General features: G+C 72.8%; 107 protein-coding genes and 1 riboswitch (1 of these 108 running past the window's edge). Of the genes, 25 read left to right on the top strand and 82 right to left on the bottom strand.

Going from position 1 to position 114,650, the window contains the following annotated elements:
* From ppdK to QCZ28_RS23095, 8 genes are all read left to right on the top strand, one after another.
* A protein-coding gene (gene ppdK / locus QCZ28_RS23130) for a pyruvate, phosphate dikinase (RefSeq protein ID WP_279518603.1) crosses the window boundary here: on the top strand, positions 1-1,585 show its 3' portion. Its footprint begins 1,076 nt before the window's first position; the window shows 1,585 of its 2,661 coding nt (coding positions 1,077-2,661); the start codon falls outside the window, past its left edge; its stop codon occupies positions 1,583-1,585.
* 11 nt (positions 1,586-1,596) lie between these two features.
* Complete coding sequence (locus tag QCZ28_RS23125; RefSeq protein ID WP_279518602.1) at positions 1,597-2,049, top strand: hypothetical protein; 453 nt, start codon at positions 1,597-1,599, stop codon at positions 2,047-2,049.
* Positions 2,050-2,422: 373 nt separating this feature from the next.
* Complete coding sequence (gene adhP, locus QCZ28_RS23120) at positions 2,423-3,433, top strand: alcohol dehydrogenase AdhP (RefSeq protein WP_279518601.1); 1,011 nt, start codon at positions 2,423-2,425, stop codon at positions 3,431-3,433.
* Positions 3,430-5,721, top strand: a complete 2,292-nt coding sequence (gene pflB, locus QCZ28_RS23115; protein ID WP_279518600.1) for a formate C-acetyltransferase — start codon at positions 3,430-3,432, stop codon at positions 5,719-5,721. The genes adhP and pflB overlap by 4 nt, the downstream gene beginning before the upstream one ends.
* Positions 5,722-5,768: 47 nt before the next feature.
* Positions 5,769-6,503: a pyruvate formate-lyase-activating protein gene (gene pflA, locus QCZ28_RS23110; protein ID WP_279518599.1), complete on the top strand. Its 735-nt coding sequence runs from the start codon at positions 5,769-5,771 to the stop codon at positions 6,501-6,503.
* 162 nt (positions 6,504-6,665) lie between these two features.
* On the top strand, positions 6,666-9,281 hold the full coding sequence (locus QCZ28_RS23105; protein WP_279518598.1) for a cation-transporting P-type ATPase: 2,616 nt from the start codon (positions 6,666-6,668) through the stop codon (positions 9,279-9,281).
* 54 nt (positions 9,282-9,335) lie between these two features.
* Positions 9,336-10,226, top strand: coding sequence for a universal stress protein (locus tag QCZ28_RS23100; protein ID WP_279518597.1), 891 nt, complete (start codon positions 9,336-9,338; stop codon positions 10,224-10,226).
* A gap of 148 nt (positions 10,227-10,374) precedes the next feature.
* Positions 10,375-11,253 (top strand): universal stress protein, encoded by an 879-nt coding sequence (locus tag QCZ28_RS23095; RefSeq protein ID WP_279518596.1) that lies wholly within the window; start codon positions 10,375-10,377, stop codon positions 11,251-11,253.
* Here the strand turns inward: QCZ28_RS23095 and QCZ28_RS23090 are convergent.
* The 5 genes from QCZ28_RS23090 to QCZ28_RS23070 form a co-directional block, all read right to left on the bottom strand.
* Positions 11,246-11,881 (bottom strand): FMN reductase, encoded by a 636-nt coding sequence (locus tag QCZ28_RS23090; protein WP_279518595.1) that lies wholly within the window; start codon positions 11,879-11,881, stop codon positions 11,246-11,248. The genes QCZ28_RS23095 and QCZ28_RS23090 overlap by 8 nt on opposite strands.
* Complete coding sequence (locus QCZ28_RS23085; RefSeq protein ID WP_030335748.1) at positions 11,878-13,020, bottom strand: LLM class flavin-dependent oxidoreductase; 1,143 nt, start codon at positions 13,018-13,020, stop codon at positions 11,878-11,880. The genes QCZ28_RS23090 and QCZ28_RS23085 overlap by 4 nt, the downstream gene beginning before the upstream one ends.
* Positions 13,021-13,184: 164 nt before the next feature.
* Positions 13,185-13,460, bottom strand: coding sequence for a ubiquitin-like small modifier protein 1 (locus tag QCZ28_RS23080; protein ID WP_030335746.1), 276 nt, complete (start codon positions 13,458-13,460; stop codon positions 13,185-13,187).
* 2 nt (positions 13,461-13,462) lie between these two features.
* Complete coding sequence (locus QCZ28_RS23075; RefSeq protein ID WP_279518594.1) at positions 13,463-14,548, bottom strand: exo-alpha-sialidase; 1,086 nt, start codon at positions 14,546-14,548, stop codon at positions 13,463-13,465.
* Positions 14,549-14,636: 88 nt separating this feature from the next.
* A complete protein-coding gene (locus QCZ28_RS23070) occupies positions 14,637-15,278 on the bottom strand; it encodes a DNA-3-methyladenine glycosylase (protein ID WP_279518593.1) in 642 nt (213 codons plus the stop codon).
* 123 nt (positions 15,279-15,401) lie between these two features.
* Here QCZ28_RS23070 and QCZ28_RS23065 point away from each other — a divergent pair, with 123 nt between their 5' ends.
* On the top strand, positions 15,402-15,842 hold the full coding sequence (locus QCZ28_RS23065; protein WP_279518592.1) for a DNA-binding protein: 441 nt from the start codon (positions 15,402-15,404) through the stop codon (positions 15,840-15,842).
* A gap of 77 nt (positions 15,843-15,919) precedes the next feature.
* Complete coding sequence (locus QCZ28_RS23060; RefSeq protein WP_279518591.1) at positions 15,920-16,273, top strand: MmcQ/YjbR family DNA-binding protein; 354 nt, start codon at positions 15,920-15,922, stop codon at positions 16,271-16,273.
* A gap of 43 nt (positions 16,274-16,316) precedes the next feature.
* Here the strand turns inward: QCZ28_RS23060 and argH are convergent, their stop codons facing one another.
* From argH to QCZ28_RS22980, 16 genes are all read right to left on the bottom strand, one after another.
* The gene (argH, locus tag QCZ28_RS23055) at positions 16,317-17,780 is read right to left on the bottom strand and encodes an argininosuccinate lyase (protein ID WP_279518590.1); all 1,464 of its coding nucleotides are present in this window, start codon (positions 17,778-17,780) and stop codon (positions 16,317-16,319) included.
* A 76-nt stretch (positions 17,781-17,856) separates the two neighbouring features.
* Complete coding sequence (locus tag QCZ28_RS23050; RefSeq protein WP_279518589.1) at positions 17,857-18,372, bottom strand: arginine repressor; 516 nt, start codon at positions 18,370-18,372, stop codon at positions 17,857-17,859.
* Complete coding sequence (gene argF, locus QCZ28_RS23045; RefSeq protein ID WP_279518588.1) at positions 18,369-19,367, bottom strand: ornithine carbamoyltransferase; 999 nt, start codon at positions 19,365-19,367, stop codon at positions 18,369-18,371. The genes QCZ28_RS23050 and argF overlap by 4 nt, the downstream gene beginning before the upstream one ends.
* Positions 19,364-20,593 carry an acetylornithine transaminase gene (locus QCZ28_RS23040; protein ID WP_279518587.1) on the bottom strand — a complete coding sequence of 410 codons (1,230 nt, stop codon included), beginning with the start codon at positions 20,591-20,593 and terminating at the stop codon, positions 19,364-19,366. The genes argF and QCZ28_RS23040 overlap by 4 nt, the downstream gene beginning before the upstream one ends.
* A complete protein-coding gene (gene argB / locus QCZ28_RS23035; RefSeq protein WP_279518586.1) occupies positions 20,590-21,495 on the bottom strand; it encodes an acetylglutamate kinase in 906 nt (301 codons plus the stop codon). Before argB ends, QCZ28_RS23040 begins: the two co-directional genes overlap by 4 nt.
* A gap of 55 nt (positions 21,496-21,550) precedes the next feature.
* Entirely contained in the window at positions 21,551-22,723 is a 1,173-nt protein-coding gene (gene argJ / locus QCZ28_RS23030; RefSeq protein ID WP_279518585.1) for a bifunctional glutamate N-acetyltransferase/amino-acid acetyltransferase ArgJ, read from the bottom strand.
* Positions 22,720-23,721, bottom strand: a complete 1,002-nt coding sequence (gene argC, locus QCZ28_RS23025) for an N-acetyl-gamma-glutamyl-phosphate reductase (RefSeq protein WP_279518584.1) — start codon at positions 23,719-23,721, stop codon at positions 22,720-22,722. Before argC ends, argJ begins: the two co-directional genes overlap by 4 nt.
* A gap of 214 nt (positions 23,722-23,935) precedes the next feature.
* On the bottom strand, positions 23,936-26,485 hold the full coding sequence (gene pheT / locus QCZ28_RS23020) for a phenylalanine--tRNA ligase subunit beta (protein ID WP_279518583.1): 2,550 nt from the start codon (positions 26,483-26,485) through the stop codon (positions 23,936-23,938).
* Positions 26,486-26,525: 40 nt separating this feature from the next.
* Positions 26,526-27,593 (bottom strand): phenylalanine--tRNA ligase subunit alpha, encoded by a 1,068-nt coding sequence (gene pheS / locus QCZ28_RS23015; protein ID WP_030335722.1) that lies wholly within the window; start codon positions 27,591-27,593, stop codon positions 26,526-26,528.
* Between the two features lie 218 nt (positions 27,594-27,811).
* Positions 27,812-28,663, bottom strand: coding sequence for an RNA methyltransferase (locus QCZ28_RS23010; protein WP_279518582.1), 852 nt, complete (start codon positions 28,661-28,663; stop codon positions 27,812-27,814).
* A 29-nt stretch (positions 28,664-28,692) separates the two neighbouring features.
* Positions 28,693-29,085 carry a 50S ribosomal protein L20 gene (rplT, locus tag QCZ28_RS23005; RefSeq protein ID WP_030335718.1) on the bottom strand — a complete coding sequence of 131 codons (393 nt, stop codon included), beginning with the start codon at positions 29,083-29,085 and terminating at the stop codon, positions 28,693-28,695.
* Positions 29,086-29,117: 32 nt separating this feature from the next.
* The gene (gene rpmI, locus QCZ28_RS23000; protein ID WP_007458415.1) at positions 29,118-29,312 is read right to left on the bottom strand and encodes a 50S ribosomal protein L35; all 195 of its coding nucleotides are present in this window, start codon (positions 29,310-29,312) and stop codon (positions 29,118-29,120) included.
* A gap of 20 nt (positions 29,313-29,332) precedes the next feature.
* The gene (infC, locus tag QCZ28_RS22995) at positions 29,333-29,980 is read right to left on the bottom strand and encodes a translation initiation factor IF-3 (protein ID WP_030335715.1); all 648 of its coding nucleotides are present in this window, start codon (positions 29,978-29,980) and stop codon (positions 29,333-29,335) included.
* 550 nt (positions 29,981-30,530) lie between these two features.
* Positions 30,531-31,004 (bottom strand): PH domain-containing protein, encoded by a 474-nt coding sequence (locus QCZ28_RS22990; protein WP_279518581.1) that lies wholly within the window; start codon positions 31,002-31,004, stop codon positions 30,531-30,533.
* 288 nt (positions 31,005-31,292) lie between these two features.
* Positions 31,293-32,138, bottom strand: a complete 846-nt coding sequence (hisG, locus tag QCZ28_RS22985) for an ATP phosphoribosyltransferase (RefSeq protein WP_030335711.1) — start codon at positions 32,136-32,138, stop codon at positions 31,293-31,295.
* A gap of 48 nt (positions 32,139-32,186) precedes the next feature.
* Positions 32,187-32,450 (bottom strand): phosphoribosyl-ATP diphosphatase, encoded by a 264-nt coding sequence (locus tag QCZ28_RS22980; RefSeq protein WP_030335709.1) that lies wholly within the window; start codon positions 32,448-32,450, stop codon positions 32,187-32,189.
* A 133-nt stretch (positions 32,451-32,583) separates the two neighbouring features.
* Here QCZ28_RS22980 and QCZ28_RS22975 point away from each other — a divergent pair, with 133 nt between their 5' ends.
* From QCZ28_RS22975 to QCZ28_RS22965, 3 genes are read left to right on the top strand one after another with little or no spacing between them, the layout of a single operon-like run.
* Positions 32,584-33,447: an ABC transporter substrate-binding protein gene (locus tag QCZ28_RS22975; protein WP_279518580.1), complete on the top strand. Its 864-nt coding sequence runs from the start codon at positions 32,584-32,586 to the stop codon at positions 33,445-33,447.
* Positions 33,444-34,289 (top strand): amino acid ABC transporter permease, encoded by an 846-nt coding sequence (locus QCZ28_RS22970; protein WP_279518579.1) that lies wholly within the window; start codon positions 33,444-33,446, stop codon positions 34,287-34,289. Before QCZ28_RS22975 ends, QCZ28_RS22970 begins: the two co-directional genes overlap by 4 nt.
* Before the next feature lie 3 nt (positions 34,290-34,292).
* Positions 34,293-35,036 carry an amino acid ABC transporter ATP-binding protein gene (locus QCZ28_RS22965; RefSeq protein ID WP_279518578.1) on the top strand — a complete coding sequence of 248 codons (744 nt, stop codon included), beginning with the start codon at positions 34,293-34,295 and terminating at the stop codon, positions 35,034-35,036.
* Between the two features lie 25 nt (positions 35,037-35,061).
* Here the strand turns inward: QCZ28_RS22965 and ribH are convergent, their stop codons facing one another.
* The 7 genes from ribH to rpe all read right to left on the bottom strand — a co-directional run bounded on the left by ribH (position 35,062) and on the right by rpe (position 41,266).
* Positions 35,062-35,562: a 6,7-dimethyl-8-ribityllumazine synthase gene (ribH, locus tag QCZ28_RS22960; protein ID WP_030335701.1), complete on the bottom strand. Its 501-nt coding sequence runs from the start codon at positions 35,560-35,562 to the stop codon at positions 35,062-35,064.
* Between the two features lie 2 nt (positions 35,563-35,564).
* Positions 35,565-36,830 (bottom strand): bifunctional 3,4-dihydroxy-2-butanone-4-phosphate synthase/GTP cyclohydrolase II, encoded by a 1,266-nt coding sequence (locus QCZ28_RS22955; RefSeq protein ID WP_279518577.1) that lies wholly within the window; start codon positions 36,828-36,830, stop codon positions 35,565-35,567.
* Positions 36,827-37,510 carry a nicotinamide riboside transporter PnuC gene (pnuC, locus tag QCZ28_RS22950; protein WP_279518576.1) on the bottom strand — a complete coding sequence of 228 codons (684 nt, stop codon included), beginning with the start codon at positions 37,508-37,510 and terminating at the stop codon, positions 36,827-36,829. The genes QCZ28_RS22955 and pnuC overlap by 4 nt, the downstream gene beginning before the upstream one ends.
* Positions 37,510-38,148 (bottom strand): riboflavin synthase, encoded by a 639-nt coding sequence (locus QCZ28_RS22945; protein WP_279518575.1) that lies wholly within the window; start codon positions 38,146-38,148, stop codon positions 37,510-37,512. Before QCZ28_RS22945 ends, pnuC begins: the two co-directional genes overlap by 1 nt.
* A gap of 1 nt (position 38,149) precedes the next feature.
* The gene (gene ribD, locus QCZ28_RS22940) at positions 38,150-39,211 is read right to left on the bottom strand and encodes a bifunctional diaminohydroxyphosphoribosylaminopyrimidine deaminase/5-amino-6-(5-phosphoribosylamino)uracil reductase RibD (RefSeq protein WP_279518574.1); all 1,062 of its coding nucleotides are present in this window, start codon (positions 39,209-39,211) and stop codon (positions 38,150-38,152) included.
* Between the two features lie 167 nt (positions 39,212-39,378).
* Positions 39,379-39,549, bottom strand: a riboswitch (FMN riboswitch).
* Positions 39,550-39,627: 78 nt separating this feature from the next.
* Positions 39,628-40,584, bottom strand: a complete 957-nt coding sequence (locus QCZ28_RS22935) for a response regulator (protein WP_279518573.1) — start codon at positions 40,582-40,584, stop codon at positions 39,628-39,630.
* A 1-nt stretch (position 40,585) separates the two neighbouring features.
* Positions 40,586-41,266 carry a ribulose-phosphate 3-epimerase gene (gene rpe, locus QCZ28_RS22930; protein WP_279518572.1) on the bottom strand — a complete coding sequence of 227 codons (681 nt, stop codon included), beginning with the start codon at positions 41,264-41,266 and terminating at the stop codon, positions 40,586-40,588.
* Between the two features lie 254 nt (positions 41,267-41,520).
* Here rpe and QCZ28_RS22925 point away from each other — a divergent pair, with 254 nt between their 5' ends.
* Complete coding sequence (locus QCZ28_RS22925; protein ID WP_279518571.1) at positions 41,521-42,414, top strand: septum formation family protein; 894 nt, start codon at positions 41,521-41,523, stop codon at positions 42,412-42,414.
* An 82-nt stretch (positions 42,415-42,496) separates the two neighbouring features.
* Entirely contained in the window at positions 42,497-43,387 is an 891-nt protein-coding gene (locus QCZ28_RS22920; protein WP_279518570.1) for a septum formation family protein, read from the top strand.
* A gap of 50 nt (positions 43,388-43,437) precedes the next feature.
* Here the strand turns inward: QCZ28_RS22920 and QCZ28_RS22915 are convergent, their stop codons facing one another.
* The 4 genes from QCZ28_RS22915 to QCZ28_RS22900 form a co-directional block, all read right to left on the bottom strand.
* Positions 43,438-44,874 carry a transcription antitermination factor NusB gene (locus QCZ28_RS22915; RefSeq protein ID WP_279518569.1) on the bottom strand — a complete coding sequence of 479 codons (1,437 nt, stop codon included), beginning with the start codon at positions 44,872-44,874 and terminating at the stop codon, positions 43,438-43,440.
* The gene (gene fmt / locus QCZ28_RS22910) at positions 44,871-45,797 is read right to left on the bottom strand and encodes a methionyl-tRNA formyltransferase (RefSeq protein WP_279518568.1); all 927 of its coding nucleotides are present in this window, start codon (positions 45,795-45,797) and stop codon (positions 44,871-44,873) included. Before fmt ends, QCZ28_RS22915 begins: the two co-directional genes overlap by 4 nt.
* 5 nt (positions 45,798-45,802) lie before the next feature.
* Positions 45,803-46,360: a peptide deformylase gene (gene def / locus QCZ28_RS22905; protein WP_030335682.1), complete on the bottom strand. Its 558-nt coding sequence runs from the start codon at positions 46,358-46,360 to the stop codon at positions 45,803-45,805.
* A 111-nt stretch (positions 46,361-46,471) separates the two neighbouring features.
* Positions 46,472-48,940, bottom strand: coding sequence for a helix-turn-helix domain-containing protein (locus tag QCZ28_RS22900; RefSeq protein WP_279518567.1), 2,469 nt, complete (start codon positions 48,938-48,940; stop codon positions 46,472-46,474).
* A 238-nt stretch (positions 48,941-49,178) separates the two neighbouring features.
* Between QCZ28_RS22900 and QCZ28_RS22895 the strand changes: the two genes are divergently transcribed.
* A complete protein-coding gene (locus tag QCZ28_RS22895; protein WP_279518566.1) occupies positions 49,179-50,459 on the top strand; it encodes a hypothetical protein in 1,281 nt (426 codons plus the stop codon).
* 79 nt (positions 50,460-50,538) lie between these two features.
* Here QCZ28_RS22895 and QCZ28_RS22890 read toward each other — a convergent pair whose 3' ends face one another.
* The 15 genes from QCZ28_RS22890 to pyrR form a co-directional block, all read right to left on the bottom strand.
* Positions 50,539-51,522, bottom strand: a complete 984-nt coding sequence (locus QCZ28_RS22890) for an AAA family ATPase (protein WP_279518565.1) — start codon at positions 51,520-51,522, stop codon at positions 50,539-50,541.
* 256 nt (positions 51,523-51,778) lie between these two features.
* Positions 51,779-53,689 carry a primosomal protein N' gene (locus tag QCZ28_RS22885; RefSeq protein WP_347815125.1) on the bottom strand — a complete coding sequence of 637 codons (1,911 nt, stop codon included), beginning with the start codon at positions 53,687-53,689 and terminating at the stop codon, positions 51,779-51,781.
* Between the two features lie 59 nt (positions 53,690-53,748).
* The gene (gene metK, locus QCZ28_RS22880) at positions 53,749-54,942 is read right to left on the bottom strand and encodes a methionine adenosyltransferase (RefSeq protein WP_030335671.1); all 1,194 of its coding nucleotides are present in this window, start codon (positions 54,940-54,942) and stop codon (positions 53,749-53,751) included.
* Positions 54,943-55,029: 87 nt separating this feature from the next.
* Positions 55,030-56,238, bottom strand: a complete 1,209-nt coding sequence (gene coaBC, locus QCZ28_RS22875) for a bifunctional phosphopantothenoylcysteine decarboxylase/phosphopantothenate--cysteine ligase CoaBC (RefSeq protein ID WP_279518564.1) — start codon at positions 56,236-56,238, stop codon at positions 55,030-55,032.
* Positions 56,239-56,252: 14 nt separating this feature from the next.
* Positions 56,253-56,516, bottom strand: coding sequence for a DNA-directed RNA polymerase subunit omega (gene rpoZ, locus QCZ28_RS22870; RefSeq protein WP_030335666.1), 264 nt, complete (start codon positions 56,514-56,516; stop codon positions 56,253-56,255).
* A gap of 64 nt (positions 56,517-56,580) precedes the next feature.
* The gene (locus QCZ28_RS22865; RefSeq protein WP_279518563.1) at positions 56,581-57,114 is read right to left on the bottom strand and encodes a guanylate kinase; all 534 of its coding nucleotides are present in this window, start codon (positions 57,112-57,114) and stop codon (positions 56,581-56,583) included.
* A 25-nt stretch (positions 57,115-57,139) separates the two neighbouring features.
* Positions 57,140-57,457 carry an integration host factor, actinobacterial type gene (mihF, locus tag QCZ28_RS22860; RefSeq protein WP_030335662.1) on the bottom strand — a complete coding sequence of 106 codons (318 nt, stop codon included), beginning with the start codon at positions 57,455-57,457 and terminating at the stop codon, positions 57,140-57,142.
* A 178-nt stretch (positions 57,458-57,635) separates the two neighbouring features.
* Positions 57,636-58,472, bottom strand: a complete 837-nt coding sequence (gene pyrF / locus QCZ28_RS22855) for an orotidine-5'-phosphate decarboxylase (RefSeq protein ID WP_210861956.1) — start codon at positions 58,470-58,472, stop codon at positions 57,636-57,638.
* Between the two features lie 72 nt (positions 58,473-58,544).
* A complete protein-coding gene (locus QCZ28_RS22850; RefSeq protein ID WP_279518562.1) occupies positions 58,545-59,819 on the bottom strand; it encodes an adenosylmethionine--8-amino-7-oxononanoate transaminase in 1,275 nt (424 codons plus the stop codon).
* A 324-nt stretch (positions 59,820-60,143) separates the two neighbouring features.
* The gene (locus QCZ28_RS22845) at positions 60,144-61,202 is read right to left on the bottom strand and encodes a quinone-dependent dihydroorotate dehydrogenase (protein ID WP_279518561.1); all 1,059 of its coding nucleotides are present in this window, start codon (positions 61,200-61,202) and stop codon (positions 60,144-60,146) included.
* Positions 61,199-64,546, bottom strand: a complete 3,348-nt coding sequence (gene carB / locus QCZ28_RS22840; RefSeq protein ID WP_279518560.1) for a carbamoyl-phosphate synthase large subunit — start codon at positions 64,544-64,546, stop codon at positions 61,199-61,201. The genes QCZ28_RS22845 and carB overlap by 4 nt, the downstream gene beginning before the upstream one ends.
* Positions 64,539-65,738: a glutamine-hydrolyzing carbamoyl-phosphate synthase small subunit gene (gene carA, locus QCZ28_RS22835; RefSeq protein WP_279518559.1), complete on the bottom strand. Its 1,200-nt coding sequence runs from the start codon at positions 65,736-65,738 to the stop codon at positions 64,539-64,541. Before carA ends, carB begins: the two co-directional genes overlap by 8 nt.
* Positions 65,735-67,012 (bottom strand): dihydroorotase, encoded by a 1,278-nt coding sequence (locus QCZ28_RS22830; protein ID WP_279518558.1) that lies wholly within the window; start codon positions 67,010-67,012, stop codon positions 65,735-65,737. Before QCZ28_RS22830 ends, carA begins: the two co-directional genes overlap by 4 nt.
* Positions 67,009-67,935, bottom strand: coding sequence for an aspartate carbamoyltransferase catalytic subunit (locus QCZ28_RS22825; RefSeq protein WP_030335650.1), 927 nt, complete (start codon positions 67,933-67,935; stop codon positions 67,009-67,011). The genes QCZ28_RS22830 and QCZ28_RS22825 overlap by 4 nt, the downstream gene beginning before the upstream one ends.
* Positions 67,935-68,516, bottom strand: coding sequence for a bifunctional pyr operon transcriptional regulator/uracil phosphoribosyltransferase PyrR (pyrR, locus tag QCZ28_RS22820; RefSeq protein WP_279518557.1), 582 nt, complete (start codon positions 68,514-68,516; stop codon positions 67,935-67,937). Before pyrR ends, QCZ28_RS22825 begins: the two co-directional genes overlap by 1 nt.
* Before the next feature lie 288 nt (positions 68,517-68,804).
* Between pyrR and QCZ28_RS22815 the strand changes: the two genes are divergently transcribed.
* A complete protein-coding gene (locus QCZ28_RS22815; protein ID WP_007458348.1) occupies positions 68,805-69,293 on the top strand; it encodes a transcriptional regulator in 489 nt (162 codons plus the stop codon).
* Positions 69,294-69,368: 75 nt separating this feature from the next.
* On the opposite strand, the gene nusB is transcribed toward QCZ28_RS22815, so the two are convergent.
* The 5 genes from nusB to QCZ28_RS22790 form a co-directional block, all read right to left on the bottom strand.
* Entirely contained in the window at positions 69,369-69,779 is a 411-nt protein-coding gene (gene nusB, locus QCZ28_RS22810; protein WP_279518609.1) for a transcription antitermination factor NusB, read from the bottom strand.
* A gap of 23 nt (positions 69,780-69,802) precedes the next feature.
* Positions 69,803-70,360, bottom strand: a complete 558-nt coding sequence (gene efp / locus QCZ28_RS22805) for an elongation factor P (RefSeq protein WP_007458344.1) — start codon at positions 70,358-70,360, stop codon at positions 69,803-69,805.
* 86 nt (positions 70,361-70,446) lie between these two features.
* Positions 70,447-70,872, bottom strand: coding sequence for a type II 3-dehydroquinate dehydratase (gene aroQ, locus QCZ28_RS22800; protein WP_279518556.1), 426 nt, complete (start codon positions 70,870-70,872; stop codon positions 70,447-70,449).
* Positions 70,869-71,948 (bottom strand): 3-dehydroquinate synthase, encoded by a 1,080-nt coding sequence (aroB, locus tag QCZ28_RS22795; RefSeq protein WP_279518555.1) that lies wholly within the window; start codon positions 71,946-71,948, stop codon positions 70,869-70,871. The genes aroQ and aroB overlap by 4 nt, the downstream gene beginning before the upstream one ends.
* Positions 71,949-71,958: 10 nt before the next feature.
* Positions 71,959-72,957 carry a YafY family protein gene (locus QCZ28_RS22790; protein WP_279518554.1) on the bottom strand — a complete coding sequence of 333 codons (999 nt, stop codon included), beginning with the start codon at positions 72,955-72,957 and terminating at the stop codon, positions 71,959-71,961.
* A gap of 79 nt (positions 72,958-73,036) precedes the next feature.
* Here QCZ28_RS22790 and QCZ28_RS22785 point away from each other — a divergent pair, with 79 nt between their 5' ends.
* The 4 genes from QCZ28_RS22785 (at position 73,037) to QCZ28_RS22770 (ending at position 76,060) form a co-directional block, all read left to right on the top strand.
* Positions 73,037-73,765, top strand: coding sequence for an alpha/beta hydrolase (locus QCZ28_RS22785; protein WP_279518553.1), 729 nt, complete (start codon positions 73,037-73,039; stop codon positions 73,763-73,765).
* A 137-nt stretch (positions 73,766-73,902) separates the two neighbouring features.
* The gene (locus QCZ28_RS22780; protein ID WP_279518552.1) at positions 73,903-74,565 is read left to right on the top strand and encodes a hypothetical protein; all 663 of its coding nucleotides are present in this window, start codon (positions 73,903-73,905) and stop codon (positions 74,563-74,565) included.
* Between the two features lie 203 nt (positions 74,566-74,768).
* Positions 74,769-75,275, top strand: a complete 507-nt coding sequence (locus tag QCZ28_RS22775) for a SigE family RNA polymerase sigma factor (protein ID WP_279518551.1) — start codon at positions 74,769-74,771, stop codon at positions 75,273-75,275.
* Positions 75,275-76,060 carry a hypothetical protein gene (locus QCZ28_RS22770; RefSeq protein ID WP_279518550.1) on the top strand — a complete coding sequence of 262 codons (786 nt, stop codon included), beginning with the start codon at positions 75,275-75,277 and terminating at the stop codon, positions 76,058-76,060. Before QCZ28_RS22775 ends, QCZ28_RS22770 begins: the two co-directional genes overlap by 1 nt.
* Before the next feature lie 18 nt (positions 76,061-76,078).
* On the opposite strand, the gene QCZ28_RS22765 is transcribed toward QCZ28_RS22770, so the two are convergent.
* From QCZ28_RS22765 to QCZ28_RS22650, 24 genes are all read right to left on the bottom strand, one after another.
* Positions 76,079-76,582: a shikimate kinase gene (locus QCZ28_RS22765; protein ID WP_279518549.1), complete on the bottom strand. Its 504-nt coding sequence runs from the start codon at positions 76,580-76,582 to the stop codon at positions 76,079-76,081.
* On the bottom strand, positions 76,582-77,760 hold the full coding sequence (gene aroC / locus QCZ28_RS22760) for a chorismate synthase (RefSeq protein ID WP_030335634.1): 1,179 nt from the start codon (positions 77,758-77,760) through the stop codon (positions 76,582-76,584). Before aroC ends, QCZ28_RS22765 begins: the two co-directional genes overlap by 1 nt.
* A 117-nt stretch (positions 77,761-77,877) precedes the next feature.
* Positions 77,878-78,801 (bottom strand): glycosyltransferase family 2 protein, encoded by a 924-nt coding sequence (locus tag QCZ28_RS22755; protein WP_279518548.1) that lies wholly within the window; start codon positions 78,799-78,801, stop codon positions 77,878-77,880.
* Positions 78,798-79,472: a glycosyltransferase gene (locus QCZ28_RS22750; protein ID WP_279518547.1), complete on the bottom strand. Its 675-nt coding sequence runs from the start codon at positions 79,470-79,472 to the stop codon at positions 78,798-78,800. Before QCZ28_RS22750 ends, QCZ28_RS22755 begins: the two co-directional genes overlap by 4 nt.
* On the bottom strand, positions 79,469-79,948 hold the full coding sequence (locus QCZ28_RS22745; RefSeq protein ID WP_030335627.1) for a polysaccharide biosynthesis protein: 480 nt from the start codon (positions 79,946-79,948) through the stop codon (positions 79,469-79,471). Before QCZ28_RS22745 ends, QCZ28_RS22750 begins: the two co-directional genes overlap by 4 nt.
* Positions 79,949-80,163: 215 nt before the next feature.
* Complete coding sequence (locus QCZ28_RS22740; RefSeq protein WP_279518546.1) at positions 80,164-81,426, bottom strand: hypothetical protein; 1,263 nt, start codon at positions 81,424-81,426, stop codon at positions 80,164-80,166.
* Positions 81,423-82,325 (bottom strand): sulfotransferase domain-containing protein, encoded by a 903-nt coding sequence (locus QCZ28_RS22735; RefSeq protein ID WP_030335624.1) that lies wholly within the window; start codon positions 82,323-82,325, stop codon positions 81,423-81,425. The genes QCZ28_RS22740 and QCZ28_RS22735 overlap by 4 nt, the downstream gene beginning before the upstream one ends.
* An 8-nt stretch (positions 82,326-82,333) precedes the next feature.
* Positions 82,334-83,971, bottom strand: a complete 1,638-nt coding sequence (locus QCZ28_RS22730; RefSeq protein WP_279518545.1) for a lipopolysaccharide biosynthesis protein — start codon at positions 83,969-83,971, stop codon at positions 82,334-82,336.
* Positions 83,968-85,266, bottom strand: coding sequence for an O-antigen ligase family protein (locus tag QCZ28_RS22725; protein WP_279518608.1), 1,299 nt, complete (start codon positions 85,264-85,266; stop codon positions 83,968-83,970). Before QCZ28_RS22725 ends, QCZ28_RS22730 begins: the two co-directional genes overlap by 4 nt.
* Positions 85,267-85,328: 62 nt before the next feature.
* Positions 85,329-86,927: a lipopolysaccharide biosynthesis protein gene (locus QCZ28_RS22720; protein WP_279518544.1), complete on the bottom strand. Its 1,599-nt coding sequence runs from the start codon at positions 86,925-86,927 to the stop codon at positions 85,329-85,331.
* Positions 86,920-87,486: a DapH/DapD/GlmU-related protein gene (locus tag QCZ28_RS22715; protein WP_279518543.1), complete on the bottom strand. Its 567-nt coding sequence runs from the start codon at positions 87,484-87,486 to the stop codon at positions 86,920-86,922. Before QCZ28_RS22715 ends, QCZ28_RS22720 begins: the two co-directional genes overlap by 8 nt.
* An 81-nt stretch (positions 87,487-87,567) precedes the next feature.
* The gene (locus tag QCZ28_RS22710; protein ID WP_279518542.1) at positions 87,568-89,505 is read right to left on the bottom strand and encodes a hypothetical protein; all 1,938 of its coding nucleotides are present in this window, start codon (positions 89,503-89,505) and stop codon (positions 87,568-87,570) included.
* Positions 89,506-89,727: 222 nt separating this feature from the next.
* Positions 89,728-91,434, bottom strand: a complete 1,707-nt coding sequence (locus tag QCZ28_RS22705) for a glycoside hydrolase (RefSeq protein WP_279518541.1) — start codon at positions 91,432-91,434, stop codon at positions 89,728-89,730.
* A 160-nt stretch (positions 91,435-91,594) separates the two neighbouring features.
* Positions 91,595-91,975 carry a hypothetical protein gene (locus tag QCZ28_RS22700; protein ID WP_279518540.1) on the bottom strand — a complete coding sequence of 127 codons (381 nt, stop codon included), beginning with the start codon at positions 91,973-91,975 and terminating at the stop codon, positions 91,595-91,597.
* Between the two features lie 355 nt (positions 91,976-92,330).
* Entirely contained in the window at positions 92,331-93,245 is a 915-nt protein-coding gene (locus QCZ28_RS22695) for a DNA-protecting protein DprA (RefSeq protein WP_279518539.1), read from the bottom strand.
* A gap of 148 nt (positions 93,246-93,393) precedes the next feature.
* Entirely contained in the window at positions 93,394-94,221 is an 828-nt protein-coding gene (locus tag QCZ28_RS22690) for a shikimate dehydrogenase (protein ID WP_279518538.1), read from the bottom strand.
* Positions 94,221-95,414 carry an endolytic transglycosylase MltG gene (mltG, locus tag QCZ28_RS22685; RefSeq protein WP_279518537.1) on the bottom strand — a complete coding sequence of 398 codons (1,194 nt, stop codon included), beginning with the start codon at positions 95,412-95,414 and terminating at the stop codon, positions 94,221-94,223. Before mltG ends, QCZ28_RS22690 begins: the two co-directional genes overlap by 1 nt.
* The gene (ruvX, locus tag QCZ28_RS22680) at positions 95,414-95,872 is read right to left on the bottom strand and encodes a Holliday junction resolvase RuvX (RefSeq protein WP_124857577.1); all 459 of its coding nucleotides are present in this window, start codon (positions 95,870-95,872) and stop codon (positions 95,414-95,416) included. Before ruvX ends, mltG begins: the two co-directional genes overlap by 1 nt.
* 72 nt (positions 95,873-95,944) lie before the next feature.
* On the bottom strand, positions 95,945-98,623 hold the full coding sequence (alaS, locus tag QCZ28_RS22675) for an alanine--tRNA ligase (RefSeq protein WP_279518536.1): 2,679 nt from the start codon (positions 98,621-98,623) through the stop codon (positions 95,945-95,947).
* Complete coding sequence (locus QCZ28_RS22670) at positions 98,620-98,925, bottom strand: hypothetical protein (RefSeq protein WP_030335605.1); 306 nt, start codon at positions 98,923-98,925, stop codon at positions 98,620-98,622. The genes alaS and QCZ28_RS22670 overlap by 4 nt, the downstream gene beginning before the upstream one ends.
* A gap of 26 nt (positions 98,926-98,951) precedes the next feature.
* Entirely contained in the window at positions 98,952-99,416 is a 465-nt protein-coding gene (locus tag QCZ28_RS22665) for a DUF948 domain-containing protein (protein ID WP_030335603.1), read from the bottom strand.
* Positions 99,417-99,565: 149 nt separating this feature from the next.
* A complete protein-coding gene (locus tag QCZ28_RS22660) occupies positions 99,566-100,240 on the bottom strand; it encodes a hypothetical protein (RefSeq protein WP_210857835.1) in 675 nt (224 codons plus the stop codon).
* 2,537 nt (positions 100,241-102,777) lie between these two features.
* Positions 102,778-104,313 (bottom strand): replication-associated recombination protein A, encoded by a 1,536-nt coding sequence (locus tag QCZ28_RS22655; RefSeq protein WP_279518535.1) that lies wholly within the window; start codon positions 104,311-104,313, stop codon positions 102,778-102,780.
* Positions 104,314-104,387: 74 nt separating this feature from the next.
* Complete coding sequence (locus tag QCZ28_RS22650) at positions 104,388-104,600, bottom strand: hypothetical protein (RefSeq protein ID WP_124855015.1); 213 nt, start codon at positions 104,598-104,600, stop codon at positions 104,388-104,390.
* Between the two features lie 134 nt (positions 104,601-104,734).
* Between QCZ28_RS22650 and QCZ28_RS22645 the strand changes: the two genes are divergently transcribed.
* A complete protein-coding gene (locus tag QCZ28_RS22645) occupies positions 104,735-105,475 on the top strand; it encodes a GNAT family N-acetyltransferase (RefSeq protein ID WP_279518534.1) in 741 nt (246 codons plus the stop codon).
* Positions 105,476-105,508: 33 nt separating this feature from the next.
* Here QCZ28_RS22645 and QCZ28_RS22640 read toward each other — a convergent pair whose 3' ends face one another.
* The 4 genes from QCZ28_RS22640 to aspS form a co-directional block, all read right to left on the bottom strand.
* Entirely contained in the window at positions 105,509-106,795 is a 1,287-nt protein-coding gene (locus tag QCZ28_RS22640) for an MFS transporter (RefSeq protein WP_279518533.1), read from the bottom strand.
* Positions 106,796-107,030: 235 nt separating this feature from the next.
* Positions 107,031-107,639: a helix-turn-helix domain-containing protein gene (locus tag QCZ28_RS22635; protein ID WP_279518532.1), complete on the bottom strand. Its 609-nt coding sequence runs from the start codon at positions 107,637-107,639 to the stop codon at positions 107,031-107,033.
* Positions 107,640-107,702: 63 nt separating this feature from the next.
* A complete protein-coding gene (locus QCZ28_RS22630; protein WP_279518531.1) occupies positions 107,703-108,515 on the bottom strand; it encodes a sugar nucleotide-binding protein in 813 nt (270 codons plus the stop codon).
* A 103-nt stretch (positions 108,516-108,618) separates the two neighbouring features.
* A complete protein-coding gene (aspS, locus tag QCZ28_RS22625; RefSeq protein ID WP_279518530.1) occupies positions 108,619-110,424 on the bottom strand; it encodes an aspartate--tRNA ligase in 1,806 nt (601 codons plus the stop codon).
* A 154-nt stretch (positions 110,425-110,578) separates the two neighbouring features.
* Between aspS and QCZ28_RS22620 the strand changes: the two genes are divergently transcribed.
* Positions 110,579-111,313, top strand: a complete 735-nt coding sequence (locus tag QCZ28_RS22620; RefSeq protein ID WP_279518529.1) for a DUF998 domain-containing protein — start codon at positions 110,579-110,581, stop codon at positions 111,311-111,313.
* Between the two features lie 90 nt (positions 111,314-111,403).
* Complete coding sequence (locus QCZ28_RS22615; RefSeq protein WP_279518528.1) at positions 111,404-112,039, top strand: DUF998 domain-containing protein; 636 nt, start codon at positions 111,404-111,406, stop codon at positions 112,037-112,039.
* A 96-nt stretch (positions 112,040-112,135) separates the two neighbouring features.
* Here QCZ28_RS22615 and QCZ28_RS22610 read toward each other — a convergent pair whose 3' ends face one another.
* A complete protein-coding gene (locus tag QCZ28_RS22610) occupies positions 112,136-113,182 on the bottom strand; it encodes a S1 family peptidase (protein ID WP_279518527.1) in 1,047 nt (348 codons plus the stop codon).
* A gap of 408 nt (positions 113,183-113,590) precedes the next feature.
* A complete protein-coding gene (locus tag QCZ28_RS22605; protein WP_279518526.1) occupies positions 113,591-114,067 on the bottom strand; it encodes a helix-turn-helix domain-containing protein in 477 nt (158 codons plus the stop codon).
* A gap of 55 nt (positions 114,068-114,122) precedes the next feature.
* On the opposite strand from QCZ28_RS22605, the gene QCZ28_RS22600 reads away from it, so the two are divergent.
* Complete coding sequence (locus QCZ28_RS22600; RefSeq protein WP_279518525.1) at positions 114,123-114,629, top strand: PaaI family thioesterase; 507 nt, start codon at positions 114,123-114,125, stop codon at positions 114,627-114,629.
* The last annotated feature ends 21 nt before the right edge of the window (positions 114,630-114,650 follow it).

Below are 114,650 nucleotides of genomic sequence, written 5' to 3'. Positions count from 1 at the left end.
GCTGCACCGGGTCAGCGGTGCCCAGTTGGCCCAGCTGATGTTCCCCGCGTTCGACCTGGCCGGTGCGCCGCGGCCGCTGGCCGTCGGCCTCGGTGCCTCCCCCGGCGCCGCGGTGGGGCGCGTCGTCTTCGACTCGGCAGCCGCCGAGGCGGCGGACGGACCGGTGATCCTGGTCCGCCGGGAGACCAACCCGGACGACCTGCCCGGCATGATCGCCGCGGCGGGAGTGCTCACCTCGCGCGGCGGCAAGACCTCACACGCCGCCGTGGTGGCTCGGGGTATGGGGCGTACCTGCGTCTGCGGGGCGGACGCGCTGCGCATCGACGCCGAGCGCGGCGAGTTCACCGTCGGCGACCGGGTCGTCCGGGCCGGTGAGGTGGTCTCGATCGACGGGAGCACCGGAAAGGTCTACCTTGGCGAGTTGCCGGTGCAGCCCTCGCCGGTCGCCCGCTACCTCGCGGGTGAACTGGCACCAGAGGCCGACCCGCTGGTCGTGGCGGTGCACCGGCTGCTCGAACACGCCGACGCGGTGCGCCGGCTGGGCGTGCGGGCCAACGCGGACACCGGGGCGGACGCCCGGCGGGCACGGCGCCTCGGTGCCACCGGAATCGGGCTGTGCCGCACCGAGCACATGTTTCTCGGGGCCCGTCGGGAGCTGGTGGAGCGGCTGATCCTGGCCGAGGGCCCGGACGAGGTGACCGCGGTGCTGGACGCGTTGCTGCCGTTGCAGCGGGCCGACTTCGTGGAGATCCTGACCGCGATGGACGGACTACCGGTGACGATCCGCCTCATCGACCCGCCACTGCACGAGTTCCTGCCGCCGCTGCACGAGCTGACCGCGCGGGTGGCCCGCGCCGAGGCACTCGGCGAGGATCCCGGCCGCGACGGCCGGCTGCTGGTCGCCGTACGCCGGATGCACGAGGCCAACCCGATGCTCGGGCTGCGCGGTGTGCGGCTCGGGCTGGTGATCCCGGGACTGTTCGCGATGCAGGTCCGGGCGATCGCCGAGGCCGCGGCGCAGCGGATCGGCGACGGCGGCGACCCGCGCCCGGAGATCATGGTGCCGTTGGTCGGCGACGTGCGGGAACTCCGCGCGGTGAGCGCCGAGATCGAGCCGGTCCTCGCCGCGGTGCCCGACGCGCCGGAGATCCCCCTCGGCACGATGATCGAGGTGCCGAGAGCGGCGCTGACCGCCGGGGAGATCGCCGGAGCGGCGCACTTCTTCTCCTTCGGCACCAACGACCTGACCCAGACCGCGTGGGCGTTCTCCCGCGACGACGTGGAGGGCTCGTTCTTCGACGCCTACCTGGAACGGGGAATCCTCGAGCTGTCTCCGTTCGAGCGCATCGACCCCGTCGGCGTGGGCCGCCTGGTCCGGCTGGCCGTCTCGGAGGGGCGGGCGGCCCAACCGAACCTCACCATCGGGGTCTGCGGCGAGCACGGCGGCGACCCCGACTCGATCGCGTTCTTCGCCGACGCCGGCGTGGACTACGTCTCCTGCTCGCCGTACCGGGTGCCGATCGCCCGGTTGGCCGCCGGACAGGCCGCTGTCCGCGCCACCACCGCTACGTCCGACTCCCGTTAGGAGGCAGCGCCATGACCGCAATCCTCAACCCGACCGGCGCGGCACCACTGCGCCCACCCGCACCCCGGCGGGTGTCCGAACCGCCGACCGCGCCGGTCACCGGAGCGCCGGTGGGCCCGGTGCTGGAACTGCCGGGCGTACCGGCGAGCGCGCTGGTGCCGGTGGTCCGCGACGGCCGGGCGGTCGGCGCGTACGTCCTCTCCGGCGGTCAGGTCCGCTACCGGCCGGTGACCGACCCGGACCGGTTGCTCGCGGCGGCGACCGGGGCCTTCGCGGTCGCGGTGCTCACCGCCGCCGTCGCCGTGGTCGGCCGCCGCAAGCCGCCGGCGATCGGCGCGGTGACGATGGGGCCGGGCGGCTGGGTCAGCCTGCGGGGTGTCCGCGCGCCGGCGCTGCGCCCGGCGACGCCGCGCCCGTGGTGGGCGCGGGCGCTGCGGGCGCACCGACTGGTCGTCGAACGCTGAGCGTGGACCGCCGGGGTCGAATCGTGACCCCGGCGGTCGACGCTCAATCGCTGACGGCCACGACCGCCAGCACGGCGGCGACCAGGGAACTCGCCACCGACAGCAGCCGACGCCACGGCACCCGCGCGTCGAGCACCGGCAGGGCACGCCACCGGTTCGCCGGTGCCGGTGTAGAGGACCGCGCCCGGCGCGTGGGACGGCAGACGTTGCTTCAGGCCGTCGAGCGCCCAGAAGGTGCCCTCGGGGGCGGGCGGCGTGGGTGCGAAACCCGTGACTTTGGTCCCGGCCGGTCGCGGTCTCGTGCCCCTGCCCCGCCCCGGCACCGCAGCCCAGGCTGGTTGTGGAAGCGGAGAAACAAGCCAGGAGGTCCCCGATGCGCGCAACCGTCGTCACCGCGTTCGACCGTCCACTGGAGATGTTCGACCTGCCCGTGCCGGAGCCCGGACCCGGCGAGCTGCTGGTCCGGATCGAGGCGAGCGGGCTGTGCCACACCGACATCCACGCCGCTCGCGGGGACTGGCCGGTCCGACCGAACCCGCCGTTCGTGCCCGGCCACGAGGGCGTCGGCATAGTGGAACGGGTCGGCCCCGGCGTCACCGAACACGCCGTCGGCGACCGGGTGGCCCTGCCCTGGCTCGGCTGGGCCTGTGGCACCTGCTCCTACTGCGTGACCGGCTGGGAGACCCTCTGCGAGTCGCAGCGCAACACCGGCTACAGCATCGACGGGGCGCACGCGGAGTACGCGGTCGCCGCCGCCCGCTACGCGGTGCGGGTGCCCGAGGGGGTGGATCCGTTCGAGGCGGCACCGTTGACCTGCGCCGGGGTGACCACCTACAAGGCCGTGAAGGTGGCCGGGGTGCGCCCCGGCGACCGGGTGGCGATCTTCGGTATCGGCGGCCTCGGCCACCTCGCGCAGCAGTACGCGCAGCTCTTCGGCGGTGAGACGATCGCCGTCGACGTCACGGCCGAGAAGCTCGCCCTGGCCACCGCGCTCGGCGCCACACACACCGTGAACGCCGGCCAGGTCGACCCGGTCGACGCGATCACCCGCCTCGGTGGGGCCGACGTGGCGATCGTCCTCGCCGCGAACCCGACCGTGATCGAGCAGGCGCACCGGTGCCTGCGTCGCGGCGGGCGGCTCGTGCTGGTGTCCCTGCCCAAGGAGAACACCATCAACCTGGCGGTCTTCGAGACGGTGCTCAAGGGGATCACGGTGGTCGGCTCGATCGTCGGCACCCGCGCCGACCTGGCCGAGGTCTTCCGGCTGCACGCCGCCGGTCGCACCCGGGTCGCCTACGAGACCCGCAAGCTCGACGAGATCAACACGGCGATCGAGGACGTCCTCGCCGGCCGGGTCACCGCCCGTCTGGTCCTGCAGCCATGACCACCGTCCGACCGTCACCCCCGAGCGCCCGCGCGAAAGCAGCCGTCGTCGACACCGCACCCCGCGCGCCCTGGCGTGGTTTCACCCACGGCAGGTGGCAGGACACCGTCTACGTCGCCGACTTCATCCGCGCCAACCACGAGCCGTACACCGGCGACGGCAGCTTCCTCACCGGGCCGACCTGCCGCACCCTGGAGGTCTGGGGCGCGCTGGCCGCGCTCTTCGTCGAGGAGCGCCGACGGGGGGTCTTCGACATCGACACCACCACCCCGTCGACGATCACCGCGCACACCCCGGGCTGGATCGACCGGGACCGGGAACTCATCGTCGGCCTGCAGACCGACGCGCCCCTACGCCGGGCCATCATGCCGAACGGCGGACTGCGGATGGTGGAGACCGCACTGCGGGCGTACGGGTACCAGCCCGACCCGTCCGTGCACCGGATCTTCACCAGCTACCGCAAGACGCACAACGACGCGGTCTTCGACGCGTACCCGGCCGACGTGCTGGCCGCGCGGCGCTCGCACGTCATCACCGGGCTGCCGGACGCGTACGGGCGCGGAAGGATCATCGGCGACTACCGCCGGGTGGCGTTGTACGGCGTGGACCAGCTGATCGCCGAACGCCGGACGATCCGGGCGGCCCTCGACGACCGGCCGTCGACCGACGACGTCATCCGCGACCGGGAGGAGGTGGCCGAGCAGATCCGCGCCCTGGACGAGCTGAGGCGGATGGCCGCGAGTTACGACTACGACATCTCCGGGCCGGCCACGACCGGCCGGGAGGCCATCCAGTGGTTGTACTTCGCGTATCTCGCCGCCACCAAGGAACAGAACGGCGCGGCGATGTCGCTCGGGCGCACCGCCACCTTCCTCGACGTCTACCTGCGGCGGGACCTCGCCGAGGGGCGGCTGACCGAGATGGACGCCCAGGAGCTGATCGACGACTTCGTGATCAAGCTGCGGATCATCCGGTTCCTACGGACCCCTGAGTACGACGCACTCTTCTCCGGCGACCCCACCTGGGTCACCGAGGCACTCGGCGGAATGGGCGCGGACGGACGGCCGCTGGTCACCCGCACCAGCTTCCGCTACCTGCAGACCCTCTACAACCTGGGCCCGGCCCCGGAGCCCAACCTGACCGTCCTCTGGTCGCCTCGGCTGCCCGCCGGGTTCAAGCGCTTCTGCGCGCAGGTGTCGTTGGACACCAGTGCCATCCAGTACGAGAACGACGAGCTGATCCGCCCGGCGTACGACGACGACACCGCCATCGCCTGCTGCGTGTCGGCCCTGCGCGTCGGCCGGGACATGCAGTTCTTCGGGGCGCGGGCGAACCTGGCCAAGGCGCTGCTCTACGCGATCAACGGCGGTCGGGACGAGCTGACCGGCGAACAGGTCGCCCCGCCCACAGCAGCGCTGGACGGCGAGTTCCTCGACTACGACACCGTGCTGGCCGCGTACGACCGGACGCTGAACTGGCTCGCCGAGACGTACGTCGACGCCCTGAACGTGATCCACCACCAGCACGACCGGTACGCGTACGAGCGGTTGGAGATGGCGTTGCACGACCATCCGGCGCACCGGTTCATGGCCACCGGCATCGCCGGGCTGTCGGTGGCGGTGGACAGCCTCGCCGCGATCCGCTACGGCCGGGTGAGGGTGCTGCGCGACGCCACCGGCCTCGCGGTCGACTACGTCGTCGAGGGCGAACCCCCGACGTACGGCAACAACGACGACCGGGTCGACTCCATCGCGGTGTGGCTGACCGGGGCGTTCGCGGCGAAGCTGCGCCGGCAGCGCACCTACCGCGACGCCGAGCTGACCATGTCGGTGCTCACCATCACCTCGAACGTGGTGTACGGCAAGCACACCGGCAACACCCCGGACGGCCGGCGGGCCGGCGAACCGTTCGCGCCGGGCGCGAACCCGATGAACGGACGCGACACCCACGGCCTGGTCGCGGCGGCGCTGTCGGTGGCGAAGCTGCCGTACGACGCCGCCCGCGACGGGATCTCGCTGACCGGAACGGTCACCCCCGACGGGTTGGGACGTACCCGCCAGGAGCGCATCGACAACCTGGCCGGGGTGCTCGACGGGTACACCGACGCCGGTGGGTTCCACCTCAACGTCAACGTCCTGGACCGGGCCACCCTCGTCGACGCGATGGCGCACCCGGAGCGCTACCCGCAGTTGACCGTGCGGGTCTCCGGGTACGCGGTGAACTTCGTCCGGCTCACACCCGAGCAGCAGCGCGACGTGGTGTCGCGTACCTTCCACGGGTCGCTGTGACCACCCGGCCGGTGCCGCCGCCCGGGTGCCGGCCCGGGCGGACCGACGTGCCGACCGTCGGGAGCGTGCACTCCTGGGACATCTCCGTGGGGGTGGACGGGCCGGGGGTCCGCTTCGTGGCGTTCCTCGCCGGCTGTCCACTGCGCTGCCGCTACTGCCACAGCCCGGACACCTGGTACCGGCGCGCCGGCCGCGCCCACACCGTGGACGAGCTGATGGCGGAGATCGAGCGGTACCGGCGGTTCATCAGCATCGCCGGCGGCGGGGTGACCCTCAGCGGCGGCGAGCCGCTGCTGCAACCCCGGTTCACCGGCGACGTGCTGCGTCGCTGCCACGACCTCGGTCTGCACACCGCGCTGGACACGTCGGGGTTCCTCGGGGCACGCGCCGACGACGCCCTGCTGGACGCCACCGATCTCGTGCTGCTGGACGTCAAGTCGTGGGACCCCGCGACGTACCGAATGGTCACCCGGACCGGGTCGGTCGCGCCGACGGTGCGCTTCGGGCGTCGGCTGGCCGAGCGGGGCACACCCATCTGGATCCGGTTCGTGCTGGTGCCCGGCCTGACCGACGCGGTGGAGAACGTCGCGGGAGTCGCGGCCTTCGCCGCCGGGCTGGCCACCGTGCAGCGCATCGAGGTGTTGCCGTTCCATCGGCTCGGCGTGCACAAGTACGCCGAGCTGGGTCTGACCTTCCCCCTGGCCGCCACCGAGCCGCCCGACCCCGAGCTGCTGGCCCGGGTGCGCGGGCAGTTCGCCGAACGAGGGCTGGCCGTCTACTGAGGCGGCCTGCCAGACCCCACCCGGCCCCTCCCGGGTACGCGGTGCGAGGGCCGTTGGTCCCGGGCCGCACGGGCGCAACGCCTCTGCCCGGCGCGATCGCACGGTCCGATGGTGGGACGGGACGGCGTGCCGACGACGCGCCGCGAGACGGGGAGGTCACTGGTGACGACGATCAGCGGACGGGACGGGATCCTGGTGGACCCCGTGGACCTGGACGTGTCGGTGGGGCTCGACGCGGCCGAGGCAGCCGCCCGTCTGCGCGCCACCGGCCCCAACACCGTTGCTGCGCCACCGCGCCAACCGGTGACCGCACGGGTCCTGCACCAGCTCACCGACCCGCTGGTGGCGTTGCTGCTCGCGGCGGCGGCCGTCACCGCGGCGCTCGGCGACTACCCGGACACCGCGGTGATCTTCCTGGTCGTCCTGGTGAACACCGTGATCGGCGTGGTGCAGGAGGTACGCGCCGACCGCGCCATCGCCGCGCTGGACCAACTCGCCGCGCCCACCGCGCGGGTGGTCCGCGGCGGCCGGGAACTGGTGGTGCCCGCCGCCGAGATCGTGCGCGGTGACCTGGTCCGGGTCGAGGCGGGCGACGTCGTCCCGGCCGACCTGTCACTGATCGAGGCGAGCCGGCTGCACCTGGACGAGTCCGCACTGACCGGCGAGTCGGTGACGGTCGGACGTGTCGCTGGTGAGGAGGCGCTGGCCGGGACGGTCGTCACCATCGGCCGGGCGACCGGCACCGTGCTGCGCACGGGAGCGGCGAGCGCCCTCGGTCGGATCAGCGCCCTGGTCGCGGGCACCCGGTCGACCGGCACTCCGCTGCAACGCCGACTCTCCGCCCTGGGTCGGGTGCTCGGCCTGGTCGCGGTGGCGGTGTCCGGGCTGGTCTTCGCCATCGGGGTGGTCGGCGGCCGGCCTGTTGTCGACATGGCGATCACAGCGGTGAGCCTGGTGGTCGCCGCGGTGCCCGAGTCGCTCCCGGCGGTGGTGACACTGGCCCTGGCTCTGGGCGCGCGTCGGATGGCTGCCGCGCACGCCATCCCCCGTCAACTGCACGCGGTCGAGACTCTCGGCTCGGTCACGGTGATCGCTTCCGACAAGACCGGCACCCTCACCGAGGGGCGGATGGCGGTGCAGCAGGCGGTCACCGGCGACGGCGCCCGGTACGGGGTCACCGGCAGCGGGTATGCCCCGACCGGCACGGTGCACCGGGACGGGCAGGCGGTGGCCGTACCGGACGGGCTGCGCCAACTGGCGCGGGCCGGGCTGCTGTGCAACGACGCCGCGCTGTCGCCGCCGGACGACGAGCGAGCCGAGTGGGGTGCGGTGGGTGACCCGCTCGAAGCGGCGCTCGTCGCCTTCGCCGCCCGCTGTGGCCTCGACCCGCAGGCCACCCGCACGGCCTGGCCCCGGGTCGCCGAGCACCCCTTCGACCAGGCGCAACGCCGGATGGTCACCGTGCACCGCTCCTGCGACCAGCGCTACCTGGTGGTCTGCAAGGGCGCCCCGGAGAGTGTCCTCGGCGCACCGCTGCTCGACGCCACCGACGAGGAGATCGCCGAACTGACCAGCACCGCCCACCGCTTGGCCACCGAAGGGTTGCGGGTGCTCGCCGTCGCCGCCGCCCTGACGGAGGCCTTGCCCGACGCCGCCTCCCCCACCGGGTTGCGGCCGGTGGGACTGGTCGCCGTGGGCGACCCGCTGCGCGAGGGCGCCCCGCGCGTCGCGGACAGCTTCGACACCGCCGGGGTACGGCTGCTGCTGATCACCGGAGACCACCCGGCCACGGCCACCGCGATCGGTGGTCGTCTCGGCCTATGGCGCGCCGGCGACCCCCTCGCCAACGGCGACGACGACGAGGCGGCGCACCCGGACACCCGGATCTTCGCCCGGACCCAGCCGGAGCAGAAGCTCGACATCATCGCCGGTCTGCAGGCCCGCGGCGAGGTGGTGGCGATGACCGGCGACGGGGTCAACGACGCGCCAGCGCTGCGCCGCGCCGACATCGGGGTGGCCATGGGAGGCGGCACCGAGGTCGCCCGGCAGGCGGCCGACCTGGTGCTCGTCGACGACGACCTGAGCACAGTGGCCAACGCGATCGGCGAGGGTCGGCGCATCTACGACAACATCCGCAGGTTCCTGCGGTACGCCCTCTCCGGCGGGGTGGCGGAGATCCTGGTGATGCTGATCGGTCCGCTGTTCGGTCTGCCCGTACCGCTGCTGCCCGCCCAGATCCTCTGGATCAACCTGCTGACCCACGGGGTCCCCGGGGTGGCACTCGGCGCGGAGCCGGCCGAGCCGGGGACGCTGCGCCGAGCACCTCGCTCACCGCAGGAATCGGTGCTCGGCGCCGGGCTCGGTCGCGACGTCCTGCTCACCGGCGCGCTGATCGCCGCCGTCGTGCTCGGCGCCGGGGTGTTCGCCGCCCACCGGGAGTTGCCCTGGCAGTCGGTGGTCTTCGTGGTGCTCGGGCTCGCCCAACTCGGTGTGGCGCTGGCCGTCCGGGCACCCTGGCCGGCGGGCACCCGAAGCGGGAACCCCGGTCTGCTCGTCGCGGTCGCGGTGTCGGCGCTGCTGCAGGTCGGTGGGGTGCTGCTCGCTCCGCTGCGGGACCTGCTCGGCACCGAGGCGCTGACGCCGAGCGTGCTGCTGGCCTGCGCGGCGGTCAGCGTACTGCCGGGGCTGGTGCTGCGGCTGACCCGATCGTCGGCCACCCACGCCGACCGGGGCGATGACGGGACCAACGGCCCCCGCCCCCTTACCGCCCGCCCCTGATCGTCGGGCCGGCGCGCGACGAGGATGAAGACGGACGGAACGAAGGAGGACGTGATGACCAGCAGATCCGGTGCCCCCGTGGTGGTGGCCGTGGACGGTTCGACATCCGCGCTGGAGGCGGTGCGGGTCGCCGCCCGGGAAGCCGGGACGCGAGGCCGCCCGCTGCGGGTGGTGCACGCGTTCATCTGGCCGCTCTACGACGTGTCGCTCGCGCCGGCGCCGGGCGCTCCCCCGCACGCCGGGCTTCGCCAACAGGCCGAGCAGGTGGTCGCCGAGGCGGTGACCGAGGCCGGCAAGGTCACGCCGGACGTCGCCGTCACCGGCGCGGTGGTCGACGGCGCGGCCACGCCGGTGCTCCTGGCCGAGGCCCGGGACGCGGCGCTGCTGGTGCTCGGAAGCCGGGGCCTGGGCGGCTTCGGCGGACTGCTGATGGGTTCGGTCGCGGTGCAGGTCTGCGCCCACGCCGACTGCCCGGTGCTCGTCGTGAAGGGTGAGGCCCGTGCCGACGGGCCGGTCCTGGTCGGGGTGGACGGCTCGCCCCGGTCCGACCAGGCGCTGGGTTTCGCCTTCGACGAGGCCTCGTTGCGGGGCACCGAGCTGCTCGCCGTGCACGCCTGGGTCATGCCGGTCCCGCCGAGCGACCTCCTGCCGGTGGCGTACGACGTGGAAGCGCTCGCCGCCGAGGAGGAGCGGGTGCTCGCCGAGGCCCTCGCCGGCTGGTGCGAGCGGTACCCGGACGTGCCGGTGCGGCGCCGAGTCACGTACGGCGGGCCGGCGAAGGTCCTCGTCGAGGAGTCGGCCGCCGCGCAGCTCACCGTGGTCGGGGCGCGCGGTCGGGGCGCGCTGGCCGGCATGCTGCTCGGCTCGGTGAGCCACGCGGTGCTGCATCACGCGCACAGCCCGGTGGTGGTCGTCCGGCGTCGCCACGAGGGTCGGCAGAGCTGACACCGCACGGCCCGGGCGGCGCGCACCGGCCTCCGACGCCGGCTCCGGGTGCTCCGACGCGGGCGGAGGCGGTCGGTCGGCCCGGGCCGGCGCGTTCGACGGCGCGGCGGCCGGGGCAACGCCGACAATGACCTGACCGACCCAGGGAGTGCCGATGAACCGACCTGTCGTGGTGGGTGTGGACGGATCGCCGTCCAGCCTCGTCGCCGCCGAGCACGCGGCCCGGGCCGCGCAGCTCCGGTCCCGGCCGCTGCTGCTGGTGCACGGTTACCTGCATCCGTTCGGCTACGGCGTGCCGCTCAACCCGTACGAGATCGGCGTGCCGGCGCCCTCCGAGGAGGCGCAGAAGATGCTGGAGCGCACGGCGGCCGAGCTGGGCGAGCGGTGGCCCGGCCTCCCCGTCGAGGCGCGTCAGGTCGCCGGGGGCCCGGGCGCCACCCTGATCGAGGAGTCCCGCCGGGCGGCGCTGGTCGTGGTGGGCAGCCGTGGCCGGGGCGGCTTCGCCGGGCTGCTCCTCGGTTCGGTCGGCACGCAGGTGGCCACGCACGCGCACTGCCCGGTGCTGGTGGTCCGCCCGGACGAGCAGCCGATCCCGGTGGACGATCCGGTGCTGGTCGGCGTCGACGGGTCCGAGTCGTCAGGCCTCGCCGTGAGCGTCGGCGCCGACGAGGCGGCGCTGCGGGACGTGCCGCTGGTGCTGGTGCACGTCGGTGCGGCGGACGGCGGCCGGACGGTGCCGGAGGAGATCGAGGAGTCGCAGGCCGCGCACCAGGCCGAGGCGGTGCGGCTGCTGGCCGACGCCTCCGCCGTGGTGCGCGCCCGGCATCCCGACCTGGTGGTGCGGGAGCATCCGGTCTGGGCGGCCGGCGCGGCCCAGGGGCTCATCGAGGCCAGCGGCGCGGCGGCGCTGCTGGTCGTGGGCACCCGGGGCCGGGCCGGGTTCGCCGGTCTGCTGCTCGGGTCGGTGAGTCAGGCGGCGATCCAGCACGCGCACTGCCCGGTGCTGGTCGCCCACCCGGTCAGCTGACCGTCGGGCCGTCGCCCCGGCCGAGCATCTGCAGGAAATCGGTGGTGAGGGCGAACGGGTCGGCCGGCCCGGTGGCCGGTGGCCGGCGCTCGATCTGGTCGGCCAACTCCCCGGCGGCGCGCCGGATCCGTGCGCGCAGCGCGCCGTCGGCGGTGCCGTCGGACCAGTCCTCCGGGGCGGCGAAGACCGCCGTCGGGACCACCACCGACCGGAGGTAGGCGAACATCGGGCGGACGGCGTGCTCCAGAGCGAGGGAGTGTCGGGCGGTGCCGCCGGTGGCGCCGATCAGCACCGGCCGGTCGATCAGCGACTCGGCATCCAGCACGTCGAAGAAGGACTTGAACAGCCCGTTGTACGACGCGCTGAAGATCGGGGTGACGGCGATGATCCCGTCCGCCCCGGTCACCGCGTCGATGACCTCGCGCAGCGCCGCGGGCGCGAACCCGGTGAGCATGTTGTTCACCACGTCGTGGGCGTACTCGCGCAGGTCGACGACGTGCAGCTGCACCTCGGAGCCGCGCCGGACCAACTCGTCGCGGGTGGCCGCGGCGAGCTGGTCGGCGAGCAGCCGGGTCGACGAGGGCTGACTCAGCCCCGCCGAGATGACGGCCAGGCTGCGGCGGGTCATCGGGTCGCCCCCTCCGGTGCCTTGCCGGTCACGTCGTCGACGGCGTGCACGGTGCTGTCCTTGGCGCCGCCGGCGGCGGCGACCAGCGAGGCGTGCGTCGGCGCGGCCGGCACGTGCGCCGGACGCAGCGCGTCGAACTCCTTGCGCAGCACCGGCACGACCTCCTCGCCGAGCAGGTCGAGCTGCTCCAGCACGGTCTTCAGCGGCAGACCCGCGTGGTCCATCAGGAACAGCTGCCGCTGGTAGTCACCGACGTACTCGCGGAAGCCGAGGGTGCGGTCGATGACCTGCTGCGGGCTGCCCACTGTCAGCGGGGTCTCCCGGGTGAACTCCTCCAGCGACGGCCCGTGCCCGTAGACCGGGGCGTTGTCGAAGTAGGGCCGGAACTCCCGCACCGCGTCCTGCGAGTTGCGGCGCATGAACACCTGCCCGCCGAGGCCGACGATCGCCTGGTCGGCGGAGCCGTGGCCGTAGTGCGCGAACCGCTGGCGGTAGAGCCCGATCATCCGCTGGGTGTGCTCCTTGGGCCAGAAGATGTGGTTGGCGAAGAAGCCGTCACCGTAGTAGGCGGCCTGCTCGGCGATCTCCGGGCTGCGGATCGAGCCGTGCCAGACGAAAGGGGGCACGCCGTCGAGCGGGCGCGGCGTCGAGGTGAACGACTGCAACGGGGTGCGGTACTTGCCCTTCCAGTCGACCACGTCCTCGCGCCACAGCCGGTGCAGCAGGTCGTAGTTCTCGATGGCCAGCGGGATGCCGGCGCGGATGTCCTTGCCGAACCACGGGTAGACCGGGCCGGTGTTGCCGCGGCCCATCATGAGGTCCACCCGGCCACCGGACAGGTGCTGGAGCATCGCGTAGTCCTCGGCGATCTTCACCGGGTCGTTGGTGGTGATCAGCGTGGTGGCGGTGGACAGCAGCAGGCGTTCGGTACGCGCCGCGATGTAGCCGAGCATGGTGGTCGGCGACGACGGCACGAACGGCGGGTTGTGGTGCTCGCCGGTGGCGAAGACGTCCAGGCCGACCTCCTCGGCCTTCAACGCGATCGCGACCATCGCCTTGATCCGCTCATGCTCGGTCGGCTCCCGACCGGTGGTCGGATCGACCGTGACGTCACCGACGGTGAAGATTCCGAACTGCATGACCAGCTCCTCGCGTGTCAACCGGGTGCCGTCGTGGTACCCGGACGCAGGCCACAACTTATTTGACGACGCAACTATTCCGTCGGCGGGACGCCCCGCAGTGGCGCCGGTCACTCGCCGCAACCCGACATCCAGGTCGACACCGCCCGTCGGTGCCGGCGCGGTCAGCCGCCCGCGACCGAGGGCAACACCTGCACCTCCGCGCCGTCGCTGACCGGGGTGGCCAGACCGCCGGAGTGCCGGCAGTCCTCCCCGTCGACGAAGACGTTGACGTAGCGGCGCAGCTCGCCACGCTCGTCGCGGATGCGCCGAGCCAGCCGGGGGTGCGCGACGGCCATTTCGTCGAGAACCGCGCGCAGCGTCCCGGCGGCGGTGACACTCAGCCGACTCGCACCCCCGGCCTCGCCGCGCAGCGGGCCGGGCAGCAGCACGGTGACCACGCTCAGACCTCCGCGGCGCGAACGCAGAGCACGTCGGGCAGGTGCGCCGCGACCGCCGACCAGGAGTCACCCTCGTCGCGGCTGGCGAAGACCGAACCGGAGCGGGTGCCGAAGTAGACCCCGCCGGGGCTGGCGTCATCGGCGCACATCGCGTCGCGCAGCACCGCCGGATAGAACGGCCCCTCGGGCAGCCCGACCGACAGCGGCTCCCACTTGCCGCCGGCGTCGGCGGAGCGGAACACCCGACAGCGGTGATCGGTCGGGAACCGCTCCCCGTCGGCCACCAGCGGGAAGGTCCACACCGTGCCGGCGCGCCCCGGGTGGGCCACCATCGGGAAGCCGAAGTCGCTGGGCAGCCCGTCGGCGATCGAGGACCAGGTGCGGCCGTCGTCGTCGGAGCGGTAGACGCCGTGGTGGTTCTGCGCGTACAGCCGCTCGGGGTTGCCGGCGTCCCGCGCGACCTTGTGCACGCACTGGCCGAACTCCGGCCACTCGTCGGGCATGAAGTAGGCGCGGATGCCGGTGTTACCCGGCGTCCAGCTCGCCCCGGCGTCCTCCGAGCGGTAGACCCCACCGGTGGACATGGCGACCAGCAGCCGAGCACTGTCACGCGGGTGGGGCAGCACGGTGTGCACGGCCTGACCGCCGAACCCGGCCTCCCACTGTGGACGGTGCGGATGGTCCCAGAGGGAACGGACCAGCTCGAAGCTGCGGCCACCGTCGGTCGACCTGAACAACGCCGAGGGCTCGGTGCCGGCCCAGACCACGTCCGGCTCGTCGGGGCCGGCCGGCGTCAACTGCCAGACCCGCCCGAGGGAGACGCCCGTGTCGGCCGGGAACGCGACCGGCGCCTGGTCGGGCTCGTCCCAGGAAGCACCGAGGTCGTCGCTGGTGGCGACACTCGGGCCGAAGTGTGAGCTGGTCATGCCGGCGAGCAGCCGCGGGGTGGAACGGCGGGTGTCGATAGCCACCGCGTAGACACCGGTCATCGGAAAGTGTGGACCGGTGATCTCCCAACTGCGCCGGTCGTCAGTGCTGGTGGCGAGAAACAACCCCTTCGCCGTGCCGATCGCGAGCAGCGTTGCCATGGCGTCCTCCGTACCGTCGGTGAGCAGGTCCGGTGATTATGGCCACACCCACTGACACACTCCGCCGCTCACACGCCGCCACGCGCGCTCAGCGCCGGACGCGGGGCACGTGCCGGCGGTACGCGCTGACCGTGGGATCGCCGTCCAGCCAGAACCGCCAGGGCAGGTCGTGCGCGCCGGTCACGCCCACCCGGGGGCCCGCCGCCACCGCCTCCTGCGGCACCGGCCGGGCCGGCGGCCGCAGCCGGACCGGGCCGTCGCCGAGCAGGTACGCGCCGTACGCCTCGCGGTCGATGCCCAGCGCGGAGCAGAGCCGCGCGGGCCCCCGGGCCAGGTCCACGTCCCGCCGGATGGCCGGCCGGCGCTCCCGTGCGGTGGCCAGCCCGTCGACGACCTCACCGGCGCGCAGCAGCACGGCGGTGGCCGTCCCCTCGACCCCGGTGACCACGTTGACGCACCAGTGCATCCCGTAGGTGAAGTAGACGTAGGCGTACCCGGCGGGGCCGAACATCACGGCGTTGCGGGGGGTGCGGCCCCGGTGGGCGTGCGAGGCGGGATCGCCGCCGGTTCCCGCGTACGCCTCGACCTCGGTGATCCGGACGGTGACCCCGCCGGCGTGCAGCCGGCAGCCCAGCAGCCCGCGCGCCGCCGGCAGCAGGGGACCGGCGAGCAGGTCAGCCAGGGCCGCCAGGTCGGGGTCGCTGGTGCGGTCACCGGAGGACAGGGACATGCACTCGACGGTACCCATCCCGCCGAGCGGCGATCCGCACCCGGGGGGCGGCCCGTGAGCGGACCCGCGACGAGATTTGAACATTCTGTTGACAACTGGGCGTTGAGGGTGTGTGCTCGGAGTATGACGACGGACGATCCGTTCACCGCGCCCCACCCGGCCCGCGCCCGCGCCCACCGCACCCACGAGGCGTTGCAGCGGATCAGCGAGCGGCACGCCGGCACCGACGCCCAGCGGGGCCGCTGGGCCCACCCGTACGTGCTGGACCCGTGGGAGGCGGTCGCCCTGGTCACCGCGCTGGCCGCCGGCGGGGCCGAACGCGAACCGGCGGAGGAGCCGGTCGACGCCGCCGACCTGACCGCCGCGCTGACCCTGCTGCCCCACGTCCGCGCCGAGCTGGACGCCCTGGAAGCCGGCTTGTTGACGCTGGCCCGCGACCGGGGGCTGACCTGGCAGGCGATCGCGTACGGGTTGGGGTTGGGCAGCGCGCAGGCGGCCCGACAGCGCTACGAACGGGTCGCCGCCCGCTCGTCCGAGCAGACCGCCGGATCCGGCGCGTCCTGAGCAGGCACCCGGATCGGCACGTCGCGCCCACGACAGCGGTCAGGCGGGCACACTGTGCGCACGACGAGGAGGCACCCATGGAGCGCGCGGACATGCTGGCGTACTGCCTGGCCAAGCCGGGAGCATGGTTGGACCAGCCGTGGGAGGGCGACGAGGTGGTGAAGGTCGGCAGCCGGATCTTCGCGTTCCTCGGCAGCGCCGAGGGCAAACCGACGGTCGGCGTCAAGTGCGGGCCGACCCGGGAGGTCGCCGACGAGTGGCTGCACCGACACCCCGGCGACGCCAGCGTGATGGCCTACATCGGCCGGTCCGGGTGGAACACGCTGCGCCTGGACGGCGGGATCGGCGACGAGGAGCTGACCGAGGCGGTCGACTCGTCGTACGACATGGTGGTGGCGAAGCTCCCCAAGCGGGAGCGCCCGACGGCCTGAACAGCCGTGGCGCCGGCGGCCGACGCCGACGCCACGGCACAGCTCAGCGCGGAACGACCCGCTCGGCGGCCCACTCCCGCCAACCGGCCAGCCGGTCCGCCGCGGCGGCGAGCTGGTCGGCGACCGGGCCGGGGCCGGTGGACCCGGGGGTGGTCCGGGCCGCGAGAGCCGAACGGACCGAGAGCACGTCGCGCACCGACGGGTCGAGGTGCCCGCTGATCGTGGCCAGGTCCTCGTCGGAGACATCGTTCAGCTCGCACTCGCGAGCCGCGCAGAGCGCCACCAGCTGGCCGGTGATCTCGTGCGCGTCCCGGAACGGCACGTTGCGTCGGACCAGCCAGTCGGCGACCTCGGTGGCGAGGGAGAAACCGACCGGGGCGGCGGCGACGAGGCGGTCCACCCGGACCGTCATCGTGGAGATCATTCCCGCCAGGGCCGGAAGCAGCAGCTCCAGGGTGTCGACCGCGTCGAAGGCCGGCTCCTTGTCCTCCTGCATGTCCCGGTCGTAGGTCATCGGCAGGCCCTTGAGCATGGTCAGCACTGTCATCAGACCGCCGACCAGCCGCCCGGACTTGCCCCGGGCCAGCTCGGCGATGTCCGCGTTCTTCTTCTGCGGCATGATCGACGAGCCGGTGGCGAACGAGTCGTCCAGTTCCACCCAGCCGAACTCGTGCGAGGTCCAGAGCACCACCTCCTCGCCGAGGCGGGACAGGTGCACCCCGATCAGCGCGGTGGTGAAGAGGAACTCGGCCACGAAGTCCCGGTCGGCGACCGCGTCCATCGAGTTGGCGAACGACGTCCGGAAACCCAGCTCCTTGGCCACCGCCACCGGGTCCAACGGCAGCCCGGAACCGGCCAGCGCGCCCGCGCCGAGCGGGCTGATCGCCGCCCGGTGGTCCCAGTCGCGCAGCCGCTCCAGGTCGCGCAGCAGCGGCTGCACGTGCGCCAGCAGCCAGTGCCCGAAGGTGACCGGCTGGGCGTGCTGGAGGTGGGTCATGCCCGGCGCGGCGGTGTCGACGTGCCGCTCGGCCTGCTCGACGAGGGCCTCCGCCAGCTCGACCAGCCGGCTGGCCACGCCTCGGGCGTGATCCCGCAGGTAGAGCCGCAGGTCGGTGGCGACCTGGTCGTTGCGGGACCGGCCGGCGCGCAGCTTGCCACCGAGGCTGCCGAGGCGCTCCAGCAGGCCGCGCTCCAGCGCGGTGTGCACGTCCTCGTCGTCGATGGTGGGCCGGAACGTCCCGGAGGCGCAGGCGGCCTCCAGGTCGTCCAGCGCGGCCAGCATCCGGCCCAACTCCTCGGGGTCGAGCAGGCCGGCGCCGGCGAGGACCCGGGCGTGCGCCCGGGAACCGGCGATGTCGTACGGGGCCAGCCGCCAGTCGAACTGCACGCTCACCGACAGTCGGGCGAGCGCCTCGGCGGGGCCGCCCGCGAACCGGCCACCCCAGAGGCTCGTCCGGTTGGTGGCGGCACTGTTCTCGGTCAGGCTCTTGTCGTCCACGTCGCCCATCATTGCTCCGGTTGCCTTTCGCCCGCGACTGCGGGGCTCACTCGCCGTGCCCGGTCACTCTTCACACTCAGCCGCGTCATGAGACGGCGGGCCCGTCGATGGTGTCGTCCCGGCGGGCCCAACCGGCGAGCTTGTCCCCGAGTGCGGCCCCTCCGACGGCCTCCCGGGCCACGACGAGGATGGTGTCGTCGCCGGCGATGGTGCCGACGATCTCGGGCAGACCCGCCCGGTCCAACGCGCTGGCCAGGTACTGTGCCGCGCCCGGCGGGGTCCGCAGCACGGCGATGTTGCCGCTGGAGTCGACCCCGTTGAGCAGTTCGCGCAGCAGCCGTACCAGCCGGGCCGGCGCGGCCTCGGCGTCGCGCAACGGCCGCTGGCCGTCCTCGGGGATCAGGTAGACGGCCGGACCGTCGCCGCCGCGCACCTTGACCGCGCCCAACTCCTCCAGGTCCCGCGAGAGGGTGGCCTGGGTGACGCCCACGCCGTCGGCGGCGAGCAGGTCGGCCAGCTCGGTCTGCGACCGGATCGCCCGGTCGCGGATCAGCTCCACGATCCGGGCGTGCCGGGCCGCACGCGTCAACGGCGCGGTCATCGCGCACCCCCGGTGCCAGTGCCGCCCGTCGCGGCGTCGCCCACTGCGGTGTCGCCCGTCGCGGCGTCGCCTGTCGCGGCGTCCAGCAGGAACGTCAGCAGCGCCTTCTGGGCGTGCAGCCGGTTCTCCGCCTGGTCGAAGACCGCGCTCTGCGGGCCGTCGAGCACCTCGTCGGTGATCTCCTCGCCGCGGTGCGCCGGCAGGCAGTGCAGCACGATCGCGTCCGGCGCGGCCTGGCCGAGCAACTCCTTGTTCACCTGGTACGGCAGGAACGGCGTGATCCGGTCCAACCCGTCGGACTCCTGCCCCATCGACGTCCAGGTGTCGGTGGCCAACACGTCGGCGTCGCGTACCGCCTGGACCGGGTCGGTCAGCACCCGCACCGACCCGCCGGTCTGCGCCGCGATCTGCGCGGCCCGTTGCACCACCGCCGCGTCCGGCGCGAACCCGGCCGGGCCGGCGATCCGCACGTGCATCCCGGCCGTCGCCCCGGCCAGCAGGTACGACTGCGCCATGTTGTTCGCGCCGTCCCCCACGTACGCCAGGGTGCGACCGGCCGTGCCACCGCACCACTCCCTGACGGTGAGCAGGTCGGCCAGCAACTGGCACGGGTGGAAACCGTCGGTGAGCGCGTTGACCACCGGCACGCTGGCCCCCGCCGCCACCTCGGCGATCCGCTCGTCACCGTGGGTCCGCAGCACGATCGCCGCGACGTAGCGGGACAGCACACGCCCCGCGTCCGCGAGGGACTCACCCCGACCGAAGTGGGTGACCTGCGTGTCCACCACGAGGGGGTGCCCGCCCAGCTCGGCGATCCCGGCGTCGAACGAGATCCGGGTCCGCAGGCTCTGCTTGTCGAACAGCACCGCCACCGAGCGGGGGCCGACCAGTGGCCGGTGACCGAACCGGTCCGCCTTCATCCGGGCCGCCAGGTCGAGGACCGCTGACTGTTCGGCGGGCGAAAGGTCGTCGTCGCGCAGGAAGTGCCGGGTCATCGAGTCGTCCCCGTCGTGGTGGTCACTGTGGCTGGTGCGGTGTCCGCGCCGGCCGCTGCCGGGGCGGTCGCGTCCAGTGCGGCCGGCAGCGCCGCGAGGAAGGTGTCCGCCTGGGCGGCGGTGAGGATCAGCGGCGGCGCCAACCGGACCACACCCGGCTGCACCGGGTTGACCAGGAAGCCGGCCTCGCGCAGGGCCTCGGCCAGCACCGGCGCCACCGGCGCGGTGAGCACCACGCCGAGCAGCAGACCGGAGCCGCGTACCCCGGCGACCAGCGGGTGGCCCAGCGCCTCGATGCCGCGACGCAACCGCTCACCGACCCGCTTGACGTTGTCGAGCAGGCCCTCGTTGGCGATGGTCGCCACCACGGCGAGCGCCGCCGCGCAACTGACCGGGTTGCCGCCGAACGTGGTGCCGTGCGAGCCGGGGGTGAGCAGGTCCGCGGCGGGGCCGAACGCCAGCGTCGCCCCGATGGGCAACCCGCCACCCAGTCCCTTGGCCAGGGTGACCACGTCCGGCTCCACGCCCTCGGCCTGGTGCGCGAACCAGTGCCCGGTGCGCCCGATGCCGGTCTGCACCTCGTCGAGGACCAGCAGCGCGCCGTGCCGGGCGGTGATCCGCCGGGCCGCCGCGAGATAACCGGCCGGCGGGACGAGCACACCGTTCTCACCCTGGACGGGTTCCAGGATCACCATGGCGGTGGCGTCGGAGACGGCCGCGTCGAGGGCGGCGACATCGCCGTAGTCGACGTGGGTCACCTCGCCGGGCAACGGCCGGAACGGGTCGGCCTTCGCCGGTTGGCCGGTCAACGCGAGAGCACCCATGGTACGGCCGTGGAAGCCACCCCTGGTGGCCACCACCTGGGTGCGGCCAGTACGCCGGGACAGCTTGAACGCCGCCTCGTTCGCCTCCGCGCCCGAGTTGGCGAAGAAGACCCGCCCGGGTCGGCCGGCGAGCGCCAACAGCAGCTCGGCGAGGGCGACCGGCGGCTCGGCCACATAGAGGTTGGAGACGTGCCCGAGGGTCGCGACCTGCTTCGACACCGCCGCCACCACCGCCGGATGGGCGTGACCGAGAGCGTTGACAGCGATACCACCCACCAGGTCCAGGTACTCCCGGCCCGCGTCGTCGACCACCACCGCACCGGCGCCGGAGACCAACGCCAACGGCGGCGTGCCGTAGTTGTCCATCATGGACTGCTTCCACCGCTGCGCCAACGTGCTCATGTCGCGTCCGTCCCGTCTCCCGGCACCACCATCGTCCCGAACCCTTCCGAGGTGAACACCTCAAGCAACGTGGAGTGCGCCACCCGACCGTCGACGACGTGCGCGGCGGGCACTCCCCCACGCACCGCCCGCAGGCAGGCCTCCATCTTCGGCACCATCCCCGACTCGAGGCTGGGCAGCAGCTTGGCCAGGTCGTCCGCGGCGATCTCGGAGACCAGGCTGGTGGTGTCCGGCCAGTCGGCGTACAGACCGGCCACGTCGGTGAGCACGACCAGTTTGCGGGCCCGCAACGCGACCGCCAGAGCGGCGGCGGCAGTGTCCGCGTTGAGGTTGTGCAACACCCCGTCGGCGTCCGGCGCTACCGTCGAGATCACCGGGATCCGGCCGGCGTCGATCAGATCCGTCACCGCCGACACGTCCACCGACTCGACGTCGCCGACCTGGCCGACGTCCACAGCTTGCCCGTCCACGTACGCCGGGCGGCGCACCGCGGTGAACAACCGGGCGTCCTCCCCCGACAGGCCGACGGCGAACGGACCGTGCGAGTTGATCAAACCCACCAGCTCCCGGCCCACCTGCCCGACCAGCACCATCCGGACCACGTCCATCGCCTCGGCGGTGGTCACCCGCAGACCACCCCGGAACTCACTGGCGATACCGAGACGCCCCAGCATGGCCGAGATCTGCGGACCACCGCCGTGCACCACCACGGGCTTCAGGCCCGCGTACCGCAGGAAAACCATGTCGGCCGCGAACGCCTGCTGCAACAGCGGATCGGTCATCGCGTTGCCGCCGTACTTGACCACGACCGTCGAGCCGGAGAAACGCGCCAACCACGGCAGCGCCTCGATCAGCGTCTCCGCCTTGGCCTGCGCACGAGCCAGATCGCTACTGAGACTCACGGTGCCGGCCTTTCGTTCGCGACTGCGGGACTCCGCTGCGCCGCGTTCCTCGCGCTCACGTTGAGTACGCCGAATTCTCGTGCACGTACGCGTGCGACAGATCGTTGGTCCAGATGGTGGCGGCCGACGTACCCGCGTGCAGGTCGATCCGGATCGTCACGTCCCGGCCGGTCAGGTCGACCTTCGAACGGTCCTCGGCGCCGGCACCGCCCCGGCACACCCACACCCCGTTGACCGCCACGTCCACCTCGTCCGGATCGAACGCGGCGGCCGTGGTGCCGACGGCGGCGAGGATCCGACCCCAGTTGGGGTCGTTGCCGAACAGCGCCGTCTTGACCAGGTTGTTGCGGGCCACCGAACGGCCCACCTCGACCGCGTCGTCCTCGTCCGCCGCGCCGACCACGTCGATGGCGACCTGCTTCGTCGCGCCCTCGGCGTCGGCCACCAACTGCTGGGCCAGGTCGTGACAGGCCTCGGTGACCGCGGCGGCCAGCTCGGCCGGCGTCGGCTCGATGCCGCTCGCACCGCTGGCCAGCAACAGCACCGTGTCGTTCGTGGACATGCAACCGTCGGAGTCGACCCGGTCGAAGGTGACCCGGGTCGCCGCCCGCAACGCCTCGTCCAGGAGCGCCGGGCCGGCCACCGCGTCGGTGGTCAACACGCAGAGCATGGTGGCCATCCCCGGCGCGAGCATCCCCGCGCCCTTGGCCATGCCACCGACAGTCCACCCGCTCCCCCGGGCCACAGTGGTCTTCGACCGGGTGTCCGTGGTCATGATCGCCTCGGCGGCGGCCACGCCACCGTCGCGGGACAGCCCACGGATCGCCGAACTGACCCCCGGCAGCAGCTTCGGCATCGGCAGCCGCTCACCGATCAGGCCGGTCGAGCAGACCGCGACCTCACCGGCACCGAGGATCAACCGTGGGCTGACCGAGGTCAGCGCGGCGGCGGTGTGCTCGGCGGTGGCGTGCGTGTCCTGGAAGCCGGCCGGGCCGGTGCAGGCGTTGGCGCCGCCGGAGTTGAGCACCACCGCGCGGACCACACCGCCCTGCACGACCTGCTGCGTCCAGAGCACCGGCGCGGCCTTGACCCGGTTCGTGGTGAAGACACCGGCCACGCCGGCGTCCGGGCCGTCGTTGACGACCAGGGCGACGTCCGCGCCGCCGCTGGCCTTGAGGCCGGCGGCCACACCGGCCGCCCGGAACCCCCGAGGGGTGGTGACGCTCACGGGGTGACTCCCCACATCGACAGGCCCGTCGTCTCCGGCAGGCCGAGCATGAGATTGGCGTTCTGTACGGCCTGACCGGCAGCGCCCTTACCCAGGTTGTCCAGTGCGCTGAGCACGATCAGACGACCCGAGTCGACGTCGACGGTGGCCTGCAGGTGACACGAGTTGGAGCCCAGCGTGGCGGCGGTGTGCGGCCAGCGGCCCTCCGGGAGCACGTGCACGAACGGCGCGTCCGCGTACGCCCGCGCCAGCACCTCCTGCGGGTCGACGCCGCGCGCCGGCGTCGCGGTGACAGTGGCGAGGATGCCGCGCGGCATCGGCGCCAGCACCGGGGTGAACGACAGACCCGTCGCACCGGTGGCCTGCTTGATCTCCGGGACGTGCTGGTGGGTGCCGACCCGGTACGGCGACAGGTCGCCCATCACCTCGCTGGCCAGCAGGTGCGGCTTGGTCGCCCGGCCGGCGCCCGAGGTGCCGGACGCGGCGACCACCACCACGTCGGCGGGGCTGGCCGCACCGTCGGCGATCAGCGGCGCGAGCGCCAGGGTGATCGCGGCGGCGTAGCAGCCGGTGTTCGCCACCCGGGTGGAACCGGCGATCAGCTCCCGCTGACCGGGCAGCTCGGGCAGCCCGTAGGTCCACTGCCCGGCGTGCGTGCCGCCGTAGTACTGCGCCCAGGCGTACGGGTCGGCCAGCCGGTGGTCGGCGCCCAGGTCGACGATCCGCACCTCGGCCGGCAGTTGAGCCGCGAGGGCCGCCGACTCGCCGTGCGGCAGGGCCAGGAAGACCAGGTCCGCGTCGGCCAGCGTGGTCGGATCGGTCGTGCCGAGCACCAGGTCGAGACCGGTGAGCTGCGGGTGCACCACGTCGACACGGTGCCCGGCCTGGCTGTGGGCGGTGGCGGCGATCAGGTCGAACTCCGGGTGCCCGGCGATCAGGCGCAGCAGCTCACCCCCGGCGTACCCGCTCGCTCCGGCGACCGCGACTCGAATCCCCATACCCACCTCCGCATGACTATGCAGCGAAGGCTAACAAGGGCGACGTGTTTCCTGCAAGTTAATACAGCCCCCTGCATGATGATGTAGAAACCCCGCCCCACCCTCGCGATCTTGCACTTACTGCGCCCGCATAGCCGACCAAAGGTGCGAATCGGCAACACAAACTGCAAGATCGCGAGGGTGGGAGCGGGGTCGAGCGAGGGTCGGGTGGGGGTTAGGCGCCGCGCAGGGTGGCGCCTAGGCGTTCGGCCGCGACGGCGACCGCCGCGTCCCGTGCCGCGACGGCCTCCTCGACGGTGAGCGTCCGGTCCGGTGCCCGGAAGGTCAGCTTGTACGCCAACGACCGGCGGCCCTCGCCGAGCTGCGCGCCGGAGTACACGTCGAACAGCCGCACGTCCTCCAGCAGCTCACCGGCGCCCGCCTCCAACGCCCGGCGCACCTGCTCCGCCGGCACCGAGTCGTCCACCACCAGGGCCACGTCGATCAGCGCCGGCGGGAAACCGGAGACCGTCGGCGCGGGCGTCACCGGGGTCGGCGGCAGCGTGTCGAGGTTCAGCTCCATCGCGCTGGTGCGACGGGGCAGTTCCAGCGCCGCGACCACCGCCGGGTGCAGCTCACCGGCGTGGCCGACGACCGCGTCGTCGACCCGCAGCTCGGCGCAGCGGCCCGGGTGCCACGGGGCGTGCTCGGCGGCACGCACCTCGACCCGCTCGTCGGGGATCCCGGCGGCGGCCAGCACGTCCCGGGCCGCCTCGATCGCGTCCGCCCAGCCGGCCTGCCGACCCGGCCCCCACCAGCCGGCCGGGTCGATGTCCCCGGCGAGCACCACCGCGACGTGCACCGGTTGCGCCGGCACCACCGCGTCGGCGGCCGCGAACTCCTCGTCGGTGGGCCGCCGGTCCACGCCCATCGCGGGCGGGCTGCCGGCGCCGACGCGCGGGTGGAAGACCGCGCCGATCTCGTAGAGGGCGAGGTCGCGGTGACCCCGGCCGAGGTTGCGCTTGAGAGTGCCGAGCAGCGGGCCGAGCAGCGTGGTGCGCAGCAGAGGCTCCTCCTCGGACAGCGGGTTGGCCAGCCGCACCGCGGGCCGACGCGGGTCGTCGGCCGGCAGGCCGAGCTGGTCGGCCAGCTCCGGCGACACGAACGGGTGCGCGAGCACCTCCACGTACCCCCGCTCGGCAAGCGAGTCGGCGACCGCCCGGCGGCGACGCTGCCGTGGGGTCAGACCACGACCGGGGGGCGCGGTCGGCAGCACCGACGGCACCTTGTCGTACCCGTCGAGGCGGACCACCTCCTCGACCAGGTCGGCCGGGTCGGTCAGGTCGGGCCGCCAGGTCGGTGGGGTGACGCTCAGCACCGTCCCCACTCCGCTGGCCACACCGACCGTGCCCGGGTCCTCGGACAACCGGTCCGCGCCCTGCGCGACGGTGCAGCCGACCCGCTCCAGCAGGGCGACCACCCGCGCCGGCGGGTATTCGACGCCGACCCGCCGGGTCGGCAGGTCCGCCGGCAGGCTGATCGGGGTACGCGGCCGGACGTGGTCGATGTCCAGGATCTCTGCGCTCGGGGTGCCCCCGCCGTGCTCGGTGAGCAGCCGCACGGCACGCTCCAGCGCGACCAGCGCCACGGCCGGGTCGACGCCCCGCTCCCAGCGCTTCGCGGCCTCGCTGAACAGCTTGTGCCGGCGGGCGGTGCGCCCGACCATCGCCGGGTCCCAGTGCGCGGCCTCGAAGAGCACGGTCGTGGTGCCGCCGGTGACGACCTCGCTGGTCTCGCCGCCCATCACCGCGGCGAGGGAGATCGGCCCAGTGTCGTCGCAGATCACCATGTCGTCGGCGGTGAGCACCCGGTTGACGCCGTCGAGGGTGGTCAGCTTCTCCCCCGCCTCGGCGCGGCGGACCACCAGTGGCCCGACGATCCGGTCGGCGTCGAACGCGTGCATCGGCTGGCCCAGCTCCAGCATCACGTAGTTGGTGATGTCCACCGGCAGCGAGATGCTGCGGATGCCGGCGGTGACCAGCCGCTGGGCCATCCACGACGGGGTGGGCGCGGTCGGGTCGACCCCGCGGACCAGGCGGGCGGTGAACCGGTCGCAGCCGACCGGGTCGCGGACCTCCACCGGGTACGCGGGCGTCTCGGTGCCGCCCGGTGCCGGCGTCAGGGCCGGGTCGCGCAACGGCACCTCGAACGCGTGCGACAGCTCCCGGGCCAGGCCGCGCAGGCTCAGCGCGTACCCCCGGTCGGGGGTGATCTCCAGATCGAGCACGACGTCGTCCAGGCCGACGACCGGGCGCGCGTCGTCACCCGGCTTGGCCGTCACGTCCGGCCCCAGCACGATGATGCCGGAGTGGTCGTCGCCCAGGCCCAGCTCCTTGGCCGAGCAGATCATGCCCGCCGAGTTGTGCCCGTACGTCTTGCGGGCGCCGATGGCGAAGCCGCCGGGCAGCACACCGCCGGGCAGGATCACCACCACCCGGTCACCGACGGCGAAGTTGCGCGCCCCGCAGACGATCTCCTGCGGCTCACCGGTGCCGTTGGCGGCACCCACGTCGACCCGGCAGAACCGGATCGGCTTCTTGAAACCGGTCAGCTCCTCGATCTCGCGGACCTCACCGACGACCAACTGGCCGGTGACCGACGCGGCCAGGTCCACCACGGACTCGACCTCGATGCCGAGGTCGACCAGGGCCTGCTCCAGGTCACCGGTGGGCAGGTCGGCGGGGAGGTCGACGTACTCCCGCAGCCAACTGACAGAAACTCGCATGACTTCAGACCACCGTTCCCGTGTCTCGTACCCGCATCGCCTACGCCCCGGTCCCGAGCGCGCGGCTGAACCGCACGTCGCCCTCGAAGAGATGGCGGATGTCGCTGACCCCGTGCCGGACCATCAGGGTCCGGTCGATGCCCATGCCGAAGGCGAATCCGGAGTAGACCTCCGGGTCGACGCCGCAGGCGCGCAGCACCCGCGGGTTGACCATGCCGCAGCCGCCCCACTCGACCCACTGTGGGCCGTCCCGGTGCTCCGGGAACCACACGTCGAACTCCGCCGACGGCTCGGTGAACGGGAAGTAGTGCGGCCGCCACCGGGTCTTCGCCTCCGGACCGAACATCGCCCGGGCGAAGTGGTCCAGCGTGCCGCGCAGGTGCGCCATCGTGATGCCCTTGTCGACGACCAGGCCCTCGGCCTGGTGGAACACCGGGCTGTGGGTGGCGTCGATCTCGTCGGTGCGGTAGACGCGACCCGGCACGATCACGTAGATCGGCGGCTTGCGGCTGAGCATGGTGCGGGTCTGCACCGTCGACGTGTGCGTGCGCAGAACGAGGCCGGAGCCCTCCGGTGCGATGTGGAAGGTGTCCATCAACCCGCGCGCCGGGTGGTCGGCGGGGATGTTCAGCGCGTCGAAGTTGACCCACTCCAGGTCGACCTCGGGCCCCTCGGCCACCTCGTAGCCCATCCCGACGAAGAGGTCGCTGATCGACTCCATCAGCGTGCTCAGCGGGTGCCGGGCACCCCGTGGACGCCGGTCGTAGGGCAGGGTGACGTCCACCCGCTCCTCGACCAGCACCCGCTCGGCCTGCTCGCGCTCCACCACCTCGGCGCGCTCGGCGTACGCGGACTCGATCGCCCGGCGGGCCTCGTTGACCCGCTTGCCGGCGTCGGACTTCGCGGCCGGTGGCAGCGCGCCGATCTCCCGGCGGGCGAGGGAGACCGGTGACCGGTCACCCAGGTGCACCGAACGCAGCGCGGTCAGCGCGTCCGGGTCGGCGGCGGCCTCGAACGCCTTCGTGGCGTCCGCGACGGCCTCGGCCAGGGCGGCGGGGTCGAGCAGGGCGACCTGCTTCGGGTCGTACGGATCGTTGCGGTAGCTCATGGCGTACGGGCACTCCCTCACGGCGGCGCCAGCCCTCCACGGGCGGCTAGGCGAGTCTACGGACGCGCGGCTGTGCCGCAGCCCGCCGGTAGGAGTTGCGCAGGGAGCAGGTCAGGCCCGCCGCCCGCCGACACCGGCGGGCTGGCTAAACGAACGCTGTGTCGCGTTCATCGACGGAGCATCTCCCCTGCTGTCAGTCGCGCCGGGTGTGGACACCGTCAGCGCTGTGCTCTCGCTGAAGCGTACAGGCAGACCGCGGCAGCCGCAGCCAGGTTCAGGCTCTCCGCGCGCCCGTACAGCGGCACCCGGACGCGCGCGTCGGCGGCGGCGGTCAGCTCCTCGGGCAGGCCGTGCGCCTCGGAGCCGAACAGCCAGGCGGTGGGCCCGACGAGCCGTCCGTAGTCGGTCAGGTCGTCCAGATCGCTGTCGCCGTACCCCGTGGTGGCGAAGATCGACAGCCCGGCGGCGCGCAGCGCGTCGACCACAGTGACCGGGTCGGGGGCGCGCACCACGTCGACGTGGAAGAGGCTGCCGGCCGAGGCCCGCACGCACTTGCCGTTGTACGGGTCGACGGCGTCCCCGGCGAAGACCACCGCACCCGCACCGGCCGCGTCGGCGGTGCGCAGCACCGTGCCGGCGTTGCCCGGGTCGCGGATCTCGGCGAGCACCGCCACCAGCCGGGGCGCACCGGCGAGGGCCTGCTCCAACGACACGTCCAGGTGCCGGCAGACGGCCACCAGCCCCTGCGGGGCGACGGTCTCGGCCAGCGCGGCGAGGGCGTCGTCGGTCACCTCGGAGACCGGCACGTCGGCGTGGGCCGCCGCGGCGGCCAACTCCGGGTGGCGGTCGAGCGCGGTGGTCGTACCGAACAGTTCGGTGACCACCCCCGGCCGCGCGAGGGCCTCGCGGACCGCCTGCGGCCCTTCGGCCAGGAAGCGGCCGGTGGCGTCGCGGTCCCGGCGGCGTTGCAGGCGGCGGGCGGCGACAACCCTGGGGGTACGCGGGGTGAAGGCCATGGTGTGCGCTCCTCCGGCACGATTGAGGCGCCCCCCGGACGGCGGTGCCGACACGGGAGACGCCTCGCTCTGGTGCGTGGGGATCAGGCGGCCTGAGCCGCCGCGCCGCCGGTGCCCTCGGCCGCGACTGCGGCCCGGGCCAGCTCGACGATCGCCGCGAAGGCGGCGGCGTCGTTGACAGCCAGGTCGGCCAGGATCTTGCGGTCGACCTCGATGCCGGCCAGACGCAGGCCCTGGATCAGACGGTTGTAGGTCATCCCGTTGGCCCGGGCGCCCGCGTTGATCCGCTGAATCCACAGCTGCCGGAAGTCGCCCTTGCGGTCGCGACGGTCCCGGTAGGCGTACTGCATCGAGTGCAGCACCTGCTCCTTGGCCTTGCGGTACAGGCGGGAGCGCTGACCGCGGTAACCACTCGCGGTCTCCAGCAGGGTACGACGCTTCTTCTGGGCGTTTACAGCCCGCTTGACGCGTGCCATCTCAACTCCTTCTTACGTAAAGGTGGCGCGCGTCAGCGGCCGAGCAGCTTCTTGATGCGCTTGACGTCGGCCTTGGCCAGCACGACCGTGCCGGTCAGCCGGCGGGTCTGGGTGGAGGGCTTCTTCTCCAGGTTGTGGCGCAGGCCGGCCTGCTGGGCAACGATCTTGCCCTTGCCGGTCACCTTGACCCGCTTACCCATACCCGTGTGGCTCTTCATCTTCGGCATGTGGAACGTCTTCTCCCCTGTTACTCGCCGCTGGTGGCGGCGGTGCCGGTGTCGCCGGCTGCTGCGGTCTCGCCGACCGCCGCGGTCTCATCGGCTGCCGGAGCGGCGGACTCGTCCCCAGCCCGGTCCCGAGGACCACCGCGGGACGCCGTGGCGGCGACCGCGGAAGCCTTGACGGCCCGGTGCGGAGCGAGAACCATGATCATGTTTCGGCCGTCCTGCTTGGGAGCGGCCTCGACGTATCCCAGGTCCGTGATCTCGGACTCGAGCCGGCGCAGGAGCCGGTAACCCAGCTCCGGGCGGCTCTGCTCGCGACCGCGGAACATGATCGTCACCTTGACCTTGTCGCCCGCCTTGAGGAACCGCACCACGTGACCCTTCTTGGTCTCGTAGTCGTGCGGGTCGATCTTCGGCCGAAGCTTCATTTCCTTGATGACGGTCTGCTGCTGGTTACGCCGCGCTTCGCGCGCCTTGAGTGCGCTCTCGTACTTGAACTTGCCGAAGTCCATGAGCTTGCACACCGGCGGGCGCGCCATCGGCGCAACCTCGACCAGGTCCAGATCGACGTCCGCGGCCAGCTGAAGAGCGCGCTCCAGCGGGACGATGCCCACCTGCTCACCCTCTGGGCCGACCAGTCGGACCTCACGTGCCCGGATCTGCTCGTTCACGCGTGGTTCGACGCTGATGGGGCCTCCTCGAGTCGTTTCTGCCGTGTCGCCGACCCCCGCGGCTCCCGGAAGGGAACCGACCCGAAAAGCAGAAGGCCCCGGCGTATGCCAGGGCCCGCTCGACCGGTCGGCACGATCACAAGGATCGCGCATCCAGCGCCGGGACATGCCCGGAACCGGTGACCGGACCCGGCCACCGTAGCGGTGACTCAGGTGGGAGCAGGCGCTCCGCTTTCAAGGCTGCCTGCTCGCATGCGGAGACAGCCTGGTCGACTCGACAACACTACACCGGCGCCCCGGTCACCCCCAAACCGGGACACCCGGGGCAGCGTCCGGGACGCCGTGCCACCCCTGCGCGGCCCTCACGCGCATGGCGTCGCTTCAAGATCCGCGCACTTTCCCTGAAACTGCTGCCTCCCGGCGCCGGGAGGCAGCAGTTTCAGGGAAGTTGTCCAGATCTTGGCGAGGGGTGCGCGGCATGCCTGGCCGCTGGGCAGCAACGCGCGGTCGGCGGTTCGGCCGCGGACCGGCGTGGGCGGTGTCGCTGGGGTCAGCGGCCGACGGCGCGCTCGGCGAGACGGGCCTGGTGGGCCTCGTGAAGGCGGCGCAGCGCGCGGACCCCGTCGACTGCCGACTCCTTGTCGGCGGCCTGCAGGGCGACCATCGGCAGCAGGTCGTCGTCGTGCAGCTCCAGGCTGGCCCACGGCGCGCCCCGGTCGAAGCGCACGCCCCGGACAACCTCCCAGGGCAGCTCGTAGGAGCCGACAATGTTGCGCACCCGGATCCCCCGCGCGTCCGCCTCCACCCGGGGACGGGTGAACAGCAGGCAGCCCAGCGCCCCGAAGACGCCCAGCCCGATCATGGCGATCTGGTCGCCGCGCTGGAAGCTGCCGTAACCATCACCGGTCGGGCCACTCAGCGACGTGGCGACCAGACCGAACACCACCACCAGGGCGACCGCCGCCGACCAGCAGACCACGCGGATGCGGCGGGGCTTCAGGCGGACCAGTTCGGTATCACTCACCCCACCAGTCTGCCACCCGCACTCGCCCCGCAGACGCACCACCCGCCGAGCCGCCGCCGCCCACTCGCCGCCGCCCGCCGCACCCAGGCCCAGGCCTAGGGGCGAGAGATCCACTCGGGTTCATGAAAACAGGGGTGTCCGCACACCGGGGACACCCCTGTTTCCTGAAACCCGAGTGGATCAGCCGCTGGGGCCGCCCGATGGACGCGGACAGCGCCGGGAAAGGGACGCGGACACGGACGGCGACGGGAACGCAACGCGGACGGGCCACGCCCGGGACGGGGACGGTCAGAGGCGACAGGCGTGGATGTTGGTGACGAGGATCGCGCGGGCACCCAACTCGTACAGCTCGTCCATGATGCGGTGCACGTCGTCGCGGAGCACCATCGCCTGCACCGCCACCCAGCCCTCCCGGTGCAGCGGCGACACGGTGGGCGACTCGATGCCCGGGGTGAGCCCACTGGCCCGGTCCAGCAGACCGGCCGGCACGTCGTAGGCGAGCATCACGTAGCGGCGGGCCACCAGCACCCCGTGCAGGCGGCGCAGCAACTGCTCGGCCTGCGCGTGCGCGGGCGCGCCGGCCCGTCGGACCAGCACCGCCGACGAGCGCAGCAGCGGCTCGCCGAAGACCACCAGGCCCGCCTGGCGCAGGGTCGCGCCGGTCTCCACCACGTCCGCGATCACGTCGGCGACGCCGAGGCGTACGGCGTTCTCGACCGCGCCGTCGAGACGGATCACGTCGGCCTTGACCCCCACCTCGCCGAGGTGCCGCTCGACCAGCCCCGGGTACGCGGTGGCGATCCGGTGACCGCCCAGCTCCTGGACGGAGGCGATGTCGTCGGGGCGGGCGGCGAACCGGAAGGTGGCCCGGCCGAAGGCCAGGTCGACGACCTCCTCGGCCGGCGCGGCCGAGTCGATCAGCAGGTCCCGGCCGGTGATCCCGAGGTCGAGGTCACCGGAGCCGACGTAGGTGGCGATGTCCTTCGGGCGCAGGTAGAAGAATTCGACGTCGTTGGCCTCGTCCCGGCAGACCAGGTCCTTGGGGTCGGTGCGCTGGCGGTAGCCCGCCTCGCGCAGCATCTGGGCGGCCGGTTCGGCCAGGGTGCCCTTGTTGGGAATGGCGACACGCAGCATGACGGAGTGCTCCTTCGATCCGGATGGCGATCAACGGGGTGGGGGCACTCACAGATGTCGGTAGACGTCCTTGAGCTCGAGACCGCTGGCGAGCATCAGCACCTGGACCTGGTAGAGCAGCTGGGAGATCTCCTCGGCGGTGCGCTCCGGCCCCTCGTGCTCGGCGGCCATCCACGACTCGGCCGCCTCCTCGACGACCTTCTTGCCGATGAAGTGCACGCCCTTGTCCAGCGCGGCGACGGTGCCCGAGCCCGGGGTGCCGGCGGCGGCCTTGGCCTGCAGCTCGGCGAACAACTCCTCGAACGTCTTCACGGGGAACGATTCTTCCAGCCGCCCCGGCAGGGCCCCGCGTCCGGGTCCGTCAAAATCCAGCAAGCGGACAATTCCCTACCAACATGGTGGGACAATTGTCGATCGATGCTCATGGAGCCCTACGCTGTCGGCCATGGCCAGCAGATCACGTCTTCTCGCGCTCCCCCTCGCCGGCGCCGTCGTGGTAGCCACCGCCGGATGCGCGCCACAGGACGAGAAACCCAGCCCCACTGTCACCGCCACGGCGTCCTGCGCCAAGGACAGCCTGCCCACCCGTACGCCGGGCAAGCTGACCATCGCCACCGACCAGCCCGCGTACGAGCCGTGGTTCTCCGACGACAAGCCCGACAACGGTGAGGGCTTCGAATCCGCCGTCGCGTACGCGGTGGCCGAGCAGCTCGGCTACTCCCGCGCCGACGTCACCTGGACCCGGATCAAGTTCGACACCGCGATCGCGCCCGGCCCGAAGGACTTCGACTTCGACATCAACCAGTTCTCCATCACCGAGGAGCGCAAGCAGGCGGTCGACTTCTCCGCGCCGTACTACCTGGTGCGGCAGACCGTCGTCGCATTGAAGTCCTCGAAGATCGCCGGCAGGACGTCGCTGGCCGAGCTGCGCGACGCCCGGCTGGGCGCGCAGGTCGGCACCACCAGCTACCAGGCGATCACCGACGTGGTCAAGCCGACCGCGAAGCCGCAGGTCTACAACAGCAACGACGACGCCAAGAAGGCGCTGCAGAACGGGCAGCTGGACGGTCTGGTGGTGGATCTGCCGACCGCCTTCTACATCACCGGCGCGGAGATCACCGACGCGACGATCGTCGGGCAGGTGCCGCAGGTCGGTACGCCCGAGGCGTTCGGGTTGCTGCTGGACAAGAACTCCCCACTGACGCCGTGCGTGAGTGACGCGGTCGGTCAGCTCAGCACGGCGGGCACCCTGAAGCAGTTGGAGCAGAAGTGGCTCGCTCAGGTGGCGGGGGCGGCCGAGCTGCGGTGACACTTCTGGATCATGTGCCGTCCGAGGCGCAGTTGCGGCGCTCGGCGTACCGGCGTCGGCAGACCGTCTACAGCGTGCTCGTCGCGGCCTGCTCGACGGCGGCGCTCGGTACGCTGCTGGTGATCGCGGTGACCGGGGCGCCGGGCTGGGACCGGGTCCGGCGCTCGTTCCTGGATCCGGAGATCGCCCGCGACGCGCTGCCGACGGTGCTGAGCGGGCTCTGGCTCAACGTCCGGCTGCTGGTGTGCTGTGCGGTCGGCGCGCTGCTGCTCGGGCTGGTGATCGCCGTGCTGCGGACGCTGCGCGGGCCGGTCTTCTTCCCGGTCCGCGCGCTGGCCGCCGGCTACACCTACACCTTCCGGGGCCTACCGCTGATCATCGTGCTCTACCTGCTCACCCTCGGCGTGCCGGGGCTACGGTTGCAGGGCATGCCACCGGTGCTGGTGCTGGGCGGGATCGCGCTGGTCCTCACCTACGGCGGCTACCTCGCCGAGGTGTTCCGGGCCGGCATCGAGTCGGTGCACCACAGCCAGCTCGCGGCGGCCCGCTCGTTGGGGCTGACCCACCGGCAGACGATGCGCCACGTGGTCCTGCCGCAGGCCGTCCGCCGGGTGGCGCCGCCCCTGCTCAACGACGTGGTGGCGTTGCAGAAGGACGTGGGGCTGGTGTCGCTCGCCGGGCCGATCGACGCGGTCCGCGCCGCGCAGATCGCCACCGCACAGACCTTCAACTACACGCCGTACATCGTGGCGGGGGTGCTCTTCGTGCTGCTCGCGATCCCGCTGATCGCGGTCACCGACTGGGTGACGCTGCGCGCGGCCCGCCGACAGTCGGGAGGCTGAGCCATGGCACTGCTGCGCTGTCGGGGCCTGCGCAAGGAGTTCGGCGGGCACACCGTGCTCGACCACCTCGACCTGACCGTCACCGAGCACCAGGTGGTGGCGGTGATCGGCGCGTCCGGTTCCGGCAAGTCGACACTGCTGCGCTGCGTCAACCTGCTGGAGGAACTCGACGACGGCACCATCGAGTTGGACGGGGAGGACATCTCCGATCCCCGGGTGGACCCGGACCAGGTCCGTCGGCGCATCGGCATGGTGTTCCAGGCGTACAACCTCTTTCCGCACCTGAGCGTGTTGGACAACATCACCCTCGCGCCGCGGCGCGTACACCGTCGGGGCCGCGCGGAGGCCGAGGCGCAGGCCCGGGAGTTGCTCGACCGGGTGGGGCTCGGCGCGAAGGCGGACGCCTACCCGGACCGGCTCTCCGGCGGGCAGCAGCAGCGGGTGGCGATCGTCCGGGCGCTGGCGAACTCACCCCGGCTGATGCTGCTGGACGAGATCACCTCAGCACTGGACCCGGAGCTGGTGGGCGAGGTGCTGGCGATGGTCCGCGACCTGAAGGCCGACGGGATGACCATGGTGCTGGCCACCCACGAGATGGGCTTCGCCCGGGAGGTCGCCGACGAGGTGTGCTTCCTCGACGCCGGGCGGGTCGTCGAGAGCGGCCCGCCCGAGCAGGTGCTCGGCGAGCCGACGCAGCCTCGGACCCGGCAGTTCCTGCGCCGGATCATCGAGGCCGGTCGGCTCTGAGCTCGTCAGGTCGGAGGGGGGTGCCTCAGCCGCCGAAGCCGACCCGCTGGGCGTTGCCCGCCGCCACCGTCCGGACGGCCAGCGCCGCGTCGAGGGCCGCGACCGTGGCCGCCCAGCCCTTGTCCTCCGCCGAACCGGGCAGACCGGCCCGGTCGCGGGCCTGCTCGATGGTCTCCACCGTCAACACCCCGTGCGCCACCGGCTTGCCCTCGTCCAACGCCACCCGGGTCAACCCGTCGGTGACCGAGCGGCAGACGTAGTCGAAATGGGCGGTGGCGCCACGGACCACCACGCCGAGGGCGACCACCACGTCGCAGCGGCGGGCCAGGGCCTGCGCCACCACCGGCAGCTCGACCGAGCCGGCGACCCGGGCGACCACGGAACGAGCGCCGCACGCCTCGGCGGCGGCCACCGCCCGCTCCAGCATGTGGTCGGTCAGCTCACCGTGCCAGCGGGCGGCGACGACCCCGACCGTCAGCCCCGCGGCGTCGACCGCCTCAACCCCCGGCTCACCGAAACCCGCCATCGTCATGCTCCGATCTCGTCGTTGGCGACCGGACGCCCCAGCGGCGCCTCGGACTCCTCGTCCAACTCGTCCAGCAGGTGACCCATCCGGTCCCGCTTGGTGCGCAGATAGCGCATGTTCTCCGGGTGCGCGCCGACCGGCAGGCTCTCCCGGCCGGTGATGGTCAACCCGTACCCCTCCAGCCCGGCCCGCTTGGCCGGGTTGTTGGTCAGCAACCGCATCGACCGCACGCCCAGGTCGTAGAGGATCTGCGCGCCGGTGCCGTAGTCGCGGGCGTCGGCCGGCAGGCCCAGATCGAGGTTGGCGTCGACGGTGTCGCGGCCCAGGTCCTGCAACTGGTACGCCTGCAGCTTGTGCAGCAGCCCGATGCCGCGCCCCTCGTGCCCACGGACGTAGAGCACCACGCCCCGGCCTTCCTTGCCGACCCGGGCCAGCGCGGCGTCCAGCTGCGGCCCGCAGTCGCAGCGCAGCGAGCCGAACACGTCCCCGGTCAGGCACTCGGAGTGCACCCGGACCAGCACGTCCTGGCCGTCACCGAGGTCACCCAGCACCATCGCGACGTGTTCGGCCGGGTCGTGCTCGGCGCGGTAGCCGAGCGCCCGGAACACCCCGTGCCGGGTCGGCATCCGGGCGTCGGCGACCAGTTCGACCTGCTTCTCGGTACGCCGACGGTAGGCGATCAGGTCGGCGATGGTGACAAGCGTGAGGCCGTGCTCGGCGGAGAACTTCTCCAGGTCCGGCAGGCGCATCATGGTGCCGTCGTCGTTGACCAGCTCGCAGAGCACGCCGGCCGGCCGCAGCCCGGCCAGCCGGGTCAGGTCGATGCCCGCCTCGGTGTGCCCCGGCCGGCGCAGCACCCCGCCCTCGCGGGCGCGCAGCGGCACCACGTGCCCGGGGCGGGCCAGGTCGGTCGGGTCGGTCGTCGCGGCGGCGAGCAGCCGGCTGGTGTGCGCGCGGTCGGCCGCCGAGATGCCGGTGCTGACCCCCTCGCGGGCGTCCACCGTCACCGTGTACGCGGTGCCGCGCCGGTCCTGGTTGGTGTGGTGCATCGGCGGCAGGTCGAGCCGGTCGGCTTCGCTCTCGGTCAGCGCCACGCAGACGTACCCGGAGGTGTAGCGCACCATGAACGCCATCAGCTCCGGCGTGGCCAACTCGGCCGCGAAGATCAGGTCGCCCTCGTTCTCCCGGTCCGCGTCGTCGACCACCACGACCGGCCGGCCGGCTGCGATGTCCGCGATCGCCTGCTCGATATCCCCAAAACTGGTCATGCGACGGCCTCCCGGTAGATGGGCTGACGGACGGTGGCCGTGGCACGCGAGGTGCGCCACCAGGCGGCGAAGCCCCAGACGCAGAGGGCGCCGTAGATCAGGTACATGACGGCCGACGGGTAGAACCCGCCGCGCAGCAGCAGCGGCACGCCGACCGCGTCCACCGCGATCCAGAGCAGCCAGAACTCCACCCACCCACGGGCCATGCCGTAGGTGGCCAGCAGGCTGCCGGTGAGGATCCAGGCGTCGGGCAGCGGACCCCACGAGCCCAGGGCCTTGAGCAGCGGGTACGCCGCGGCGGTGCCGAGCACGGCGGCCACCAGCAGCAGCAGGCGCTCCCGTCCGGTGGCCCAGCGCGGGACGACCGCCGCCTGTCCGGCGTCGCCGCGACGGTTGCGTTGCCAGCGCCACCAGCCGTAGACGCTGACCGCGAAGAAGAACACCTGTCGGCCGGCCTGCCCGTACAGGTCGTGTGCCTGCGGGGTGGTGAACACCCCGCCGAGGAAGACGGTGAGCAGCAGCGCGTTACCGATCATGCCGACCGGCCACGCCCAGACCAGCCGGCGCAGCCCGAGCAGCGCCGAGATCAGCCCGAACGCGTTGCCGACGATCTCCCGGGCCAGCAGCGGCGAGCCGGCGATGTGCACCTGGGCGTCCAGCAGCCAGCTGAGCGGGCCCATCAGGCCACCCCGCCCGGGTTCGAGTCCGCCTGGCGAGCGTCGGTGAGCCGGTCGCCGAGCAGCCGTTCGACGTACTTGGCCAGCACGTCGACCTCCAGGTTGACCGGGTCGCCGACGCCCTTCGCGCCGAGCGTGGTCAGCTTCAGTGTGGTCGGGATCAGCCCGACGGCGAACTCGTCCGCACCGACGGCGGCCACCGTCAACGAGACACCGTCGATGGTGATCGAGCCCTTCTCCACCACGTACCGGGACAGGCTGGCGGGCAGCCGGAAGCGGACCGTCTCCCACTGCTCGGCCGGCTCCCGGGAGATCAGTTCACCGACGCCGTCGACGTGGCCCTGCACCAGGTGCCCGCCGAGCCGGCTGCCGAGCGCGGCGGCCCGCTCCAGGTTGACCGGGTCGCCGGGGCGCAGCGCGCCCAGCGCGGAGCGGCGCAGCGTCTCCCCCATCACGTCGGCGGTGAAGACCCCGTCGGTCACCTCCACGACGGTCAGGCAGACACCGTTGACGGCGATCGAGTCGCCGTGCCGGGCGTCGGAGGTGACCAGTGGGCCGCGGACGCCGAGCAGCGCCGAATCGCCAGCCGTGGGCGCCACCCGGACGATCTCGCCCATTTCCTCGATAATGCCGGTGAACATCTCAGCCCTCCCTTTTGCGGGGCAAAGCGGTGATCCGGAGATCCGGACCGATCTGCGTAACGTCGACGAACTCCAGATCGATGGCCTCGGCGATGGTGGTCACTCCCGCGTCGACCAGAGCGGTCGGGCCGGCGCCGAGCAACCGCGGCGCGACGTACCCGACGATCTTGTCGACCAGGCCGGCGGCCAGGAACGCGCCGGCCAGCCGGGGGCCGCCCTCCAGCAGCACCGCGCGGACCCCGCGCTGGTGCAGCGCCGCGAGCAGCGCCGGCAGGTCGACCCGGCCGTCCGGGTCGGCGCCGACCTCGTCGGCGGTCGCGATCCACGTCCGCGCGGCGCCGTCGCGGACCCGCGCGTCGACCGGGGTACGCCCCGCGGAGTCCACGACCACCCGCAGCGGCTGCCGGATGGCCAGGCTGCCGTCGCGCAGGTTGCGGGCGGTCAACCGGGGGTCGTCGGCGAGCACGGTGCCCACCCCGGCGATGACCGCGTCGACGGTGCCGCGCAGCGCGTGCACATCCATCCGGGCCGCCTCCGACGTGATCCACATGCTGGTGCCGTCCGCCGCGGCGGACCGCCCGTCGAGCGTGGCGGCGTACTTCCAGATCACGTACGGCCAGCCCCGGCGCATCGAGGTCAGCCACGCGATGTTGCCGGCCTCGGCCTCCTCGCCGCGTACCCCCAGATCGACCCGCACCCCGGCGGCGCGCAAGGTGGCGGCGCCCCCGGACGCGACCGGGTTGGGGTCGGGCACGGCGATGACCACCCGACCGACCCCGGCCTGGACGAGCGCGGAACTGCAGGGGCCGGTGCGGCCGGTGTGGTCGCAGGGTTCAAGAGTGACGACAGCGGTGCCGCCCTTGGCCCGCCGGCCGGCCTGCGCCAGGGCGACGATCTCGGCGTGCGGGCCACCGGCGTACGCGTGGAAGCCCTCGCCCACGACCTCGCCGTCGGAGTCGAGCAGCACGCACCCGACCACCGGATTGGGGCTGGTGGTGCCGAGTCCGCGCGCCGCCAACTCGATCGCACGCCGCATCGCCTCGTCAACGGAGACGCTGGCCATCGCCCTGCCCCTGCCCTCTCACTCGCCGGTCCGCGCGCGGGCGGTCAGGGAGGCGGTGGCCATGGGGCCACGGGCAGGCGGTGGCGGATTCCGGGAACGGCACAGCCGCCCCCGGGGGGTCGGCACGGCACGCTGACGCCAGCGGTCGGCTCGGACCCGTCCGTCCCGCGCGCTGTCTCCCATCCGGACTGTCTGGGCGCGGACGAACCGCCCCCAACCGTCGGCCCCGGATTTTCACCAGGTCCACCGGGCGGCAGAGCCGTCCGGGTCGCGGGCTGACCACGGTTGGACCGTGGATCACCGCCGGTTCGGAATTTCACCGAGTCCCGCCAGCGCGTGGTGGGTACACGGGAAGTCTTACACGCCGATCCGGCTCCGCCGCCACCTAGGCGAGCTACTTCACAGCGGTATCACGCTCAGGTGACGCCGCGACGCCGGTCCACCGCCACGTACGAGCCCGGTTGACTCTTGGCGACCGTCTTCATCTCCGAGGCCATCGCGATCGCCTCGAGGGGGTCGGAGAACCGCTTGCCGGCGTCGGAGAGGGAGACCCCGATGGAGAGGGTGACCAGGGCGGCGCGCCGGATGTTGCCCCGCCGGTCCTTCAACTCGACGAAGCCGCGTTCCCGGTCGGTCGGGTCGTAGAGCGTGTCGGCGCCGTTCTCGAAGTCGACCACCGCCTGGGACGTCAACGGGCGCACCTGGTCCGGGGCGCAGACGATGACGAAGTCGTCACCGCCGACGTGACCGAGGAAGGCCGGTGGCAGCCCGACGCCCACCACCGCCCGGTGCAGGCTGCGGGCCAGCGCGGAGATGAAGTCGTCGCCACGGACGAAGCCGTACCGGTCGTTGACGCTCTTGAACCGGTCGATGTCGACGTAGCCAACCGCGTAGTCCACGCCCTGTCGGACCCGGTCGCTGATCTCCCGACGAATCCGGCTGTTGCCGGGCAGCCCGGTCAGCGGGGAGACCTCCCGGAACTCCTTGTTGCGGCGCAACGTGGACGACACCCGGGCCACCAGCTCGGCGGTGTCGAACGGCTTGACCAGGTAGTCGTCCGCGCCGGCGCTGAGCCCGTGCACCTTGTCGACGGTCATCCCCTTGGCCGTCAGCATGATCACCGGCAGGGCGGAGGTCATCGGGTCGGCGCGCAGCCGCCGGGTCAGCTCCAGCCCGTCGATCCGGGGCATCATGAGGTCGACCACCGCCAGATCCGGCCGCTGGCGCTCGATGACCTCCAGGGCCTCCTGACCGTCACCGGCGTGGATCACCTCGAAGCCGTGCAGCCGCAGATTGAAGTCGACGAAACGAGCGATGTCCTCGTCGTCGTCCACGACGAGGATGACGTCCTTGCGGTCGGCCTCGGGCTCCACCTCAGGCCCCGGGAGCCGCGCGTTCCGCCAGTGCCCGCAGGTGCCGTACCGCCTCCGCCGGGTCGGCGGCCCCGTACACGGCGGTGCCGGCCACGAACGCGTCGGCGCCCGCCGCGGCCGCCTGCTCGATGGTGTCGGCGGCGATCCCGCCGTCCACCTCGATGCGCAGCTCCAGGTGCCCGGCCGACACGTGCCGCCGGGCCGTGCGCACCTTCTCCAGCAGCTGCGGAATGAACCGCTGCCCACCGAAGCCCGCCTTGATCGTCATGATCAGCAGGGTGTCGAAGCTGGGCAGCAGGTCCAGATAGGGCTCGATCGGGGTGTCCCGGTCGATGGCCAGGCCCGCCTTCGCGCCGGCCGAGCGCAGGTCCTTGGCCAGCGCCACCGGATCGTCGGACGCCTCGGCGTGGAAGGTGACGTTGTACGCCCCGGCGTCGGCGTACCCGGGCGCCCACCGGCGCGGATCCTCGATCATCAGGTGCACGTCGAACGGCATCGCGGTGACGGCCCGCAGGCTCTGCACCACGGGCAGGCCGATGGTCAGGTTCGGCACGAAGTGGTTGTCCATCACGTCGACGTGCAACCAGTCCGCGGCGTCCTCGACGGCACGGACCTCTTCGGCGAGGCGGGAGAAATCGGCGGCCAGGATGCTCGGCGCGACGATCGGCGGCGGTACGGTCACCGGGCCAGTGTACGAACGTGGCCACCCGCCACCGGCATCGCGGCACCAACTCCGACGCGCTGTGACCCAGCAGTGACCAGTGGTGCAGAATTGGACGCTCCGGATTCCTGAATCCGGACGAACAGACATCGGCGGCTGGCCGAACGACGGAAACGCGACGACACTCCAAGCGGGACGGTGCCGTAGGCTGCACGCCCGCCGGGGTCTCGCCGCGGGGCGCGGTGACCGGCCGCCAGCTCCCGGGAGGGCAGACGATGCGACGGTGGCTTCCAGCGCTGGTGCTGGCTGGCGTCACGACGATGCTGCTGCTGACCGGCTGCACGCCGGCCCGGGGCGCGGACGGTGATCTCACCGACGACTGGCCGACGCTGCGGGTGCCCAAGCCGTTCACCCCCGCCACCGACACCTGCCTGCCGCGGATCGCCACCGTCGTGCAGGCCAGCACGTACGAGACGGTGGACTGCGCGCGCAACCACCTGGCCGAGACCATCCACGTCGGCACCTTCGTCGGCCCCGACGCGCTGACCGAGACCCGACCGGAGCCCGGATCGTCGGCGCTGCGCACGGCCCGCGCCGAATGCGACCAGCGGGCCCGCGAGGTGCTCGGCGGTGACTGGCACACCGCCCGCCTCGCGCTGTCCCTCGCGCTGCCGTCCGCGCCCGCCTGGGCCGGTGGCGCCCGCTGGTTCCGCTGCGACCTCAGCGAGACGGGCAGCATCGACAACACCCGCCCGGTGAACCGCACCGGCAGCCTGCGTGGGGCGTTGATCGGCGACGCGCCCCTGACGCACCGGTGTTTCGACCCGAAGCTGATCGGCGACAACCTCAACTACATGGCGCCGGTGCTCTGCACCGAGCCGCACCGCGCCGAGTTCGTCGGTGTCTACCAGGAGCGGGACATCAGCTGGGCGGAGTTCACCAAATCCGCCGAGCAGGCGCACCAGCGCTGCATGGCGTTGATCGCCGAGTACGCGGCGGTGCCCAACAACAGCGAGCTGCCGTACCGGGCCGGGTCCATCTACTACCCACCCTCGCAGCGGGAGTGGGAGGAGGGCGACCGTGGCGTGCGCTGTTTCCTGTGGAGCGACGACCGCAAACTCACCCGCTCGATGCGCGGCGTCGGCCCCGAGGGACTGCCCGCGATCTGAGCATCGGTGCCGTATGCTGCTGCGCCGTGGCGCTACCGACCGGTTGGGTCCGGTCGGGGGCCACCGGCGGCGGGAGGTCGGGATGCGACGGTGGTTGGCGGCGTTGGCCGGAGGCGGGGCGCTGGCCCTGGCGCTGGCCGGGTGCGGCGCACCCGCCGGAGTCGACAGTGACCTCACCGACGACTGGCCGGCGCCCGTCGCGGCGCAACAGTTCGTCCCCGCCGCCGACGTCTGCCACCAGAGCTCCCAGCAGGTCGGCTTCCTGACCGGCTACAACCCGACGCCGTGCGCCGAGGCGCACCGGGTGGAGACCATGCACGTCGGCACCCTCACCGGCCCGGGCGCCGACGGCGGCGCGCCCCCGCAGCCCGGCTCGGCCGGCATGCGGGCCGCGCAGGCCGGGTGCGACACCGCGGTCAACAAGGCGGTCGGCGCCGACTGGCGTTCCGGGCGGCTCGGCCTGACCGTCGTGCTGCCGTCGCCGCAGGCCTGGTCGGGCGGGGCCCGCTGGTACCGCTGCGACGTCACCGAGATCGCCAGCATCGACGACACCGCCGTCGACCTGCGCACCGGCAGCCTCCGGGGCGCGTTGTCCGGCGCGGCCCCGCTGGCGTACCGCTGCTTCAACCCGAAGATGGTCAAGGACGACATCGACGAGATGGTGCCGGTCTCCTGCACCGCCAAGCACCACGCCGAGTTCGTCGGCGTCTGGCAGGCCCCGGACGTCAGCTACGCCAAGTTCACCAGCGACGTCAAGCGGACCCACCGGGCCTGCCAGACGATGATCGCCAAGTACGCCAAGGTTCCGGACAACTCCCAGCTGGACTTCCGCGCCGGGACGATCTACTACCAGCCGTACGAGGAGGAGTGGCGCAACGGCAACCGGGGCGTGCAGTGCTTCCTCTGGATCTCCGACCGGAACCTGACCCGGTCGATGAAGAACGCCGGCACCAAGGGCCTTCCGGTCACCTAGGCCACACGGCGTCCGGCCGGTCGGGTGACCGGCCGGACGTGTGGGTCGGATCAGCCCCGGCGCAGGACGGCGAGGAACATCGCGTCGGTGCCGTGGCGGTGTGGCCACAGCTGCACGGTCGGCCCGTCGCCGAGACCGGGCATGCCGGCCGGCAACAGCGGCCGGGCGTCCACGAAGTCCACCGGAACCCCGCTGCGGCGGGCCGCCTCGGTCACCGTCACGTGCGTCTCGACGGTGTGCGGCGAGCAGGTGACGTAGGCGACCAGGCCGCCCGGGCGGACCGCCCGCAGCGCCGCGCCGAGCAACTCCCGTTGCAGCCGGGTCAGCGGCGGCAGGTCGGACGGCTGGCGACGCCAGCGCGACTCCGGCCGACGACGCAGCGAGCCCAGCCCCGTGCACGGCGCGTCCACCAGCACCCGGTCGAAGTGCTGCTCCGGCACCTTCGGGTCGCTGCCGACATCCCGGCCGTCCATGGTCAGCACGGCCACCGGCAGGTCCCGGGTGGCCAGCGAGACCAGCCGGGCGCGGTGCTCGGCCACCTCCACCGCTGTCACCCGGGCACCCCGCTGCGCCGCCAGGGCACCCAGCAGCCCGGCCTTGCCGCCCGGGCCGGCGCACAGGTCCAGCCACCGGCCGTCCGGGCCGTCCAACGGAGCGGCGGCCAGCGCGGCGGCCACCAACTGCGAACCCTCGTCCTGGACGTGGGCGCGGCCGTCGGCCACCGCCGGGATGTCACCCGGCGCGCCGCCGGGCAGATAGACGGCGTACGGCGAGAAGGCGCCGGGCGCGCCGCCGACCTGGTCGGCCAGCTCGATCGGGTCGATCAGGCCGGGCCGGGCGCACAGGTGCACCGGCGGGCGCTCATTGTCCTCGATCAGGAGGCGGGCCGTCTCCCCCAGGTCGCCGCCGAGCGCCTCGGAGAAGGCCCGCACGATCCACTGCGGATGGCTGTACGCCAACGCGAGGTGCCCGACCGGGTCGGTCTCCATCGGTGGGGCGAGCTTCGCCACCCAGGCGTCCGCGTCCCGGCTGGACACCTCACGCAGCACCGCGTTGGCGAAGCCGGTGGCCCCCGGTGCGACCGAACGGACCAGGTCCACCGTGGACGAGACAGCGGCGTGCGCCGGCACCCGGGTGTGCAGCAGTTGGTACGCCCCGAGCCGCAACGCGTCACGGACCGGCGGGTCGATCCGGGCCACGTCCCGGCCGGCCGCGTCGGTCAGGATCGCGTCCAGCGTGCCCAGGTTGCGCAGGGTGCCGTAGGTCAGCTCGGTGGCGAAGGCCGCGTCCCGACCGAACAGCCCCTCCTCGCGCAGGATGGTCGGCAGCACCAGGTTGGCGAACGCGTCGTCGCGGTGCACCGCCGCCACCGCCTCGTACGCGGCGCGACGCGGCCGGTCCAGTGGTGGTCGGGTCGGGCGGCGGTCCCCGCCCCGGCCGGCCGACGGGCCGGAGCGCGTCGGGCGGGTTCCCTCCGGTGCCGTCACGCGAAATCCTCTCCAGCGCCGACCCGGACGCCGCGCGCCCAGTCGGTCGCGCCCATGGCCCGCTTGCCCGCGGCGCGGACCTCACCGAGACGCACCGGCACTGTCGCCGTACCGACCAGCACCCGGGACTTCTCCACCAGCAACTGCCCCGGCTTCAGCTCGGGGCCGTCCGGCACCGGAACGACCGGGCCGAGCTTCACCCGCTCGTCGCGGAACGTGGTCCAGCCACCCGGCGCGGGCGTGCAGGCCCGGATCCGGCGGTCCACGGCGAAGGCCGGGTCGCCCCAGCGCACCCGGGCGTCGTCCACTGTCAGCTTCGGCGCCAGCGACACCCCGTCGGCGGGCTGCGGCTCGGCCCGCGCGGTGCCGTCGGCGATCGCGTCGAGCACCGCGACCAGCAGCCCGGCGCCGGAGTCGGCGAGCCGCTCCAACAGGTCACCCGAGGTGTCGGCGGGGCGGATCTCGTCGGTCAGCGTGCCGTAGACCGGCCCGGTGTCCAGGCCCTCCTCCAACTGGAAGACGCTGGCACCGGTCAGCTCGTCACCGTGCAGCACGGCGTGCTGCACCGGCGCCGCGCCGCGCCACGCGGGCAGCAGCGAGAAGTGCAGGTTGATCCACCCGTGCCGGGGGATCTCCAGGGCCGCCGGCGGCACCAGCGCGCCGTAGGCGACCACCGGCACGCAGTCCGGCTCCAGCTCGCGCAGCCGGGCGAGGAACTCCGGGTCGCGGGGGCGGGCCGGGGTGAGCACCTCGACGCCGTGCTCGTCGGCCCACACGCCGACCGGGGAGCGGGACAGACCGCGGCCACGCCCGGCGGGCGCGTCGGGTCGGGTGACCACGGCGACCAGCTCGTGCCGGGAGGCGGCGACGGCGGCCAGGGCGGGCACGGCGACGGCCGGCGTACCGGCGAAGATCACGCGCATCCGGGTCAGCGCCCCAGACCGAAGGGGTCGCTGATGTGCGGGCTGAGCTTGACCGTAGGCGGGGCCGCCGCGTCGTACCACTCGGCCTGGCGGATCGCCTTCATGGCCTCCTTGCGCCCCTCCGGGTCCAGTCGGTCCAGGAAGAGCACCCCGTCGAGGTGGTCGGTCTCGTGCTGCACGCAGCGCGCCATCAGACCGGTCCCGACGATCTGCACCGGGTCGCCGAACGAGCTGAAGCCCTTGGCGACCACGTTCTGCCGGCGCTTGGTGTCGAAGTACAGCCCGGGGATCGACAGGCAGCCCTCGGGGCCGTCCTGTTCCTCCTCGTCGGGGAACTCCAGCACCGGGTTGATCAGGTGCCCGAGGACGTCGTCGACGTCGAAGGTGAACACCCGCAGGCTCACACCGAGCTGCGGCGCGGCCAGGCCGGCGCCGTTCTGCTCACGCATCGTGTCGGTGAGGTCGGCGACGAGCCGACGGAGCTCGGCGTCGAAGTCGACCACCGGATCGGCCGGCGTGCGCAGCACCGGATCCCCAAACAGACGGATGGGCTGGACGGTCACGCGGGACGGCTCCTTCTTCGGGGTGGACGAGCGGTGCCGTACCAGTCTACGGAGTGCCCGGCCGGACTCCGGGCGGCGCACCTCGATCAACCACCGCCGGTGTGCCCAGCGTCACCGCCGGGTTGCCCGGACCAACAGCTCACGCACCCGCTCGGCGTCCGGATGGCCGAGATCGTCGAGGATGCCCAGGGCCCGCCGCCAGGTGCGCGCGGCACCGGCCGTGTCCCCCACCGCCTGGCGGCTCTCGCCGAGCCGGGACAGGGTGTCCGCCTCGTCGTAGCGGTCGCTGACCCGCCGGTACAGCCCGAGCGCCCGCTGGAAGCAGTCGATCGCCGCCCGGTGCTCGCCGAGCCGGGCGTGGATGAAGCCGAGGCTGTCCCAGGTGTTCGCCTCACCGTGCCGGTCGCCGGTCGTGCGCAGCAGCGCCAACGCCTCCCGGCAGTGGCTGAGCGCCGGCGGGTACCGGCCGAGCTGGGCGTACGCCCACCCCACCGCGTTGCGGGCGCTGGCCTCCCCGGCGACGTGGCCGGCGCTGCGGTACAGCGCCAGGGCGCGCTCGCTCTGCTCCAGCGACTCGGCGTGCCGCCCGAGCCCGTCGAGCATCGCGCCGAAGGCCCGGTGGGTGCGCGCCTGCCCGGTGTGGTCACCGAGCTCGGCGAAGATCGTCAGGGCCTGGCGGTAGTTCCTCGCCGCCTCGTTCACCCGACCCAGCCGGGACAGCACCCGGGCGAGGTCGCGGTGGGCGTTCGCCTGCCCGGGTCGGTCGCCGCTGCGCTGCGCCCCGGCCAGGGCGTTGCGCTGGGCCACGGCCAGGTCCGGCCACCGCCCCCGACGTTGCAGGAAGTCCACGAGTGTCCAGGCCAGCTGCCAGGCGTGGCCGTCGAACCCGGTCCGCCTCGCGTGGGCCACCGCCGCGAGCAGCACCGGGTACTCGGCGGTGAACCAGGCGAGCGCCGCAGCGAGGTCGCTGATCTCCTCGGGCACCACGCCCGGCGCCGCGGCGGCGAGGGTGACCGGATCACGGCCCGGTTGCAGCAGCAGTGCCGCCGCGTGCGCGGTGTACAGGTAGTGGTCCAGCTCTCGCCGGATCGCGGCCCGCCGGGCCGGCGCCGGTTCGAGCCGTTCGACCTGCTCGGCCGCGTACGCCCGGAGCAGGTCGTGCGCGCCGAACCGGCCGGGAGCGTGCTCGGTGACGAGGTGGGCGTGGGCCAGCTCCGCCAGCAGTCGGGGCACCTGGTCCCGGGGCAGTCCGGCCAGGCTGGCCGCCGCCGCGAACCCGATGTCCGGTCCGGGGTGGCAGCCGATGAGCCGGAACAGCCGCGCCGCCGCCGGGGTGAGGCTCCGGTACGACCAGGAGAAGACGGCCTGCACGTCGGTGCCGGCGTCCCCACCGTCGAACGAGTCGAGTGGTCGCGGTGCCGCCCGCAGCTCGGCGGCGAGCACGGCCAGTGGGAACTCCGTCTTCTCCGCGCCTCTCGCGGCGAGCACCGCCAGCGCCAGCGGCAGCCGGGCGCACCGTTCGATGATCTCGTCCACCGCCTGTGGCTCGGCCGCCAACCGGTCCGCGCCGAGCCGCCGGGCCAACAGTTGCCAGGCCTCGGCGGTGCTGAGCAGGTCGACGCCGATCGGCCGGGCACCGTCGGCGGCGATCAGGCCGGCGAGCCGGTTGCGGCTGGTGACCAGGACCAGGCAGCTCGGGCTGCCGACCAGCAGGGGCCGGACCTGGTCGGCGTCGCGGGCGTTGTCCAGCAGCACCAGCATCCGGCGGCCCGCGAGCAGGCTGCGGTAGAGGCCCACCTGCGCGGGCAGGTGGGTGGGGATGCGTTCGGGCGGAACCTCGAGGGCCTCCAGGAAGCCCCGGACCACCTCGACGGCCGTCACCACCGTCCCGGTGGAGTCGAACCCGCGCAGGTCGACGTAGAGCTGACCGTCCGGGAAGCGATCGGCGACCCGGTGTGCCCAGTTGACGGCGAGGGTCGTCTTGCCGACCCCGGCGGTGCCGGACAACGTCAGGACGGTGACCGGGGCCACGGCGTCGTCGCCGCCCGCCACGGTCCCGGCGCACTCGGCATCGAGCTGCGCGAGCTGCGTCGCGCGTCCGACGAACCCGGGCAGCGCCGGGGGCAGTTGGCGGGGCACCGGGAACCGGGGGGACGTCGTTGCGGTGCGCGGGCCGCCGGCCCTGGCCCGGACGACCGACCGGCCGGTGGCGGCGTGCTCCCGGTTCGGGCGTCGGCGGCACTCCTCGATCCGGTCCCGCGCGGTGGCCAGCACCCCCTGCTCGGCGGGGGTCGCCCCGAGCAGTCGGATGAGGACGTCGAACCGCTCCGGCGGCGGCAGGATGTTGCCGGCGAAGTACTCCCCGATGATCCCGCGTGACCAGCCGGTCTTCGCTGCCAGCTGCCGGTACGTCAGCAGGGTCTCGCCCTGCTGCCGCGCCTCGCGCCGACGCAGCTGGCGCAGCACCCCGGCCAACTCCGGCAGGGTCTGCGCCTCGGCTGCGGCACGGGCCAGCTCGAACGCCCCCGGCGACCCATGTGACGTCTGATGAAGACCGGAAGGTACCCACTGGTCAGACATGCGCCCCCCACCCCCGGTCGTCCGGCCCCCCGGATACGCACGGGCAGGGTAATTCCGCCCACTCGCCGATCGATAGACAGTTGCCAATCTATGACAGTTCCACTGCGGACCGTCACCGGCCGGCGCCGTCCAGCGGTGTCCAGTCCCGTCCAGGATCCGCCCCGCGACGCGGACGCCGGTGCCACCGTCCTGGTGCGGGCACGGCCCGCTCCACGACCCCTGGGGGAAGAGGTACCCGATGATCCGTCCACACCCGACCACCCGACGCCCGGTGGCGCTGCTGCGTCGCGTCGCCGTCACCGCGATCGGTCTCACGCTGCTCGCCGCGGGCCTGACCACCACCCCGGCCGCCGCCGCACCGGGCGGCAAGGCCACCACCGCCGGATCCTTCGTCGACAGCACACCGGTGCCCGGCGGCTTCGCCTCCTGGTCGGAGCTGCTCCGGTTGCAGCAGCGCATGAACACCGCCGCCGACCGGATCACGAAGGTGGCCGAACGCAGCCCGAACTCCGGCTTCGCCGGCATCGTCGCCGACCCCACCACCCGCCACCTCCAGGTCTACTGGAAGGGCGAGCCGCCGGCGAGCCTGGTGGCCACCGCCCGGGCCACCGTCGCCACCAAGGTGCTGCCCGCCGCGTACTCGCAGCGGGAACTCCTCGCCGCCGCCGATCGGCTGCGGGCCAAGGCCGGAAACGAGATCACCACGGTCGGGCCGCGCGCCGACGGCGCCGGCCTGCTCGTCGGCACCCAGGACGGGCTGCTCGGCGCGACGGCCATGGCCGGCGTGCCGGTGACCGTGCAGACCAGGGTCGCCGCCGCACCCGCGACCCGGTGGGACGACACCGCGCCGTGGTGGGGCGGCGCCGCCTGGCGCAACGCCACCACCGGCGGCGGCTGCTCCACCGGCTTCGGGGTCTTCCAGGGCGGGTCCGCGCGGATCCTCTCCGCCGCACACTGCGGCAACATCAACAACGCCGCGACCGACCCGACCGGGCAGTCGATGGGCATCGTCGGCACCCGCAACGCCGGCACCGACACCCTGCTGTTGTCGGGCAGCTCGGGTGGCCGGGTCTTCAACAACAGCACCGACGCGAACGGCAACGTGGTCAGTGAGTTCAGCAACCAGGTGATCGGCGCGTCGGCCAGCCAGGTCGGCAACTGGGTGTGCACCTCCGGCGCGTACTCCGGCACCCGCTGCTCGATCCAGGTAAAGGCCCGCAACCTCTGCATCAACGTGCGCGACTTCGGTCAGGTCTGCGGCCAGGTCCAGGCGGAGAACACCGCCCGCACCAACGCCGTCGGTCAGGGCGACAGCGGTGGCCCGGTGGAGATCGTGAACGCGGCCAACACGCTCCAGGTCTGGGCGACCGGCACCAACACCGCCATCGACGACACCTTCACGTCGACGGCCTGCACCGGCTACCGCCCCACCGGCCGGGTCTGCGCCTGGCGGTTCTACTACGAGGACATCTTCTCCGGCATGGCCGGCGTCGGCGCCTCGGGCGTCGTCCTCGGCTGAGCCGTCTCGGCGACCGCCGAACGACTCGGTGGCCGGGCCGGCGCGCGTACCCCGCGCGTCGGCCCGGCCGTACGCCGGGTCAGACGCTGGCGCCGGGGTCCCCCGCGAGCACCGCGTCGCCACGGAGCAGCGCGGGCTCGGGCAGCGGCAGTTGGATCTTGTGAGCCGACTCCCAGTCGTAGATCAGGCCGGGGCGCACCTGGGCGGCGAAGTAGTCGATCGCCGTCATCCCACCCACCACCGGCTCGTCGACCTCGGCGACCAACTGGGCCGGGACCAGGGAGAACCCGTTCTGCAGCGCGGCGCTGAGGCGGCGGTGACCGTCGACGACGAAGAAGTACTCACCGGTGAACCCGATCCTCAGCGGTTCGAGGGCCTCGTCGCCCGCCTCGGCCACCCCACCGACGAAGTCGGTGTCCCACAGACCCCGCAGGGTGGCGATGTCCTCGGTCGGGTAGACCCGGGCCGGGTCCAGCAGCAGCAGCGGCGGCGCGTCCCGCAGCACCTCGGCGCCGAGGGTGCCCTCGTACGCGGCCACGATGTGCTCGATCACCTCGGCGGCGGACGCCCGGGTGGTGTCGCAGATCAGGTCATAGTTGCGCAGCCGGGCCTTGTCCACCCCGTACCGGATGATGAACCGGCTCCGCTCGCTCGCGCTGCGCTCACGGAGCTTGGCCTTGGCCTCCTCCAGGGAGGCGTAGCTCTCCGCCGGCCCGGACGGCCGGGCGAGCACCCGGCGGGCCGCCTCACCCGGCTCGGTGATCATGTGCACCTTGAGCGCGTCGGTGAAGAAGTGCCAGGCCAACCGGGAGTCCATGATGAGGCGCTCACCGGAGGCGGCGATGTCCCGCTGGAGCTGGTCGACGTAGCCGTCGACGGCCTGGTCCAGCTCGGCGTGCAGGTTGAGCTGCAGCGCGGTCATCTGCCGCTGCTGCGCCATCTCCCGGTAGAGGTCCCCCACGCTGACCCGGCGCATGCCGAGCCGCTTGGCGATCTCGACCGACACGGTGCTCTTGCCGCTGCCGAGGTCGCCGTTGAAGACGATCGATTGTCCAACGGTCACGACTGGTCCACCCCTGATCACCGGCTCATTGACATCATCGACCTCGCGCCCGACGGACGCGTTCCCGCCATCGTCGCGCCATCCCGCGGCGACTCCAGCTCGGCGCGGCTGACGCCCCCTCGCGACCTGGAGCCCGTCGTACGCCTCGGCATGACGGGCGATGCTACCACTCGGCCGCCACCCGTTTGCCGGACGCGGTGTGCGAGGGCACCCCCGGCGGGCCAGCTCCCCCACCGCCGGCACCGGCCGAAACTGCTCAGAACAGGCTCAGCGGATCGACCTGGAGACGAACCGGATCGGCGGCCTTGCGGGCGGCCCGCGCGCCAGCCGCCGAGTGCAACGCCTCCGCGAGCGCGCCAGCCCGGGCCCGGGGCACCCGGACCAGCATCCGCTCCCGACCCTCCTCGGCCGGCACCGGCCCGAGCACCTCGGCGTCCTCGGGCAGCCGGGCCGCGGTGAGCAGGTCCGCCACCGCCTCGGCCGGGCCGGTGACACTCGCCATCCGGACGGCCGGTGGGAAACCCAACTCCCGGCGCTCGGCCAACTCCCGGCCGGCGAACCAGCCGGCGTCCCAGCGCAGCAGCGCCTGCACGGGGGCGAGCGCGCCGTCGGCGACCACCACCACCCGACCGGCCGGCGCCGGACGGGCCAGCGCCGCCGCCGCCAGCCAGCGGCGCAGCGCCTCCTCACCGGCGCGCAGGTCGGCCCGGGTCAGCAGGGCCCACGAGTCGAGCAGCAGCACCGCGCCGTAGCCGCCCTCGGCGACCGGCTCGGCGCCCGGCGTGGCCACCACCAAGGCGGCGCCACCGGGCACGTCGGTCAGCACCTCCTCGCGCCCCGAGGTGCGCACCGGGACGCCGGGGAACGCCCGGCCCAGCTCCTCGGCGGTGCGCCGGGCGCCGGTGACCGCGGCCCGCAGCCGCCGCCCACCGCACTGCGGGCAGGCGTACGCGGCCGCCACCCGGGCGCACCACCGGCAGGCCGGGGTGCCGCCGGCAGCGGGCAGCGCGAGCGGGCCGGCGCAGTGCACGCAGCGGGCCGGAGTGCGGCACTCGGCGCAGGAGATCGACGGCAGGTAGCCACGGCGGGGCACCTGCACCAGCACCGGCAGGTCCTGGCGGAGCGCGTCGCGGGCGGCCGTCCAGGCCAGGCTGGGCAGTCGGGCGGTGGCCGCCCCGGGGTCACGGGCCAGTTGGGGATCGTCCCCGGTCGGCGCGATGGCCGGGACCCGCGCCCGCACGGTGCTCCGGTCGGCGACCACCTCCCGCGCCCAACCGGTCTCCACCAGCAGCTGCCCCTCGGCCGTGCGGGCGTAGCCGCCGACCAGCGCGCCGGCCTCGGCGAGATGGACGCGGGTGAGCAGCACGTCGCGGGCGTGCGGGTAGGGCGCCCGGGGCTCGGAGTGCAGGTCGTCACCGTCGTCCCAGATGGCGACGAGGCCGAGCCGGGCCACCGGGGCGAACATCGCCGCCCGGGTGCCGATCACCACCGGCACCTGGCCCCGGCGAGCGGCGAGGAACGCCCGGTACCGCCGGGCCGGGCCGAGGGCCGCGGATAGGCTGACGTGCCGCCCCGGGCCGAGCACCGTGGTGAGCGCGGCGTCGAGTCGGTCGAGGTCCCGCGCGTCGGGCACCACGACCACCGCGCCGCGCCCACCGGCGACGGTGGCCGCCACCGCGTCGGCGTAGCGGGCCGCCCAGTCCTCGCCGGGCAACGCCGACCAGACCGCGCGGGGCGCCCGCCCGTCGGCGAGCGCGCGCAGCATAGCCGGGCCGGTCGGGTAGTCACGCCACCCGCGCGGGTCGACCGCCCTGGTGGGGGCGGCCGGGGTGGGCTGCTCGTCGCGGGGCTCCTTCTCCACCCGCGCGTGCCGGGGTGGCACGGCGAGCCGGAGCACGTCGGCGAGGCTGCCCGCGTAACGGTCGGCGACCGCCCGCGCCAGCCGGGCGATCTCGGGGGCCAGCACCGGCTCCGGCGAGACCACCTTCTCCAGGTACGCGAGGCGGCCGGTGTGCCCGGAGTCGTCGGCGCGCGACAGCAGCCACCCGTCGACGAGTTGCCCGGCGAAGCGCACCTTCACCCGGGTACCGGGCACCGCCACCTCGTCCAGCTCCGCCGGCACCAGGTAGTCGAACGGCCGGTCCAGGTGCGCCAGGCCGACATCCACGCAGACGCGCGCGACCGGCGACCCATCCGCGGGTCGCCGGTCGCTGCGCTTGGTGGTGGTCAGGCTCCCGCGGCCGACTTGAGGTCGGCGGCCCGGTCGGTGCTCTCCCAGGTCAGGTCCGGCAACTCCCGGCCGAAGTGGCCGTACGCGGCGGTCTGCTGGTAGATCGGGCGGAGCAGGTTGAGGTCCCGGATGATCGCGGCCGGACGCAGGTCGAACACCTCGCCGACGGCCTTCTCGATCGAGGCGACGGGCACGGTCTCGGTGCCGAACGTCTCGATGAAGAGGCTCACCGGGTGCGCCTTGCCGATGGCGTAGGCGACCTGCGCCTCGCACCGCTCGGCCAGACCGGCGGCGACCACGTTCTTGGCCACCCAGCGCATCGCGTACGCGGCCGACCGGTCCACCTTGGACGGGTCCTTGCCGGAGAACGCGCCACCACCGTGGCGGGCGTACCCGCCGTAGGTGTCGACGATGATCTTGCGCCCGGTCAGCCCGGCGTCACCCATCGGGCCGCCGATCTCGAACCGGCCGGTCGGGTTGACCAGCAGCCGGTAGCCGTCGGTGTCCAGACCGAGGCTCTCCAGCTCCGGGGCGATCACGTGGTCGCGAACGTCGGGGGTGAGCAGCGAGTCCAACGAGATGTCGGCGGCGTGCTGGCTGGACACGACAACGGTGTTCAGCCGGACCGGGCGCAGCCCCTCGTACTCGATGGTGACCTGGGTCTTGCCGTCCGGCCGCAGGTACGGGATCGTGCCGTCCTTGCGCACCGCCGAGAGGCGACGGGCCAGCCGGTGGGCGAGCGCGATCGGCAGCGGCATCAGCTCGGGCGTCTCCGAGCAGGCGAAGCCGAACATCATGCCCTGGTCGCCGGCGCCCTGCGCGTCCAGCGCACTCTCCGACGCCCCGGTCCGCAGCTCGAAGGCGTTGTCCACGCCCTGCGCGATGTCCTCGGACTGCGCGCCGATGGAGACGCTGACGCCGCAGGAGGCGCCGTCGAAGCCCTTCTTCGACGAGTCGTAGCCGATGTCGAGGATGGTCCGGCGGACGATCGTCGGGATGTCGGCGTACGCCTTGGTGGTCACCTCACCGGCGATGTGCACCTGACCGGTGGTGATCATGGTCTCCACCGCCACGCGGCTGTGGGGGTCCTCGGTCAGCAGCGCGTCGAGGATGCCATCGCTGATCTGGTCAGCGATCTTGTCCGGGTGGCCTTCCGTGACCGATTCGGACGTGAAGAGACGGCGTGTCACGGCACTCCTAAGCGTGTGAGGTCGTTCCGCGGCAGTCTAATCACCACTGCGGCCGGTGTCGGGATCGGTCGCGTCCTGTTCCACCCGTCAGGAGCGGCCGGGCAGCCGCGCCACGACGAGATCCCACACGGCGTCGGCCACTGCCTCCTTGGCCTGCTCGGGCCGGCGGCTGACCGAGCCGTCCGCGCCGATGACCGTCACCGTGTTGGTGTCGGCGCCGAAGACCAGGTCCGGACCGACCTCATTGATCACGATCAGGTCGGCCCGCTTCCGGGCGAGTTTCGCCCGGCCGTTGGCCTCGGCGTCGCCGGTCTCGGCGGCGAACACCACCAGCACCTGCTCCGGTCGTTTGCGCTGGCCGAGCTCCGCCGCGATGTCCGGATTCGTGACGAGCTCGATGGTGGGCGCGACACCGTCGTCCGACTTCTTGATTTTGCCAGGCGCGTACGTCGCGGGCCGGAAATCGGCCGGAGCCGCCGCCATGACCACCGCGTCGGCGTCGACGGCGGCCTTGACCGTCGCCTCCCGCAGCTCGGCGGTGGTGCCCACCCGGATCAGGTCGACGCCGGCCGGGTCGGCGAGGTCGACGTTCGCCGCGACCACGGTGACCCGGGCACCCCGGGCGACCGCCGCGCGGGCGAACGCGTACCCCTGCTTGCCCGACGAGCGGTTGCCCAGGAAGCGGACCGGGTCCAGGGGCTCGCGGGTGCCACCGGCGGTGACGACCACCCGGCGACCGGCCAGGTCGGCGGGGGCCGCGTCACCACGGGCCAGGAGCCGGACGGCGACGGCGAAGATCTCCGCCGGGTCGGGCAGCCGACCCTTGCCGGTGTCGGCGCCGGTGAGCCGGCCGACGGCGGGTTCGATGACCCGCACCCCCCGGGAGCGCAGCGTGGCGACGTTGGCCACGGTGGCGGGGTGCTCCCACATCTCGGTGTGCATGGCCGGGGCCAGCAGGACCGGGCAGCGGGCGGTCAGCAGGGTGTTGGTGAGCAGGTCGTCGGCGAGGCCGTGCGCGGCCTTGGCGAGCAGGTCGGTGGTGGTCGGCGCGACCACCACCAGGTCGGCCTGCTTACCGAGCCGGACGTGCGGCACCTCGTGGACGTCGGTCCAGACGTCGTCGGCGACGGGTTGACCGGAGAGCGCGGCCCAGGTCGGCGCTCCCACGAACCGGAGCGCCGACGCGGTGGGCACGACCCGAACCCGGTGACCGGATTCGGTGAAGAGTCGCAGCAGCTCACACGCCTTGTAGGCGGCGATGCCGCCACCGACCCCGAGGACGATCGAGGCGGACATCGGCCAGCGGGGGCTTACGGCTGGTCGGTCGGCTCGGCGGTGAGCAGGCCCGAGTTGATCTCGCGCATGGCGATCGAGAGGGGCTTCTCCTGCGGGGTGGTCTCGACGAGCGGACCGACGTACTCCAGCAGACCCTCACCGAGCTGGCTGTAGTAGGCGTTGACCTGGCGCGCGCGCTTGGCGGCGAAGATGACCAGCGCGTACTTCGACGTCGTCTTCTCGAGGAGCTCGTCGATCGGCGGGTTGGTGATGCCTTCGGGGTTGGCGATGGATCCCACGAATTAACCTCTGCGTCTTTCGAGCCGCGCGGACGCGGTGCTGAGTCTCAACGGTGGCCGGCCGTCAGCCGCGCACGCGCGACCAGGCCGGATCCGGATAAGAAGAACCGAGTAAGCCTACCAGCTCTTCAACCACCCGTTCGGTGTGGTCGTGGGTCAGCGTGTGCTCGACGGTGGCGGCCACCGTGGCGTCCGGGGCGTACCCGGGTGGGCTCAGCAGCACCAGCCGGGCATCGGGCAGGCGCGCGCGGACCAGTGGGGTGCCGCGCAGGTCGAGCGGGAGCAGCACCGGCTGCCCGGCGTCGAGCCGGGCGCGCAGCGGCGGGTACGGGGTGCCCCGGCGGTAGGAACCGATCCGGGACCATTCCAGCAGCTCACCGTCGGCGATCCGGCGATCGAACTCGGCGGGGGCGAGGAAGACGCGGTCCACCCCGTCGATCTCCGATTCCCGGCGCGGCCTGGTGGTTGCCGCGACCGGGATCCACACGGACGGAGAACGCGCCCGGACGAGCTCGACGACACTCTCCCTGCCGGATCCCGAAGGTCCAGCCAGGACAGTGAGCCGAGCCGCCGGGCGCGCCTCGTCATCCGTGCTCACTGCTTGTTTCTACACGCTGCCAGGTTCAGTTGGCGGCGAACTCTCCAAGCAGTGCCTTGCGCTGCTGCTCGCCGAGGCCACGCAGGCGACGGCTGTCGGCGATCTTGAGCTTCTCCATGATCTGGGTAGCCCGGATCTTGCCGATGCCCGGCATGGCCTGCAGGACGGCCGACACCTTGAGCTTGCCGACGACGTCGTCGCTCTCGGCCCGCTCGAGGACGGCACCGAGAGTGGTCTTGCCCTGCTTGAGCTGCTCCTTCAGCTGAGCACGGGCCTTGCGGATCTCCGCGGCCTTCTCGAGCGCGGCAGCGCGTTGTTCGGGGGTCAGTGACGGGAGCGGCACCAGTTCTCCTCAGGTCCCTATCGCGGCGGGCGGGGCGCACCGCCGCATCTGTGAAACGTGGTGTCGCTGTGAACCAAGGGGTCCATGGTTCCCAGCGCGGGGAAAACTAGCGGCCAACGGAGCTTTCGGCAACGTGGGGGCCGCATGATCACCGTAGAGTGACCGACCCGTCAGTCAGTCACCGGGCAGGCAGAACGGCCCGGCAGTCGACCAGAACGCGGTCCGCGGCGGCCCGCAGCGCGCCCACGTCGGGGCCCGCCGAGAGCACTTCCCGGGAGTACGACGGGAGCACCGAGGCGAGGCTGGAACCGAAGACGGTACGCAGATCGGCTGCGCCGGCACCCTGCGCGCCGAGCCCCGGAGCGAGCAGTGGGCCGCCCACTCCGGACAGGTCGTGACCGGTGTCACCGATGGTCGCGCCGACCACCAGTCCGAAGCTCCCGAGCGGGGACGCACCCCTGTTGAGCTGGGAAATCTCGTCAATCACGGTCTGCGCCACGGTCCGGCCGTCGGCGGTGACGGCCCGCTGCACGGCCGCGCCCTCGGGGTTGGAGGTGAGGGCCAGCACGAACACCCCGCCGCCGTGCTCGGCGGCCAACTCGAACATCGGCGCCAGCGAGCCGACCCCGAGGTAGGGACTCGCGGTGACCGCGTCAACATAGACAGGACTGGATGGATCTAGGTACGCGGCGGCGTACGCGCTCACCGTCGAGCCGATGTCGCCCCGCTTGACGTCGAGCAGAACGAGCGAGCCGGCATCTCGTAACTGTCGGATAGTTGACTCAAGAATCGCCACACCTCGGGACCCGAATCGCTCGAAAAAGGCCGACTGAGGCTTGACCACCGCAACCCGGTCACCGAGCGCTTCGACGACGGTTCGGCTGAACCGGTCGAGACCGTGCACGTCGTCCGGAAGGCCCCACTGGGCCAGCAGACCGGGATGCGGGTCGATGCCCACACAGAGTGGGCCCCGTTCGGTGATCGCCCGGTGCAGCCGGGTTCCGAAGCTCTCCATGGGAGTGTTCCCCTCTTCTCGTCCGGACGGCTGCCCCGCCCGGGTAACCGTCGACCCGGTCACCGGGCCGACTCAGCCGGCCGCCACCGCCGCCGCGACGCCGGTCGCGATCCGGGCCAGGTCGACGTCGTCGGTGACGTACGGCGGCATCGTGTAGATCAGGTCGCGGAACGGACGCAGCCACACCCCCTGGGCGACGGCGGCGGCGGTGGCCGCGCCGAGGTCGACCTCGTGATCGAGCTGGACCACGCCGATCGCGCCGAGCACCCGTACGTCGGCCACGCCCGGCGTGCCCCGCAGCGGCTCCAGGCCGGCGCGCAGGCCGGCGCCGATCCTGGCGACCTGGCCGGCCCAGTCTCCGGCCCGCAGCAGCCCGATGGAGGCGTTCGCCACCGCGCAGGCCAGGGGGTTGCCCATGAACGTGGGCCCGTGCGCCAGCACGCCGGTAGCCGAGATGCCCCGGGCGACCTCCGGGGTGCACACCGTCGCCGCGAGGGTCAGGTACCCGCCCGTCAACGCCTTGCCCACGCACAGCACGTCCGGCGTCACACCGGCGTGCCCGGCGGCGAACATCTCACCGGTCCGGCCGAAGCCGGTGGCGATCTCGTCGAAGATCAGCAAAATGCCGTGCGCACGGGTCACCTCACGCAGCACCCGCAGGTAGCCCGGATGGTGGAAACGCATTCCGCCGGCGCCCTGCACTACGGGCTCGACGATCACGGCGGCCAACTCGTCGGCGTGCCGTTCGACGGTCTCCACCAACGCCGCCACGTACGCGTCGTCGGGCGGATCGGTGAAGCCGCCCGGCGGCACCGGGGCGAACACCTGCCGGGGCAGCACGTCGCCCCACAGGTGGTGCATCCCGCCCTCCGGGTCGCAGACGCTCATCGGGTGGAAGGTGTCGCCGTGGTAACCACCCCGCCAGGTGGCCAGCCGGCGTCGCTGGGGCCGGCCGACAGCCCGTTGGTACTGCAGGCACATCTTCACCGCCACCTCGACGCTGACCGAGCCGGAGTCGGCCAGGAACACGTGCTCCAGGCCGTCCGGGGTCAGTTCGACGAGCGTTTGGGCGAGCCGCACCGCCGGCTCGTGGGTGAGCCCGCCGAACATCACGTGGCTCATCCGGCCGAGCTGGTCGGTCACCGCCGCGTCCAGCACCGGGTGCCGGTACCCGTGGATCGCCGCCCACCAGGACGACATCCCGTCCACCAGCTCCCGCCCGTCGGCCAGGGTGAGCCGTACCCCTTCGGCGCTGCGCACGAGATACGGCGAGGTCGCCGGCGGCAGCGCGGCATACGGGTGCCAGACGTGGGCCCGATCGGCGGCCAGGATCTCCTCAGGTGTCACGCGTACTCCTCTGTGCCTCGAACGGTCCGGACGGCGGACGTCCTGCGGCCGGGCCGAACCGCCCAGCCGCCGTCGCCTGGCCCGCCACGGCCCTGCGGCCCTGCGCCGCGGTCTGGCCCGCCACGGTCGCCCGACCCGCCCTCACCTTGCACGTGGTTCGCCTTTGCTCTGCACCCGCGGAGGCGACACCCGCTGGTCGGGCGCCGCGCTCCTGGTGGTGCGTCCACGGGTGCAGAGCAAAGGGGCAACAACCGGCGAGGGGCCCCTGGCGCGGAGCGGGCTCTGCACCCCGGTTGCGCCGGGTCAGCACCAGGCTGGCTACGGTCACCGGCCCGCGACGGGGTCCGGTGCCGTCGACGGGGGCGCGGACCCGGCGGTCGCGCGGACGGCGGCCCGCACCAGGGCCGGGCCCCGGTAGATGAAGCCGGTGTAGAGCTGCACCAGGGCGGCGCCGGCATCGAACATCCGGGCCGCGTCGTCCGGGTCCAGCACACCACCGACGCCGATGATCGGCAGCCGGCCGCCGGTCTCGGCGTGCACGAAGGCGACCACGTCGCGGGCCCGCCCGGTGAGCGGCCGACCGGAGAGACCACCGGCCTGCGCACCGCGCTCGACGTCGACGCCGGCGAGCCCGTCGCGCGACAGGGTGGTGTTGGTGGCGATCACCCCGGCGGCGCCCCGGGCCAGGCAGACCTCCAGCAGCTCGGCGATCGCCGCCTCGGTCAGGTCCGGTGCGATCTTGACCAGCACCGGCTTCTCCCCCACCAGCGCGCCGAGCAGCGCGTCCAGATGGGCGCGGTCCTGCAACGACCGCAGACCCGGGGTGTTCGGTGAGGACACGTTCACCGCGAAGTAGTCACCGTGCCCGCGCAGCGCCCGGTACGAGGCGAGGTAGTCCTCGACCGCCTCGTCGAGCGGGGTCACCTTGGACTTGCCGAGCGAGATGCCCAGCGGCACCCCGAGCGGGCGCGGCAGCGCCGCCAGCCGGGCGGCCAGCGCGGCGGCACCGGCGTTGTTGAAGCCCATCCGGTTGACCACCGCCTCGCTGGCCGGCAGCCGGAACAGCCGGGGCCGGGGGTTGCCCGGCTGGGCGTGCGCGGTGACCGTGCCGACCTCCACGAACCCGAAGCCGAGCGCCGGCCAGGCCGGCAACGCCGCGCCGTCCTTGTCCATGCCGGCGGCCAGGCCGACCGGGTTGGGGAAGCGCACCCCGAACACCGTGCGCGGCGCGGCGACCGCGTACCGGGCCCGCAGCGCGGCCAGCGCGGCCGGCCGCCGCGACACTGCCGCCAGCCGCCGCAGCGTCCACTCGTGCGCCGTCTCGGCGTCCCCGCCGCCGAGCCGGAACAACCACGGCCGTACCGCCCGCTCGAACACTGTCACTGGGCCGCCCGCAGGATGGCGTGCAGGTCCTGCAGAGGCCGGACCTGCATGTCGCCGCGGATCCGCGCCTCGATGCCCATCACCGCCGCCGCCGCGCCGGGAACGGTGGTGATGCACGGGATGTCCGCGGTGACGGCCGCGCTGCGGATCTCGTAGCCGTCCGAGCGGGCGCTGGCACCGGACCCCTGCGGGGTGTTGATCACCAGCGCCACGTGGCCGCCGCCGATCAGCGACACCGCGTCGTCGCCCGCGCCGGCCTGGTAGTGCTTGCGGATCTGCTCGCAGGCGATGCCGTGGCGGCGCAGCACCTCGGCCGTGCCGGCGGTGGCGACGATCTCGAAGCCCAGGTCGGCCAGCCGCTTGATCGGGAAGATCATGCCGCGCTTGTCGCGGTTGGCCACCGAGACGAAGATCTTCCCGGCGGTCGGCAACGACCCGTACGCGGCCGACTGGCTCTTGGCGAAGGCGTGCCCGAAGTTGGTGTCGATGCCCATCACCTCGCCGGTCGACTTCATCTCCGGGCCGAGCAGCGAGTCGATCCCCTTGCCCGCGCGGGTCCGGAAGCGCTTGAACGGCAGCACCGCCTCCTTCACCGCGACCGGGGCGTCAGCGGGCATCGTGCCCCCGTCCCCGGTGGCCGGCAGCAGGCCCTCGGCGCGCAGCTCGGCGATGCTCGCCCCGAGCGCGATCCGCGCCGCCGCCTTGGCCAGCGGCACCGCCGTGGCCTTGGAGACGAACGGAACGGTCCGCGACGCGCGCGGGTTGGCCTCCAGGACGTAGAGCACGTCGTCCTTGAGGGCGTACTGCACGTTGAGCAGGCCGCGCACGCCGACGCCCCGGGCGATCGCCTCGGTGTAGCGGCGCACCTCCGCGAGGTGCGAGCCGGCGAGGGTGATCGGCGGCAGCGCGCAGGACGAGTCGCCGGAGTGGATGCCGGCCTCCTCGATGTGCTCCATCACCCCGCCGATGTAGACCTCGCCGTCGGCGTCGCAGAGCGCGTCCACGTCGATCTCGATGGCGTCGTCGAGGAACCGGTCCACCAGCACCGGGTGGTCCGGGGAGATGTCGGTGGCCCGACCGATGTAGTCGCGCAGCGTCGGGTCGTCGTAGACGATCTCCATGCCCCGCCCGCCCAGCACGTACGACGGCCGGACCAGTACCGGGTAGCCGATCTCGTCGGCGATGGCCTTCGCCTCGTCGTACGAGGTGGCCATGCCGTGCGACGGCGCGCGCAGCCCGGCACGGGCCAGCACCGCGCCGAACGCGCCCCGCTCCTCGGCCAGGTGGATCGACTCCGGGGAGGTGCCGACGATCGGCACACCGGCATTCTTGAGCCGCTGCGCCAGCCCCAGAGGGGTCTGCCCGCCGAGCTGCACGACCACCCCGACCACCCCCGGCCCGCCGGCCGCCCGGCCGGACGAGTCCTCCGCGTGCCAGACCTCCAGCACGTCCTCGAAGGTCAGCGGCTCGAAGTAGAGCCGGTCGGCGGTGTCGTAGTCGGTGGAGACCGTCTCCGGGTTGCAATTGACCATCACGGTCTCGTAACCGGCCGTCCGCAACGCCTGAACCGCGTGCACGCAGGAGTAGTCGAACTCGATGCCCTGCCCGATCCGGTTCGGGCCGGAGCCCAGGATCAGCACCTTCGGCCGGTCCGACGGCACGACCTCGGTCTCCAGGTCGTACGTCGAGTAGTGGTACGGCGTGGTCGCCTCGAACTCGGCCGCGCAGGTGTCCACGGTCTTGTAGACCGGGCGCACGTCGAGGCGGTGCCGCAGGGTCCGGACACCGTCCTCGGCGGCCAGCTCCGGGCGGAGCGCGGCGAGCTGCCGGTCGGACAGGCCGGCCCGCTTGGCGCGACGCAACAGGTCGGCGTCGAGCACCGGCGCGTCGACGATCTCGGCGCGCAATTCGATCAGCGCGGCGATCTGGTCCAGGAACCACGGGTCGATCCCGCCGGACGCCTCGGCCACCTCGGCGATCGACGCGCCCAGGCGCAGCGCCCGCTCGACCGTGTACAGCCGGCCGTCGTGCGGAATCCGCAGCGCGGCCAGGGTGTCGGCGAGGGTGACGCCGTCGGGGTCGGGAGTGGTCCAGAAACCAGATGATCGGGTTTCCATCGAGCGCATCGCCTTGTTCAGCGCCTCGGTGAAGTTACGCCCGAGGCTCATCGCCTCGCCCACCGACTTCATCGTGGTGGTCAGCTCCGGGTCCGCGCCGGGGAACTTCTCGAACGCGAACCGGGGGATCTTCACCACAACGTAGTCCAGCGACGGCTCGAAGGCCGCCGGGGTCTTCAACGTGATGTCGTTGGGGATCTCGTCGAGGGTGTAGCCGATGGCCAGCTTGGCGGCGATCTTCGCGATCGGGAAACCGGTCGCCTTGGAGGCCAGCGCCGAGGACCGCGACACCCGGGGGTTCATCTCGATCACGACGATCCGGCCGTCGACCGGGTTGACCGCGAACTGGATGTTGCAGCCGCCGGTGTCCACCCCGACCTCGCGCAGCACGGCGATGCCCAGGTCCCGCAGGCGCTGGTACTCCCGGTCGGTGAGCGTCATGGCCGGGGCCACCGTGACGCTGTCGCCGGTGTGCACGCCCATCGGGTCGATGTTCTCGATCGAGCAGACCACCACCACGTTGTCGTGCCGGTCGCGCATCAGCTCGAGCTCGTACTCCTTCCAGCCGAGCACGCTCTCCTCGATGAGCACCTCGTGCACCGGGCTGGCGGCCAGGCCGTCACCGGCGATGCGGGCCAGGTCCTCCGGGGTGTGCGCCATACCGGAGCCCAGGCCACCCATGGTGAACGACGGCCGGATCACCACCGGCAGGCCCAGCTCGGCGACGGTCGCCTCGACCTCGTCCATCGAGTGGCAGACCCGGGAGCGGGGCACCAGGCCCGCCGGGTCCTCGACACCCAGGCGTACGCCGGCCTTGGCGACGATCTCCTTGAAGAGCTGGCGGTCCTCGCCCCGGTTGATGGCGTCGATGTTCGCGCCGATCAACTCCACGCCGTACTTCTCCAGGACGCCGTTCTCGTGCAGCGCGACGGCGGTGTTCAGCGCGGTCTGCCCGCCGAGGGTCGCGAGGATCGCGTCCGGGCGCTCCTTGGCGATGACCAGTTCCACGAACTCCGGGGTGATCGGCTCGACGTACGTCGCGTCGGCGAACTCCGGGTCCGTCATGATCGTCGCCGGGTTGGAGTTGACCAGGCTGACCCGGATCCCCTCGCTGCGCAGGACCCGGCAGGCCTGGGTGCCGGAGTAGTCGAACTCGCAGGCCTGCCCGATGACGATCGGCCCGGAGCCGATCACCAGGATGTGCTTGAGATCGGTCCGCTTAGGCATTGCTGCGCCCCTTGCTGTGGTTCCGGCCCTCGATGAGCTCGGCGAAACGGTCGAAGAGGTAGTCCGCGTCGTGCGGGCCGGCCGCCGCCTCCGGGTGGTACTGGACGGTGAACGCGGGCACGTCGATCGCCCGCAGCCCCTCGACCACGTTGTCATTGAGGCAGACGTGGGACACCTGAACGCCGCCGAAGTCGGTGTCGATCACCTGGTCGGGGACGACAGCGCCGACACCGGCACCCGGCACCTGGACGGCGCCGAGCCGCTGTTCGCGGCTCGACACGTCGACCGCGAAGCCGTGGTTGTGGCTGGTCACCTCGACCTTGCCGGTGACCCGGTCGAGCACCGGCTGGTTGATCCCCCGGTGGCCGTAGCCCAGCTTGTAGGTGCCGAAGCCGAGCGCCCGACCGAGGATCTGGCTGCCGAAGCAGATGCCGAACAGCGGCACCTCCCGCCGCAGCGCCTCCCGGGCCAGCGCCACCGGCGCGTCGGCGGTGGCCGGGTCGCCCGGGCCCGGCGACAGGAAGATCGCGTCAGCGCCGGTGGCGAGCATCTCGTCGATGGTCGACGACGCCGGCAGCACGTGGGTGGTCACCCCGCGGGTGGCCAGCCGCCGCGGCACGTTGCGCTTGATGCCCAGGTCCAGCGCGGCCACCGTGAACCGGTGCTCGCCGATCGCCTCGACGACGTACGGCTCGGCGGTGCTCACCTCGGCGGACAGGTCCGCGCCGAGCATCTGCGGGGCCTGGCGGACCCGGGTCAGCAGGCGCTGCGGGTCGGTCTCGACGCTGGAGATGCCCACCCGCATGGCGCCGCGCTCGCGCAGGTGCCGGGTCAGGGCCCGGGTGTCCACCCCGCTGATGCCGACCACACCCTCGGTGGCGAGGCGGTCCTCCAGCGAGCCGGTGGCGCGCCAGTTCGAGCCGATCCGGGCCGGGTCGCGCACCACGTAGCCGGCCACCCAGATCCGGCCGGACTCGTCGTCCTCGCCGTTGACGCCGGTGTTGCCGATGTGCGGCGCGGTCTGCACCACCACCTGACGGTGGTACGACGGGTCGGTCAGCGTCTCCTGGTAACCGGTCATGCCGGTGTTGAAGACCGCCTCGCCGAAGGTCTCCCCGACACTCCCGTACGCCTCACCGGGGAACGTGCGCCCGTCCTCCAGTACGAGGATCGCGGAACGTCTGCGCGTCACTTGGTTGCCTTTCCGTCCAGGACCGTCGGCTCGCCACGCAGGAAGGTCGCCACGATGCGACCTGGCAGCGTCATGCGGGCGTACGGGGTGTTGCGGCTGCGACTGGCCAACTCCGCCGGCTCGATGGTGCGGCGGGCAGCCGGGTCGATCACTGTCAGGTTCGCCGGCACACCCGGCGCGGGGTCGACGCCGTGCCCGGTGAGGCCGGCGATCCGTGCGGGGGTGCGCGACATCCGCTCGGCGATCAGGTCCCACTGGGGACCGAGCACGTCCAGCGCGATGGAGAGGGCCGTCTCCAGACCAAGCATGCCCGGCCGGGCGTACGCCCACTCGCACTCCTTGTCCTCCACCGCGTGCGGGGCGTGGTCGGTGGCGATCACGTCGATCACCCCGTCGGCGAGGGCGGCGCGCAGCGCGGTGACGTCGGCGGCCGTCCGCAACGGCGGGTTGACCTTGAAGACCGGGTCGTAGGTCTCGGCCTTGACGTCGGTGAGCAGCAGGTGGTGCGGGGTCACCTCGGCGGTCACCCGTACCCCCCGTGCCTTCGCCTGGCGCAGCACCTCGACGCTGCCGGCCGTGGAGACGTGGCAGACGTGCAGTCGGCTGCCCACGTGCTCGGCGAGCAGCACGTCCCGGGCGATGATCGCCTCCTCGGCGACCGCCGGCCAGCCGATCAGGCCGAGCCGGGTGGAGACCTCACCCTCGTGCATCTGGGCGCCCTCGGTGAGCCGGGGCTCCTCGGCGTGCTGGGCGATGATCCCGTCGAACGCCTTGACGTACTCCAGCGCGCGGCGCATCAACTTCGGGTCGGCGACGCAGTGCCCGTCGTCGGAGAAGATCCGCACCCGGGCCGCCGAGTCGGCCATCGCACCCAGCTCGGCCAGCCGTTCGCCGGCCAGCCCGACGGTGACCGCGCCGATCGGCTGCACGTCGACCAGGTTGGCTTCCCGGCCGAGCCGCCAGACCTGCTCGACCACACCGGCGGTGTCCGCCACCGGGGAGGTGTTGGCCATCGCGCAGACGGCCGTGTAGCCGCCCAGCGCCGCCGCCCGGGAACCGGACTCGACGGTCTCGGCGTCCTCCCGGCCGGGCTCGCGCAGGTGGGTGTGCAGGTCGACCAGACCGGGCAGGGCGACCAGGCCGGTGCCGTCGATGACGGTGGCGTCCGGCGCGGTCAGGCCGGGACCGACTTCGGCGACCACGCGGTCGCGGATCAGCAGGTCGGTCGGCGCGGCGCCGACGACGCTCACGCTGGTGATCAGGTACGCGGTCACCGGTTGTTCCCTCCGAGCAGCAGGTAAAGGACAGCCATCCGCACGGAGACCCCGTTGGTGACCTGTTCGACGATGGTGGAGCGGGGCGAGTCGGCGACCTCGGGGGTGATCTCCATCCCCCGGTTCATCGGGCCGGGGTGCATGACGATCGCGTGCTCGGGCAGCCGGCGCATCCGCGGCCCGTCCAGCCCGTAGCGGCGGGCGTACTCGCGGGCGGAGGGGAAGTAGGAGTCGTTCATCCGCTCCCGCTGCACCCGCAGCATCATCACCACGTCCACGTTGGGCAGGACGGAGTCGAGGTCGTAGGAGACGTCGGTGCCGGGGGCGAGCGCGCCCGCGATGTCGACCGGGATGAGGGTCGGCGGGCCGACCAGGGTGACCTTGGCGCCGAGGGTGGAGAGCAGCAGCACGTTGGAGCGGGCGACCCGGGAGTGCAGCACGTCCCCGACCACCGCCACCGACAGGCCGGCGAGCCGACCCAGCCGGGCCCGCATGGTGTACGCGTCCAGCAGCGCCTGGGTGGGGTGCTCGTGGGTGCCGTCGCCGGCGTTGACCACCGACCCGTCCACCCAGTTGGCCAGCCGGTGCGGCGCGCCGGAGGCGGGGTGTCGGACGACGACGGCGTCCGCGCCCATGGCCTGCAGGGTCAACGCGGTGTCCTTCAGGCTCTCGCCCTTGGTGACGCTGGACCCCTTCGCGGAAAAGTTGATCACGTCGGCGCTGAGTCGCTTCGCCGCCGCCTCGAAGGAGATCCGGGTCCGCGTGGAGTCCTCGTAGAAGAGGTTCACCACGGTCCGCCCGCGCAGCGCCGGAAGCTTCTTGATCTCCCGGCCGGCGACGGTGGCCATCTCGGCGGCGGTGTCCAGGATCTCGGTGGCGGTGTCGGCGTCCAGGTCCCCGCCGGAGAGCAAATGCTTGATCATCAGTTTGCTCCTCCGTACAGCTTGACCTCGTCCGTCCCGTCGATCTCGGCGAGCGTCACCTTCACGCTCTCCGCGAGCGAGGTCGGGATGTTCTTGCCGACGTAGTCGGCGCGGATCGGCAACTCCCGGTGACCCCGGTCGACCAGGACGGCCAGTTGCACCGACGCCGGGCGGCCCACGTCGTTGAGCGCGTCGAGCGCGGCCCGGACGGTGCGGCCGGAGAAGAGCACGTCGTCGACGAGGATGACCCGTTTGCCGTCGATCCCGCCGGAGGGCAGCTCGGTCGGGCCCACCGCGCGGGTGGCGTGCCGACGGAGGTCGTCGCGGTACAGGGTGATGTCGAGCACACCCACCGGGACGACGACGTCCTCGAAGGTGCTGATCCGGTCGGCGAGGCGTCGGGCGAGCGGGGTGCCCCGGGTGGGGATCCCCAGCAGCACCGTGTTCGCGGCGCCCTGGGTCTTCTCCAGGATCTGGTGGGCGATGCGGTCGACCACGCGTTGCACGTCGGCGCTGGCGAGGATCACCTTCACCGAGGGTTGTCGCGGTGGTGACGAGCGGGCAGCCGGTGGGTATGCCACGGCGGACCTCCTTCCCCGCCTCACGGGACGGGTCGTTAAAGGATGTCGGGCACCTCCGGCCGGACCGCTGAGCAGACCTGGGCCGGGGCTTCCGCCACGTTACCAGTGGTCACCGGGCCGATGGACGGCGGCTGCTGACCACCGGGTCAGGCGTCGGAAAAGGGGATAACTTCCCGGACGCTCCCCAACGGTAGGGTCACGACCACTTGACCACGTGTCGCATTCCCCGTACCGTCACGCTCCGTAGCGATCGACGGGAGAACCCCGAGCAGCACTGGGAGTGTCCGAATGCCCTCTGAATACGCCAAGTCTCTGGGCGCCCGCCTGCGCTCCATCCGCCAGCAGCAGGGTCTCTCCCTGCAGGGTGTGGAGGAGAAGTCGAACGGGCGGTGGAAGGCCGTGGTGGTCGGCTCGTACGAGCGTGGCGACCGGGCCGTGACGGTGTCCCGTCTGGCCGAGCTGGCCGAGTTCTACCGCGTACCCGTCTCGGAGCTGCTGCCTGACGGCAGTGGCGTCCGTCACGAGCCCACCAGCAAGATTGTCCTGGACCTGGAGCGGCTCTACGACGAGGCCTCCGAGGACCTGGCCTACGTGGCCCGCTACGCCCGCGCCATCCAGCAGCAGCGCGGCGACTACAACGGCCGGGTGCTCTCCATCCGCGCCGACGACCTGCGGGCCCTCGCGATCGTCTACGACGCCTCACCGTCGGGTCTGATCGAGCGGCTCACCGAGCACGGCGTGCTGGTGGCCGACCCTCGGGCGTTCTTCGCCTCCTGATCCACCGCTGCACCGAAGGGGCCCGTGCCATCCGGCACGGGCCCCTTCGTGTTGCCGCGTTCGTCGGCGCGACGCTCAGCGGGTGGCGTACTCGGCGATCCGGCCGAGCACCCCGTTGAGGAAGCGCGGCGAATCGTCCGTCGACATCTGCCGGGCCAGTTCCACGGCCTCGCTGATCGCCACCGCGTCGTCGATCTCGTCGACGTAGAGCAACTCGTAGACGGCGATCCGGGCCAGATTGCGGTCGACGACCGGCATCCGTTCCAGCGTCCAACCCTCGGCGTAGCTGGCGATCAGCTCGTCGATCCGGTCGAGGTGCTCGGCGACACCCTCGACCAGGCTGACGGCGTAGCCGAGGTGCTCCGGCCGGGGCTGCTCGATCCGCTGCACGTAGCCGGCGAGCACCTCCACCGGAGGCTTGTCCCGAAGGTCGGCCTCGTAGAGGACATCCAGCGCCCGCTTGCGCGCCTTGCGGCGCGCCGGCATCTGCTGCTTGGCACCCTCAGCCATCAGGCGCGGCCGAGGTAACGGCCGTCGCGGGTGTCGACCTTGATCTTCTCGCCGGTGGTGATGAACAGCGGAACCGGCACGGTGGCGCCGGTCTCCACGGTCGCCGGCTTGGTGCCGCCGGTCGAACGGTCGCCCTGCAGGCCCGGCTCGGTGTAGGTGACCTCCAGCACGACGCTGGTGGGCAGCTCGATGTAGAGCGGCACACCCTCGTGCTGGGCGACGGTCGCCTCCGCCTCGGGAAGCAGGTAGTTGGCTGCCTCACCGACGGTGCCACCGGGCACGGTGATCTGGTCGAAGGTCTCCAGATCCATGAAGACGAAGTCCTCGCCGTCGGCGTACAGGTACTGCATCGTGCGCTTGTCAACGGTCGCGGTCTCGACCTTGGTGCCCGCGTTGAAGGTCTTGTCGACCACCTTCCCGGACAGCACGTTCTTCAGCGTGGTGCGCACGAAGGCACCACCCTTACCGGGCTTGACGTGCTGGAACTCGACGACGGCCCACAGCTCGCCATCCAGGTTGAGTACCAGGCCGTTTTTGAGGTCGTTGGTGGAGGCCATTTCCTGCCTTGATCATCAATTGGCGGACAGACCAGAGAAGTCTACTAGCTGCGTCTAATCGGTCGGTCCCCGCTTCCGGCGGCCCCTCAGCGGGTGGCCAGATGGTGCAGGGCGAGGCGATAACCGTCAATGCCCAGCCCGCAGATCACACCGGTCGCCACCGCCGACACCACCGAATGGTGCCGGAACTCCTCACGGGTGTGGATGTTGGAGATGTGCACCTCCACCAACGGCCCGCGCAGCATCGCGCAGGCGTCCCGCACGGCGTACGAGTAGTGCGACCAGGCGGCCGGGTTGAGCACCACCGCGGCGCCCTCGTCGGCGGCGGTGTGCAGCCAACCGAGCAGTTCGTGCTCGGCGTCGGTCTGCCGGACCGTCACCGTCAGCCCCAACTCCCGGCCGGTGGTCTCGCAGAGCGCCACCAGGTCGGCGTAGGTGGTCGCGCCGTACACGTCGGGCTCACGGGTGCCCAGCCGGCCCAGGTTCGGCCCGTTCAGCACGTAGACCCTCACGGGGTTGCCACCTCGCGGTAGGCGGCCTCCAGCAACGCGTCGTCCGGGCCCTCCAGCATCGCCGGACGGGCCAGCCCGTCGAGCACCACGAAGCGCAGCCGACTGCCCCGGGTCTTCTTGTCCACCCGCATCGCTGCCAACAGTTGCGGCCAGGCGTCGGCCGGGTAGCTCACCGGCAGGCCCAGCGCGGTCAACGTGACCCGGTGCCGGTCGGCGGTCGGCGCGTCCAGTCGACCGGCGAGGCGGGCCAGCGTGGCCGCGTACACCAGACCGACGGCGACGGCGTGACCGTGCCGCCAGCGGTAGCCCTCGTTCTGCTCGATGGCGTGGGCCAGGGTGTGACCGTAGTTGAGCACCTCCCGCAGGCCCGACTCGCGCAGGTCGCCGGCGACCACGTCGGCCTTGACCCGGATCGCCCGTTCGATCAGCTCCCGGCTCACCGGCGCACGCGGGTCGGTGGCGGCCACCGGGTCGGCCTCGACGAGATCCAGGATCGTCGGATCGGCGACGAACCCGCACTTGACGACCTCGGCCAACCCGGCCGCCAGGTCGACAGCGGGCAGGCTGTCCAGCGTGGCCAGGTCGGCCAGCACCCCGACCGGCGGGTGGAACGCGCCGACCAGGTTCTTGCCGGCGGCCGTGTTGATGCCCGTCTTGCCGCCCACCGCGGCGTCGACCATGCCCAGCAGCGAGGTCGCCACCGGCACCCAGCGCACCCCCCGCAACCAGCAGGCCGCGACGAAGCCGGCCAGGTCGGTGACCGCGCCGCCGCCCACCCCGACCACCGCGTCGGTACGGGTGAAGCCGGCCGCTCCCAGCCGGTCCCAGCAGGCGGAGGCCACGTCGATGTGTTTGCCCGACTCGGCGTCGGGGACCTCGATCGGCAGCGGCTCGACGCCGGCGGCACGCAGCCGCTCGCCGAGCGCGTCCCCCAGGGCCTTGAGCGGAGGCGCGTGCAGCACCGCCACCCGCGTCGCGCCGGGCAGCAGGCCAGGCAGCGCGCCCAGCAGGTCACGTCCCACCAAGACGTCGTACGGCCGCTCGCCGCCGACCGGAATCCGGGTCACCTCGTCCATCGCCGGCAGCCTAGTCCAGCGGACGCCGCGGCGACGGCGGCTGTCCACCTGCTGGCCGGGCCGCCCAGTCCGCCAACCGGCGGGCGTGCTCGGCCACCGCGACGCGCAGCGCGTCCGGCTGCCGCACGGTGAACGGACAGCCCAGCCCGGCGAGCAGCGCGGCCATCCCGGGCAGGCTCTCCGCCCGGGCCCGCAGCAGCACCCCGTCGGTGGTGACGGTCAACTCGGCCACGCTGGGCGGGATGCGGCGGCGGGCGGCAACCAGGTCGGTCTCCAGCACCACCTCGACCTCGTGCCGGTACGGCACCCCGGCCAGCGACCGGGTCACAAAGGCCACCGCCTCGAAACCGTCCGGCACGGTGAACGTCGCCACGCCGGGCGTCACCGCGCCGATCCGGTCCAGCCGGAAGGTGCGGATCTCCCCGCGCCGGTGGTCGTGGCCGGTGACGTACCAACGGCCGGCGTGGAAGACCAACCCGTACGGGTCGAGTTCGCGGTGCGACAGCTCGCCCCGCCAGGAGCGGTAGTCCAGCGCCACCCGCTGCCGGTGCCGGGTGGCCGAGGCCAGCGCGAGCAGGGTGCCCGACGCCGGTCCGCGTTCCGCTTCCGGGCGACGCAGGGTGAAGCCCAGATGCTCCTGGACGGCGGCGAGCCGGTCGGCGAGCGCCGCCGGCAGCACCCGGCCGATCTTCGCCAGCGCGCTGGCGGTGGCGGGCTGCTCGGTGGCGAGCCCGACCCGTTCGGCGACGACGAGACCGAGCAGCACGGCCACCGCCTCGTCGTCGGTGAGCATCAGCGGCGGCAGCTTGTAGCCGGGGTGCAGCCGGTAGCCGCCGTGGCGACCCCGGTCGGCGGTGACGGGGATGCCCAGCTCGACAAGCGTTGTCGCATACCGGCGCACGGTCCGCTCGTCCACCCCGAGCTGCCCGGCGAGGTCGGCGGCCGTCGACCGGTGCCGGGTCTGCAGCAGTTCCAGCAGGGCCAGCACCCGACCTGCGGGATGTGACACGGGCCACTCCTTCAAACCGGGCGGATTCTGTCCGGATTCGATCGTACGGTCTAGCGGTAACCGAGCAAAGGAGCGACAGATGGCGACATTCGTGCTGGTCCCGGGGTTCTGGCTGGGCGCCTGGGCGTGGCGGGACGTGACGATCGCGCTGCGGTCGCAGGGCCACGAGGTCTATCCGATGACACTGACCGGCCTGGCCGAACGCGACCACCTCGCCGGGCCGCAGGTCAGCCTGGACACGCACACCACCGACATCGTCCGGCTGATCGAGGTCGAGGACCTGCGCGACGTCCTGCTGGTCGGGCACTCCGGCGGCGGGATGCCGGCAGCCCAGGCGGCGGACCGCGTCCCGGACCGGATCGCCCGGGTCGTCTATGTGGAGAGTGGGCCGCTACCGGACGGCACGGCGCAGTTCGACACGGTGCCGCCGGAGGAGCAGCAGCGGCTGCGCGAGGCGATCGGCACCGGGCACCTGCTGCCGCCGCCCGCCTGGGACCCGGCCGCCGACCCGACCAACCTGGCCGGACTCGACGAGCCGACGCTCGCGCTGCTGCGCGCCCGGGCCACCCCGCAGCCGCTGCGGACCGCCACCGACCCGGTCCGCCGCACCGGCGGGCGCCCGGTGCCGACCGCGCTGGTGGCCAGCACCTTCCCGCTGGACGTGGTGCGGCAGATGATCCGCCAGGAGCATCCGTTCTTCACCGGCCTGGCCGACGGTCAACTGCACGAGCTGCCCACCGGGCACTGGCCGATGCTCAGCGAGCCGAAGGCGCTCACCGACGTGCTTGACCTGATCGCCTGCGGCTGACCGACGCGCCAGGTTTCCGCGAAGCCGTGAAACCGGCGGTGGGGGGCAGGCGTGTTGGGGGTGCGTCGGCGATCAGCCACGGCGTGCCGCCACGGTGACTGCCTGCGGACATGCGGGCAGCGGGTGAGGAGTTGGACATGATCAAGGTTTCCAGATGGGCCACCGGCACGGTGCTGCTGGCGTGCGGCGCTGCTCTCGCGGCCTGCCAGTCCGATCCCACCGCGTCCCCGGGCGCATCCGCCGGGCCCTCCACCCCCACCTCGGCTTCGGCCTCCGCGTCGGCGTCGGCGTCCGCGTCGTCCAGCCCGCCGCCGTCCAAGCCGGCGGCGTCCAAGCCGATCGAGCCGGTGCTCAGCGGTGAGCGTGAGGTCACCATCGTGCGGGTGCAGGCCGTCGAGGGCGGTATCGCCCTCGACGGTCAACTCACCGAGGTCGACGATGACAGCGGCCGACAACTTTTCGTCCCCACGCCGGTGGGGGGCGATGCCTACCTGATCAAGGCCTACGGCCGGGCGGACAACCACCCCGCCAACGACGAACCCGCCTGCTGGCAGGCCACCAACCCGGGCAACTCCCAACCACTGACCGTCGAAGGCGCCGTCTGCGACGCCAACAACCCCGCGCAACGCTTCACCATCACCGCCAAGGGGAAGAACGCGTACGCCATCAGCAACCGATCCGCGTACCTCCAACACTCCAAGACCAACGGACTAATCCTCGAAGAGGTCGCCGACGGGCCGCTCCTCAGCACGTTCCGACTCGTCGACAACGGCCCCGCCCGCCAACCAGCCGGCGGCTGACCATCATCGGACCCGACGGCGCGGGAGGGCGGCGCCCCGGCCACCCTCCCGGGCACAAGCACTCCACCCGCACGTGTTCGGGTGTGTCAGGCCATCTATCCTCGTTGACGGCAGTCGACGACGGGTTGGCGAGCACCGGGACCGCGCGCTGGGTGGACGGGCCACCCGGATACGGTCCGGGCAGGGCGGGAGTACACGGGCACATGCGTAACGCCCACGAGTTCGACGACTTCTACACCGCGTCCTCCCGCCGGGTGCTGGGTCAGGTGTACGCGATGATCGGCAATCATGCCGAGGCCGAGGACGCCGTGGCGGAGGCATACCTCAGGGCGTGGGATCGGTGGAGCAGGGTGCGTGAGTGCGACAGCCCCGAGGCATGGGTGCGCCGGGTCGCGTACCGGATCGCCGTCTCGGCCTGGCGCAAGGCCGCGAACCGTCTGCGCGCCCACCGCCGGGATACGACCACGGAGCAGGTCGACGCCATCAGCCCCGACCACGTGGCACTTGTGCATGCCCTCCGCCAGATCTCCGCCGACCAACGCCGGGTCATCGTCCTGCACCATCTCGTGGGCCTCAGCGTCGCCGAGATCGCCGCGGAGACCGGAGCGTCCCCCAACACGGTCAAGACCTGGCTCGCACGCGGCCGTCGGGCCCTGGCCGAGCACCTCACCACCGTCGAGCCTTACGTCATGGACGGAGGGCAGCCCTGATGCCTGAGCAGAACCTCGACGATGGCCTGCGTTCGCTCGCCGAAGAGGGCGCCCGTCGCGGCCGTCTCGCCGACGCCGCGGTGGTCCGCCAACGCGGTGACGCGTACCGCAGGCGACGTCACGTGGCCTCGGCTGCGGTAGGTGTCGCGGTGGTGGGCCTGCTCGGTGTGGGCGTGGCGGTAGGCCGCCCGGCGGCCGGGCCGCCTCCGCCGGCGGCGAGCCCGACGACCGCCGGCCCGTCCGCCTCCGCGCCCACGGCACCGACGACGCCGCCGTCGACCCCGTCGACGTCCGCCGCGCCCCCGTCCTCGCCAACCGGCACGATCGACCCGGTGCTCAGCGGCCAGCGTGAGATCACCATCGTGCGGGTGCAGGCCACCGAGGGCGGCATCGCCCTCGACGGTCAACTCACCGAGGTCGACGACGACAGCGGCCGACAACTCTTCGTCCCCACCCCGCTCGGCGGCGACGCCTACCTGATCAAGGCCTACGGCCGGGCGGACAACCACCCCGCCAACGACGAACCCGCCTGCTGGCAGGCCACCAACCTCGGCAACGCACGGTCACTCACCGTCGAGGGCGCCGTCTGCGACGCCAACAACCCCGCACAACGCTTCACCATCACCGCCAGCGGCACGAACGCCTACGCCATCAGCAACCGATCCGCGTACCTCCAACACTCCAAGACCAACGGCCTGATCCTCGAAGAGGTAGCCGACGGGCCGGTACCCAGCACGTTCCGACTCGTCGACAACGGCCCCGCCCGCCGTCCGGCGGGCGGCTGAGGCACCGACCGGCTGGCGTCAGCGGGGCAGGAGCGCGGCGATCTCGGCGACGACCTCGGCTGGCGCCCGGCCGTCGGTGATCACCGTTTCGGTGGCCACCTCGGCGTAGAGCGGCCGGCGCTGGTCCAGCAGGTGCTTGAGGGTGGCCCGCGGGTTGATCGCCAACAGCGGCCGGCCGGCGCCGAGCCCGACCCGCTTCACCGCGTCGGGCAGCTCGACCGAGAGGTGCACCACCCGGTGCCCGATCAGCGCGGCCCGGGTCTCCTCGGCCAGCACCGCGCCGCCGCCGAGGGCGAGCACTCCGGTGCCGGCGGCCAGCGCCGCGGCCACGGCGGCCCGTTCCAGGGTACGGAAGTGCGCCTCACCCTCGTCGATGAAGATCTCCGGGATCGGCTTACCGGCCATCTGCTCGATGTCGATGTCGGTGTCGCGGAACTCCACGCCGAGCGTCGCGGCGAGCGCCCGCCCGACGGTGGTCTTGCCGCAACCGGGCGCGCCGACCAGCACGACCACCGGCGCCATCAGCGGATGACCAGCGCGTCGAGGTAACCGGCCACGTTGCGGCGGATCTCGGTGACCGAGTCACCGCCGAACTTCTCGGTGGCCGCCTCGGCGAGCACCAGCGCCACCATCGCCTCGGCGACCACCGCCGCGGCGGGCACCGCGCACACGTCGGAGCGTTGGTTGATGGCGGTGGCCGGCTCGCCGGTGGCGACGTCCACGGTGGCCAGCGCCCGGTTCAGCGAGGAGATCGGCTTCATCGCGGCGCGGACCCGCAGCGGCTCACCGGTGGTGATGCCGCCCTCCAGCCCGCCAGCCCGGTCGGTGACCCGGCGCACGCCGGTCGCCGACGGGATGATCTCGTCGTGCGCCTCCGAGCCACGGGATCGGGCCTGCTGCCAGCCGTCACCGATCTCCACACCCTTGATCGCCTGAATGGACATCAGCGCGGTGGCCAGCCGGGCGTCGAGCTTGCGGTCCCACTGCACGTGGCTGCCCAGCCCCGGCGGCACCCCGTACGCCAGCACCTCGACCACGCCACCGAGGGTGTCGGCGGCCTTCTTCGCGGCGTCGACCTCGGCGACCATCAGGGCGCTGGCCTCCGGGTCGAGGCAGCGCAGCGGGTCGGCGTCGATCCGGGCGGTGTCCGACGGCGTGGGGCGCAGCCCCGGCTTCGCGGCCACCGGGCCCAACTCGACGACGTGCGAGACGATCTCGATGCCGAGCGCCTGCCGGATCAGCGCCTTCGCGACGGTGCCGACCGCGACCCGGGCGGCCGTCTCCCGGGCGCTGGCGCGCTCCAGGATCGGCCGGGCGTCGGTGTGGCCGTACTTCTGCATGCCGGCCAGGTCCGCGTGGCCCGGCCGGGGGCGGGTCAGCGGGGCGTTGCGCGCCTGCCGGGCCAGCTCGTCCGGGTCGACCGGGTCGGCGGCCATCACGGTCTGCCACTTCGGCCACTCGGAGTTGCCGACCCGGATCGCCACCGGGCTGCCCAGGGTGACGCCGTGCCGCAGGCCGCCGAGCAGCTCGACCTCGTCGCGCTCGAACGACATCCGGGCACCCCGGCCGTAGCCCAGCCGGCGACGGGCCAGCTCGTCGGCGATCTCGGTGGTGGTCACCTCGATGCCGGCCGGCACCCCCTCCAGCATCGCGACGAGGGCGGGACCGTGCGATTCACCTGCAGTCAGCCAACGCAACACAGCGGTCAGTCTGTCACGGCCCGCCACCGGCGCGGCACGCTCCCCGGGGCGTCCCGCCCAGCGGACGCCGCCGCCCGCCGAGCCGGGCGTCCGGTGCCCCGCGCCCGTCGACGGCGCTCAGATCCCCCGACCGCGCTTGTGCAGGGTCCGCAGCACCGCGTCGGCCCGGACCACCCGACCGGCGACGGCGAGGGCCAGGTAGGCGCGCGGCTCCCGGGGGTTGCTGCGCAGGGTGCGCCGGGCCCAACGCAGCGCGCCCCGGCGGTCGCCGGCGGCGGCCTGGGCGAACGCGATCTGCCCTGCCACCCGGGCTTCGCCGGCCGGTTGACCGGCGAACTCCGGATAACGGCGCAGCAACCACTGCAACGCCTCCGAGATGGTGTCCCAGCGCTGCGCGAAGTACGAGCGCTTGTGCCAGCGGACCAGCACCGACGGCGTCCGCAGGTTGATCAGTGGCGCACTGCGCGCGGCCCGCAGCAGGAACTCGTAGTCCTCCGCGTAGCTGCCCGGGATCTCCTCGTCGACCAGCCCGAACCCGTCGCGCAGCGCGGTGGCGCGGATCAGGAAGGTCGACGGGTGCAGCTCCGTCATCCGGTCGCGCAACAGGTCGTCCAGGGTGATCCGGTCCTTGTCGAGCACCCGGTCGACGGTGTGCCCGTCATAGGTGACCCGGATGCCGCAGCAGACGAACTCGGCGGCCGGATCACCGGCCAACGCGTCGACCTGGGCGGCCAGCTTGCCGGGCAGCCACTCGTCGTCGTCGTCGCAGAACGCGACCAGCTCACCCTCGGCCGCGAGGGTGCCGCTGTTGCGCGCCCCGGCCAACCCGGCGGTACGGGTGTTACTGATCACGCGGACCACGCGCGCCGGGTCGCCGCCCAGCGCTGTCAACGACTCGTCGGGCGCGGACTGGTCGAACACCACCACGACCTCGATCAGGCCCGGGTAGTCCTGCGCCAGGATCGCGCGCACCGCGGCCCGCAGCAGCTCGGGGCGGTCCCGGGTGGGCACCACGACGCTGACGCTCGGCTGCTGGGTCATCGAATCTCCTCCGTACCCGGACGCGGCCGGGACCAGGCCCGCCACCGGGGTGGGCGCGGGGTCGAACGGGCCACCAGGTCGTCGACGATCTGCCCGACCCGGGCCACCGCCGCCCGTTGTGCCTCGTGTGCCTGCGGGTCGGCGGCCACCGCGTACCGGGACGGGTCGGCCACCCCTGCGGACAGCGCGTCGTGCAGCGCCTCCCGGGTCTCGCAGAGCGCCACCAGCCCGGCGGCGCCGAGCCGGCGGGCGAAGAGAAGCTGGTGGTTGTCGACGTGCTCACCGCGAGCCGGGTCGCGGGGCACCACGATGGGCAGGTGGCCGTGCCGGCGGGCCTCCAGGATGGTCGCCGGGCCACCGTGGCAGACCACCAGGTGCGCGTCGCTCATCGCCTGTTGCAACGCGTCGTGACCGAGGAACGCCACCGCGCCGGGCACCTGGGGCGCGCGGGTGTGCCCGTGCTGGACGGTCAGCCCGATCGGGCCGGCGGCCTGCGTGTGCCACTGCGCCAGCCAGTCCACGAGCCGGTCGAAGGGGTGCTTGTCGGTGCCCACCGCCACCAGCAGTCGCAGTTGGGCGACCGCCGAGCTGTCGCGCTGGCGCGGCAGGCGGGCCGCCTCGGTGCTCGGCTGCGGTTGCGGACGTCGGGCGGTGCCCGTCTCCCCCGTCACAGCAGCGTCCCGACGACTGTCGCCTCGGGGTACTGCCGGCGCTGCTCGTCCCACTGCACGAGCATCGCGGACAGGAACGGCCGGCAGAGCCGGGCGGTGAGCGTCGGGGTGTCGATCCGGTCGTACACCTCGATGTAGACGGTCGGGATGCGCCGCAGCCGGGCCAGCACCACGAACGGCACCGCCACCCCGGCGCCGGTGGTGACCACGGCGGCGACCCGCCGCGCCCGCAGCACCCGCCAGGCCAGCAGCGCGTTGCGCAGCAGGTTCGGCACGTTGCGGGTGGTCGGGTGGTGTGCCGGCACCAGGTCCTCGCCGGCCAGCAGCGACACCGCCTCCGGGGTGTCGAAGGTGACCCAGCAGCGCCGCCACCGTTCGTACCAGGGCCGCAAGGCCAGTAGTTGGGCCAGGTGCCCGCCGCTGGAGCCGACCAGCAGCAGCACCGGTGCCCCACTGTCGTCGTTGTTCGTGTCCACGCGACTCCCCACAAGTTCGCTTGGAATTTCAGTTCACGCCAGGCAGAAGCAGATCACACGATCCCCGGTCGTTGAATAGAGCGACCGGCCGAGATGGCGATCTCCGCAGCAGGTGGTGCGGGCGCACCGAACGTCCGAGGTCCATCGATCGTCATGACCACCTGCGATTTTGTCGTTACTCTGCGGCGTGCCTGCGCCGCCGCGATTCCTCCCGATCAGCCGCTATGTCTTTTCTCGATGACGTCCAACAGTGCGGGATGCAGTGCGGCGTTCCAGCCCGCGCCAGCGTCGGCCAGCCGCCAGGTCCGCAACCACATCTCCACCAGGTACGCGTCGGCGACGAGCCGGCGCTGCGCCGCGTCGAGACCGAGCCGCTCACCGTGCCGGCTCAGATACCCGTCGACGGCCGACGCGGCGACCTCCGCCGGCTCCCCCCGCAGCACGAGCGCGCGCTGGAACGCGTCGTGCGCCAGGTCGAAACCGACCGGCACGTCCGGCCCGCTGTGCTCCCAGTCCCAGGCGACCAACCGGCCGGCGTGCCAGCCCAGGTTCCACGGCACCCAGTCGCCGTGCCAGTGACCGAACTCGACACTGGTGTCGCCGTGCCGGCGGGCCAGCGCGCAGACCGCGGCGACCGCCCGCGCACCGCCCGGCTCGGTCGCTGCGGCCCGGCCGGCCTGATCGCCCAGCCGGTGCAGGAAGGCCGAGTCGAGCAGCGGACGAGGGGTGCCCGCCGGGCCGCCGCGCCGGGCGACGGCGAGCAGCGCGGCGATCCGTGGCGGGTCGTCCACCGGCACACCGCGTACCGCAGGAGGCAACGGCTCGATCACCGCGACCACCTGGCCCGCCCACGACACCTCGGCGAGCAGCCTCGGCGGCGTCGGGTGGTCGGCGACGTCGGCCACCGCGCGCAACGCCCGCAGCGCCGCCGCCTCCGCGCTGACCAGCGCACGGGTCGCGTCATTCCAGCCGATCTTCGCGTAGCCACGCGGACGCCCGTCGGCGTCGAAGAGTTGCAGGGTGGGCTTGCCGTTCGGGTCGGGTGGGCGGACCCCGAAAGCGGCCAGCAGCGGCGTGTCGCCCAGGTCGGCGGAGAGCCGCTCGCTCAGCAGCAGCTCCGCGGCGGGCACCCCGGCCGGCACCGAGACGGTCAACGTCGGGAAGGGCGCGAGCCCCACCCGACCCAACCGGGCCAACCCGCCGAGCACCGCCCGCAACGCGCGCACCTTTGGTGGCCGCAGGGCGTTGTACGCCAGCAGGGACGCCGCCCCGGCCCGGGGCGCGCCCAACGGCACCAGGAACCGGGCCTGGGCGACCGACGGCACCACCGCGTACCGGGCCACCGCCCGGTGACCGGCCGGCGGGGCGCCCGCCACGGTCAGGCCGACCCGGTCGTCCGGGAAGACCGCGCGGCTCACCCAACCCAGGCCGTCCACCCGGGAGCGCGGGTCGGTGGCCGGGCCCGCCTGGGTCGTCACGCCGCCCGGTCCGCCCAGTCGAGGTCCAGCCCGAGCCGCTGGCGCAACGCGTCGTTGTACGGCCGGTAGTAGTCGGTCAGCTCAGCGCGGACCGTCGGCTCCAACGGCGCCGAACGCCGATCGTTGTAGACCTTGAAGTTGGGCAGGTCGTACGCCGGCAGACCGAGGAAGTCCAGGGTGCGCCGGTAGGTAGCGCGAGAGTCGCGGTACAGGTCCTCGCTGGGCAGGAAGAGGATCTGCTGCCGGTCGAAGCGCTCCAGCCACGGCTCCAGGTGCTCCAGGTAGCGCCCCCGGGCCCGGTACGTGTACCAGTCGTACGGCTCGCTGAACGACTCCGGTTCGGCGATCAGCCGTTCCCGCTCTCCCGCCGTACGCTCCGGCTCGGCCGCGAGCGCGGCGGCGAAGTCCAGTGGTTCGATGCCGTGGGTGCGGCGTTCCTTCCAGTGCGAGTACGCCCGCTCCACCGGGTCCCGCAGCAGCACGATGAGCTTCACCGTCGGCATCAGCGCAGCGACCCGCTGCGCGGCGAGCGGGTGGAACATGTACAGCGGGGCGGCCTCACCGACCCGGACCGGCCCACCGTGCCGCTTGGCCAGGGCGTCGCGTTGCCGCTCGGTCGGGAAGTGCGAGCGGTACCAGGCTTCGCCGCGACCCCAGTGCTCCTCGAAGTAGTGCGCCGACTTGGTGTTCCACGCGGGGAACAGCCGGGGCACCAGCGGATGCTGGATGAGGTAGTTCCACAGCGAGGTGGTGCCGCCCCGTTTGGTCCCGATGATCAGGAAGTCCGGCAGCGGCCGGCGATCGCTGGTGCGAACGCCGTAGTCGACGAGCGACTCCTTCACCCGGGTGGTCACCTGGGTCGGAACCAACTGCTTGACCCGGTCACGCATGGACACCACGACGGACCTCACCTGCCTCTCGTCGATGCCGGGGCGGGTCCGGCGGCCGCGGCCGCGTCGTTCCCTCCACGGATCTGCCTCATGGTCCCCCGGATACCGGCGCGTACCCGGGGCAACGTCAACATGCCGACGCAGCCGGCCAGCAGCACCGCCAGCGCCACCGCGAGGCCGGGCAGACCGCGACCGCCCACCAGTGCGCCGACGCCGGCGGCCAGGCCCACACCGGCGACGGTGGCCACCGCGGCACGCACCATCGCGGCGTCGAACAGTGGCTCCCGAACCACCGACCGGGCGAACCCGGCGGCGGTGAGGTTCTCGGTGGCGATCCCGGCCGCCCAGGCCACCGCCGCGCCCGTCGCGCCGTAGCGGGGGATCAGCCAGAGGCCCAGCGAGACGGTCACCGTCAACCCGGCCACGGCGGCGACCAGGTGCAGGCCGCTGCGCCCGCCCATCAGCAGCAGGCTCTGCACGTTGCCCACTCCGGTGTTGACCAGCATCGCCAACGCGAGCACCGTCATCGCCGGCACACCGGCGGTGAACTCCGGCCCGAACAGCTGGAGGAAAGCCAACGCGAAGACCGCCAGCAGCAGGTACACCGGCCAGGACAGCACCAGGCCCCAGGTGGTCAACTGCCGGTGCACGGCCGCGGCGGCGGCCCGCTCGCCCCGCCCGAGCAGTCGGGACAACTGCGGGGACACCGCCACCCGCAGCCCCTGCATGGCCAGCTGACCGGCCAGCACGTACCGGCCGACGGCCCCGAACACGCCGGCGTCCGCCGGCCCGGCCAGCGCCGAGGTGAGCAGCACCCCCACCCACATGCTGCCGGCGTCGATGGCCGCCGAGGCGGCCCGGGGCAGCGCGAAGCGCCAGAACGTCGACCAGTCGGCGCGGCGCGGACGCAGCGTCGCCCCCCGGCCCAGCCCGAGCGGACCGGCGACGAGGGTGAGGCAGACCAGCAGCGCCAACGCCGCCGGCACCAACCAGCCGGTCATGCCGGCGAGCAGACCACCACCGGCCAGCGCGGCGGCGCCGACCAGCACCGGGCGGGCGACCGGCAGCAGCAGGAACTGCACCCCGACGTACGCCCGGATGGGCCGTACGCAGCGCAGCGCGGCCAGCAGCAGGGTCATCGCCACCACCACCGGCACCGCGGCGAACGTGACGGTGAGCAGTGTGTCGCCGCTCGCGCCGGAGCCCTCCAGCAGCCGGGGCGCGAGCGCGTCGGCGGCCAGCACGCCCACACCGGCCACCAGGAGCCCGGCCAGCAGCGGCGGGATCAACGCCACCGGGAGGATCCGGGCCGCGTCGCCGCGCACACCGGCGGTGCGCCGGGGCAGCGCCCACATCAGACCGGTCTCCGCGCCGAGGGTGCAGATCGCGGTGGCCACGGTGACGACACCGATCGCGGCGAAGAACGCGCCCGCGCCGGCAGTGCCGTACCCCCGGGTGATCACGACGGCCAGCACGAAGCCGAACAACCCGCTGGTGGCCGCGCCCAGCAGTCCGGCCACCCCGCTGCGCGCGCTGCGGCGGGTCTCGGCCGCGCCGACGTCCCCGGCGGGCGACGGTGTGGCCTGGTCCTGGGCGGGGCCGAACGACGGCCGGCCCTCGTCGGCGCCGGCCGGTGGTCGGGTGGCGGCGGTCACGCGGGCACCGTCGCGGTGCGCGGGGCCGCCGGCGACGCCCCGACCAACCGGGTCAGCCGTTCGCGTTCGGTCAGCGCCATCGCGAAGGCGACAGCGAAGAACGCGACCGCCAGGTTCTGGTTCGCCATGCCGTAGAACGGGATCTGCACGAGGCAGACCACCGGCACCACCGCCAACCACTGCCCGGCCGCCGATGTCGCCCGCGCGCAGATCAACGCGGCGGCCACGAACCACGCCAGGAAGCAGAGCAGCGCGGGTACGCCATGGCTGAACAGCACCATCCACAACTGCCCCTGGGTGCCGATGGGCGCGGCCGCCGAGACGGTGTCGACGTTCACCGGAGCGCCGTAGCCCAACCACGGTGACTCCTGCACCCGGCGGATCACCTCGGTGTAGAGCGAGAGCCGGTCGGTGTTGGTGTCACTGGAGTCGACCCGCCTGCTGATCAACTCGGTGATGGGAATGAACAGTGTGGCCAGCCCGCCGATCACCACCACCCCGACGATCGACGCGGCCACCCGGACGTTGCCGCGCAGGCTGGCCCGCACCCCGAGCACCGCCAGCCCGGCGCCGAGGCTGAGGAACATCGCCCGGTTGAGGGTGAGGAACGCCGGTGCCAGCGACAGCGGCAGCGACGCCAGCAGCGCCCAGCGCAGCAACCCGCGCGGGCGCAGCATGGCGAAGGCCACCACGCAGGGCAGGGTCATGGCGTACGCGCTGCCGTAGTTGTTGGTGTACGCGAACGGCGCCGCCGGCCGGTAGATCGGGTTCAGCGAGCGGGCGCTGTATTCCGCGGTCGTGAGGTGCACCATGTCCTGGATGAACGGGGTGCCGGCCACCCCGCCGGGCAGCAGCACCTCCATCGGGGTCGTCATGGCCAGCCGGGGCACCAGCACCCCGAGCCAGCCCAGCGCGACCAGCCCGAACCAGAACGCGCAGAGCGGGGTGAGCACCGCCACCAGGCTGGCGCGTTCCCGGGCGGCGGCGTAGACGTAGACGCCGACCACCAGCGCGGTCAGGTAGAAGGCCAGGCGCAGGGCGAAGGTGAGCAGCGAGGCGGGCGACGACAGTTGGGTGGCGCTGACCACCACGATGGCGAGGAAGAGCAGCCAGATGCCGGCGGCCGGCGGCAGCGGCACCCGCCCCCGGGTGAGCAGCAACGCGAACAGCAGCGCGCCCAAGAGCGGCCAGCCGAGGTAGAACGCACCGAGCAGCCACCACAGTGGCACCAGGCCGAACATCATCGTCAACGGCCAGAGCGGCAGCTGCGGTGGCGCGGACGGCGGCAGCGGCACGGCCTGCTCCGGAGCGCCTCCGGTCGGTGGTTCGGTCGCCGGGGCGCGGGTCACCGACACGCTCAGGCCCGGCCGTTTCGGGTGAGCACGAAACCCAGCGGGGTGACGCCGGCGGCGCGCAGCCGCTCCACGAGGCGTCGCAGGTCGCTCTGCCGGGTGCGGTCCCGCTCGACGACCACCACCGCGCTGCCCTGCCGGGCGACGGCCACGCCACGCTCGTCGGACTCCGCCGGAGGGGCGTTGAACAGGACCAGACCGTGGTCGGCGCCCTGGCGCCAGGTGCCGAACCGGACACTGCCCACTCCCACGGCAACCTCGTCGGGGGCGACGACGCGATTGTTCTCCGGGCGGGCGGACGACACCCGCGGCAGGGTCAGCGTGGCGTCCGGGTCGGTGGACGGGCGGGCACCGGGCGGGTGCGGGGAGGGCCGGCGGGCGGGTGCGCTGTCAGTGGTGGCACCAGCGGCCGGTGTGCTGCCGGCGGGTCGGGGCTTGGGCACCAGCGGCCGGGACGGGTCGATGGGCAGCCGCCCCCGGTCGGCGAGCACGCTGGCTCGCAGCCGCTCGATCCGGCCGCTGTCGTCGGCGACGAAGACCTCCCGCCCGTCGACGGCGAGCGCCACCGCGAGGCCGGCGGTGAGCGCTGTGGCGTCCTCCCGGGCGCTGAGCAGCGCCACCCGGGCGGGCTGACGGACCCGCTCGGCGACCGCCATCGCCACGTACCGGATGTCGGCGTCGACCGCCCGGGGGCTGCCCCGGAACGCCGGTCGGCGCACCGTGCCGAGCAACGGCAGGCCGGAGGCCTCCCGGCCGTCGGCGACCGAGCGGACCCGCCGGTCGGTCGACTCCCAGAGGTAGGCCAGCACGATGCCGACCAGGGCGCCACCGAGCAGGCCGGCGACCAGGTAGAGCGGCCGGTGCCCGGCGGAGGTGACCAGCGCCTTCTCGGCGGTCTGGGTGACCCAGCCGGGGTTGACGTCGACGGCCGCGATCTCGGTACGGGCGGCGTTGAGCTGGGTGAGCTGGTTGTTGATCCCGGCCAGCTCGGCCACCAGCGCGTCGCCGGCCGCGGTGTCCTTGGCGGTGTTCGCCCGCTTCTGCAACGCGGTCTGCTGGGCGACGACCTTCGTGATGCTCTCGTCGTAGGAGCGCAGCATCTCGGCGCGCTGCTGCTCGTACATGGTCCGGCGCACGCTCAGGTAGGCCTCGGCGGCCAGGTTGGCGCTCTCCACGGCCCGGTGCGCGTCGCGCGCCTGGTAGGTGAAGCGCAGGATCTGCCCGCCGGTGGGCACCTCGACCTCGAGCGCGTCGCGGATGTCGCGCGGGTCACCGCCGGCCGACTCGGCGAGCCGCTGCACCACCTCGGTGCCGGTGGCGATGCCGCTCTCCACGTTCATGTTGACCGCGCGGTCGGCGCCCGCGCCGCTGGGGGTGAAGGCGTCGGTCACCACCGGTCGGACCGCGACCACGGCGCTCGCGGACATCGCCGGCGGCACCAGTAGCACGTAGCTGAGCGCGGCGAGCAGACCGACCAGGGCGACCGCCGCCACCAACCGCAAGCGGTGCATCGGCACCCTCAGCAGGTCGGTCAGTGTCACGGCCCGCGAGGTGCCGGAGGGCGGGCCGTCCGTGGGCCAGGAAGCGGGCGCTGCGTCAGTCATGGAACTTCTTCACCGTCTGTTGAGGATTGCCGACGACCACGACGCCGGGTGGTACGTCCGTGCGGACCACCGTCGCCGCGCCGACGACGCTGTCACGGCCGACCCGCACGCCCTTCAGGACCAGGGCGTGCGCACCGACCCAGACGTTGTCCTCAAGGACGATCGGGGCCCGGGTGAGCGGGCCCGGCGGTGCGTGCCGCTGTTCGGGGGGCAGGTTGTGGAAGTCGTTGTCGAGCAGCTCGCAGTCCGACAGGAGGCACCGGTCCCCCACCGTCACCGAGGTCCAGGTGCCGATCCAGGTGGCGTTGAGCAGACAGTCAGCGCCGACGCGCACCTCGCCGGGGCCGGCGAAGCGGACGAGCTTGTTCAACCGGGTGCGGTCACCGATGGTGACCCGCACGCCCCGGCGCAGCCGGATCCGGCCACGGATCTCCACGTCCCGACCGAGTGTCAACCGTCGGTAGCGGAGCCGGTACCAGCCGCGTTTGACCGCGAAGACCAGACGCACCGCGCGTCTCGTTCGGATGCCAGCGGCGCCGAGCAACGACCCTCCCCACATCGTGGGGCCGGCGGCGGAATCACCACCGCCGCCGGCCCAACGTGAACAATCTACCGATGCTTCGTTACGAACGGTTGACCGTTACTGTACGGAGAAGAATGTCGATGGGGTAGACCAGGACAACTCGGGCGTGGCCGCAGTGATCACCGTGGCCGCCGCCCCGTTGACCGTCGCGGTCGGCGCGGCCGTCGGGTCGAACGGCACGCTGCGCAGCGCGCCGTCGGTGGCACCGTAGACGATCCGGCCGTCGACCCACGCCATGCCACGCACCCCGGACCAGGTCACGCCCGTCGTCGGCAGCGTGAACTCGGTGGCGCCGAGGTAGTTGCCGTCGATCTCGAAGTAGCGGTAGTAGAGGTTGTTGGCCCCCGTCCGGGTGTAGTAGAGCCGCCCGTCGAGGAAGAAGGCACCGGTCAGCAACGCCGGGTTGTACCAGTCGTTGTAGCCGGACGCCTCCCACGGCGAGCCGATCGCGCCCCCGTTGAAGAGCGAGACGTCGATCCGGCTACCGGTCGGCGTGCCGGCCACCGTGTGCGACCAGTAGATCCGGTCGTCCACCCGCCACGTCGCACCGGCCGCCGTGTACGCGGGCTGGCTGACAGTGGTCGCGGTGCCCAGCGCGGTGCCGTCGAACGGCACCTTCGCCATCGTGCCCGGGGCGGTGCTCAGGTAGAGGTTGCCGCTGGTGGCCGACGGCGGGTTCTTCGGGGTGATCGTGCGGCCGCCGGCCAGCGGGAACATGCCCAGCCGGCCGTGGTACTCGTCGCCCATGCCGTCGGAGTTGTGCCCGAAGTAGAGGCCGTCCGAGCCGCGCCACAGCACCGGCACCGAGGAACCCCACGCGGTGGTGCCGGCGGGCATCGACGCGCTGCCGCTGCGGCGCGGGTTCCAGTTCACCGGCATGCCGGTCGCCGGGGTGACGGCGGCGATGCCGAGCCGGTCGATCGCCCCGTTGCCGGCGTTGTCGCTGGCGTTCGGGTTGTTCAGCCAGCGGAAGTGCCCGCCCAGGTAAATGACGTTGTCCGCCACCTCCACCGAGGTGATGGTGTCGTTGCCGGTGAAGTCGACCCAGGTGGCGAGCTGTCCGCCGCCGCGCGCGGCGGTCTCGAAGCGGACCAGGGCGTCGCAGTAGGCGGACGGCCAGCCCGCGCCGCCGTTGGTGCCGACCACGAACCAACTACCGTCGCCACCGAACTTCACGTCCTGCACGTAGTGCACGAAGGTCGCCGGTGCCGCGCACGGCGCGACGAACTTGTCGCTGCTCCAGTCGATCAGCATGGGCGTCGCGGAGACGTCCACCAGTGCGATCTGGTTGCGCGCCAGGCCGTTGACGAGTGTGAAGTTGCCGCCGACGACCAGCGTGTTGCCGTCCGGCGCGACGTCGATGGTCCACACGTACGACGTGGTGCTGTGCCGCCCGACGGTCGCGTCGATGACGAAGCTCGGGTCGATCGCGCCGGTGGTCGCGTTGAGCCGGCCGAGACCCACGTGCGCGGTGCCGTTGAGCCAGTTGAACGCACCGGCGACGTACAGCCAGTTGCCGGACAGCGCCAGGTCGCGGACCGTGCCACCGTCGGAACGCCCGACCCAGCTGTCGATGATCGCGCCGGTCGACGGGTTGAGCGCCACCAGGTTCTTGCGGGAGACGCCGTTGACGTTCTTGAAGGCGCCGCCGACGATCAGCGTGCCGCCGGGACCGGCGATGAGGGTGTTGACCGCGCCGTCGAGCACCGGCAGGAACGTGGTCGACATGGTGCCGGTGGTCCGGTCGTACGCGAAGAGGTAACGCTGCGTGATCCACGCCGAACTGGCGGTCTGCCGGAGCTGGGTGAAGCTGCCGCCGACGAAGACCGTGTTGCCCACCTGCGCGAAGGCGCGGGTTTCACCGTCGCGGGCATGGGGGGTCGCGTCGGCGGGGTTCGCCGACACCAGCGTCGCCGTCGTCGGGGCCGGCACCACAGCGGCCGACGCGGTGGTGGGCACGCCCAGAGCTGCGGCGATGATCGCCAACGCGACCATCCCCGCCCGAGTACGACGTCGTCCTGCGGAACGCCACAAGTGCGGAAGTATGGGCACGCTGCGCCTCCAGATTGGATGAGAACCCGAGGTAGCGTGCCTCGTCCAGCCTGGTTAACAAAATCCGCCGATTGGGCGGTGCATGAATCCGCAAGCCGACAGAACGCCGGAGGATCGGTTGCGCGACCCCCCGGCGAACGCCGTCCGGTCAGATCATTCGGGTCGTCAGCGGCTACCTCCGGTGGGTTGCCGCAGGTAGGCGTCCTTGCCGGCTTGCGTGAAGCCCGCCACCGCCGCGGCGTCGTGGTTCATCGTCATGTCACAGGTCGACGTGCGGCTGGTCATACCGGCCGAGTTGAAGTAGATGGCCGCCTTGATCTTCGGGTGCGCCTTCAGCGCCGCCGGGAACTCCTGGAACCAGCGCTGCTTGGCGCCCGGGTCGGCGGAGTTGAAGTTGGTGCCGAACTCGGCGAGCATCCGGGGCTTGCCGGCGCCGATGCCGTTGTCGTCCAGCCAACGGTAGAAGCCACCGATCGTCGTGCTCGGGCTCTTCCACACCGTGCTGCCGTTGCAGACGTGGAAGTTGTACGGGTCGTAGGCGACCCAGTCGACATACCGGTCACCGGGGTACAGGCCGGCGTAGCGGGAGTAGTGCCCCGACCAGCCCATCATCGTCCAGACCCAGACCGCGTTGGTCGCGCCGGCGCTGGCGAACCGCTCGTGGACGTAGCGCCAGGCCCGTACGAAGTCGGCGTCGCTGCCCTTGTTCGGCTCGTCCTCCGGCTCGTGGTCGAAGCCGATGAACACCGGGACGCCGGCGGCCCGGATCCGGCCGGCGACCGCGTCGATTGTCGCGTCCTGCTTGCCTCCGTAGACATCGGACCACTTGAGGGTCGTGCCGGCGGAGAAGTCGCGGGACTCCCAGGCGAAGAACATCAGGCGGCCTTCGCGCATCTGCTGCGTCTCGTACACGTCGGGGAAGGCGCCGTTGCTGCCCGAGTTGGAGAAGTCGTGATAGCGGTGCACGATGTCGAACTTGCGCCCGACCTGCGCCTCCACGTCCGCGACGGCCTTGCCGTGGTCCCAGCCACCGGCAGCTCCGGCCGGTGAGTACATGCCCCACCAGGCGCCGCAGGACGGGACGAGCTTGTCCGAGACGGACCCACACTTGCCGGCCGGCAGGGTGCCGGTGGGGCTCGGGGTCGCCGTCCGGGTCGGGGCGACGGTCGGCGACGGCTTCGGCGCGGCGGTGGTCGGTGACACGCTCGGCGTCGGCGGCGGCGCCGGCCGGGTGGTCGTCACCGGCGAGGGCCGGGCCCCGAGGTCGTAGCTGATCACCAGGCTGGGTCGCAGGTCCGGGTTGCGGTTCTCGACCGACGCCCAGTAGATCCGGCTCTCCAGGCCGCTCTGCGCCAGCGAGACCGTCCAGGTGCCGTTGCCGGTGACCAGTTTGGAGACGTCCCACTCGTTGACGCCCTTGGACACGCTGGTCACCCTGTCCAGCGCGGCGCCGGCCGGCGTCAGCGGAGGCCGCGACTCGCGGGCACTCAACGGCGACGCGTGCGCCGTCACCGTGGCGGCGAACTGCTGCCAGGCGTGCATCCGCAGCGTCGCCCGGACGTTGACCGCGGCGGCCGGCACGGTGGTCACCGCGAACTCGATGACCGCCTCGCGGCCACCGCGCGGGTTGCCGTCGCAGCGCGTCGCGCAGGTCGCGAGGGTCGTCTTGGCCGCGTTGTCACCGTCCTGCGTCACCGCGGTCGCGGTGGTGTCCGCCGCCGCCCGGATCGACAGGTCGTCGCTGGCCAGCAGTGGCATCATGGTCGCCACGATGCCGGCCACCACCGAACCGCCGACCACGCCGATGGCAATCGCCTTACGCCGGGGTCCGGAACGGAACCGGGTGATGCGGTGCAGTCCGTGCCTGGTCAAGGAAACTCCCTGTGTCTGCGTCCATAACGGTGAGCAGCGTATCGATGACCAGCACAGGTCGCAGGTAGGACAGTTTTCCGTAAGCGCGTCTTAACCGTCAGCTAAGAAACCTCCCGGGAGTCGATTGTCGCCCAATCGGTGGGCAACGTGCTCGGTGGAGTCAACCCTCCGTAGCACACTTGGTGGCGTCGAAGACCGGTTCGGCGATTGCGGTCAGCAGGCGCTTGGCTGGCGCGTACGTGGGATCGACATGGCGTCCAAGGACGATCGCCGCCACGGTGGCGGCGCCGCCGGCCTTCAGCGCGTGCGCCAGTGACTGGACCCGGGCGCCGGTCGTCCAGGTGTCCTCGAGAATCAGCGCATGAATCGGCGCCCGGGAGGTGGGCAAGAGCGGCGCGAACCAGTCGGCGTGGAAGTCGTGGTCGTCCGCTCCATAGTTCGCATTGACCGTGCTGGCAATCCAGGGCAGGCCGAGTCGGTCGCCGACAAGCGCGGCGAGTGGATGCGGCCCAGTTCGGCCACGAGTGCTCGGGACGGTCATGAGGTGCGTTGGTGAAGCGCTGACGCGGCCCGCGACACAGGCGAGATGGTCCCGCAGGAAGAGCAGCAGTAGGGCGAGCAGGCTCCGCTGGGCCTGCTCGGACCGGGTTGCACCCTTGTACGACCGCAGATTGTGGTGATGCTGCCCGGTGCGAGGCGAGTACGAGATTGGTACGACCAGGTCCGCCAGGACGCCGTCAGACTGCGTGAGATGGGACTGGCAGCGAAAGCAGAGCGAGTAGCCCTCGCTACGAACACCCCGACACGTGGGACAGATCCATGAGTACGTCGGCAGCGGATTGCGTAGATAGCCGCGCTGGACCTCGACGTACCGGTTGATGATGGTCCAGCGCCGGTCAGCGAAGGGCGAAGTCAGGGAAGCTCTCCAGACCGGCGTCGGTGGGCTGGTAGCTGAGGATGTCGTCAACCGCTTCCAGCAACTGCGCGGTGCCGTGGACGACGTAGACCCCTGGGTTCTCGGCGAACGTCTTGGCCCACTCGCACTGCATGACCTGGCTCGTGAGAACGACCGGACGACCATGCTGCAGGGCCAGCCGGGCCTGAATCCGTGCGCCGCTGGTTTCACCGGCCTCGACAACGACCGTCGCGACTGCGTACCCACTCATGACGGCGTTGCGCATGGGAAAGCTCTGCCTGCTCGGCTGGGCATCGGGCCAGAACTGGGAGATCACGAGCCCGACCTCGGCGATGTGCTCCTGGAGACGCCGGTTGGCCGATGGGTAACAACGGCGAATGCCGGTGCCGAGGACGGCGACGGTACGGCCGCCGGCCTCCAGTGCGGCCGAGTGCGCGGCGGTGTCGATGCCGGCGGCGAGCCCACTCACCACCGTCACCCCGCGGCCCGCCAGCGTCCTGGCGACGGCCCGGGCAATCCGAAGACCCTCGTCGCTGGCCTTGCGGCTACCAACGACTGCCACCGCCCGATCATGAACACGCAGGTCACCCTTGCTGAACAGGACCGGCGGCACCTCCCGGATACCGAGCAGCTGGGCGGGATAGGTGTCGTCAAAGAACGCGTGGACGCCGATGCCATCCCCCTGCCAGCCGGCGACTTCGCCAGCAGCAGCGTTGATCAGATCGGTGGTCGAATCCACGTCCGGAAAGAGCGTGTCAGAGTGGCCGACCGTTCGGTCGAGGACCGCCTTGGCGCTGCCGTTTTCCTGGATCTCGAGAGCGACCTCAGACCAGCGCGTCTGTTGCAGGCGAAGTAGTGCGACCAGGGACGCCCGTTCGATCGCCGCCGTGTCCATGGGCACGATCGTAGGCCCTGGGCTGGGCTCCTGGCTCGAACCTCCCGGCCAGCGTTGCGAGTGGGAAGTCCCCGACGGCCTCATTGCTCGAACATATGTTTGAAGCAGTCAGGAATCAAGCCTGACTCGATCGTTCGGGCCGGACGCTTCAGCCGGCGCGGGCCGCCGCCAGCGCGGCGGCCATCGCCGCCCTCGGCGCGGCCACGCCGGTGAACTGCTCGAACTGCCCGACCGCCTGGGCCAGCAGCAGATCCAGGCCCGAGACGATCCGGCAGCCGGCCGCGTCGGCGGCGGTCGCCAGCGGCGTCGGCCACGGGTCGTAGAGCGCGTCGAAGAACACCGCGCCCGGCCGCCAGGCCACCGCGCCGGCCAGCGGGTCGGCGACCCCCTTCGGCACTGTGGAGACGACCACGTCGGCGGTCGAGAGGTGCCGGGGCGCATCGGCCCATGGGACGGGTGTCAGCGCGACACCCACGGCGTCGGCCACCGGCTGTAGCTCGTCGACCGCCTCCGGTCGGCGGGCCACCACCGTCACCGCCGAGCAGGCCAGCTGCGCGGCGGCGGCGAGCGCGGCGCGGGCCGTCCCGCCGGCACCGAGCACCGTCACGGCGGCACCGGCGCTCACCCCGGCGTCGGTGAGGACGTGCACCATGCCGGCGACGTCGGTGTTGTCCGCGTACCACGAGCTGTCCGGACGGCGTACCAACGTGTTGGCCGCGCCGACGGCGGCGGCGACCGGCGAGGCGGCGTCGGCCACCGCGAGCGCCGCCTCCTTGCCCGGCATGGTCACCGACAACCCGGCCCACTCCGGACCCAGGCCGGCGACCAGATCCGGCAGCTCCGCCGCCGCGCACTCGATCCGGGTGTACGACCACCCGGTCAGCCCCGCCGCCGCGTAGCCGGCGTTGTGGATCACCGGGGAGAGGGAGTGCGCGATCGGTTTGCCGAGCACCGCCGCCCGCCGCCTGAGCGCCATCAGATGATCCCGGCCTCCTTGGCCTTGGCCTCGTTGCGCTTTTGCTCCTCGTACGTCTCGGCGAAGGCGGAGTGGCCTTCCTTGTCGATCGCCACGAAGAAGAGCCACTTGCCCGGCGGCGTGTTCATCGCCCCTTCCAGGGCCTGCTTGCCGGGGTTGTTGATCGGGGTCGGGATCATCCCGGGCAGCTTGCGGTTGTACGGGTTCTTCGGGTCGTCCAGCTCGGCAGCGGTCATCTGCTTGGACGACTTGGTCGGCTTGCCGATCGACTCCAGGTAGTAGTTGACCGTGACGTCCATCTCCAGGCAGTTGCACGGGAACTCGCCGTACGCCCGGTTGTAGGCCACCCGGGCGACCTTGCCCAGGTCGTCCTTGTTGCCGGCCTCGGCCTGGGCCAGTGAGGCCACGATCAGCGCCTCGTACGGGCTGACCTTGCGCTTCTCCTGCACCTGGTCGGCGAACTTCATCTCCCCGGTGACGGAGAGGAAGCGATTCACCATCAGCTTGAGGATGCTCTCGGCGGTGGACTTCGGCGGGATCTCGTAGGTGTCCGGGAAGAGGAAACCCTCGACGGACTTGACGCTCTTCTTGCCGTCGCCGCGCTTGAACCACCAGTCCGGGACGCCGAGCCCCTCCGGGTCCTTCGCGGCGGCCTGGAAGTCCTTGACAGGGATCTTGGTCTTCTCGGAGAGCAGCTTGTAGATGTTGAAGCTCGTGCGGCCCTCGGGGATCGTCAACCCGTTGACGATCTTGTTCTTCAGGTCGAGCATCGCGGCGACGGCGTTCTCGCCGCTCATCTGCTTGCGCAGCTTGTACGTGCCCGGCTGGATGTTCTTGCTGCGCGACTCGGCCTCGGCCGCCTCGATGAAGGCCTTCTGGCTCTTCACCACGTCGGCCGCCACCAGGGCGTCGGCCATGTCGGCGAGCAGCGCGCCGTTCTTGATCTCGACGGTGATCTCACCGGACCCGCTGCCGTCGTAGTCGGGGGTGACGAAGTAGTTCTGGATCCGGTCGAAGCCGTAGAACGCGCCGCCGCCGATCGCGCCCAGCAGAACCAGGGCCATCAGCAGAGCCAGGAATGTCTTGCCCCGGCCGCCGCCGGACCCGCTCTTGCGCTTGCGGAAGCCGCGCCGGTGCCGACCCTTCTCCCCCCGCTCCGGCTCGTCGAACCCAAGGTCCAGATCGTCGATCATTACGTCCGCCTCCGCTGCGCGTCCAGCCAGCTCTGCAGGATCTCCACCGCGGCCGCCTGATCGACAACCGCACGTTGACGTTTACCTCGGACGCCACGCTCGGCAAGCCTACGAGAAGCGACCACGGTCGACATCCTCTCGTCAGTGAGCGTTACCGGGACGGGCGCTATCACATCGACCAGTCGGTCAGCGTACGCCTTCACGTGGGCGGCCGCAGGGCCGTGCTTGCCGGCGAGGTTGACCGGAAGGCCGACGACAACCCCCACCGCCTCGTGCTCGGCCACCAACGCGGCCAGCTCGGCGAGGTCGCTCGGCACCGCGTCCGGCGCCGCCGTGAGATCACGGGCCAGGGTGACCAGCGGCGTCGCCAGGATCCCGTCCGGGTCCGAGCGGGAGACACCCACCCGCACCTGACCGACATCCACGCCGATCCGCACCCCACGCGTCAGCTCAGCCACCGACGGTCACCACCGGCCGGGTACGAACCAGGGCGGACCAGATGGCCCGCCCTGACCCACAGTAATGGTTGATCACGCCTCGGTGATCGCCTTCTCGACGGTGAGCAGCAGGTTCGGCGCCTCGGCCGCGGGCAGACCGCCGCCCTGCGCCAGGTCCGGACTGCCACCGCCGCGCCCCGAGAACGCCGCCTTCACCAGATCCGACGCCGCCAGGCCCCGGCCCCGCGCCGCCGCGTTGACCGCCACCACCAGGGACGCCTTGCCGTTCGACCGGGCCGCCACCGCGACCACCGCCGGCCGCGCCGGGTCGATCTTGCCGCGGATCTCCTGGGCCAGGGTGCGCACGTCGTTGCCGGCCGCGCCCTCCGGCGCCTCGGTGCCCACGTACGCGACCCCGCGCACGTCCTTGGCCTGAGCCGCGAGCGCCGCCGCGCCACCCAGCACCAGCTGGGCACGCAGCTTCTCCAGCTCCTTCTCGGCGTCGCGGAGCTGGGTGACGGTCTGCTCCACCCGGTCGGCGACCTGGTCGTTGGGCACCCGGTACAGCTCGGCCAGCCGGGAGACCAACAGGTGCTCCTTGGCCAGGAAACCGAACGCGTCCATGCCGACCAACGCCTCGACCCGGCGGACACCGGAACCGATCGACGACTCGGAGAGGATCTTCACGAGGCCGAGCTGGGCCGAGCGGGCCACGTGCGTGCCGCCGCACAGCTCCCGGGCGTAGTCACCCACCTCGACGACCCGCACCTCCTCGCCGTACTTCTCGCCGAACAGCGCCATCGCGCCGATCCGCCGCGCCTCGTCCAACGAGGTGATGAAGGCGTGCACCTCAAGGTCGGCCAGCAGCACCTCGTTGACCTGCTGCTCCACGTCACGCAGGACGCTCGGCGACACCCCCGTCGGGGTGTTGAAGTCGAACCGGAGTCGACCGGGGGCGTTCAGCGACCCGGCCTGGGTGGCCGACTCACCGAGGAAGTTGCGCATCGTCTGGTGCACCAGGTGGGTGGCGGTGTGCGACCGGGAGATCGCCCGCCGTCGGGTCGTGTCGATCTCGGCGAAGCCGGCCTCACCGGCGCGTATCTCGCCCCGGATCACCCGGGCCCGGTGCACGATCAGGCCGGGCACCGGCTGCTGCACGTCGAGCACCTCGACCTGCCCGCCACCGACCGTGATCATGCCCTGGTCGGGCTGCTGGCCACCACCCTCGGCGTAGAACGGGGTGGTGTCCAGCACCAGCTCGATGGTGTCGCCCTCGGTCGCCGCCTGGCGCGGGCCGTCGGCGCCGAGCAGCGCCCGCACCGTCGACTCGCGGGACACCTCGCTGTACCCGGTGAACGTCACCGGCCCACCCGCGTCGAGCACCGAGCGGTACGCCGACAGGTCCACGTGCCCCGTCTTGCGGGCCTGCGCGTCCGCCTTCGCCCGGGTCCGCTGGTCGGCCATCAGCCGCCGGAAACCCTCGTCGTCGACGGTGAGGCCCTGCTCGGCGGCGATCTCCAGGGTCAGATCGATCGGGAAGCCGTACGTGTCGTGCAGCTGGAACGCCTTCGCACCGGACAGCGCGGAGCCGCCCGCCGTGCGGGTCTCCGCGATCGCGGTGTCCAGGATCGTGGTGCCGGCCCGCAGGGTGGACAGGAACGCCTCCTCCTCCGCGTACGCGTAATCCGCGATCCGGTCGAAGTCGGTCGCCAGCTCCGGGTACGACGGCGACATGCAGTCGCGGGCCACCGGCAGCAGCTCGGGCAGCGCCCGGTCCTGCCAGCCGAGCAGCCGGATCGACCGGATCGCCCGACGCATGATCCGGCGCAGCACGTACCCGCGGCCCTCGTTCGACGGGGTCACCCCGTCGCCGATCAGCATCAACGCCGTCCGCACGTGATCGGCGATCACCCGCAGCCGGACGTCGTCCGGGTGCGACTCGCTGGCCACGTGCCCGGAGTGCGCGCCGTACCGCTTACCGGTCAGCTCCGCCGCCCGGGCCAGGATCGGCCGGACCTCGTCGATCTCGTACAGGTTGTCGACGCCCTGCAGGATCGAGGCCATCCGCTCCAGGCCCATGCCGGTGTCGATGTTCTTCGCCGGCAGGTCACCCAGGATCGGGTAGTCCTCCTTGGTGGTACCCGGGCCCCGCTCGAACTGCATGAAGACGAGGTTCCAGTACTCCATGTAGCGGTCCTCGTCGACCGCCGGCCCACCCTCACGGCCGTACTCCGGGCCCCGGTCGTAGAACAGCTCCGACGACGGGCCGCACGGCCCGGGGATACCCATCGACCAGAAGTTGTCCGCCTTGCCCCGGCGGACGATTCGCTCGGCGGGCACGCCCACCGACCGCCAGATCTCGTACGCCTCGTCGTCGTCGAGGTAGATCGTCGGCCAGATCCGGTCCGGATCGAGCCCGTAACCACCCTCGGCGATCGGCTTCGTGGACAACTCCCACGCCAGGGGAATCGCCCCGGCCTTGAAGTAGTCACCGAAGGAGAAGTTGCCGTTCATCTGGAAGAACGTGCCGTGCCGGCTGGTCTTGCCGACCTCGTCGATGTCCGGCGTGCGGATGCACTTCTGCACGCTGACCGCCCGCTGGTACGCGGGAGTCTGCTGACCCAGGAAGTACGGGACGAACTGCACCATGCCGGCGTTGACGAACAGCAGGTTCGGGTCGCTGATGGCGGGCAGCGGAGCGGACGGCACCACGGTGTGGCCATTCGCCTCGAAGTGCGCGAGGTACCGCCGCTTGATCTCCGCCGTCTTCATCGCTGGTGTTCCTCCGGAAAGATTTCTCGATCGCCGATCCGCGGGTCTTCCCGCAGGTCGGCGAACTGATCGTCGAACGCCTCGCCCTGGGCGAACGCCTGGTGGATCTCCTGCTCGCGTTCGGCCATCCCGACCCGGACGTCCTCCACGAAACTACGCAGCGACTCAACGAGGCCGCCAGCGGATTCCGTCAGCGAGCTGGCGATGCCGGCCGGCGTGTACGCCTGCGCGGTCCGGGTCGCCCTGCGCACCACGATCACGCCGACGGCCACCCCGACGCCGAGCCAGAACAAGCGCTTCATGTCCCGCTACCTCCTGGTCCGGCCGGTCAGCTGTTGCCGCGTCGCGCGGCCCGTCGCTGCTGCTTGATGGTGTCGCGCACCTGGCGCTCGGTCTCGGCGTGCCGACGGCCGGCGGCGGCCTTCCGCACGCCGTAGCCGAACGCGGCCACCTTGACCAACGGGTTGGCGGCCGCGGCGGAGACGACGGTGGCCAGGTTGGCGACGTTGGCGGTGACGTTCTGCGCGTGGCTGGTCATGGTGTCGACCTTCGCCAACTGCAGGTTCACCCCGTCGAGCGAGGTCTGCACCTGCTCCAGCGCGGTGTTGACGTTCTTCACCGTGGTGTTCACGTCGCCGAGCAGCGGCGCGGTCCGATCGTTGAGGTCGTTGATCATGCGGGTGGTGGCGTCAACCGTGTGCCGCAGCCGCAGGATGGGCAGCGTCAGGATGAGCACCAGCACCGCGAACGCGGATGCCGCGATCAGCGCCGCGATCGCTCCAATGTCGCCCATGCCTGTCCTCCTCATGCAGAGTTCCGCAGGACCCGACGTCCCCGGAACGCACCACCATGACACCCGCGCCGGCCGCCGAGCCGTCGGCGTTGACCGACGGCGGGCGTGCCCGCCAGCCCCAGACCCTACCGTCCGTGATGGAGACCGGCTCAGGACGGTGAGGGTGTCAGCTCGCCCAGCGGATCCGCACTGACAGTGGGGAACGGATCCTCACCGGTCAGTGACGGGTCGGTGGTCGGCTGCGGCCTGGTCCGCTCGTCGTCGATCGCATTGCGCACCTTCACCGACACCAACGAGCCGGTGCACTCGGTCGCAGCGGCCGACGGGTCACCGGACGGCACCACTGCCGGCTCGCCGTCCACCGGCGGTGGCACGCAGGTCGGCTCGCGGACCCACAGGTCGAGGGTCAGCTCGTCGCGACGCCAGCAGGTGTAGCTGCCCTTCGTCTGCTGCTCCGGGCAGCGGCTCACCTTCCACGGCCGCCACCCGTCCGCACGCAGCGCGTCCTCGTAGACCCGCGCGGTCTCCTCGGGCGCCTTCTCCGAGGTCACGGTCCGCTCCCGCAACCGGCAGTCGATCAGGCACCACCGGCTGCCGCTGACGTCGTCGACGGTCTTCGCGGCCGCCCAACCGGGCACGTTGAGCTGGTCCAGGTTGTCGAAGACCGGGTCACGGCTCAGCGTCCGGAGGCCGAAGAAGAGCGGCACCGCGCCGAGCAGGACCACACTGACCAGCACCAACACCGCCGCGCGGAGGCGGCGTCGTTCCCGGGTCTGCCGGCGTTCCTCGGAACGGGCACCCGGCGCGGCGTCGTCGTCCGGCACGTCCTGGCCGGCCGCGCGCAGCGCCGGTCCGTCGGTGGGCTCCGGCGCCGCCCGGTCGAGGGGGCCGGACGCGGAGGGCACCACCACGGCGGCGCGCGCCACGCCGACGGGCTCACCGGCACGTCCGGGCGGCGGCACCGGCGCGACACCGCTCGGCTCGGCACGGCCGGGCTCCCGATGCGGGGGCAGGGCCCGCCCGGCGGCACGGTCGACCGGCGCGGGCCGGCCGACCGGCGCACCGCCACGGGCCGGACCCGCCGGCCCCGGTTCACCGGTGGTCCGCTCGTCGGTGGGCGGCTGCGCACCGGGCGGACGGACGGCGGCGCGAGCCGGACCGTCGGGACGTGACCGTGGCGGACCGTCCACGCCCGGCGGCACCGCCGCGCGGGCCGGACCGTCCGGACGGGTCGCGTCCCGGGGGGCAGCCTCGACACCCGGGCCGGGGCGTGCTGGGCCGTCAACGCCCCGACGCCCGGTCCCGGGTGCCGGCGCGTCGCCGGGGATGGGCCTCGCCCGGCCGGGTGGGGTGGAGCGGGCGGCGCCCCGGGCCGCGGGACCGACGCCGGGGGCGGGTCGCCCACCGCCGTAGGGGTCCTCGCCGGTGTCGTTGGCGGGCCCGGGTCGACCGGGACCGGCCGTACCGTCGGGGCCGGGCTCGGCTGCCGGACGACGTCGTCGGCCGGTCGGGTCCGGGGTGGGCGGTGCGTCCGGGCCGGGCCCCGCCGCGGCCCGGCCGCGCCGGACGGTGGGGTCGGGAGTGGGTACGGCCGCAGCGCCCCGACCACGGGCGGGCCGCTCGCCGGGAACCGACGGATAGGGCGACGCCTGCTCTCCGGTGGATCCCAGCGGATCGGGCCGGACGGCGCGACGCCCGGTCGGTGCGTCAGCGCCCGGGTCGACCGGCGGGCCGGCGGGCCGGCGGGCGGCGGTGCGCTCGGCGGCCGGGTCCGGCACGGCGAGGCGACCGGACGCCTGGTCGGCGTGTTCTCCCGGCCCGGTGGTCGACGCCGGACGGCGACCCCCGGCCGGCGGGGTGCCCTCGCGGCGGTTGACCACTGGCAGGCCCGGGTCGGTGTGCGGCAGCCGGCCGGCCTGGCGCAGCCAGTCCGCCGGTCGCTCCGGCCGGTCCACGCGGGGCTCGCCACCGGGTGGCGTTCGGCGTTCCGGTTCGTCGGAGACCACCCGACGCCGACCGGTGCCGTCGGCGGGGCCGACGGTGGGCAGGGCGCCGCTGTGCGCGCCGGGCGCCTCGGGCATCGACGACGCGCTGCCCGAGCGGGGCCCGGGCGGCACCTCGCCCGCACGGGGCACGGGCGGCGCGTTTCCGGAGCGGGGCACCGGTGGCGCGTCGCCCGCGCGGGGCACCGGTGGCGCGTTGCCCGAGCGGGGCACTGGTGGCTCGTCGGGTTCCGCGGCGCGGCGACGCCCGCCGGCTGCCGGACGGGGACGCTCGGCGGGCCGTTCGACGGGCTCGGGGGCACCGGGGTCGCCCGGGCCCGGACGACGCCTGGCGGCGCGCGGCCCACGATCGACGGCGGGGTCGGGCCGCGGGCCGTCCACGGTCGGCGGCACCACGCCAGCCGGCGCGCCGTCGAAGCGGGTCGGCCCGCCGGCGGTGGGTGCTCCGGCGGTGGGTGCTCCGGCGGCCCGCGCCGGGTCGGGTGGCGGGGCGGCGGCACGTCGACCGGTGGGCATGCCGTCGGCGGGCGGCCGGGCACGGCCGGGTTCGACCGGCTGCTCCGGGCCGGGTCGGCGAACCGGCGGGCCGGCGTCCGGACGGCGCAGCGGCGGCATCGCGTCCGGATGTCCGCCGGGCGCGGCGGTGTCCGGACGGCGGCCCGGCGCAACAGCGGCGTCCGGACGACGACCGGCCGGCGCGCCGGAGACCGGTGGGCCCACGGGTGGGCCCGGAGGGACCGCCGCACCTCGAGAACGAGCCGGGCCGCCGGGCACGTCGGGTGCCGGGCGAGGCCCCTGCGGGCCGGTCGGGTCACCACCGCCCGGGCGGGCGGTGGGTGGCGACGGCGGTACGGCGGCGCGGGCTCCGGGCACCGGCTGCACGCCGCGGCGCGGTGGCTGCCCGAGTGCGCCGGGGACCGGGGCGGGTGGCCGGTCATCCGGACGGCGGCCCGCTGGCGGCGTCTCCCCCGGCCAGGGTCCGTCGACCGGTCGACGGGCGGCGACGCCCGGCTCACCCTGACGTGGGGTCGGCGGCGCCGAGACCTCCGGCCCACCGCCGCGCGCACCGGGCGGCTCTGCCGGCGTACGCGGGGTGGCCTGGGCCGGCGGCCCCGCCGGGTCTGCGGGCGGCATGCCGCCACGGGGGCGGTTCGGCTCCGCCGGTGCGCCGTCCGGGCCCAGCTCGGTGCGTTGCTGCTTGGCCGAGCGCAGGTCGTCGATCCAGCCGAACTCCTCGCCGGCGACCGGCTCCTCCGGCTCCGGCTCGGCCGCCCGGCCACGACCCCAACGGCGGGTCTTGGCACGCGGATCGCGCCGCTCGTCCGGGCCCTCGTCCGGGCGGTCCCCACCACGCGATCTCACTGTTGACCCTCTCCTGCGGCGTCGGTGCCGCTGTCCTGCATCATGCCGGGGGCACCCGTGTCCGTCGTCGGACGGGCGACCCCCGGGGATAGCGCTGGCGCGTTCTGCGCCGTTACGGACGGCTCGGCTGCTGGTGTCGGCCGCGCGGCCGGGGCCGGCAGACCACGCACGATCCGGCGCAGCAGCGGCAGCCGTCCGGCCACCGACCGCTCCGCGCCGTGCGGGCTGGGCTGGTAGTAGTCGGTGCCCACCAGGTCGTCCGGAACGTACTGCTGGGTGACCACGCCGCGCTGGTCGTCGTGCGGGTAGCGGTAGCCGGTCCCGTGGCCCAACCCACGGGCACCGGCGTAGTGCGCGTCGCGCAGCCCCCGGGGCACCGGGCCACCGCGACCGGCCCGGACGTCGGCGATCGCGGCGCCGATGGCGGTGGTGGCCGAGTTCGACTTCGGCGCGGTGGCCAGATGGATCACCGCCTGGGCCAGGTTGAGCTGCGCCTCGGGCAGACCCACGTACTCGACAGCGTGCGCGGCGGCGGTGGCGACGCTCAACGCGGTCGGGTCGGCCATGCCCACGTCCTCGCTGGCGAAGATAACCAGGCGACGGGCGATGAACCGGGCGTCCTCACCGGCGACCAGCATGCGGGCCAGCCAGTGCACCGCGGCGTCGACGTCCGAGCCGCGCATGCTCTTGATGAAGGCGCTGACCACGTCGTAGTGGGCGTCGCCGTCACGGTCGTAGCGCACCGCCGCCACGTCGACCGCCTGCTCGGCGGTGGCCAGGTCGATCCGCCCGCCGCCGAGGGCCGTGGCGGAGGCGGCCGCCGCCTCCAGGGCGGTGAGGGCCTTACGGACGTCACCGGCGGCCAGCCGGACCAGGTGGTCCTCGGCCTCGGTGGTGAGGGTCAGCGCACCGTCCAGGCCACGCTTGTCGGCGACCGCGCGGCGCAACAGGCCCCGCACCGCCTCGTCGTCCAACGGTTGCAGGGTGAGCAGCACGCATCGCGACAGCAACGGTGAGATGACCGAGAAGTACGGGTTCTCGGTGGTCGCCGCCAGCAGGGTGACCGTACGGTCCTCCACGGCGGCGAGCAGCGAATCCTGCTGGGTCTTGCTGAACCGGTGCACCTCGTCGATGAAGAGCACTGTCTGCGGGCCGCCGGAACGACGCTGGCGGCGGGCCGTCTCGATCACCGCCCGGACGTCCTTCACCCCGGCGGAGAGCGCCGACATGGCCACGAAGCGGCGGTCGGTGGCACCGGCCACCAGGTGCGCGATGGTGGTCTTGCCGCTGCCCGGCGGGCCCCAGAGGATCACCGACATCGGCGCCCCGCCGGAGACCAGTTGCCGCAGCGGTGCACCGGGAGCGAGCAGGTGCTCCTGCCCGACCAACTCGTCGAGGGTGACCGGGCGCATCCGGACCGGCAGGGGCGAATCGTCGGCCACCGCGGTGAAGCCGTCGACACCGGCGGGACCGTCGGGCGCGCTGCGCGACCCGGTCGGTTCACCGAGGGAGAAGAGGGCGTCGGACTCCATCACGAAGACAGTACCGGGCCGGGCCCACGACGCCGGAATCGCGCCGCGGGCCCGCTGCCAGTGATCGGTTCCGGTCAGCCACGCCCGGGACGCCGGCCCCGGTACCAGCGGCCGCCGCCACCGCCGCGCGGGCCGCTGCCCACGCCGGCCAGGTAGAGCGAGAGCAGCAGCAACCCGATCAGGACGAGGGTGTTCCAGTTGAACAGGTCCGGCGCTCCGAAGTCGGTGCCGAGCAGGTCGAGCAGCAGGGCGAAGCCAAAGACGATGGCCGCGAGAATGGCGAGCATGTCGGTCCTCCGGTGGGGGTTCCCAGTAGGTCGGCGCGTGATGTACCCAATCGGTCGGCTCGCCAATCTCCACCGTGGATGCACCCGCGCCACGACGGCCCGGCGGCGGCCCGGCGGGACTTAGGCTGGGCAGCATGATCATCGACGACCAGGTGCTCCAGGACCGGAGCGCCATCCTGGGCGCCGTCGCGCACCACCCGTTCGCCCGGCACGCGCTCGGTGCGCGCCCGCCGGTGCGTGGCTATCGGCGCGACGGTGCCGTGCTGTGGCTGGTCCCGCCCGAGCAGGGACCGGCCGGCTGCGCGATCGGCCCGGTCGAACCGGCGCTGGAGATCTGCGTCGCGCTCATCGCCGACGGCGCGCTGCGCCCGGGGCACCGGCTGCACCTGCCCCGCCACGATCGCGCTCTGCTGGCCGACCGGCCAGCGGTCGCCGAACACACCGACTGGGACTTCCACTGGACCACCGCGCCACCGCCGGCCCAGCCGGACGAGAGGCGGGTCGTCCGCCTCACCGACGCCGACCAGCCGGCGCTGGCGGCGCTGGTCGAACAGTCGTTCCCCAGCAGCACCTCCCGCCCGGGAGACCCACGGGTGGTGGACTGGTACGGCATCCGGGTCGGCGACCGGTTGGTCGCCTGCGGCGCGGACCGCAGCCAGGGGGACATCGGCTTCCTCGCCGGCCTGACCGTCGCCCCCGACCAACGGGGTCGAGGGCTGGGCGCGTCCCTGACCGCAGGGATGACCCGGGCACTGCTGGCTCGCCACGACACCGTGGGGCTCGGTGTCTACACCCACAACGTCGGCGCGGCGCGGCTCTACCGTCGGCTCGGCTTCACCCACACCCTGCCGCTCAGCTCGGTCCGCCTCGCCTGACCGGCGATCGGCCGGCCAGGCGAGGGGTGTTCCCTAACGGTCGGCGACGGGTACCGGGACCGGGGTCGGCTCGACGGCGGGTGCGGCCCGACGGCCGGCCAGCCAGGCGGGCAGGTAGAGCGGAGCGGCCACGGCCAGCACCACCGCGCCGACCACCATCGCGGTGCTGACGCTGGTGGCGGCGGCCAGCGCGGTCAGCACCACCCCACCGAGCGCACCGGCCGGCTGTCCCATCATCGAGTTCAACGAGAGCACGCTGGTCCGGTACGGGCCGTCCACCTGCCGGTGCAGCAACCCGTTGTGCAGCGGGTTGGACGCCCCGTGCACGGCGTAGCAGGCCAGGTACGCGACGAGCACCCCGACCGGCCCGGCGAGCAGTCCCATCCCGGCCACCGTCACACCCTGCAGGACGCGCAGCAGCGCCGCGCCCGGGGCGGCTCCGAACCAGCGCAGCAGCAGGGGGGTCAGCGCCGCGCCAGCGGCCGAGGCCAGCCAGGCGACCGAGTTCGCCGGGCCGAGCAGCGCGGCGGCGCGTTCCGGGTCGCCGATCACCTCGGCCAGCCGCACCGGCAGCAGCGACTCGAAGGTGACCATGCCGAACCCCCAGAACAGCTCCACCGCGACCAGCGCCAGCAGCACCCGGGACCGGCGCAGCAGCCCGACCGCCTCACCGACCATCCGCGGCGCCTGGGCGGCCGAGGCCCGCACCGCCGCGAACCCGGTGGCCGACCGCTGCTCGACCAGCAGCGCGACCAGCGCGACGAGCGCCGCCGCCTGCGCGACGATGGCAGCCAGGACAGGCACCGTGAGCGCGCTGACCGGCCCGATCGGGCCGAGCGCGATCAGGCCTCCACTGAGCAGCGCGCCACCACCGATCGCACCGCCGACCACGGTGCCGGCATGCCCGAGGCCACGCTCGTACTCGGCCTCCGGGTCGGCAGCCAGGGTGGCGTCGACGTACCAGGACTCCAACGGGCCGCTGTCCAGCGCCCGGTAGACCCCCTGCAGGGCCCAGACCACGAAGAACAGCCAAAACGAGTCGGCCACCGCGAACAGCGCCAGCGAGGCGAGGTTGAGCACCCCGGCGGCGAGCAGCACGGGTCTGCGCCCGATCGCGTCGGCGATCCCGGCGGTCGGCAACTCCAGCGCCAGCACCAACAACCCCTGCGCGGTGCCGACCAGGCCGATCTGCGGCAGCGACAGGCCCCGCTCCTGCATCAGCAGGATCATCACCGGAATCATCAGACCGGTGGGCAGCCAGCGCAGGCCGTAGAGCGTGAGGTAACGACGGCGGATCTGGCGTACGGTCAGCGCGCTCATGACACCACCTCCGTTCGCGACTGCGGGGCTCGCAAACCCGGCTCACTCCTCGCGCTCACCCAGCCACCTTCCGTTCGCGACTGCGGGGCTCGCAAACCCGGCTCACTCCTCGCGCTCACCCAGCCACCTTCCGTTCGCGACTGCGAGGCTCGCAAACCCGGCTCACTCCTCGCGCTCACCCAGCCACCTTCCGTTCGCGACTGCGAGGCTCGCAAACCCGGCTCACTCCTCGCGCTCACTGGAGACCGTCGCGCAGGGGGTAGGCGGCCAGGAAGACCTGCACCGGGCGGGCCTCCGGGTCGGCGGCGGCGTCGGGCTCGGCCTCGCGGTGGTAGCGCTCCAGCACCTGCCACACCTCCGCCTTGAGTTCCTCCAGCCGGGCCGGCGGGATGGTCATGAAGATGTCGCCCATGCCGAAGCCGTCCCGCCAGGCGGGTGACCACTCGTGCTGGGTGGCGAACCAGCGCTCGGCGGTCTCGGCGAGGAGACGCACCTGGTCGCCCTGGATCCACTCGATCGCGGCCCGGGCGTCGGGGTCGTCGTCGAAGTCGCTCGGCTCCCAGTTGGTGACGTCGTGCGCCGCCTGCCACCAGCGTTGCCGCCCGCTGCCCCGGTCAGGGTCCTCGACGACGAGCCCGACCTCGGCGAGTTGACGCAGGTGGTAACTGGTCGCGCCGGTGTTGGTGCCCAGCAGCTCGGCGAGGGTGGTGGCGGTGGCGGGCCCCTTCACGCGCAGGGCGCCGACCAGCCGCATTCGCAGCGGGTGCGCCAGGACGCGGACCTGCCGCTTGTCGATGCGGACCTCACGTAGCGCCGCCCGCGGAGCGTCTCCATCGTTCTCCATGACTGCACACTATCTCTGCACACTTCCTATGCACAATAGTTGTGCATAGGAAGTGTGCAGGAATCAGCGGGCGAGAACGTCGCGTACCCCGCGCAGTCGGGTGCGCAGCAGGCCAGCGGCACGGGTCGAGTCGAGGCGTACGTCAAGGGGACGGACCAGACCGCTGCTCGCGCTGGTGGCGGTCTTCAAGCCGGCCGGATCCAGGCCGTACCGCTCGGCGACCAGCAGGCCCAGCTCGGCCCGGCTGACCGTGTCCGCGCCGGCCACGTTGAGCAGACCGGCGTACGACGAGACGACCAGCTCCAGCACGGCGTCAGCCAGGTCGGTGACGTCGATCGGGCAGCGCAGCTCGTCGCTGAACAGGGTGGCCCGGCCGGCGAGCGCGTCCCGGCAGAGCTGGATCTGCTTGCTGCCCTCCCCCACGATCAGCGAGGTCCGCACCACTGCCGCGCCGGGGTCGATCGCCCGCACGGCGGTCTCGGCGGCGGCCTTCGCGGCCCCGTACGCGTGCACCGGCGTGGGTGGTTCGTCGTCGAGGTACGGCACGGGTCGGCCGGCGTGCAGCGCATCACTGGACAGGTGCACCAGCCGGGCACCCGCCTCGGCGGCGGCGAGCGCCACGTGCGCGGCCCCGTCGGCGGTGACCCCCCAGTCCTCGTACCGATAGGGGGTCCCGACCACGGCGTCCGGCCGCACCTGGGCGACCAGCGCATGCACGGCGGCCCGGTCGGTCACGTCCAGTCGACGCGCCTCGACACCCGGCACGTCGATCTCACCCGAGTAAAACGTCCCAACAACCGACCAACCAAGCCCGAGGCCCCGCCGACAAACCGACCGCCCGAGTAACCCACTACCCCCGACAACAAGCACCCGCATCCCAGCCCACTCCCCTGCCGCCGCCGACGTCGATCATGAGGTTAACGAGCGACACGCCGTGGCGCGGGCCCGTCAACCCCATGATCGACGGCGCGAATGGGGGTCAGACCGGGTCGGCCACCGGGGCTGCCGGGCCTGCCGTGCCGGCGTGGGCCGCCGCGGCCGGCTTGGGCTTGGCGTCGATGCCGGCCTCGGTGCGCTGCTGGGCGGTGATCGGGGTGGGAGCACTGGTCAGCGGGTCGAAGCCACCCCGGGTCTTCGGGAACGCGATGACCTCACGGATCGAGTCCGCACCGGCGAGCAGCATGCAGACCCGGTCCCAGCCGAAGGCGATACCGCCGTGCGGCGGGGCGCCGTACTTGAACGCCTCCAGCAGGAAGCCGAACTTGTCCTGCGCCTCCTCGGCGGTGATGCCGAGCAGGTCGAAGACCCGCTTCTGCACGTCACCCCGGTGGATACGGATCGACCCGCCGCCGATCTCGTTGCCGTTGCAGACGATGTCGTACGCGTACGCCAGGGCCCGGTCCGGAGCCTCCTCGAACCGGTCCACCCACTCCGCGTTCGGCGAGGTGAACGGGTGGTGCACGGCCGTCCAGCCACCCTCGTCAGTGCGCTCGAACATCGGCGCGTCGACCACCCAGCAGAACGCCCAGGCGCTCTCGTCGATCAGGCCGGAACGCTTGGCGATCTCGACCCGGGCCGCCCCGAGCAGCTCCTGCGCCTCCCGGGTGGTGGCGCTCGCCGCGAAGAAGACCGCGTCGCCCGGCTTGGCGCCGACCGCGTCGGCGAGCCCGCCCAGGTGCTCGGCGGAGAGGTTCTTCGCCACCGGGCCGCGCGCCTCGCCGGTCTCGGCGTCCAGCACCACGTACGCCAGGCCGCGCGCGCCCCGCGCCTTCGCCCAGTCCTGCCAGCCGTCCAGCTCCTTGCGGCTCTGCGCCGCGCCGCCCGGCATGACCACCGCGCCGACGTAGCCGCCCGCGTCGATCGCCCCGGCGAACACCCGGAACTCGGTGCCGCGCAGGTACTCGGTCAACTCGGTCAGCTCGACGCCGTAGCGCAGGTCCGGCTTGTCCGAGCCGTACCGGGCCATCGCGTCGTGCCAGGTGATCCGCGGGATCGGCCGGCTGATCTCGTGCCCGGCCAGGTCCTTCCACAGCGCCGAGACGATCGCCTCGCCGAGGTCGATCACGTCATCCTCGGTGACGAACGACATCTCGATGTCGAGCTGGGTGAACTCCGGCTGCCGGTCGGCGCGGAAGTCCTCGTCGCGGTAGCAGCGGGCGATCTGGTAGTACCGCTCCATGCCGCCGACCATCAGCAGCTGCTTGAACAGCTGCGGCGACTGCGGCAACGCGTACCAGCTGCCGGGCTGCAGGCGCACCGGCACCAGGAAGTCGCGGGCGCCCTCCGGCGTCGAACGGGTCAGCGTCGGGGTCTCGATCTCCAGGAAGTCCCGCTCGTGCAGCACGCCCCGGGCGAGCTGGCTGGCGCGCGAGCGCAGCCGCAGCGCGTTCGCCGGGCCGCTGCGCCGCAGGTCCAGGTAGCGGTACCGGAGTCGGATGTCGTCGCCGGCCTCGATCTGGTCGTCCACCGGCAGCGGCAGCGGCGCCGCCTCGGAGAGCACCTCCAGCTCGGCGGCGGTCACCTCGACCTCACCGGTGGGCAGCTCCGGGTTCTCGTTGCCGGCCGGACGGCGGGTCACCTCGCCGACGACCTTCACGCAGAACTCGTTGCGCAGCGCGTGCGCGTCCTCCTCGCGGAACACCACCTGGACAACACCGGAACCGTCGCGCAGGTCGACGAAGATGACCCCGCCGTGGTCGCGGCGGCGGGCCACCCAGCCGGCGAGCGTCACCGTCGAGCCGGCGTCCGCGGCGCGCAGGCTTCCGGCATTGTGGGTACGGATCACGGCTGGCAACTCCTCATCGTGGAACAGTCCTCACCCGCATTCTGTCAGGGGTGGCCGCCCCGCCTCCGGGCACCCGGCAGGCCGGCACGATTCGCTGGTGGGGTGGACCGGCGAACCCGACTCCCCCGGCAGCCGCGGCGGTTAACGTGGCGAAATGCGGCCCGTACCGAACTGGGCCGTCGCCACGGCGGCGGCGGCGCCCGTGTTGCTGGTGGCCGGTTGGACGGTGGCGGAGTCCCGACAGCCCGTCGGGTACGACCCGGTCCGGGACACCATCAGCGAGCTGGCGGGGCAGAACGCCACCGACGCCTGGATCATGGTGGTGGCCCTGGTGCTGCTCGGTTGCTGCTACCTGTCGGTCGCCGCCGTGCTGCACGCGGCCGGGCTGCCCAGCCGCTTCGTGCTCGCGATCGGCGGGGTGGCCACCATCGCGCTCGTCGCCTTCCCCCGGCCGCCGGTCGGTGGCTCGGTCAGCCACGGCGTCACGGCGACGGTGGCCGTCCTCGCCCTGGTGCTCTGGCCGGCTGGTTCGGCACTGCGGCTGCCGCGCGGCCACGACAGCGAACACCCCGACCGGCCGGAGCCACCCTGGGCGTTCCGTCGGTCGGTCGGGTTGAGCGCCACGCTCGTGCTGCTCGCGCTCTTCGGCTGGTGCGCGTTCGAGGTGACCAGTGGGTCCCGCACCGGGTTGGCCGAGCGGGTGACGGCGGTGGCGGTCTCCCTCTGGCCGCTGCTGGCGGTCCTCTCCGCCCGGCGGGCGCACCTCGCCTGGTCGGCCGGTGGCACCGTACGGGTGGGCCCGGACCTGCCGACCATCGGCGTCGTACCCCCGGATCCGCTCGGACCCCCGGGCGGGCCGGCGCCCGGGCGACCCGACCGGCTGCCGTGAGTCGCCGCCGGACCTGAGCCCTCGGCGTCGTCCGTCCGCCCGGACCGCGCGGCCCGGGAACCGCGCCGGTCGCACCGCTACGATCGCCCGATGTCCGCCGTTCCCCGTTGGGCTCTGCTGTCGGCCGCTGGCGCACCGCTGTTCCTCATCGGCGGCTGGACGGCGGCCCAGGCCGCCCAGGCCGACGGGTTCGACCCGGTGCGGCAGACCATCAGCGCGCTCGCTGCCACCGGCGCGGACCAACGCTGGATCATGACGATCGGGCTGGCCGGCCTGGGCCTCTGTCACCTGACGACCGCGCTCGGCCTGGTCAGCGCCGCACCGGCGGGCCGCGGGCTGCTCGGGGTGGGCGGGCTGGCGACGGTGCTGGTGGCCGTGTTCCCGCAGAACGCGACGGGCAGTTCGACGACGCACGTCGTGGCCGCCGGGGTGGCGTTCGGCGCGTTGGCCGTCTGGCCGGCCCTGGCGGTGCCCCGTCGCGCCGCGCCGCCCCTCGCCCGGGAGCACCGCCATCCGCCGCAGGGCGGGCCGGCTCCCGTACGCCGGGTGGCGCTCGCCGCGGCGGCGGTCCTGCTCGGCCTGGTCGGCTGGTTCGCCGTCGAGTTCGTCACCGACGGGGCGTGGATCGGGCTGACCGAGCGGCTGGCGGCGGCCGCCGAGGCGGGCGCACCGCTGGCCGCCGTGCTGCTCTCCCGTCGGCGGCCGAGACCGTCCGGTCCCGGCTGACCGCCGACGCGTTCGCCGGTGTCGGCGGGGTCCGGTGGGCCGTGAACGCGACGCGGGCCGCCGGAGTGTTCCGGCGGCCCGCGAGCGGTGCGTGGGTCAGAAGACGCTGACGCCGTAGCGGCTGAGCGCCTCGGTGACCGGCTGGAAGAAGGTCGTGCCACCGGTGCGGCAGTTGCCGCTACCACCGGAGGTCAGGCCCAGCGCGGTGGTGTTGGCGAAGAGCGAGCCGCCGCTGTCGCCCGGCTCGGCGCAGACGTTGGTCCGGATCAGGCCGGAGACCGAGCCCTCGGCGTAGTTCACAGTGGCGTTGGTCGCGGTGACCGAGCCGCTGCGCAGGCCGGTGGTGCTGCCGGAGCGCTGCACCGCCTGGCCGACGGACGCGTTGCCGGCGCCGGTGATGTCCCGGAAGCTGCCGTTGTAGAGGGAGACGTTACCGGCGGCGTTGGCCGAGTTGTTGTGCCGCACGATGCCGTAGTCGTTGCCCGGGAAGCTGGTGCCGGTACGGGTGCCCAGCAGCGCGGTCTGGGCGGAGTTCGAGTACCAGCTCGACGAGATGTTGGTGCAGTGCCCGGCCGTCAGGAACGAGTAGGTGCTGCCGCTGCGCACGTTGAAGCCGAGCGAGCAGCGCCCGCCGCCACCGGCGTAGATGGCCTGACCACCGGAGATGCGGGTGCTCAGCACGCCCGCCTCGGCCTCGACCCGGACCGCGCCGTTGGCCCGCGTGGCGGCGGCCTTGACCCGCTCCAGCTTGGCCCCGGTGACGGTGCTGTCGACGGAGACGACGACCTGGTTGGTGACCGGGTCGCTCCACCAGGCGGTGCCCGGAATCTTGGCGGAGCGCTCCAGGTCGGCGGTGGCCCGGTTGAGCTCGGCCGCGCCGCGGGTGACGTAGCGGACGACGGCGCCGGCCTTGCTGGCCTTGCTGGCGGCGGCCGCGTCGGTCACCGTGACGACGGACTTGCCGCTGGCGTCGATGTACGAGCCGGCGGAGCGGTCGCCGAGTTCCGCGGCGATCGCGGCGGCGGCATCGGGCGACGCGGCGGGAGCGGCCTGAGCCGGCGCACCGATCAGCGAGCCGACGACCAGGGTTCCGGAAACGGCGACGGTAGCCGCAACACGGAATGAGGACCTCGTGGGTCGCATGTAACAACCTCCTGGGCGGGGGAGCGGGTCTCGCCGGGGGCGGCTGACCCGAGGGCAACCCGGCCGATCTGGGGAAACCGGCCGGCTGAGACTGAAGTATTCACATACTTAAGATCATTAACAAGGCTTGAATTCGCCCGAATTCACCGTCCTTGATCGGCCACACGGCCGCAACACCCTCGACACGCTGGTGAACAGGCGCCGTCACACCCGACCGACATCCGGCCCATCAGGAAGTGAACAACCATCGATGCGTTGCCGCGCACCGGGCGCGGCGCGCACCGCCCGCCGGGACGGCACGACGGCGAGCGCCGGGTGATGAGCGCGGCCCGGTGAGCGCGCCGCGTGAGGAGCGGGCCGCGTGAGGAGCGGGCCGCGTGGGGGGCGCGGCGCGACGGGCGCCGTCGGTCAGGGGGTACGGCGACGGGCGCCGGGACCCGGGCGGGGCACCACGTCGCGGGGCCGATCGACATCGTGCCCGTCGACGCAGCGCAACTCGGCGCGTACCTCGGCGCCGCAATCGCGGTGGGTGACGCTCAGCGGCGGGCCGTCCGCGTCGGCGAGGTACCGGTCACCCCAGCCGAGGACGGCGACCAGCACCGGCCACAGATCCAGACCCTTCTCCGTCAGCCGGTACTCGTGGCGCAGGCGACTGCCGGGCTCCCGGTACGGCTCGCGACTGAGCACGCCCTGCTCCACCAGGCTGGCGAGCCGGTTGGTCAGCACCTGGCGCGGAATGCCGGTACGCACCCGCATGTCGTCGAAGCGGCGTACGCCGGTGAACACCTCGCGCAGGACCACCAACGTCCACCGCTCACCGAGAATCTCCATCGCGCGGGCGATGGTGCAGTTCTCCACTGACCAGTCCAGAGCCGCGGGTCGCATCTGACCAGGCTAAGTCTCGTTGACAGACTCAGCAACCGACTGCGAGGCTGCGTCCATGACGCAGACGCAGGAACCAGCGCGCAGCCGTACCTTCACCTGGGCGGACCCGTCGGTCAACGCCGCCCAGGTCGGTCGACGCAGCGGCCTGGACATGCTCCGGGCGATGATCGCCGGCGAACTGGCCGCGCCGCCGGTGATGCACCTTCTCGACATGAGCCGGATGGAAGCCGACGAGGGTCGGGTCGTGGTCGAACTGACCCCGCAGGAGTTCCACTACAACCCGCTCGGCAGCGTCCACGGTGGCGTGCTCTCCACCCTGCTGGACACCGCCGCGGGGTGTGCCGTGCACACCACCCTGCCGGCCGGTGTCGGCTACACGTCGCTGGACCTCAACGTAAAGTTCCTCCGTCCGGTCACCGTCGACAGCGGCACCCTGCGCTGCGAGGGCACGGTGCTGCAACGCGGCCGCCGCACGGCCCTGGCCGAGGCCCGCGTCACCGACGCCGCCGGCCGCCTGACAGCCCACGCCACCAGCACCTGCCTCCTCCTCCCCCTCCCCTAACCCCTGCCCCTCCCCTAACCC

The organism is Micromonospora sp. DH14 (genome assembly GCF_029809455.1).
GTDB classification, from domain to species: Bacteria; Actinomycetota; Actinomycetes; order Mycobacteriales; family Micromonosporaceae; genus Micromonospora; species Micromonospora parva.
The sequence above is the reverse complement of the archived record's forward strand: the minus strand, read 5'-3'. Positions and strand labels throughout refer to the sequence as shown.

Bases quoted from the DNA above. Each gene is read 5' to 3' on its own strand.
- QCZ28_RS22610 (WP_279518527.1), bottom strand. From the start codon at position 113,182: ATGCGACCCACGAGGTCCTCATTCCGTGTTGCGGCTACCGTCGCCGTT.
- QCZ28_RS22690 (WP_279518538.1), bottom strand. From the start codon at position 94,221: ATGGCGCTCAGGCGGCGGGCGGCGGTGCTCGGCAAACCGATCGCGCAC.
- QCZ28_RS22975 (WP_279518580.1), top strand. From the start codon at position 32,584: ATGGCCAGCAGATCACGTCTTCTCGCGCTCCCCCTCGCCGGCGCCGTC.
- QCZ28_RS22765 (WP_279518549.1), bottom strand. From the start codon at position 76,582: ATGGCGCCGGTGGTCGTGCTGGTCGGCGCGCCCGGTTGCGGCAAGACC.
- QCZ28_RS23070 (WP_279518593.1), bottom strand. From the start codon at position 15,278: ATGTCCCTGTCCTCCGGTGACCGCACCAGCGACCCCGACCTGGCGGCC.
- QCZ28_RS22700 (WP_279518540.1), bottom strand. From the start codon at position 91,975: ATGACCGTCCCGAGCACTCGTGGCCGAACTGGGCCGCATCCACTCGCC.
- pnuC (WP_279518576.1), bottom strand. From the start codon at position 37,510: ATGGGCCCGCTCAGCTGGCTGCTGGACGCCCAGGTGCACATCGCCGGC.
- QCZ28_RS22630 (WP_279518531.1), bottom strand. From the start codon at position 108,515: ATGCGGGTGCTTGTTGTCGGGGGTAGTGGGTTACTCGGGCGGTCGGTT.
- argH (WP_279518590.1), bottom strand. From the start codon at position 17,780: ATGGGCGACGTGGACGACAAGAGCCTGACCGAGAACAGTGCCGCCACC.
- QCZ28_RS23085 (WP_030335748.1), bottom strand. From the start codon at position 13,020: ATGCAGTTCGGAATCTTCACCGTCGGTGACGTCACGGTCGATCCGACC.
- pheS (WP_030335722.1), bottom strand. From the start codon at position 27,593: ATGAGCTACCGCAACGATCCGTACGACCCGAAGCAGGTCGCCCTGCTC.
- QCZ28_RS22635 (WP_279518532.1), bottom strand. From the start codon at position 107,639: ATGGAGAACGATGGAGACGCTCCGCGGGCGGCGCTACGTGAGGTCCGC.
- QCZ28_RS22770 (WP_279518550.1), top strand. From the start codon at position 75,275: ATGCCTGAGCAGAACCTCGACGATGGCCTGCGTTCGCTCGCCGAAGAG.
- aroB (WP_279518555.1), bottom strand. From the start codon at position 71,948: ATGGACGAGGTGACCCGGATTCCGGTCGGCGGCGAGCGGCCGTACGAC.
- QCZ28_RS22775 (WP_279518551.1), top strand. From the start codon at position 74,769: ATGCGTAACGCCCACGAGTTCGACGACTTCTACACCGCGTCCTCCCGC.
- carB (WP_279518560.1), bottom strand. From the start codon at position 64,546: ATGCCTAAGCGGACCGATCTCAAGCACATCCTGGTGATCGGCTCCGGG.
- QCZ28_RS23040 (WP_279518587.1), bottom strand. From the start codon at position 20,593: ATGAGCACGTTGGCGCAGCGGTGGAAGCAGTCCATGATGGACAACTAC.
- QCZ28_RS22815 (WP_007458348.1), top strand. From the start codon at position 68,805: ATGCCCTCTGAATACGCCAAGTCTCTGGGCGCCCGCCTGCGCTCCATC.
- QCZ28_RS22755 (WP_279518548.1), bottom strand. From the start codon at position 78,801: ATGACCCAGCAGCCGAGCGTCAGCGTCGTGGTGCCCACCCGGGACCGC.
- QCZ28_RS22640 (WP_279518533.1), bottom strand. From the start codon at position 106,795: ATGAGCGCGCTGACCGTACGCCAGATCCGCCGTCGTTACCTCACGCTC.
- ribD (WP_279518574.1), bottom strand. From the start codon at position 39,211: ATGGCCAGCGTCTCCGTTGACGAGGCGATGCGGCGTGCGATCGAGTTG.
- QCZ28_RS22655 (WP_279518535.1), bottom strand. From the start codon at position 104,313: ATGGAGTCCGACGCCCTCTTCTCCCTCGGTGAACCGACCGGGTCGCGC.
- QCZ28_RS23060 (WP_279518591.1), top strand. From the start codon at position 15,920: ATGGAGCGCGCGGACATGCTGGCGTACTGCCTGGCCAAGCCGGGAGCA.
- QCZ28_RS22715 (WP_279518543.1), bottom strand. From the start codon at position 87,486: ATGTGGGGAGGGTCGTTGCTCGGCGCCGCTGGCATCCGAACGAGACGC.
- QCZ28_RS22665 (WP_030335603.1), bottom strand. From the start codon at position 99,416: ATGGGCGACATTGGAGCGATCGCGGCGCTGATCGCGGCATCCGCGTTC.
- QCZ28_RS22650 (WP_124855015.1), bottom strand. From the start codon at position 104,600: ATGCTCGCCATTCTCGCGGCCATCGTCTTTGGCTTCGCCCTGCTGCTC.
- QCZ28_RS22955 (WP_279518577.1), bottom strand. From the start codon at position 36,830: ATGACCAGTTTTGGGGATATCGAGCAGGCGATCGCGGACATCGCAGCC.
- QCZ28_RS22825 (WP_030335650.1), bottom strand. From the start codon at position 67,935: ATGATCAAGCATTTGCTCTCCGGCGGGGACCTGGACGCCGACACCGCC.
- mltG (WP_279518537.1), bottom strand. From the start codon at position 95,414: ATGATCGACGATCTGGACCTTGGGTTCGACGAGCCGGAGCGGGGGGAG.
- pheT (WP_279518583.1), bottom strand. From the start codon at position 26,485: ATGCGAGTTTCTGTCAGTTGGCTGCGGGAGTACGTCGACCTCCCCGCC.
- pflB (WP_279518600.1), top strand. From the start codon at position 3,430: ATGACCACCGTCCGACCGTCACCCCCGAGCGCCCGCGCGAAAGCAGCC.
- QCZ28_RS22785 (WP_279518553.1), top strand. From the start codon at position 73,037: ATGGCGACATTCGTGCTGGTCCCGGGGTTCTGGCTGGGCGCCTGGGCG.
- argC (WP_279518584.1), bottom strand. From the start codon at position 23,721: ATGGGGATTCGAGTCGCGGTCGCCGGAGCGAGCGGGTACGCCGGGGGT.
- fmt (WP_279518568.1), bottom strand. From the start codon at position 45,797: ATGCGCGTGATCTTCGCCGGTACGCCGGCCGTCGCCGTGCCCGCCCTG.
- QCZ28_RS22605 (WP_279518526.1), bottom strand. From the start codon at position 114,067: ATGCGACCCGCGGCTCTGGACTGGTCAGTGGAGAACTGCACCATCGCC.
- adhP (WP_279518601.1), top strand. From the start codon at position 2,423: ATGCGCGCAACCGTCGTCACCGCGTTCGACCGTCCACTGGAGATGTTC.
- QCZ28_RS22645 (WP_279518534.1), top strand. From the start codon at position 104,735: ATGATCATCGACGACCAGGTGCTCCAGGACCGGAGCGCCATCCTGGGC.
- QCZ28_RS22925 (WP_279518571.1), top strand. From the start codon at position 41,521: ATGCGACGGTGGCTTCCAGCGCTGGTGCTGGCTGGCGTCACGACGATG.
- efp (WP_007458344.1), bottom strand. From the start codon at position 70,360: ATGGCCTCCACCAACGACCTCAAAAACGGCCTGGTACTCAACCTGGAT.
- QCZ28_RS23100 (WP_279518597.1), top strand. From the start codon at position 9,336: ATGACCAGCAGATCCGGTGCCCCCGTGGTGGTGGCCGTGGACGGTTCG.
- QCZ28_RS23090 (WP_279518595.1), bottom strand. From the start codon at position 11,881: ATGACCCGCCGCAGCCTGGCCGTCATCTCGGCGGGGCTGAGTCAGCCC.
- QCZ28_RS22895 (WP_279518566.1), top strand. From the start codon at position 49,179: ATGATCCGTCCACACCCGACCACCCGACGCCCGGTGGCGCTGCTGCGT.
- QCZ28_RS22600 (WP_279518525.1), top strand. From the start codon at position 114,123: ATGACGCAGACGCAGGAACCAGCGCGCAGCCGTACCTTCACCTGGGCG.
- QCZ28_RS22670 (WP_030335605.1), bottom strand. From the start codon at position 98,925: ATGAAGCGCTTGTTCTGGCTCGGCGTCGGGGTGGCCGTCGGCGTGATC.
- QCZ28_RS22965 (WP_279518578.1), top strand. From the start codon at position 34,293: ATGGCACTGCTGCGCTGTCGGGGCCTGCGCAAGGAGTTCGGCGGGCAC.
- pyrF (WP_210861956.1), bottom strand. From the start codon at position 58,472: ATGGAGAGCTTCGGAACCCGGCTGCACCGGGCGATCACCGAACGGGGC.
- coaBC (WP_279518564.1), bottom strand. From the start codon at position 56,238: ATGTCCGCCTCGATCGTCCTCGGGGTCGGTGGCGGCATCGCCGCCTAC.
- nusB (WP_279518609.1), bottom strand. From the start codon at position 69,779: ATGCCGGCGCGCCGCAAGGCGCGCAAGCGGGCGCTGGATGTCCTCTAC.
- QCZ28_RS22620 (WP_279518529.1), top strand. From the start codon at position 110,579: ATGCGGCCCGTACCGAACTGGGCCGTCGCCACGGCGGCGGCGGCGCCC.
- QCZ28_RS23065 (WP_279518592.1), top strand. From the start codon at position 15,402: ATGACGACGGACGATCCGTTCACCGCGCCCCACCCGGCCCGCGCCCGC.
- QCZ28_RS23050 (WP_279518589.1), bottom strand. From the start codon at position 18,372: ATGACCGCGCCGTTGACGCGTGCGGCCCGGCACGCCCGGATCGTGGAG.
- ribH (WP_030335701.1), bottom strand. From the start codon at position 35,562: ATGGCGGGTTTCGGTGAGCCGGGGGTTGAGGCGGTCGACGCCGCGGGG.
- rplT (WP_030335718.1), bottom strand. From the start codon at position 29,085: ATGGCACGCGTCAAGCGGGCTGTAAACGCCCAGAAGAAGCGTCGTACC.
- rpmI (WP_007458415.1), bottom strand. From the start codon at position 29,312: ATGCCGAAGATGAAGAGCCACACGGGTATGGGTAAGCGGGTCAAGGTG.
- QCZ28_RS22920 (WP_279518570.1), top strand. From the start codon at position 42,497: ATGCGACGGTGGTTGGCGGCGTTGGCCGGAGGCGGGGCGCTGGCCCTG.
- QCZ28_RS22945 (WP_279518575.1), bottom strand. From the start codon at position 38,148: ATGTTCACCGGCATTATCGAGGAAATGGGCGAGATCGTCCGGGTGGCG.
- QCZ28_RS22695 (WP_279518539.1), bottom strand. From the start codon at position 93,245: ATGGACACGGCGGCGATCGAACGGGCGTCCCTGGTCGCACTACTTCGC.
- QCZ28_RS22900 (WP_279518567.1), bottom strand. From the start codon at position 48,940: ATGTCTGACCAGTGGGTACCTTCCGGTCTTCATCAGACGTCACATGGG.
- alaS (WP_279518536.1), bottom strand. From the start codon at position 98,623: ATGAAGACGGCGGAGATCAAGCGGCGGTACCTCGCGCACTTCGAGGCG.
- QCZ28_RS23075 (WP_279518594.1), bottom strand. From the start codon at position 14,548: ATGGCAACGCTGCTCGCGATCGGCACGGCGAAGGGGTTGTTTCTCGCC.
- QCZ28_RS22720 (WP_279518544.1), bottom strand. From the start codon at position 86,927: ATGACTGACGCAGCGCCCGCTTCCTGGCCCACGGACGGCCCGCCCTCC.
- QCZ28_RS23125 (WP_279518602.1), top strand. From the start codon at position 1,597: ATGACCGCAATCCTCAACCCGACCGGCGCGGCACCACTGCGCCCACCC.
- hisG (WP_030335711.1), bottom strand. From the start codon at position 32,138: ATGCTGCGTGTCGCCATTCCCAACAAGGGCACCCTGGCCGAACCGGCC.
- QCZ28_RS22780 (WP_279518552.1), top strand. From the start codon at position 73,903: ATGATCAAGGTTTCCAGATGGGCCACCGGCACGGTGCTGCTGGCGTGC.
- QCZ28_RS22615 (WP_279518528.1), top strand. From the start codon at position 111,404: ATGTCCGCCGTTCCCCGTTGGGCTCTGCTGTCGGCCGCTGGCGCACCG.
- argF (WP_279518588.1), bottom strand. From the start codon at position 19,367: ATGACCCGGCACTTCCTGCGCGACGACGACCTTTCGCCCGCCGAACAG.
- QCZ28_RS22710 (WP_279518542.1), bottom strand. From the start codon at position 89,505: ATGGTCGCGTTGGCGATCATCGCCGCAGCTCTGGGCGTGCCCACCACC.